At 47.5% G+C, this 115,343-nt stretch carries 86 protein-coding genes and 3 pseudogenes (2 of these 89 running past the window's edge); 37 read left to right on the top strand and 52 right to left on the bottom strand.

Going from position 1 to position 115,343, the window contains the following annotated elements:
• Both ACVA58_RS09945 and ACVA58_RS09940 read left to right on the top strand, forming a co-directional pair.
• Positions 1-52, top strand: the end of a protein-coding gene (locus tag ACVA58_RS09945) for a hypothetical protein (RefSeq protein WP_446510286.1). Its footprint begins 881 nt before the window's first position; the window shows 52 of its 933 coding nt (coding positions 882-933); its start codon lies beyond the left edge, outside the window; its stop codon occupies positions 50-52.
• Positions 53-235: 183 nt separating this feature from the next.
• Complete coding sequence (locus tag ACVA58_RS09940; RefSeq protein WP_446510285.1) at positions 236-1,225, top strand: helix-turn-helix transcriptional regulator; 990 nt, start codon at positions 236-238, stop codon at positions 1,223-1,225.
• Between the two features lie 415 nt (positions 1,226-1,640).
• Here the strand turns inward: ACVA58_RS09940 and ACVA58_RS09935 are convergent, their stop codons facing one another.
• The 5 genes and pseudogenes from ACVA58_RS09935 to ACVA58_RS09915 form a co-directional block, all read right to left on the bottom strand.
• Positions 1,641-2,015 carry a hypothetical protein gene (locus ACVA58_RS09935; protein ID WP_446510284.1) on the bottom strand — a complete coding sequence of 125 codons (375 nt, stop codon included), beginning with the start codon at positions 2,013-2,015 and terminating at the stop codon, positions 1,641-1,643.
• A gap of 488 nt (positions 2,016-2,503) precedes the next feature.
• Positions 2,504-3,709 carry an acetamidase/formamidase family protein gene (locus tag ACVA58_RS09930; protein ID WP_446510283.1) on the bottom strand — a complete coding sequence of 402 codons (1,206 nt, stop codon included), beginning with the start codon at positions 3,707-3,709 and terminating at the stop codon, positions 2,504-2,506.
• Between the two features lie 364 nt (positions 3,710-4,073).
• Positions 4,074-5,549, bottom strand: coding sequence for a sulfatase (locus ACVA58_RS09925; protein ID WP_446510282.1), 1,476 nt, complete (start codon positions 5,547-5,549; stop codon positions 4,074-4,076).
• A gap of 338 nt (positions 5,550-5,887) precedes the next feature.
• A pseudogene (locus ACVA58_RS09920) lies at positions 5,888-6,165 on the bottom strand (ISNCY family transposase); the annotation flags it as partial.
• A gap of 637 nt (positions 6,166-6,802) precedes the next feature.
• Positions 6,803-7,465: a CatB-related O-acetyltransferase gene (locus tag ACVA58_RS09915; RefSeq protein WP_446510281.1), complete on the bottom strand. Its 663-nt coding sequence runs from the start codon at positions 7,463-7,465 to the stop codon at positions 6,803-6,805.
• A gap of 450 nt (positions 7,466-7,915) precedes the next feature.
• Here ACVA58_RS09915 and yieH point away from each other — a divergent pair, with 450 nt between their 5' ends.
• Positions 7,916-8,584 carry a 6-phosphogluconate phosphatase gene (yieH, locus tag ACVA58_RS09910; protein WP_446510280.1) on the top strand — a complete coding sequence of 223 codons (669 nt, stop codon included), beginning with the start codon at positions 7,916-7,918 and terminating at the stop codon, positions 8,582-8,584.
• Positions 8,585-8,650: 66 nt separating this feature from the next.
• Here yieH and ACVA58_RS09905 read toward each other — a convergent pair whose 3' ends face one another.
• Positions 8,651-9,919, bottom strand: a complete 1,269-nt coding sequence (locus tag ACVA58_RS09905) for a tetratricopeptide repeat protein (RefSeq protein ID WP_446510279.1) — start codon at positions 9,917-9,919, stop codon at positions 8,651-8,653.
• 306 nt (positions 9,920-10,225) lie between these two features.
• Between ACVA58_RS09905 and ACVA58_RS09900 the strand changes: the two genes are divergently transcribed.
• The 3 genes from ACVA58_RS09900 (at position 10,226) to ACVA58_RS09890 (ending at position 13,359) form a co-directional block, all read left to right on the top strand.
• Positions 10,226-10,609, top strand: a complete 384-nt coding sequence (locus ACVA58_RS09900; protein WP_446510278.1) for a DUF3302 domain-containing protein — start codon at positions 10,226-10,228, stop codon at positions 10,607-10,609.
• Complete coding sequence (locus tag ACVA58_RS09895; RefSeq protein WP_446510277.1) at positions 10,609-11,739, top strand: HlyD family secretion protein; 1,131 nt, start codon at positions 10,609-10,611, stop codon at positions 11,737-11,739. Before ACVA58_RS09900 ends, ACVA58_RS09895 begins: the two co-directional genes overlap by 1 nt.
• Positions 11,740-11,988: 249 nt before the next feature.
• Positions 11,989-13,359: an L-serine ammonia-lyase gene (locus ACVA58_RS09890; protein ID WP_446510276.1), complete on the top strand. Its 1,371-nt coding sequence runs from the start codon at positions 11,989-11,991 to the stop codon at positions 13,357-13,359.
• 83 nt (positions 13,360-13,442) lie between these two features.
• Here the strand turns inward: ACVA58_RS09890 and ACVA58_RS09885 are convergent.
• The 8 genes and pseudogenes from ACVA58_RS09885 to ACVA58_RS09850 form a co-directional block, all read right to left on the bottom strand.
• A pseudogene (locus ACVA58_RS09885) lies at positions 13,443-13,589 on the bottom strand (DapH/DapD/GlmU-related protein); the annotation flags it as partial.
• 240 nt (positions 13,590-13,829) lie between these two features.
• A pseudogene (locus ACVA58_RS09880) lies at positions 13,830-13,946 on the bottom strand (maltose acetyltransferase domain-containing protein); the annotation flags it as partial.
• Between the two features lie 182 nt (positions 13,947-14,128).
• Positions 14,129-15,238 (bottom strand): porin, encoded by a 1,110-nt coding sequence (locus ACVA58_RS09875; protein ID WP_446510275.1) that lies wholly within the window; start codon positions 15,236-15,238, stop codon positions 14,129-14,131.
• A gap of 314 nt (positions 15,239-15,552) precedes the next feature.
• On the bottom strand, positions 15,553-17,526 hold the full coding sequence (locus ACVA58_RS09870; protein WP_446510274.1) for a glycoside hydrolase family 19 protein: 1,974 nt from the start codon (positions 17,524-17,526) through the stop codon (positions 15,553-15,555).
• A gap of 354 nt (positions 17,527-17,880) precedes the next feature.
• The gene (gene putP / locus ACVA58_RS09865; RefSeq protein ID WP_446510273.1) at positions 17,881-19,377 is read right to left on the bottom strand and encodes a sodium/proline symporter PutP; all 1,497 of its coding nucleotides are present in this window, start codon (positions 19,375-19,377) and stop codon (positions 17,881-17,883) included.
• 138 nt (positions 19,378-19,515) lie between these two features.
• Positions 19,516-20,208 (bottom strand): aldehyde dehydrogenase family protein, encoded by a 693-nt coding sequence (locus tag ACVA58_RS09860; RefSeq protein WP_446510272.1) that lies wholly within the window; start codon positions 20,206-20,208, stop codon positions 19,516-19,518.
• A 28-nt stretch (positions 20,209-20,236) separates the two neighbouring features.
• A complete protein-coding gene (putA, locus tag ACVA58_RS09855) occupies positions 20,237-23,371 on the bottom strand; it encodes a bifunctional proline dehydrogenase/L-glutamate gamma-semialdehyde dehydrogenase PutA (RefSeq protein WP_446510271.1) in 3,135 nt (1,044 codons plus the stop codon).
• A gap of 434 nt (positions 23,372-23,805) precedes the next feature.
• Entirely contained in the window at positions 23,806-24,597 is a 792-nt protein-coding gene (locus ACVA58_RS09850; protein ID WP_446510270.1) for a helix-turn-helix domain-containing protein, read from the bottom strand.
• Between the two features lie 577 nt (positions 24,598-25,174).
• On the opposite strand from ACVA58_RS09850, the gene ACVA58_RS09845 reads away from it, so the two are divergent.
• From ACVA58_RS09845 to ACVA58_RS09835, 3 genes are all read left to right on the top strand, one after another.
• Positions 25,175-26,134 (top strand): AEC family transporter, encoded by a 960-nt coding sequence (locus tag ACVA58_RS09845; RefSeq protein WP_446510269.1) that lies wholly within the window; start codon positions 25,175-25,177, stop codon positions 26,132-26,134.
• Positions 26,135-26,936: 802 nt separating this feature from the next.
• Positions 26,937-27,647, top strand: coding sequence for a helix-turn-helix transcriptional regulator (locus ACVA58_RS09840; protein WP_446510268.1), 711 nt, complete (start codon positions 26,937-26,939; stop codon positions 27,645-27,647).
• Between the two features lie 165 nt (positions 27,648-27,812).
• Entirely contained in the window at positions 27,813-27,986 is a 174-nt protein-coding gene (locus tag ACVA58_RS09835; protein ID WP_428650356.1) for an addiction module component, read from the top strand.
• A 95-nt stretch (positions 27,987-28,081) separates the two neighbouring features.
• Here the strand turns inward: ACVA58_RS09835 and pdxH are convergent, their stop codons facing one another.
• Positions 28,082-28,726: a pyridoxamine 5'-phosphate oxidase gene (pdxH, locus tag ACVA58_RS09830; protein WP_446510267.1), complete on the bottom strand. Its 645-nt coding sequence runs from the start codon at positions 28,724-28,726 to the stop codon at positions 28,082-28,084.
• Positions 28,727-28,896: 170 nt separating this feature from the next.
• Between pdxH and ACVA58_RS09825 the strand changes: the two genes are divergently transcribed.
• The 3 genes from ACVA58_RS09825 to ACVA58_RS09815 all read left to right on the top strand — a co-directional run bounded on the left by ACVA58_RS09825 (position 28,897) and on the right by ACVA58_RS09815 (position 34,200).
• Positions 28,897-30,723, top strand: a complete 1,827-nt coding sequence (locus tag ACVA58_RS09825; protein WP_446510266.1) for a sensor histidine kinase — start codon at positions 28,897-28,899, stop codon at positions 30,721-30,723.
• On the top strand, positions 30,720-32,024 hold the full coding sequence (locus tag ACVA58_RS09820; RefSeq protein WP_446510265.1) for a sigma-54-dependent transcriptional regulator: 1,305 nt from the start codon (positions 30,720-30,722) through the stop codon (positions 32,022-32,024). The genes ACVA58_RS09825 and ACVA58_RS09820 overlap by 4 nt, the downstream gene beginning before the upstream one ends.
• Positions 32,025-32,241: 217 nt before the next feature.
• Positions 32,242-34,200 carry an EAL domain-containing protein gene (locus tag ACVA58_RS09815; protein WP_446510264.1) on the top strand — a complete coding sequence of 653 codons (1,959 nt, stop codon included), beginning with the start codon at positions 32,242-32,244 and terminating at the stop codon, positions 34,198-34,200.
• Between the two features lie 57 nt (positions 34,201-34,257).
• Here ACVA58_RS09815 and ACVA58_RS09810 read toward each other — a convergent pair whose 3' ends face one another.
• The 6 genes from ACVA58_RS09810 to ACVA58_RS09785 all read right to left on the bottom strand — a co-directional run bounded on the left by ACVA58_RS09810 (position 34,258) and on the right by ACVA58_RS09785 (position 41,908).
• A complete protein-coding gene (locus ACVA58_RS09810) occupies positions 34,258-35,910 on the bottom strand; it encodes a DUF342 domain-containing protein (protein ID WP_446510263.1) in 1,653 nt (550 codons plus the stop codon).
• Between the two features lie 174 nt (positions 35,911-36,084).
• Positions 36,085-36,489 carry a hypothetical protein gene (locus ACVA58_RS09805; protein ID WP_446510262.1) on the bottom strand — a complete coding sequence of 135 codons (405 nt, stop codon included), beginning with the start codon at positions 36,487-36,489 and terminating at the stop codon, positions 36,085-36,087.
• A gap of 261 nt (positions 36,490-36,750) precedes the next feature.
• On the bottom strand, positions 36,751-37,494 hold the full coding sequence (locus ACVA58_RS09800) for a PHP domain-containing protein (protein WP_446510261.1): 744 nt from the start codon (positions 37,492-37,494) through the stop codon (positions 36,751-36,753).
• Between the two features lie 13 nt (positions 37,495-37,507).
• Entirely contained in the window at positions 37,508-39,601 is a 2,094-nt protein-coding gene (locus ACVA58_RS09795) for a tRNA(Met) cytidine acetyltransferase TmcA (protein ID WP_446510260.1), read from the bottom strand.
• Positions 39,602-39,711: 110 nt separating this feature from the next.
• Entirely contained in the window at positions 39,712-40,686 is a 975-nt protein-coding gene (locus ACVA58_RS09790; protein ID WP_446510259.1) for a ParB/RepB/Spo0J family partition protein, read from the bottom strand.
• Between the two features lie 7 nt (positions 40,687-40,693).
• The gene (locus tag ACVA58_RS09785) at positions 40,694-41,908 is read right to left on the bottom strand and encodes an AAA family ATPase (protein WP_428650332.1); all 1,215 of its coding nucleotides are present in this window, start codon (positions 41,906-41,908) and stop codon (positions 40,694-40,696) included.
• 1,338 nt (positions 41,909-43,246) lie between these two features.
• On the opposite strand from ACVA58_RS09785, the gene ACVA58_RS09780 reads away from it, so the two are divergent.
• The 5 genes from ACVA58_RS09780 (at position 43,247) to ACVA58_RS09760 (ending at position 52,970) form a co-directional block, all read left to right on the top strand.
• Positions 43,247-45,247 (top strand): replication initiator protein RctB domain-containing protein, encoded by a 2,001-nt coding sequence (locus tag ACVA58_RS09780; RefSeq protein ID WP_446510258.1) that lies wholly within the window; start codon positions 43,247-43,249, stop codon positions 45,245-45,247.
• A gap of 381 nt (positions 45,248-45,628) precedes the next feature.
• Positions 45,629-47,911 carry a patatin-like phospholipase family protein gene (locus ACVA58_RS09775; protein ID WP_446510257.1) on the top strand — a complete coding sequence of 761 codons (2,283 nt, stop codon included), beginning with the start codon at positions 45,629-45,631 and terminating at the stop codon, positions 47,909-47,911.
• Positions 47,912-48,306: 395 nt separating this feature from the next.
• Positions 48,307-49,383: an efflux RND transporter periplasmic adaptor subunit gene (locus ACVA58_RS09770; protein WP_446510256.1), complete on the top strand. Its 1,077-nt coding sequence runs from the start codon at positions 48,307-48,309 to the stop codon at positions 49,381-49,383.
• On the top strand, positions 49,383-52,478 hold the full coding sequence (locus ACVA58_RS09765) for an efflux RND transporter permease subunit (RefSeq protein ID WP_446510255.1): 3,096 nt from the start codon (positions 49,383-49,385) through the stop codon (positions 52,476-52,478). The genes ACVA58_RS09770 and ACVA58_RS09765 overlap by 1 nt, the downstream gene beginning before the upstream one ends.
• Positions 52,479-52,625: 147 nt before the next feature.
• Positions 52,626-52,970: a hypothetical protein gene (locus tag ACVA58_RS09760; RefSeq protein ID WP_446510254.1), complete on the top strand. Its 345-nt coding sequence runs from the start codon at positions 52,626-52,628 to the stop codon at positions 52,968-52,970.
• 105 nt (positions 52,971-53,075) lie between these two features.
• Here ACVA58_RS09760 and ACVA58_RS09755 read toward each other — a convergent pair whose 3' ends face one another.
• Positions 53,076-54,308, bottom strand: coding sequence for a serine/threonine protein kinase (locus tag ACVA58_RS09755; RefSeq protein ID WP_446510253.1), 1,233 nt, complete (start codon positions 54,306-54,308; stop codon positions 53,076-53,078).
• Between the two features lie 347 nt (positions 54,309-54,655).
• On the opposite strand from ACVA58_RS09755, the gene ACVA58_RS09750 reads away from it, so the two are divergent.
• Positions 54,656-55,570 carry a helix-turn-helix transcriptional regulator gene (locus ACVA58_RS09750; RefSeq protein ID WP_446510252.1) on the top strand — a complete coding sequence of 305 codons (915 nt, stop codon included), beginning with the start codon at positions 54,656-54,658 and terminating at the stop codon, positions 55,568-55,570.
• Positions 55,571-55,615: 45 nt separating this feature from the next.
• On the opposite strand, the gene ACVA58_RS09745 is transcribed toward ACVA58_RS09750, so the two are convergent.
• From ACVA58_RS09745 to ACVA58_RS09735, 3 genes are read right to left on the bottom strand one after another with little or no spacing between them, the layout of a single operon-like run.
• Positions 55,616-57,076, bottom strand: a complete 1,461-nt coding sequence (locus ACVA58_RS09745; protein ID WP_446510251.1) for a sodium:solute symporter family protein — start codon at positions 57,074-57,076, stop codon at positions 55,616-55,618.
• Between the two features lie 9 nt (positions 57,077-57,085).
• Positions 57,086-58,021, bottom strand: coding sequence for a DMT family transporter (locus tag ACVA58_RS09740; protein ID WP_446510250.1), 936 nt, complete (start codon positions 58,019-58,021; stop codon positions 57,086-57,088).
• 2 nt (positions 58,022-58,023) lie between these two features.
• The gene (locus ACVA58_RS09735; protein ID WP_446510249.1) at positions 58,024-58,170 is read right to left on the bottom strand and encodes a hypothetical protein; all 147 of its coding nucleotides are present in this window, start codon (positions 58,168-58,170) and stop codon (positions 58,024-58,026) included.
• A 371-nt stretch (positions 58,171-58,541) separates the two neighbouring features.
• Here ACVA58_RS09735 and ACVA58_RS09730 point away from each other — a divergent pair, with 371 nt between their 5' ends.
• A complete protein-coding gene (locus ACVA58_RS09730) occupies positions 58,542-59,273 on the top strand; it encodes a prephenate dehydratase domain-containing protein (RefSeq protein ID WP_446510248.1) in 732 nt (243 codons plus the stop codon).
• 114 nt (positions 59,274-59,387) lie between these two features.
• Here the strand turns inward: ACVA58_RS09730 and ACVA58_RS09725 are convergent, their stop codons facing one another.
• Positions 59,388-60,602, bottom strand: a complete 1,215-nt coding sequence (locus ACVA58_RS09725; RefSeq protein ID WP_446510247.1) for an MFS transporter — start codon at positions 60,600-60,602, stop codon at positions 59,388-59,390.
• A gap of 183 nt (positions 60,603-60,785) precedes the next feature.
• Here ACVA58_RS09725 and ACVA58_RS09720 point away from each other — a divergent pair, with 183 nt between their 5' ends.
• Complete coding sequence (locus ACVA58_RS09720; RefSeq protein ID WP_446510246.1) at positions 60,786-61,667, top strand: LysR family transcriptional regulator; 882 nt, start codon at positions 60,786-60,788, stop codon at positions 61,665-61,667.
• A 19-nt stretch (positions 61,668-61,686) separates the two neighbouring features.
• Here the strand turns inward: ACVA58_RS09720 and ACVA58_RS09715 are convergent, their stop codons facing one another.
• Positions 61,687-62,271 (bottom strand): TetR/AcrR family transcriptional regulator, encoded by a 585-nt coding sequence (locus ACVA58_RS09715; RefSeq protein ID WP_446510245.1) that lies wholly within the window; start codon positions 62,269-62,271, stop codon positions 61,687-61,689.
• A 177-nt stretch (positions 62,272-62,448) separates the two neighbouring features.
• Positions 62,449-63,471 carry a LacI family DNA-binding transcriptional regulator gene (locus ACVA58_RS09710; protein ID WP_446510244.1) on the bottom strand — a complete coding sequence of 341 codons (1,023 nt, stop codon included), beginning with the start codon at positions 63,469-63,471 and terminating at the stop codon, positions 62,449-62,451.
• A 194-nt stretch (positions 63,472-63,665) separates the two neighbouring features.
• Between ACVA58_RS09710 and ACVA58_RS09705 the strand changes: the two genes are divergently transcribed.
• Positions 63,666-65,435: a class I mannose-6-phosphate isomerase gene (locus ACVA58_RS09705; RefSeq protein WP_446510243.1), complete on the top strand. Its 1,770-nt coding sequence runs from the start codon at positions 63,666-63,668 to the stop codon at positions 65,433-65,435.
• Between the two features lie 75 nt (positions 65,436-65,510).
• Positions 65,511-67,433: a PTS fructose transporter subunit IIABC gene (locus tag ACVA58_RS09700; protein ID WP_446510242.1), complete on the top strand. Its 1,923-nt coding sequence runs from the start codon at positions 65,511-65,513 to the stop codon at positions 67,431-67,433.
• A 159-nt stretch (positions 67,434-67,592) separates the two neighbouring features.
• On the opposite strand, the gene ACVA58_RS09695 is transcribed toward ACVA58_RS09700, so the two are convergent.
• Positions 67,593-68,360 (bottom strand): hydratase, encoded by a 768-nt coding sequence (locus tag ACVA58_RS09695; RefSeq protein ID WP_446510241.1) that lies wholly within the window; start codon positions 68,358-68,360, stop codon positions 67,593-67,595.
• A 194-nt stretch (positions 68,361-68,554) separates the two neighbouring features.
• Between ACVA58_RS09695 and hxpB the strand changes: the two genes are divergently transcribed.
• Positions 68,555-69,235 (top strand): hexitol phosphatase HxpB, encoded by a 681-nt coding sequence (gene hxpB / locus ACVA58_RS09690; protein WP_446510240.1) that lies wholly within the window; start codon positions 68,555-68,557, stop codon positions 69,233-69,235.
• 217 nt (positions 69,236-69,452) lie between these two features.
• On the opposite strand, the gene ACVA58_RS09685 is transcribed toward hxpB, so the two are convergent.
• The 3 genes from ACVA58_RS09685 to ACVA58_RS09675 are packed head-to-tail and all read right to left on the bottom strand — an operon-like array spanning position 69,453 to position 72,892.
• Positions 69,453-70,412: a PfkB family carbohydrate kinase gene (locus ACVA58_RS09685; protein ID WP_446510239.1), complete on the bottom strand. Its 960-nt coding sequence runs from the start codon at positions 70,410-70,412 to the stop codon at positions 69,453-69,455.
• Positions 70,413-70,421: 9 nt separating this feature from the next.
• Positions 70,422-71,825: a purine-cytosine permease family protein gene (locus ACVA58_RS09680; protein WP_446510238.1), complete on the bottom strand. Its 1,404-nt coding sequence runs from the start codon at positions 71,823-71,825 to the stop codon at positions 70,422-70,424.
• A gap of 41 nt (positions 71,826-71,866) precedes the next feature.
• Positions 71,867-72,892, bottom strand: coding sequence for an ADP-ribosylglycohydrolase family protein (locus tag ACVA58_RS09675; RefSeq protein WP_446510237.1), 1,026 nt, complete (start codon positions 72,890-72,892; stop codon positions 71,867-71,869).
• A 169-nt stretch (positions 72,893-73,061) separates the two neighbouring features.
• Between ACVA58_RS09675 and ACVA58_RS09670 the strand changes: the two genes are divergently transcribed.
• Positions 73,062-73,799 carry a GntR family transcriptional regulator gene (locus ACVA58_RS09670; RefSeq protein ID WP_446510236.1) on the top strand — a complete coding sequence of 246 codons (738 nt, stop codon included), beginning with the start codon at positions 73,062-73,064 and terminating at the stop codon, positions 73,797-73,799.
• A gap of 168 nt (positions 73,800-73,967) precedes the next feature.
• Here the strand turns inward: ACVA58_RS09670 and ACVA58_RS09665 are convergent, their stop codons facing one another.
• Complete coding sequence (locus tag ACVA58_RS09665; RefSeq protein WP_446510235.1) at positions 73,968-74,498, bottom strand: dihydrofolate reductase family protein; 531 nt, start codon at positions 74,496-74,498, stop codon at positions 73,968-73,970.
• A 109-nt stretch (positions 74,499-74,607) separates the two neighbouring features.
• On the opposite strand from ACVA58_RS09665, the gene ACVA58_RS09660 reads away from it, so the two are divergent.
• The gene (locus ACVA58_RS09660; RefSeq protein ID WP_446510436.1) at positions 74,608-75,171 is read left to right on the top strand and encodes a TetR/AcrR family transcriptional regulator; all 564 of its coding nucleotides are present in this window, start codon (positions 74,608-74,610) and stop codon (positions 75,169-75,171) included.
• A 104-nt stretch (positions 75,172-75,275) separates the two neighbouring features.
• Here ACVA58_RS09660 and ACVA58_RS09655 read toward each other — a convergent pair whose 3' ends face one another.
• From ACVA58_RS09655 to ACVA58_RS09645, 3 genes are all read right to left on the bottom strand, one after another.
• Positions 75,276-76,376, bottom strand: coding sequence for an ElyC/SanA/YdcF family protein (locus tag ACVA58_RS09655; RefSeq protein ID WP_446510234.1), 1,101 nt, complete (start codon positions 76,374-76,376; stop codon positions 75,276-75,278).
• A 104-nt stretch (positions 76,377-76,480) separates the two neighbouring features.
• The gene (locus tag ACVA58_RS09650) at positions 76,481-76,675 is read right to left on the bottom strand and encodes a hypothetical protein (RefSeq protein ID WP_446510233.1); all 195 of its coding nucleotides are present in this window, start codon (positions 76,673-76,675) and stop codon (positions 76,481-76,483) included.
• A 140-nt stretch (positions 76,676-76,815) separates the two neighbouring features.
• Positions 76,816-77,013: a hypothetical protein gene (locus tag ACVA58_RS09645; RefSeq protein ID WP_446510232.1), complete on the bottom strand. Its 198-nt coding sequence runs from the start codon at positions 77,011-77,013 to the stop codon at positions 76,816-76,818.
• A gap of 282 nt (positions 77,014-77,295) precedes the next feature.
• Here ACVA58_RS09645 and ACVA58_RS09640 point away from each other — a divergent pair, with 282 nt between their 5' ends.
• Positions 77,296-78,954 carry a cytochrome-c peroxidase gene (locus ACVA58_RS09640; RefSeq protein WP_446510231.1) on the top strand — a complete coding sequence of 553 codons (1,659 nt, stop codon included), beginning with the start codon at positions 77,296-77,298 and terminating at the stop codon, positions 78,952-78,954.
• Positions 78,955-79,046: 92 nt separating this feature from the next.
• Here the strand turns inward: ACVA58_RS09640 and def are convergent, their stop codons facing one another.
• From def to ACVA58_RS09615, 5 genes are all read right to left on the bottom strand, one after another.
• A complete protein-coding gene (def, locus tag ACVA58_RS09635) occupies positions 79,047-79,571 on the bottom strand; it encodes a peptide deformylase (RefSeq protein ID WP_446510230.1) in 525 nt (174 codons plus the stop codon).
• Between the two features lie 160 nt (positions 79,572-79,731).
• Positions 79,732-80,361, bottom strand: coding sequence for a fructose PTS transporter subunit IIA (locus tag ACVA58_RS09630; protein ID WP_446510229.1), 630 nt, complete (start codon positions 80,359-80,361; stop codon positions 79,732-79,734).
• Between the two features lie 11 nt (positions 80,362-80,372).
• A complete protein-coding gene (locus tag ACVA58_RS09625; RefSeq protein WP_446510228.1) occupies positions 80,373-82,070 on the bottom strand; it encodes an alpha-amylase family glycosyl hydrolase in 1,698 nt (565 codons plus the stop codon).
• Complete coding sequence (locus tag ACVA58_RS09620; protein WP_446510227.1) at positions 82,070-84,760, bottom strand: glycoside hydrolase family 38 N-terminal domain-containing protein; 2,691 nt, start codon at positions 84,758-84,760, stop codon at positions 82,070-82,072. The genes ACVA58_RS09625 and ACVA58_RS09620 overlap by 1 nt, the downstream gene beginning before the upstream one ends.
• 108 nt (positions 84,761-84,868) lie before the next feature.
• Positions 84,869-86,278, bottom strand: a complete 1,410-nt coding sequence (locus ACVA58_RS09615; RefSeq protein ID WP_446510226.1) for a PTS fructose transporter subunit IIC — start codon at positions 86,276-86,278, stop codon at positions 84,869-84,871.
• Between the two features lie 176 nt (positions 86,279-86,454).
• Between ACVA58_RS09615 and ACVA58_RS09610 the strand changes: the two genes are divergently transcribed.
• Positions 86,455-87,099: a MurR/RpiR family transcriptional regulator gene (locus ACVA58_RS09610; RefSeq protein WP_446510225.1), complete on the top strand. Its 645-nt coding sequence runs from the start codon at positions 86,455-86,457 to the stop codon at positions 87,097-87,099.
• A gap of 132 nt (positions 87,100-87,231) precedes the next feature.
• Entirely contained in the window at positions 87,232-87,435 is a 204-nt protein-coding gene (locus tag ACVA58_RS09605) for a hypothetical protein (RefSeq protein WP_446510224.1), read from the top strand.
• 221 nt (positions 87,436-87,656) lie between these two features.
• Here the strand turns inward: ACVA58_RS09605 and ACVA58_RS09600 are convergent, their stop codons facing one another.
• Together ACVA58_RS09600 and ACVA58_RS09595 are read right to left on the bottom strand one after the other, a co-directional pair.
• On the bottom strand, positions 87,657-89,222 hold the full coding sequence (locus tag ACVA58_RS09600) for a DHA2 family efflux MFS transporter permease subunit (RefSeq protein WP_446510223.1): 1,566 nt from the start codon (positions 89,220-89,222) through the stop codon (positions 87,657-87,659).
• Between the two features lie 3 nt (positions 89,223-89,225).
• Positions 89,226-90,326, bottom strand: coding sequence for an HlyD family secretion protein (locus ACVA58_RS09595; protein WP_446510222.1), 1,101 nt, complete (start codon positions 90,324-90,326; stop codon positions 89,226-89,228).
• Positions 90,327-90,512: 186 nt separating this feature from the next.
• Between ACVA58_RS09595 and ACVA58_RS09590 the strand changes: the two genes are divergently transcribed.
• Positions 90,513-91,436, top strand: coding sequence for a LysR family transcriptional regulator (locus ACVA58_RS09590; protein WP_446510221.1), 924 nt, complete (start codon positions 90,513-90,515; stop codon positions 91,434-91,436).
• A 7-nt stretch (positions 91,437-91,443) separates the two neighbouring features.
• Here the strand turns inward: ACVA58_RS09590 and ACVA58_RS09585 are convergent, their stop codons facing one another.
• A complete protein-coding gene (locus ACVA58_RS09585; RefSeq protein WP_446510220.1) occupies positions 91,444-91,971 on the bottom strand; it encodes a glycine zipper family protein in 528 nt (175 codons plus the stop codon).
• Positions 91,972-92,134: 163 nt separating this feature from the next.
• Positions 92,135-93,121 (bottom strand): DUF3187 family protein, encoded by a 987-nt coding sequence (locus ACVA58_RS09580; protein WP_446510219.1) that lies wholly within the window; start codon positions 93,119-93,121, stop codon positions 92,135-92,137.
• 626 nt (positions 93,122-93,747) lie between these two features.
• Between ACVA58_RS09580 and ACVA58_RS09575 the strand changes: the two genes are divergently transcribed.
• A complete protein-coding gene (locus ACVA58_RS09575; protein ID WP_446510218.1) occupies positions 93,748-95,589 on the top strand; it encodes a sulfatase-like hydrolase/transferase in 1,842 nt (613 codons plus the stop codon).
• Positions 95,590-95,721: 132 nt separating this feature from the next.
• Positions 95,722-99,315: a hypothetical protein gene (locus ACVA58_RS09570; protein ID WP_446510217.1), complete on the top strand. Its 3,594-nt coding sequence runs from the start codon at positions 95,722-95,724 to the stop codon at positions 99,313-99,315.
• 80 nt (positions 99,316-99,395) lie between these two features.
• Here the strand turns inward: ACVA58_RS09570 and ACVA58_RS09565 are convergent, their stop codons facing one another.
• From ACVA58_RS09565 to ACVA58_RS09555, 3 genes are all read right to left on the bottom strand, one after another.
• Positions 99,396-100,559 (bottom strand): glutathionylspermidine synthase family protein, encoded by a 1,164-nt coding sequence (locus tag ACVA58_RS09565; RefSeq protein WP_446510216.1) that lies wholly within the window; start codon positions 100,557-100,559, stop codon positions 99,396-99,398.
• Between the two features lie 498 nt (positions 100,560-101,057).
• Positions 101,058-103,097 (bottom strand): DUF885 domain-containing protein, encoded by a 2,040-nt coding sequence (locus ACVA58_RS09560; protein WP_446510215.1) that lies wholly within the window; start codon positions 103,095-103,097, stop codon positions 101,058-101,060.
• A 428-nt stretch (positions 103,098-103,525) separates the two neighbouring features.
• A complete protein-coding gene (locus tag ACVA58_RS09555; RefSeq protein ID WP_446510214.1) occupies positions 103,526-104,089 on the bottom strand; it encodes a hypothetical protein in 564 nt (187 codons plus the stop codon).
• A gap of 424 nt (positions 104,090-104,513) precedes the next feature.
• On the opposite strand from ACVA58_RS09555, the gene ACVA58_RS09550 reads away from it, so the two are divergent.
• The gene (locus tag ACVA58_RS09550) at positions 104,514-105,599 is read left to right on the top strand and encodes an AI-2E family transporter (protein ID WP_446510213.1); all 1,086 of its coding nucleotides are present in this window, start codon (positions 104,514-104,516) and stop codon (positions 105,597-105,599) included.
• 79 nt (positions 105,600-105,678) lie between these two features.
• Here the strand turns inward: ACVA58_RS09550 and ACVA58_RS09545 are convergent, their stop codons facing one another.
• Positions 105,679-106,461: a TetR/AcrR family transcriptional regulator gene (locus ACVA58_RS09545; protein ID WP_446510212.1), complete on the bottom strand. Its 783-nt coding sequence runs from the start codon at positions 106,459-106,461 to the stop codon at positions 105,679-105,681.
• Between the two features lie 111 nt (positions 106,462-106,572).
• Here ACVA58_RS09545 and ACVA58_RS09540 point away from each other — a divergent pair, with 111 nt between their 5' ends.
• From ACVA58_RS09540 to ACVA58_RS09525, 4 genes are read left to right on the top strand one after another with little or no spacing between them, the layout of a single operon-like run.
• Positions 106,573-107,649, top strand: a complete 1,077-nt coding sequence (locus tag ACVA58_RS09540; protein ID WP_446510211.1) for an efflux RND transporter periplasmic adaptor subunit — start codon at positions 106,573-106,575, stop codon at positions 107,647-107,649.
• 1 nt (position 107,650) lies between these two features.
• On the top strand, positions 107,651-108,727 hold the full coding sequence (locus ACVA58_RS09535; protein WP_446510210.1) for an efflux RND transporter periplasmic adaptor subunit: 1,077 nt from the start codon (positions 107,651-107,653) through the stop codon (positions 108,725-108,727).
• Positions 108,724-108,972 (top strand): hypothetical protein, encoded by a 249-nt coding sequence (locus ACVA58_RS09530; RefSeq protein WP_446510209.1) that lies wholly within the window; start codon positions 108,724-108,726, stop codon positions 108,970-108,972. Before ACVA58_RS09535 ends, ACVA58_RS09530 begins: the two co-directional genes overlap by 4 nt.
• Positions 108,969-112,028 carry an efflux RND transporter permease subunit gene (locus ACVA58_RS09525; protein WP_446510208.1) on the top strand — a complete coding sequence of 1,020 codons (3,060 nt, stop codon included), beginning with the start codon at positions 108,969-108,971 and terminating at the stop codon, positions 112,026-112,028. Before ACVA58_RS09530 ends, ACVA58_RS09525 begins: the two co-directional genes overlap by 4 nt.
• A gap of 81 nt (positions 112,029-112,109) precedes the next feature.
• On the opposite strand, the gene ACVA58_RS09520 is transcribed toward ACVA58_RS09525, so the two are convergent.
• From ACVA58_RS09520 to ACVA58_RS09510, 3 genes are read right to left on the bottom strand one after another with little or no spacing between them, the layout of a single operon-like run.
• Positions 112,110-112,787, bottom strand: coding sequence for a ChrR family anti-sigma-E factor (locus ACVA58_RS09520; protein ID WP_446510207.1), 678 nt, complete (start codon positions 112,785-112,787; stop codon positions 112,110-112,112).
• The gene (locus ACVA58_RS09515; RefSeq protein ID WP_446510206.1) at positions 112,780-113,397 is read right to left on the bottom strand and encodes a sigma-70 family RNA polymerase sigma factor; all 618 of its coding nucleotides are present in this window, start codon (positions 113,395-113,397) and stop codon (positions 112,780-112,782) included. Before ACVA58_RS09515 ends, ACVA58_RS09520 begins: the two co-directional genes overlap by 8 nt.
• Before the next feature lie 45 nt (positions 113,398-113,442).
• On the bottom strand, positions 113,443-114,078 hold the full coding sequence (locus tag ACVA58_RS09510) for a hypothetical protein (RefSeq protein WP_446510205.1): 636 nt from the start codon (positions 114,076-114,078) through the stop codon (positions 113,443-113,445).
• Between the two features lie 165 nt (positions 114,079-114,243).
• On the opposite strand from ACVA58_RS09510, the gene ACVA58_RS09505 reads away from it, so the two are divergent.
• On the top strand, positions 114,244-115,343 hold the 5' portion of the coding sequence (locus ACVA58_RS09505) for a DUF4397 domain-containing protein (RefSeq protein WP_446510204.1). 349 nt of this gene lie beyond the right edge of the window; only the first 1,100 of its 1,449 coding nucleotides appear in the window; the start codon lies at positions 114,244-114,246; the stop codon falls past the right edge of the window.

Below are 115,343 nucleotides of genomic sequence, written 5' to 3'. Positions count from 1 at the left end.
GGAACTGGCATTACAGCATAGCTGGCATCAACTGAGGCACCCATCTTGCTGATCTTGAGCAGGCTTAACAAGATGGGCTCTCCCTTACTGAATAACAGCTTAACTACGACGAAACAGTTTTAAACCCGATCACATTTCCCTCATCCGGCCGATGCATTCACCAATGGAATTAATATGATATTTATTTTCTCGCACAGTCAACCCAATCATCATGCCTCAAATCCCCTGCGCGTCGATGTCAATCCACAATGGCTGGCTCGACATGCTACAGCAAACCGCTATTCAATTTGGCCTCAACCCGAAGGATTACTTTCCAGAAAATGAATCGGGTGAGCGAATTCACATCCGCCCAACCGATCTACGTGCGGTCAGTACCAAGTTCAACCAGCTGTGCCAAGACAGTGGGGAACCATTATTGCCTGCGTTTGCCGCCAAGCATGTCTCACCGCTAACCTTCAGTTGCTTTTCGCTGTCATTGTGGACAGCCAACAACCTCAACACCTTTATTCAGGACGCCTGCCAATACTGCATCTTGATTGGCACCCCAATCCGGCTAAAGCATCATATAACACCTCAGGGCACCAACGAGCTGTGGGTGATCAACCATGATCCCCACAACGACAAGTCAAAGGTATCTGATCTTGGCTTTATGATGTATATCGCCACCTTACTCGAGATGATCCAGCAAGTATCCGGCGGCATAGACAACCTGATATTGAAAATCGGCCGGTGGCCATTCAGCCCCCAGCAACAGCAGCAATTCGAGAAAATGATGCGGTGTAAAATCGAAATCGGCTCTCCGATCATCAAAATCTGCTTTCCAGCAGATGCCACGGCGATAAAGCTGAAAGGCCGCGATCCCGATATCTATTCTGTCGCAGTGCCCCCCCTACGCCAAGCCGTCAGCAAGCTGGCACACCACGATATCATCCTACGTATTTATAAGCTGCTGGATAACGAAGTGAATCTACAGGCCGTCTCGCGGGAAAAAATTGCAACAGAGATGCTGATGAGTGTGAGAACCCTCAACCGCCGCCTCGCGGCTCTTGGGACAAACTATAGACAGGTGCTGGAGCAATACAAGCAGGAAAAGGCCCTGCTGCTGCTAAGCCAGCCCAATATCAATTTGACCGATATCGCCTTCCGGCTCGGGTTTGCTGATCTCAGTAGTTTTTCTCGGGCATTTAAAAGTTGGACCGGCTACAGCCCAACGCACTTCTTATGATCCGCCCGCTCGCCGATGTTATTCGCCCGGCAATACAAAAACCGGCCAGCAATATGTGAAAAAAGCAAACAGATACTGACGTCTGTGCTAACTAGCCGTGCCTAAAACTGGTGCTTAATACTGTTTGTTGCTCCAACATATTTTAAATTAATTCCGCCAACCGTTTAAATTGACATCCAAACTCGAACATTTGGTTTTAGGGTTTGAGATCTAAACCTTCGGAGCGGCAAAATACCCTGAACGGGCATGCGAAACGATCCAGCCTTAGCATTGCCGCGACATCTGTATTAAGTATTTACCACACGCCATCAGAAAGGCGTTAGCAAAATTGATCCTGCTAACGCCTTCAATAACTAGGACATCATGTTATGTATGATGAACATATTCACATTTCATGATTACGCTTGATTTGGACTTAATTAATGTCGCAATCAGTACAACTTTGTAGTGCGATTTCGTGTTCAAAGACTGCTGTCTCGTTACCTTCTGCAAATAGCTCTGCTATTTCATCCGCGACTTCTTTCTCATCTTCCGCTTCAACTTGACTCGCTAGTTCTTCTTCAGGGTAGCCGTAGAAATTCAGCAATAAGTAATCACGCGCTTCCTGTTTAGTACAAGTCACGTTCACCGAAAGATCTGGCTCAACGTTGCCTTGCTCGATAATCGTTGCCACTTGCGCTAGGACATCATCTTTCATCACCGCCGTTAGCCAACCAAGATCAGTGCTTACTGTGGTCTTTTTACAGTTAAAACAAGGTAGTTGATGAAAATAGTATTGAAAATCTGTCATGGATAATTTCTTCTTTGAGTGTTGTATAACGAGATTATGCGCGTTTTCTAGCAAAATACTATCTCAATAGACAGTGAAGACCGGATTACCCTGGATGATTTAGGGCGGGGTACAGAGCGGGGGAACACTAAACACTCAACTAATACTAAAAACATGGTTTATAGCTCACCATACCCAAGCTGATCTTTAATGTTATGCCCGTCACACGCGTAGTGGCATCGTTCAACTCACAATTGGACAGAAATCGTTTAGCGGTTAGAGACGGAATGTACCCATCGGATAACTTTTGATAACCAAAAAGAAACCAGCCACCGCTATTTGTGATGGATAGGGTCGCTTTCATGATTACGATGCCAAAAAAGAGTGTAAGCCATTTCAGGTAGCTCTAAGTATTGCAACAAAGCCGTCCACTAAGGATGAATAATGGCGCAACAGGAATATAACGTTGTTTGCCCCCACACAAAGGGGGCATATCATTCTAACGTTAGTTAATCGAACTCAGCAAAGTCTGCTTTGCGGATTTTTGCATGGATACCTTTTGTCTTATCGACCACCTGAGATACTGCAAAGTCTGTATTGGCACTTAAGTAGGCGAGAGCAATCTCTTCGCTAATCCCGTAATGGTTTACCAAAAATCGAATAGATTCACGAGTGGCATTTTGCATAGCTATGTTTAAGTCTTCATCAAGCCCTACAGGAATCCAGAATTCGGCAGTTTCACCGACTGGAGTATCAATGAAAGCCCCTGGTATCGCACCTGATCCTTCTCTAAGGATTGTCAGCTTAAATGTAGCTCGAACAGATGCTTCTAAAGCCGTTAGTGCTACTTCACCATCACCTTGCGTAAAATGACTATCACCCGTATAGAACATTGCTCCATCGACATTAACCCTATAATATGCCGTTGTCCCTTCGATTAAATCTTTAACATCTAAATTTCCACCAAAATACTGAGGGGCTACTGAATGAATAGGAAACTCTTTATCAGGTGCTACACCCATAATCCCCATAAAAGGATTGAGTGGAAAAACAATATTTTTATCCCCTGATTTTAGCTTACCGAAATATTTATCATCTTTTTTGAAGATAGGTGACAAAATTGAAACGTTGCCAAAGCGTTCTGGATATTCTGCACTTGGGTTGGGTTGCGGCTCTCTTTTTGGGTACTCACCGACTAACGCACCTTTTCCATGTCTGTTTGAAATAACACCATAAGGTACCCTCGGCTCTAGCCTAATTATATCAACCTTTAGGACATCACCAGTTTTTGCACCTTTAATCTTAACGGGGCCTGTGACAATATGTGGTCCATCTTTATAAAAATCATGTTCAAGATCAGAACCTGTAATCTGCACTGCATCTTGAAGTACATACTCTACTGAATAGCCATGTGAACCAAAATACGTAAGTGGATCTCTTCCTTGGTCTTCTAATAACCCTTCATGTGAAACAGTATCAAAAACGACCGTACTCCCTGATTCAATTGTAGCCACAGGTTTTGTTAATTTATTAGGAAGATACCCCCACATAATTGTGTCAAGAGTAGACGGAATATATAAACTTTGAGCGTATTTTCCCGATTCAATAAATGTTGGTTCATCATAAATTGGTTGAAGAATCTCAACACCATCCATGACCACCGCACTTACAGAAAATGATGCGATTAGAAGTGCTAAGCTAGAGAATCTTTTCATTATATCTCCATGATATATATTGTAAAAAACATATCATTAGCAATATGTATGCCAGATAAAGTTTGGGGCTCACCCTAGAGTATCCCTATATTTTTTGTGGTTAAGTCCCTCTTCCACTCACCAAGTTGGTGCAAAACCAATACTAGTGCACCTAAATGTGATTTTTCATTAATCTCGTTGCACCTACGAATCAACTCGCATCAAATCAAGATGTTGATGCGAGTGATATAAATAATCAGATAAATTAATCACCCAAGTAAAAACGCAGGAGAAATGAGATTGTCAGCCTGACTTGGCTTTAGTACCATAGATTACATGCATAACAAAAAATAGAAGACGTTTTGTTATTACAGCAAGCATTGAGTTATGTTTGCTCAAGCAAGTCTTTTTTAGCTTGTTCCGTAAGATTTTTAAAGTACGGATTTCCAGTGTAAAAGGAAATAGGCGACCAATCTGCGTTATATTTTGGGAGCTGTTCAAATAATGTATGCTTTACTTTTTTATAACTTGGATTGTCTGCAAGGTTAACCCATTCATTTTGATCTAAATGATGGTCATACAGCTCTTCACTTCCATCAGCATATCGAATATACCGATATCTTTGACTTTTAATTGAGTGATTATTTGGTCCAAATGTCGTTATCGCAACATGAGGCCAGTCTTGAGTGACGTCGTAGATCAATGGCGTTAAGTCATTACCTTCATTTTTCGGGTTTGACGGTAAGCCTGTTAGGCTAAGAAGTGTCGGGTAAATATCAAGTAAGCTTACGGGCTGATCAATAAGTCGTTGTTGTTGTGCTTTAGCCGGCTTGATGATTAAGGGAGTACGAGTCGCTCTTTCCCAGAGTGACATTTTTGCAAATTTACCCTTCTCGCCTAGTTGATAACCATGATCGCCCCACAACACAACGACTGTGTTGTCCGCGTACTGACTATTTTCTAACGCATCGAGGACCTTCCCGATACATGAATCGACAAATGAAACACAAGCTAAGTAAGCCTGCACAATATTACGCCACTCGTCGTTCTCAATCGCCCATTCTGTTGAAGGCATTTGAGGGTAACTGGAGATAAGCTCGGCAATTTCAGGGACGTCATCCAAATCAGTAGGCAAGTAGGGGGGAAGTTCTAGACTGTCTACAGGATGCAAGTCAAACCACTTTTTAGGTGCATACCAAGGGACATGGGGACGAACGAAGCCTCCTGCTAGGAAGAAAGGACGTTCATGTGTCTCTTGTAACTGTTCGACAAGCCACTCAGCGTATTGAACGTCTGGCATTTGTTCATCATAGTCAGGAAAAGCCCCCCAATCAGTGTTAGTGCCTTTTTTATGCCATTTCATCCTTTGTTCAGGAAATGGACCAAACCCTGGGACTCTTCCACCATAGTTTTCAAAACTACCTGTTGCGATGGTTTTATGAAAAAGTTTTCCAACCCCAGCGGTATAATAGCCATGTTTTTGAAAGTACTCACTTAAAAATATCGCGTTGGCTGCAGCATCATTTGCCTTTTTTATAGCATCATCTTCAGCGTGACCATAGATACCAGTAGTGGATGGCGCTAATCCGGTCATTAAGCTTGCACGAGAGGGGCCACACAATGGCGCAGATGCATGTGCATTGGTAAATACCGCGGCATTTTCAGCGAGCTTATCAATATGTGGTGTCTTAGTTTGGGGGTGCCCCTTTAATGGTCCAATCCAATCATTTAAATCGTCGACAGCAAACATTAATACATTGGTATGACTCCTTTTCAGTTCATTTAGCCATCCAGTCGTGGGAAAACAACTCGCCGCAGCTAACCCTGCGCCCCCAAGTAAAAATTTCCTTCGGTCTATCATTATGTGCTCTATATTATCAATGGGTTAATTAATGACATTAGTACTTTACTGATTGGCAATTAAGATCAATATATGTAAATAAACATGTGTATTTTTGTGCTTTTTATAGATATGAATACTGTTAATAATGCTTTGCATGGGGCACAGGACAGGTTCGCACTTTGTTAACACATATGATCTAATAGAGCCCCCTTAGCTAAGCAGCCATTTTAAACCTTATTGAACACTTATCGGTCGTTGAAGATACTCGATCTGACATTAATTAATCAGATGCATGACCTCACTGACGTAATTTTTCTTGTTATCAGTGAATCTCATCAGGGTGTGAAGGATGACAAGAGATCGCTCAAAAAACGGCCAAACTGGGTCAACCGTTCGATGTAGGCATCGCGTTTGCTGATATGGAAGACGGCATGCCGGTCGCTATAGAAAGCGGCCGGTTTGCCATGTTGCTAATATACTCACGGGTTGCAGCCACATAATCGAACGTCGATTCGGTTTCACTGAAGCGCAGGTTCATCAAGCCGCCAGTTGCATCATCGATATAGACCAGCAAACAACATTTTGGACTTCGGGCTTCAAACCAATCATGGTGGGAGCCGTCGATTTGAATCATAAAAAAACGCTGCCATAAGGCAGCTCCCCCAAAGGGATAGGTGGGGAAAAATTGTTTGTTGGATACGTCATATTGCAACGAACAACGATCATGGGTCATCATCCACACAAATACGAACATATTCAATTATCAAAAATAACAAACCTATTCAGTAATTTAATAAATGGCGGCAATGTTAAATTGAGTACCAACGATTTAAGGAAGAAACGGTCCGTTAAACACAATTCTCATACAGGCATAGCGCTAGGTAAGCTATTTATTGCAACTCTTTGTAGATATTTAAGGTGAGTCACCTGTTTTAGTAAACAGAGTGAGGATTAAATCAAGGAATATCAGTTAAAGCATAATATTTAGTTATGATTACGCTCTATCTAATTGCGTAACAAGCTTGAGTCAGGTTAGCTCGGCAGCCATTATTGACCATGGCTGTGAATATTTGGGTAATTACCAGTTACCGAGTGTCATCTTCATGAAATCACCGCCGTAGATGTTAGGATTCTCATCCAACGACTTGTGCAGATCATCTAGGAAAGTCGGCTAGCTGATTGTCACAAATCAAGCTGTAGAAACAACCAGGCCGCCCCAAAAAATGGGCGGCCTAGCGATTGGTTTATCTGCCTGTCTGCATGTGAAGGCGTTACACGTCAAAACGCCGGTAGCGCTCGAACAAAGCCTCGATATCGTTGCTGCACATCACGTCCATGTTCTCTTGCAAGCGCTTCGCCGGCCAATCCCACCATTTCATCTCAAGCAGCATCGCGACATGCGGATCGCTGAAACGCTTTTTGACCTCCTGGCCAGGATTGCCGACTATCACGGCATAAGGTTCGACATCCTTGGTAACAACAGCCCGAGCACCGATCACTGCCCCATCACCAATGGTAATACCGGGCATAATGACACACTCACTGCCGATCCAGACATCGTTGCCTATCACCGTGTCGCCGGAACGTTCGAAGCCCGATTTGACCTTGTCGCCGAACTTACCGACATCGAAAGGAAACGACGAAATCCAATCATGCCGATGGCCCTGATTTCCAGCCAGCATAAAGGTCGCCCCGGATGCTATTGAACAGTACTTGCCAATAATAAGCTGGTCGACCTCGCCAAAGATCCCAGATTCCCAAACCGCACGGCTCGAGTGGTCGCCCAGCAAATACCGAACACAATGATCCTCAAAATGTTTGTCATGATAATAGCCGGAGTAATACGTATGCTCCCCGACGGTAATGTTTGGATTCTTTACATGTTCCCTAACTTCATAGCCGCCAAGCCATGAAGGAAATATGGATGAAGTCATAGCCCCCCCTTATAATTGCACCACTGCCTCACCCGACGCTTTCCGCCAAGACTATCAACACAGGCACCCGCCCATATAAACAGACCCGCTTTAATTGCCTTACCTCGGTGAATTTTACGGCATTTGCCTTTTTTACTACTTTTGCCAACAAGTATAGTGACGATAACCACATCCATAAATGACATCGACGAATAAAGGTCGAGTAAATCACTGCAATCAAGATAAAAACAGGATTAAAGGCTATCGGCATCGCCTGCCCTAAACATGATGCCGACATTGCGCAGCATCTTTGGGTCGAAGATCAACAGGCACTCAATGCGTGCTGAATCAAATTATTCTCACCATTTTATAACCAGTTGGCGATACAGCTAACAAAATACCAATCTCTGTATTGTCGAATGCTTTGGGCTGGATTAACAATCAATGCAGCGAGACATATAGGATGAGAATATGAATAAGGTTCAGCCCTATCACACCCGTTGCGTTATCTTCGATTGCGACGGCACCTTGGTAGACAGCGAGCGGCTGTGCAACCAAGCATTAGTGAACATCTTTTCCCGGCTCGGCGGGCACCTGAGTCTTGATGAGTGTATTGAGCATTTCCAAGGTGGCAAGATTGTCGATATCCTAGCCGAAACACGGCGGCGTACAGGGGTAACAGCATCTATAGACACCCTGGAGCCTATGTACCGGGAAGAGTGCCGCAAGCTATTCAACGAGCATTTAACCCCTATCGTGGGGGTCCCTGAACTGCTTCAAGAGCTGACACAGCTCGGCATTGATATGTGTATTGCCTCAAATGGTCCGGTCCATAAAATGGAACATACTCTCGGCCTGACCAATATGCTGCACTTTTTCGAAGGGAAGTTATTTAGTGGTTTTGAAGCCAGCAGTTGGAAACCGGATCCGGACTTGCTGCACTTTGCCGCCATGAATATGGGCTACCGACTGCAAGACTGCGTCTTTGTTGATGATACCGCCCGTGGCGTTCAGGCTGGGCTCAACGCGGGGATCCCTACTTTCCATTACGCCGCACCACATGCTCCAGAGATCACAGACCCAAGGGTGATCACCCTCAGCGAGATGCCGCAGCTACTTGACTATATTCGTGCCCAATAACGAGAAAAGGCCCGGCTTAGTTGTTATGACCAACTAAACCGGACCTCTTCAATCAGCATTCACCCGTTAGGATTTTGCCTGATTATCATCGTTTCCTGACAGCAAACTATCCCACGACGACTGCCATGATTGTTGCTGGTAGCCCGACATTACCGATGGTTGGCTTTCAGAATTACCCGTAGCCGCAATGGTATCGGTTTCAGGCAATAACGCCTCACCGTCCAGTCCATCCTGTGCTATCTCGCAGGAACCGCTATTGTCAGCTGATTTCAGTGTCGACATTTCACTGGCCAGATCGCCCAGCGCCAACGCTTCAAGGATTTCTTCTGTTGGCCGGTAACCCTTCCTACCATAGAGCCTATCGAGCAGATGCATCACCGAATGAGGGGCTAAGTCCTCACCTTGCTTAAGCATCTTGTAGACCTTGTTTGCCACATTTTGCACCCCGAGAATGGTATCGATATCAAGGATCTGAACGACTTCATCTCGTGCTTCCTTAGCCTGCTTATAACCATTCACATAAGCCAGGGAATACCAAATATAGGCGATAGTGGCATCGGCCATATTAGTGCGGTTATGCATCTTGGCCACCAGCAACTGAGCCTCACCGTCACCTCTTTCGGCCGCCCGCTCCAGCCAGTACATGGCTCGATGGCTGTCCTTACTCACGCCAATACCCGCCTGATAACAAAAAGCCGTTTTCATAAAGCCATTGATATCCCCTTGCTTTGCCGCTCGGAAGCGCCACAAAAAGGCCTCCAGTGGCTGATGAGGCTGGGCAAACTCAGACAGATACCAATCACCAAGAAACAGCATCGCGGCTATCAGCTCTTTGTCTGCCGCCTCCAGCACCATGTCCAAGCCAGCTTCGACATCGATGTCAGTTCCCTGACCACGGATCAGTAGCAACCCAAGTTCAAATAACTCTTTCGCTTCGCCGCGCTGAGCTTTGACCACCTGCTCCCAGTATCGCGACTTGGCTTCGCCTTCAGGATCGTCAATATCGGCCCGACACAAACGAGCCAACGCATTCTGGGCAATGATATTGTCGAGCTTGGCCGCTTTGTCATACCAGTTAATGGCTTCCCGAACATTGGTGAGTTCATATTCCTTGGCCAGGGATAACTGGCTCGATACATGTCCTGTCTGCGCCTTGAAGATTTTTTCTTCACGCTCGGCAATTTTCGCCTTTTCCAACACTTGCTGGTATCGAGCTTCTTTCTGCCGTTTTTCAACCATAAACTGTTGCTGCTTGCCCCGAGAGACAAAAACACGGTACAGGATCCACGCCAGTAGGCCCGCTGAAAGGCCTGTAACAACCATTAGATAAGGCATATCCCCTCTACACTTATTATTTATTTCTATCATACCGAACATCGACCGCATTCGGTGAGACCGCCCGCCTCTTTCGCAAAAACAGCGACCTTTCTCTCATTGACTACTTATATCGACCAACACCCCGAAAACTGGAGGATCTATTCCTCGTGAGTATATGACAATTCCTGTCTATCCATCTTGTCTGAACTCGAAATAAAGCTAATAAAAACATATATAAAAGTAAATTCATGCTAAATTTGTTTGTGGTTACTGCTATGGGTAGCCAAGTACAAAATGATTACCACTTAAGGACAAGGAGCAAGGATGTTTCTCGACTATTTTGCCTTAGGCGTATTGTGCTTTGTCGCGATATTCCTGTTCTATGGGATCATCGCCATTCACGATATCCCCTATGAAATATCAGTAAAACGTAATCACCCCCATCAAGACGCGATTCATTACGCTGGCTGGGTGAGTCTATTTACCTTGCATGCCATTTGGCCGTTTCTGTGGATTTGGGCCACGCTTTGGCGCGAAGATCGCGGATGGGGATTTACCAAAATCCAAAACGAACAGAACGAGCTGCACCATGAAATGCTGAAACTGTCAGAGCAGGTCGAGCACCTAACCGAAAAGGTCGCCGAACTAGAAGTCATGCAGGCCAAAAACGGTAACTCGACAGATAATCAACAGGGAGGTGAGCACTAATGGATTTATTACTCATTCTTACCTACGCAGCACTGTGTATTGCGATATTTAAAATCTTCAATATCCCACTCAACAAGTGGACAGTGCCTACCGCGGTGCTCGGCGGCATTATCCTTATTGGTACCTTGATATTGCTGATGAACTACAACCATCCGCACAGTAATATGGGTGGGCAGTTTTATGTAACGACACCGATTGTTTCTGGCGTGAGAGGCAAGGTGATTGAGGTGCCTGTTGAGGCTAATACCCCAGTCAAAAAAGGTGACGTACTTTTCCGTATCGATCCCACCTTGTACGAAGCTGAAGTCCAACTGCAGTTGGCCGCTCTTGCCGAAGCAAAACAAAATGTTCTGGGTCTTGAAGCGGCATACCACGCAGCCAAAGCCAGTACCGAGCGGGCGATAGCCGAACGTGATAGGACTCTGGCCCAATACCAGCGCTATGAAAAGGGATTTAAGCGCGGTGCGTTTACCAAATCGGAAGTGGATAACCGCCGCCAATTCTACCGCAGTGCAGAGGCATCACTCTCTGCCGCTCGGGCGGAAGAACAACGCGCCAAGTTAACTTACGAGTCGCAAATCATGGGGGAAAATACAGCGATTGCTAAGGTGCGTGCTCAGCTGATCCAAGCCCAGTTCAATCTTGAGGAAACCGTGGTTCACGCCCCGACTGCCGGCTATGTCACCCAGGTAACGCTGCGACCCGGTATGATGGCTGTCCCCTTACCACTAAAACCGGTGATGACCTTTATCCACCAAGAGGAGCAGTTCTTTATCGGCGCCTTCAGGCAGAATTCACTGCTCAGGCTACGTCCTGGGTTTAAGGCCGACTTTATCTTTCGTGCCCTGCCCGGCAAGACATTTCAGGGTGAAGTGGTCGAGGTACTCCCGGCTATCGGTGAAAGCCAAGTTCAAGCCTCGGGCGTTCTCTATGGCAGCGATCAACTGCTCCGCCAAGGCCGACCATTGGTTAAACTGAAAATCACCGATGATTTGACTGAATATCACCTGCCGCAGGGGGCCAATGTTGAAATCGCCGTCTACTCAGACAGCTTCGAGCATGTATCGGTAATGCGCAAAGTCTTGATCCGGATGAAGAGTTGGCAAAACTACCTGTTCCTTGATCATTGATTTGATAAAGTCACAACTTTACTGATGTTAATTTTTTATTGTTAAATCAACACAGTATATTGATCTATGTATTCTTTTTTATTAGCCAATTGCAGCTGCAATTGGCTTTTTTATTCCAATCGCCATCATCCTTTTCTCAGTACCTTTAACTCAATTAATCCAAACAGGATCACAGCTTAGGCGATTCAAACAGTAGAAAATTCTTACTCTGCCAAACTTATTAGTAGAAGTATTATTTAAGGAAATACCATGCTATCTATTTTCGATATCTACAAAGTGGGTGTAGGCCCATCCAGCTCCCATACCAACGGACCCATGCTGGCTGGTTTTGATTTCTGCCAGAAAGTCGATGCCATATTAGACGATGTGGCACGGGTGCAAGTGGATTTATTCGGTTCATTGTCTCTGACTGGCAAGGGGCACCACACTGACCGTGCGTCAATTTTAGGTTTGATGAACAACAAGCCTGATGCGATTGATATCCAAGCGGCCAATCAAATGATGGCTGAAGGGCTGACGAACAAAACCTTGCAGTTGGCGGGTAAGAAAACCATCACTTTTGATATCGACACTGACATGCTTTTTCACAGCGATAATTTGCCTTTGCACGAAAACGGCATGACGATTACGGCCTTCAACCAAGCAGGCAAGCCGCTCTTTATCGAGACCTACTACTCTATCGGCGGCGGATTCATTGCGACGGCCGACGAACTGCAAAACGGCAAAGCCACCAGCGAGGTCACGGTACCGTTCGCATTTAACTCCGCTGAAGATATCCTGAAAACCACAGAGCGCGAAGGCATTAGCATCGGGGCGATGTTCCTGCGCAATGAACTTGCTTTCCGCGACCAAGATGAATTGGATGCCAAAGCCAGCCAAATCTGGCAGGTGATGTCGAGTTGTATGGCCCGTGGTTTTGAAACCGAGGGAATTCTGGAAGGGGGTCTACAAGTGATTCGCCGCGCACCAGCCCTGCTGAAAAAGCTTGAGTCCAACCAAGAGATCGAAAGTGATCCTATGGTGATATTGGATTGGGTGAACCTGTTCGCCTTTGCCGTTAGCGAGGAAAACGCCGCAGGCGGCCAAGTCGTCACCTCACCCACCAATGGGGCGGCGGGGGTGATCCCTGCCGTGCTGATGTACTACAACAAATTCATCCAAGAACTAAACAGTAAGCAGATTAAAGACTTCCTTGCTGTATCTGCGGCCATAGGCATGCTCTACAAAATGAATGCGTCTATCTCGGGTGCTGAAGTGGGCTGTCAGGGCGAAATCGGTGTGTCATCATCAATGGCAGCAGCAGGCTTGACCGCTATCCGCGGTGGCAGCAACGAGCAAATCTGCATGGCGGCAGAAATTGCCATGGAGCACTCTCTGGGAATGACCTGCGATCCAATCGGTGGCTTGGTCCAGATCCCATGTATCGAACGTAATGCGATGGGCGCGATGAAAGCTATCAATGCCTCACGCATGGCGCTCAAACGCAACAGCAAGTCGCTCATCTCCCTCGACAAGGTCATCGATACCATGTACCAAACCGGTAAAGACATGAATAAGAAGTACCGCGAAACCTCTTTAGGCGGCTTGGCGATGATCCATCTCGCGCCACCTTGTGAGTAAGCTTCACGGCCGGGCTTTCAAGGCTCGGCCATTACTTGCCCATATCACAACCGTGCTAACTTTCAGCCATTAATATTTTCTTTGACGACTCTGGCCGGATTGCCCACCACAACACAGTGCGCTGGTACATCTTTGGTCACTACGCTACCACCACCAATAACCGCCCCATCACCGATCGTCACCCCCGGCAATACCAACACATTAGCACCGACCCACACTTGGTTACCGATATATATCGGTTTGGCAAACTCTTCATAGGTATAACGGGTAGCCGCATCAATAGGGTGTCCAGCTGTACACAGGGTGACGTTGGGGCCAATCATCACTTCATCGCCGATGATCACTTTGCCGCAATCGAGGATCACCCCATTGGCATTCATATAGAAGTTTTTGCCCACTTCAATGTTGTAGCCATAATCACACATGAAGTTGCCATTTAGCGTCGTCGAATCATCTGACTTGGCAAACAGTTGCTGGATTAGTGCATTGCGTTCTTTGCTGTCATCACAATTGCTGATCTTGCGGCAAAGACTGCGTGCCTGATAACGATCGTCTGGTAAGCCATCTGCGCCTGGATTATACAACATACCTGTGATTAGGCTTTTTTCTCTATCTGATAATGCCATTGATTACTCTCCAAAATGTTCGTGTATCTAACCACAAACTGTCTCAGGATTAGCTTGCGTTAAGTCAATCTTCTATCTGCAGAAACTAAAAAGGCCGGCAAACATGCCAGCCTTTTATCTGCTATCGGTGCTTAGAAGCGAACTTAGAATACGTACGCGAAGTTGAAGCCACCACCGTTGTCGGTACGGCTAGACTCACCACGGAATTCATTTAGCTCGTTACGCTTGGCTTCGAACGACAATACCGTTTTCGGCGTGAAGGCGTAAGACAGGCCGACAGCGTAAACTTGGCGGTCGCCAGTCACATCGCCTTCACCATCGAAGTCGACATGCGAGATATAAGCGTATGGGCGAAGACCAGACTCAAGCGCATAGTGGGCATACACATCGACCGCATTGGCATCAGCCCACTCAGTGCGAGGGCCACCCTGCAAACCAGCTTTGTGGATGTTTTCACCTTTGGTGTAAACCGCTGCCACTTTCAGGCCACCTGCCACATACTGACCCCCCACGGTCAATGCTGTCTGCTTGTCACCGTCTTCAAGGCCATTAACATCGGTCGCTTTCACCACTTCTACCTTGTTCTCAAGATAGGCCACACCCAGGCTCACACCCGAGTCAAAGTCGTAGCTGGTTGATAGCGCGTAGTTGTAGTCACGCTTAACCGTATCGCTTTGAACTTGCTTTTCTTCATCTTCAAAGCTGCCAGTTTCACCGTTGCTGGTAAAACCGTAGTGCGCCGATACGTTGATGCCGTTGTTGCTGTAACGGTAGGCGACCAAGTTATCACCACGGCCCGTAGCCGCAAAACCGCCATCTGTCCCTTCTGAATAGATAGGCGTGGCATCCGGGTCAATGATGATCAGGTTATCCATGTAACGCGCAACATCATGGTAGGCAGACCATTGCTTACCAAAACGCAGGCTACCCAGCTCATCGTTATTGATGCTTACGTAGCCCAGACGGTTTCGGAAGTTACTGCTGCCCGAGGTTGGGTTATTCAGAAACTGATCCCACTCGAATTTGGCATCCAGTGTCCAGCCTTCTTGTAACTGGCGCTCAAAGCCCATGTTCAAGATACTTCGAGTGGCAGAAAAGATGTCATCTTCACCCCAGACTGGCTGGAATGCATCAAGGACGAAAACGCCACCAACATCGAATTTGTTTTGGTCATCTTCATAAAGAGTAAATGCTGATGCTTGACCAGCAAGTAAAAGGGTAGAGATGACGACAGAGGAAATTTTCAGCTTCATTTAACAGGTACTTCTAGTGATAGTTTTGACAATAATGCTCGTTTGCCAGCACAAACTATCAGAATCACTGCGATAATGTAATAGTAAACTAGTACGCTAGTGAGAGGGTTTTTGCTTTCGTTTCATCGAGGGACATATTTATATTCTTAAAAATCATAATGTTAAGCCAAAAAGAGTACTCAGGCATATTCTGATCCGATTTGTCTGACTGCTCACAATTCAGACAAAACCACCAGCAAAACTTTGCTTTGTAGCAATAAAAACGGCATAAGCAATGCAAATGCCGTTTTATGACTAGCTGTTAGTTACTTATGCTATAGCTTGATCCACGCATCCTTCCACGACGTGCCTTCGCCAGGCTTATAGACTTCAGCAACACCGCACCAACCACTATATGGGAACTCTTTACATTCATAATTTTCGCCCAAGTTGGTGACACGATCCCCTTCAACATAATTTTCGCCCAGTACCCAAGCAAGGTACTCGCCAGTGGACGCCGGTTTAACAACAACATTATGTGAAGCCGTTACGGGATCATTAGCACTGTCCGTCACATCTAGCCAAACCGTCACTGTCGTTTCGCTTTCAACGGCCGGGGCCGTAAAGCTGGCAGACAGATTATCTTCGGCCACATCAGGCAAGATACCGTTAGATGCTCGCCAGTTGAAGCTGAATTCGGTATCGTCAGGATCCTCAACAGTTGCCGTAATTGTGACTGTTTCAGTAGCTTTTACTGATTGAGGGCCTGTTAGCTCTACCGTTGGTGGGAAATTATCGGGAACGGCTTTCGCTGTGATCGTCATGGTATCAGACGCTGTTTCACCATCATCATCAACCACAGTCAGCTCAAAGCCATACAAGGTTTCAGACTCGACCTTAGGAACAACTACCGACGCTTTCGCTTTGTCTGAATTGGAGATATCAAGGGTATTACCCAACACCTGCCGCCACTGATAACTGACAATTTCACCATATGAGTCCTTCGAACCAGTACCGTCAAGCGTTACCTGAGTATTGTTCGAGTACAAGACAATATCCCCACCGGCATCGGCTGTCGGCGGCACCCCTTCGATGTCATTGATAATATTGACATCAAACTTGTCTTCAACGCATTTACGGTAGTCACCCTCGACAAAGGCGGAGTATGGTCCTTGATAAGCAACCAACTGACACTGGTAGGTTTGCCCCGTTGGTGTATCTGGCGTCCAGCCCCAATCTTCTTCCCAGTGCACATTCAGCGAGCCCGCACCGCCACCATCAAAGGCTTGCATGTTGGCACAACCTAACACTTCATCTTCAGGGACAGCGACCTCTAGGTATTTAGCAAATTCACGATAGTAATCAATACGGTTCTGCGATTGGATATGCTCACTCGAACCGCCGCATTCTACGCCACCATTGATGATCATCGTGGTCACACCAAACCCGGGAACAAGACCAGCATTCAAATCGACTTGGTTGGGTTGCCAAGTACCGTCTAGCACATGCAGCATGCTCGGTTTAGGGGATTGCGGATACAAATAAAAGAACACGGCACTGGCAAGGTTTAGCCAAGTATCGGCGACCAGTTCAGGTTCATTGAGAAGCTTTTCAACATTGCCATAAATAGCATGGGAAAAAGGGCCATAGTTATAGTTATAACTGAGCTGTTTGGCTCCACGGCCGAAGTAACTCTTGTAGGATCCATCTTCAAACTGACCGCATGGATAGGCCTCACCTTGCCACAAGCTAGGGTCACAAATACCATAGCCGCCAGAGGTTCCTTCGCTCCAGCCCACCTCTCGCAGATAGAATAGCCCCTGGCGCCACTCGGGGTATTCGCTATATGCATTATGCCCGCCCGTTTCTTGGGTAAAGTGGGCAAACATAGTGGCAAGAGACTTACGACAAATGGCATCTGGATCCCTGCCATCATCATAATTACCACAAAATGCTGGGAATTTACCGATACCCTTGAGGAGATTTAAATAGGTATATTGCGCATGACGCTCAACAAAAAGGAAATTCCAATCGTCCTCACTCACTAGTGACTCTACCCGTTTAACATTCTCCGGATTATTCGGATTGCCAACACTGATAGCTTCTACTTTTTCATTATCCAGTGTGCGAATTGATTCAATCACTAATGCCAGCCCTTCGGGCTGCTCTGCGATAATAGCTTGCTCGTCAGCCAAGATATCACTGAGCAACATATCATAAGGCTCGGCATAGGCAGCTGCACTCACCGCTCCGATCATGGCACCACTAAGACTGGTTATTAACACTGCTTTAGTTTGTTGTTTTTTCATAAGATCATCCATTCCATATACGCTCAGCCACCTTACGGAACTTCCGTACTTCAACCGTGAGTTGCAAAGGTAGCCAGAGCATTAATAAGCTTACAAATTGTGAGGGATAAGAACTGAAATAGAACGTGTTAATCTCGTCAAAAACGAAAATGCGGAATAAGCATCACGCTACCTATAAGTATGTTTTTCCTTTGCATCAGTCCTGCAAATTCATAACCCAAAGGCATTTAGCAGGCAAATACCACCATTTTTATACTTAAGTAACGTAAAGTTCCTGAGGTAGATCGCAGGCACAAAAAAAAGCGGCTTCTCAAAAAAGAAGCCGCTTTTGATCATTATAGTAACGCGAGGTTGTTACTTAAACTCAACCAAATTTTTCTGATAAGCGTCGAACTGTGCTTCCACTTCTTTCGATGCACCACCGGTCATCTTGCTCACCGCAACAATGGTGATGGTGGCAAAGATAAAGCCCGGGACAATTTCATAAAGATCAAAAATACCGCCAGTCAGCTGTTTCCAAATCACTACGGTGAGTGCGCCGATAATGATACCGGCCAGTGCGCCGTTGCGGTTCATCTCTTTCCAGAACAAGCTCAACAGCAATGCTGGGCCGAAGGCCGCACCAAAGCCTGCCCATGCATATGACACAAGGCCAAGTACAGTGCTGTCTGGATTCATTGCCAGCATCAGGGCAATAATCGACAGGACGATAACCGCAATACGGCCAACGGTGACAATCTCTTCCGATGTCGCTTGCGGGCGAAATACCTGCTTGTAGAAATCTTCTGCCAACGCCGAAGATGACACCAGCAACTGGGAATCAGCCGTACTCATGATTGCCGCCAGAATCGCCGCTAGCAAAATACCGGCAATTACAGGGTGGAACATAGAATTCACCAACAACATGAAGATACGCTCACCGTCATCCAAGTTGCCAGCTAGCTGGCTATCAACAAACAAAATACCCACCAGACCAACCAATACGGCACCAGCCATAGACAGGGCTGTCCAACCGACCGCAATGCGTCGAGCAGTTGTGATGTCGGCGTTACTACGGGTTGCTTTGAATCGCGCCAGAATATGTGGCTGACCGAAGTAACCTAGGCCCCAAGCCGCCAGTGAAATAATAGCAATGGCGGACAACGGCTGGCCCTTCACGTCGTTGAACAAGGTCATCAACTCAGGGTTCTTGGCTTCCAGCGCAACAACCAAATCACCCGGACTACCGTTCATCGCTGCAATCGGTACAATCAGCAACGCTGCTGACATCAACAAGCCTTGCACCAAGTCGGTCCAAGATACCGCGAGGAAACCACCAAACAAAGTGTATGAAACCACACACACCGTACCGACAACGACTGCGATAGTGTAATCAAGACCGAAGACCGTCTCGAACAACTTACCACCGGCAACCAAACCCGAGCTGGTATAGAAAAGGAAAAACAGCAAGATGAAGAATGCTGAAATAGTTTGGAGCAGCTTGGACTTATCGTTGAAACGACGAGCCAGAAATTCCGGGATGGTCAATGCATTATCGGTCGTAATACTGTAAGTACGCAGACGCTTGGCACAGATCAACCAGTTGAGCCATGTCCCTAGCAACAAGCCACCGGCCAGCCACAGGGACTCGATACCTGCCGCATAAGCGTAGCCCGGCAGACCCAGCAGCAACCAACCACTCATATCTGAAGCCCCGGCAGACAGCGCTGCAGGCCACGGCCCGAGTGTGCGCCCACCGAGGAAATAATCGGCTGAATTAGACGTACGCTTGTAGGCGATGTAGCCAATGGCCAGCATACCGATCAGGTAGGCGACGAACGTTGCTGTAATAGCAAAGCTATTCTCTATCATTGTTTGAGTTCCCTCACTTAAAGCCCCTGTTCGTTGCAGGGGCATTTGGTTATAACGCTGACAATCAGCGATGGATTGCTTCTCAGCCGCCGGCAGGTTGCAAGCTAGTGTCCCTGCATATGGCGGCACAATCCGAAGTTAGTGTTCCTCACCACTCCCCAATTCCAGCAAGGTGGCATTACCACCAACCGCTGTAATATTGATAGTCCGTGTCCTCTCGGTCACGAAACGCAGTGAGTATGTTGGGCTGCCGATCACTGGAAGCTTGTCGGTATCAGTTTCACTGATAAGCTGAGCAAGCAAGCCGTCTCGGGCAGCAAGTTGGCGCGAAAGCGCCTGGGTAGTTGACAGCTTGCCGGCATAGGCCACGCCAGCCACCAAAGGATGGCTGACCAAGTCAGCAAGCTGATCGTTATCGATAGCGGTGATCACACCGCCAGCACAGCCGCTTTGTTCTAGCTGTACGACCAAGTTTTTTGCTTTCACCGGATAATCGGCAGGCAAGCAGACATACACGGTATTGCCCGTCACTAATGCTGCAGACAGCTGGCCGACCACTGCTACCAGTGGTGTGTCAATGTCAGCGGTGATAATAAAGCTGCCACGTCCGGCACAATAAAGCTCGTTGGTTTCACCGGTTGGCCCCGGCATCAACAAGGTGGGTGCCACATGCTCTTCAGCATGACGACACTGGAACTCCACCATGGCACGACATTCGGTTACCAGTTGATCGGTCCAGTGTCGCAAGATACGGGTTCTCGCTTCATAGCCTAGGTTATTCCAGCCTTCCCATGCCGCCGAGCTTGTATTTACCAATGTTTGAATAGTCATGATCACTCCTTAAATTTCTCGACGGTTATTAGGCTTCAACACAATCTTGGGTAAAGCGGTACAGGTAGTGCGGGCCACCCGCTTTCGGGCCAGTTCCCGACAGTCCTTGTCCACCGAATGGCTGAACGCCAACCACCGCACCTACCTGATCCCGGTTGATGTAGCAGTTTCCGACACGGGCACGGCGCTCGATATGGCTGTAAGTTCGCTCATTGCGACTATGTACACCCATGGTAAGGCCAAAACCGCTGTGGTTGATTTGGTCGATCACCTGATCAAGCTCGCTGGCTTTGAACCGGACGATATGCAGGATCGGGCCGAAGTTTTCATTTTCCAGAATATCAATAGAAGGTATTTCAAACGCCGACGGTGCAACGAAGTCACCGTGCTGGCAAGTCGCTGGGATCGTAGCCTGTGCCACTAATTTGGCTTGGTTTTTCAGCGACTGGATATGGGTTAATAGCTTGTCGCGGGCCGTAGCATCAATTACCGGACCAACGTCTGTGCTATGCAGCTCAGGACGCCCTACAGACAGTTCAGCCATTGCCCCTTTGATCAGGCCAATCACTCTATCGGCGATATCCTGCTGGATAAACAAGACGCGCAATGCAGAGCAACGCTGTCCTGCTGACGCAAAGGCCGAACGCACGACATCACGTACAACCTGCTCAGGCAGGGCGGTACTGTCGACAATCATGGCATTCTGGCCACCGGTCTCAGCAATAAATGGGACCGGCTCGCAATCACGGGCTGCTAGGCTGCGGTTGATTCGCTGGGCCGTTTCAGTCGAACCAGTGAACGCCACCCCGGCGATACGGGTATCAGCGGTCAGTGGTGCCCCTACCTCCGCACCGGTCCCCGGCAACAACTGGATAGCGCCAGCAGGTACACCGGCCTCAAGCATCAGCTCAATCGCTCTGAAAGCAATCAGCGAAGTCTGCTCTGCCGGTTTGGCAACCACGGTATTACCCGCAGCCAGTGCCGCAGACACCTGACCAAGAAAAATCGCCAATGGGAAGTTCCATGGGCTGATACAAGCGAAGACGCCACGCCCCTGATAGCTAAGCTGACGGGTTGTACCGTCAAACCCCATCACAGTTTTTGGCTGGGCAAACTCTTCCGATGCTTGATTGGCATAAAAGCGGCAGAAATCCACCGCCTCGCGAATTTCATCAATGCCGTCCTGAATGGTTTTACCCGCTTCGCGATGGCATAAAGCCACCAGTTCACCGGTATGCGCTTCCAGCAAATCAGCCAGACGCAGCAAGCACTCTGCACGCTCGGAAGCAGGGCGAGTCGACCACTGCGGGAAGGCCTGTGCTGCGATAGCAATCGCCTGTTTAACTTGCTCTTGATTGGCAAAGGCCACCGATCCCACGCTCTCTCGGCGATCATAAGGGGCAGTTACGGCCAGAGTGCTGCTACTATCCGTCACAGCAACCCCATTGATAATCGGGCCGGCCTGCCATTGGTGATTAGAAAACGCCTGAACAGATTCACTAAATGGCTGCCATTGCGAGGCGATCTCAATATTGATCCCAGCGGAGTTCTTACGCTCGTCACCAAATATTTTCGGCGGTAACGGGATCAGCCCGTTGTGCAGGGTAGGACGTGACTTCAAGGTATCAACCGGGTGCTGGATCAGGCTTTCTACCGGGCAATTGGCATCAACCAAACGGTGGACGAATGAGCTGTTGGCACCATTTTCCAATAGACGGCGTACCAAGTACGGTAATAAATCTTTATGGCTGCCAACAGGGGCATAGATCCGGACGTTGGTCTGGTGCATCTCCATCACATGGTTATACAGAGCATCCCCCATACCATGCAGACGCTGGAATTCGAAATTGCGGTGCGATTGAGCCATCGCCATCACCGCAGACACCGTGTGGGCATTATGACTGGCAAACTGCGGATAAATCAGGCCATTAAGAGGAGGGGAAAGCAAGAATCGGGCACAAGCCAGATAAGACGCATCGGTCGCTTCCTTACGGGTAAATACAGGATAGCCACTAAAGCCACTTTGCTGGGACAGTTTCAATTCGCTATCCCAATAAGCCCCTTTTACCAAGCGCATAGGGATAACATCGCCCTGCTCTTTAGCCAATGCAGCTAACCAAGCCAGCACCGGCAAAGCGCGTTTCGAGTAAGCCTGTATGACCAAGCCAAAGCGTCCCCATCCTTTCACTTCATCAGAACGGTAGAGTTTTTCGAATAGCTTCAGTGACAGCTCTAGGCGATCAGCTTCCTCGGCATCAATGGTAATGCCGACATTGAGTTCGCGGGCACGCTTGAGCAGCGACAGCACCGATTCGTACATTTCATCCAGCACACGGCCTTCGTTAGCCACGTCATAACGAGGATGCAAAGCAGAAAGCTTGATAGAAACAGTTGGGTCAGGCGAGCGGGTGTTGCTGCCACTTTCGCTGGCATAGCTGTCACGACCGACCGCTTCAACAGCCATCACGTAATCTTTGAAATATTTCTGAGCGTCTTGGGCGGTTAGGGCTGCTTCGCCCAACATATCAAAAGAATAGGTAAAGCCTTGGTCACGCTTGTCTTTGCCATTCTTCATTGCTTCGGCAATAGTACGGCCAAGAACAAACTGGTGACCCATGATCTTCATCGCCTGATTCATGGCTTGGCGGATCACCGGCTCAGACATCTTGTTAACGAGGCGATTGATAACATGGCTTGGTGCGCCATCTTCTTTAGCATCTAAACTAACCACCTTACCGGTCAGCATTAGTCCCCAGGTAGAGGCATTAACAAATAGCGAATCCGAGTTTTTCAGGTGCGACTTCCAGTCTGCCACACTGAGTTTGTCACGGATCAGAGCATCGGCAGTTGCGGCATCTGGAATACGCATCAGCGCTTCAGCCAGACACATCAACAAGATCCCTTCTTTAGTATCCAAGCTGTATTCAAGCAGCAGGGCATCAATCATCTGGATTGCGTTCTGATCGGCTCGAACCCGCTCGATCAGGCTGGTGGCTTGCTCAGATGTAAACTGCCGCTCTTGCACTGTTGGCTCGGCCAACGGCATCAACTGCGCCAGCCATTGCGATTCATCCACGCTGTACAGTGGTGAAATCTTAGACCAGAGCTCATCCAGTGGACGCTCAATAAAACCAGGCTGAAGTACTTCTGCCGCATTGAACATAGTGATTCCCTCAATAGTGTACCGGATCAGGTAAACAGCATTTTTCGTTACTGACTGCCCCTAACCAAGAAAAATGTTACATCAGTGTTACCATTGAGGGGATTTTATTTTCCACCACTCCGATAGTCTTGCCATATTCTCCGATACTTTTTAGTAAAAGTCCGGCTTTTAACAAAAATAGACAGAGATTCTTTAAAAGATGTGCATTTATCCGTAACCACGAGACAAATATTGTTGGAAATTCATGCAAACATAGAACGATGATCAAGGGGAAGCGATACAATGATCAACTAAGATCAGACGGTGAAGGCGTACAAAGAAGCTACTCATCGGTATGATATGTAGCTTAAAAGGAATATTAAACAGGGAAAGCTGTCAGCCTAGATACGGACTGCTACAAGTTTTCAACAAAAAGACTGGTGTTAATGATCAGGTTAATTTGCAGGATTGTCGCGGCGATAGCGAGCCGGTGGTTTACCGTATAACCGGGTAAAGGCTTGAGTGAAGCTGCTCTGACTAGCAAATCCTGTACTCTGAGCCACTTGAGCAACACTCAGTTTAGATTCTTCAATAAGATCCCTTGCCAGCTCTAAGCGCTTTTTTAATACATACTGGTGAGGCGTGGCACCGGTCTGCTCTTTGAACAGATGATGAAATTGGCTTTCCCCCAAAAAGACCAAGCCAGCCAACTGGGAAACGCTGATTTTTCGAGTCAGGTGCTGGAGGATATATTGATCGATCACATCCATGTTCAGCCGGTAGGTTTGGCGATCAAACTTCAGCGGCTTGAAGTGGCGATGCAACACACACATCAAGGTATCGGTACACGCTCTGCTAAGCAACAGGTCATCAGGATGGGCAGCCATTTCAGCCGTCAGCGCCTGAATGAGATGCTGCGCCTGGCGATCAAGATGGAAATAACTCGAATGATCAAACAGCAGGGAAATATGATCTTGGGTATAAGAAGCCTGATATTGTTCAGTGGCAACATTGAGTACCAAAATTTCATTATTACCGATGCCAGAAAAGGCATGCTCTGAATCTGCCGTGACCAAACACCCCTGCCCGGGGCATACCAGATTACCCGCCCCTTCGATATCAAATTCCGTTTGTCCCGATAAACCAATTACTACCTGATTATAACCATGGTTATGATGATCCATCAGCTCAGGCAATTTGACAATTTCAGAAGGTTTAAATATTGACGTGTTCAGCTTTTCTTTCATGCTAAATAACCGAAGAATATGACGGTGATTCGTAGACAGATAATACCATAATTCCCCCAATAGCTATACCCAGCCCATATCTACCCAGCAATCATGACCGTGTCAATTACCGCCATGAGAGCTATCGGAACTATGATCAAGTGGGGAGTTTTTACGGCCGATGTCATTCTGATGTTCGTTTGTTGATTTTAAAACCAATGCTCAATAAAAGCCAAAAGCACCAATTCATTCCTCCTTTATATAAAAGGGCTTTTTTTCAACCTCTTAACTGATTATGAATAATATTGGCACAGATCTCCCTAAGAGCTGTCGACACTTTGAACAGTCAGGAAAGGCGGCTCTCTTGATCATCGTTCTGGGAAAAAGACCAAGATCAAGATCTCACTTGATCATCGTTCCAGTCGGAACTACATTGACCGTTATTACGCGTCTCTTGATCATCGTTCCGCCTACTTTCAGTAGGTTGCTGCTCTTTGATTGCTGAAAAGAAATAGATCGAAACAATGATCCTTGATCATCGTTCCTATCTCAATGCAAATTGTGTTACAAATAGCGCTCTTAATAGGAATAGGCGATCATGACAGAGCTGCTAGCACAATTACATTACTCATTTTCCATCACAGGCCCCATTTTTCTCATGTTGGGACTTGGGATTTATCTCAAACGCATCGGCATGTTAACGGAAGATTTTATTGAAACCGGCTCCAAGCTGGTTTTCAACCTGACCTTACCGGCAATGCTGTTCTTGAGTGTTTCCCGCTCCAACATATCTGAAATAGGAAACCCTGATTTATTACTCTTTGCACTAACAGCGAATATTCTCACTTATTTACTGTTCGAATTATTGGCAAAGCGAGCAATCAAGCAGAAAAAGGACCGCGGCGTCGTTATACAAGGGGCTTTTCGTGCCAATACCGGCATCATCGGTCTTGCCTATGCCAGTAATGCCTTCGGGGATACCGGTCTTGCTCTTGGCTCGTTATACGTTGCCGTTATCACTGTGGTATACAACATCCTTGCCGTAATCACCTTATCTCGCGCTAATCCAAACTTACCAAAACTCAATGCTAGCTTCTTGATTCGCTCCATTATTAAAAACCCGCTGATTATCAGCATACTTTGCGCGCTACCATTCTCTATTTTTGCAATTCCGCTACCAGAGATAATCACTAAATCCGGTGGGTACTTTGCAGGGATGACTCTCCCACTGGCATTGCTCTGTACCGGCGCAAGTCTGAATTTCAACCAGTTGCGACAAGAACCAACAAATACCCAATTTGCCAGTATAGGCAAGCTCGTGATTGCTCCACTGCTGATTACTCTTGCCGGTATTGGGCTTGGCTTTAGAGAATTGGAGCTCGGGCTTATCTTCTTAATGAGCGCAGCCCCAACAGCTGCTGCAAGCTATGTAATGGCGAGAAATATGGGAGGTAACGCCTATCTTGCCGCAAATATTATTGCCGTAACGACACTAGGATCCATATTCACCAGTAGCTTAGGGATCACTTTGCTTAGAACGTTTAATTTAGTCAATTAAATCTCACGCTAAGGCAACATTATTTACCCTCAAAAATTAAGAGGGTATTACAGTGCTACGAACGGCTAATTACCTTACCTAATTAGCCGTTTTTTTTTTAAAAAAAAGAATATTCCAATCAACAACTGCCTGCTTGAGCAAATAAATATAGTTTTATTTCACATTGTTTCTTTTGAATATAAAACCGAATGATTGCAGGTGCATGCATATCTAGGCAGCCCGACTTTCACGACACATTACGGCTGTTTCTTAACCGAAAAAGCGAGTAAATAAAGGAACAATGTTATTCAAAGCATCTGAATAATCTCTCGTTTCTCCACACATCCGCAAAAAATGCTCTCGCTAACGATTGTGCGTTTTACCCAATAAGCATTTTTATGCTCAATGTTTTATAGCACACCTTAAAAACCAAAACCACATAACAAACCCAGAGTCAATAGGTGATTTCCCCCCTTACTTGCTTATCGCACTATTGTTATAGTTCTTTCCGTCGACAGGGAGACGGTTTTTACCGCTTTCTGTCTACAGTATCCAGCTTTGGATACATGCCAAGCGGGTTTACTTTGGTATACACCCTCATACCAAAGAATATGAATCTGATTGGATACCTCTTCTACACGTCGTACAGGATTGTGCTCTTCGGAGTCTAACTCTTGTCTTTGCCGACCTATTAGGTCGGCTTTTTTTTATCCTTTTTTACAAATGTGTCCAAAAACCCGTCATTCAGATATTGTAACCTCTGTCTATTCAATTAAACTTCACTGTTGCAGCTGCTCTATTCTATTAACTCAGGCCACACGTAGTGAAAAATAAAGTCGATCCCTCTTTACTACATATATTTAATCAGCTCCCAGGGTGTTGGGGATGTAAAGATAAGGATTCAGTCTTCGTTTATGCTAATTCCGAGTACGGAAACATAATTGGTGTTGATCATCATTTAGATTGTATCGGCCGTACCGATTTCGACATGCCAAGCCCAACAGTTGAATGTGCAGAAGCATTCCGGGAACAAGATAATCTTGTGGTGACATCAGGAAAAAGAATGCGGGTACTGGATATCCACCCTTATTCCGATGGCAGCTGGCGTGCACACTTATTCACTAAAACGCCTTGGAAAAATGAAGAAAACGACATCGTCGGAACCATTTTTTCAGGTGTCGAACTCAAGGATACGGCAGTATTAGAAGTTGGTCACTGGATTTGCCGGGCAGCCGGTATAGACCCGAAAGAACAAGCCTCTTTCAATCTTGATCTAAACCACAACGCCATCAACCTTAACACCCGCGAATCTGAAGTTCTCTTTTTGCTTCTATATGGCAAAAAACCACAGTACATGGCCAAGGTGCTCGGTGTTTCGGTTAAAACAGTGGAGAATTATGTCATTCGACTGCGCGAAAAGTTCAATGCCCGTTCGAAGAACGAACTGATCGACATTGCGCTCGATCTCGGCTTTGGCTCGCATATCCCAGAAAGTATGCTCAAACGCCAGCTATCGGTGATCTTGAAAGAATAACCGGATCATTTTTGTAATTTGTAACCGCAAAAGACGCAGACTTAGTTTGCCTTTTTGCAATCCAAAGCCTGTTTCCAGATCAATTTTTGTACTGGGCTGATTACCTATAATTCGCCCAGTTCTTAAATTTATCGGCCTAAGTGCCAACGATATGCTGGAAAGACTATGAAGCAATTTACGATCACCTACGTTGTACATCCGCATTTCAATATCCCTTGCAAATACCAAATCCAAGCGGTGAGTGAAATCGAATCCATCACCAGTGCTGAAAAAGCCCTTAAAGTGCGCCACCCTGAAGGGGTGAGTATCGTCACTAGCCAACAGCAGTTGGCGGCATAAAAAAAGAGCAGCGAATAGCTGCTCTTTTTTTGTTCTTACCAAGAGGTGAAAATCTGAATAAGTCGTTGCTCAAACCTTCATACAGATTGATATCATCATGGTGCCAGACGCTCAATATCCCATGACAGGGATTCGTCTTGCGCCCGGGTATACAAAAAACGGTCGTGCAAACGGTTAGCACCGCCCTGCCAAAATTCAATCGAATTGATTTTGACCCGGTACCCACCCCAAAACGTCGGCACAGGCACATCGCCTTTGGCAAATTTATCTTTTAGCTCGAAAAATTTACTCTCCAACGCTTGTCTAGCCGAAATCCGCTCGCTTTGTTTACTCGCCCATGCAGCAATCTGGCTTTCTTTTGGTCGTGACGAGAAATACTTTAGCACTTCCAATTTGGACAATTTCTCCGCACAGCCGGTAATGTGAACCTGACGCTCAAGGGGGTGCCATGGAAAATGCAGGCTTATTTTGCTGTTGTCAGCCAGGTGCAACGCCTTGCGGCTGCCTAAATTGGTATAAAAGACAAACCCATCTTTATCAAAATGCTTCAATAACACAATACGCTGATAAGGCTGCCCGTGTTCATCAACAGTGGCCACCGTCATCGCAGTGGGATCAGTCAGCTTTGCTTCTATCGCCTGCTCAAGCCAGGTATTGAAAAGTTGTTCTGGCTGCTCCGGCAAATCATGACGACGCAAACCACCCTGCGTATAGTCGCGACGAATATCAGACAATTCCATTGTTATCTCCGCTCATTCTCTGGATGTTTCTTACAACGATGAAATTGTGCGCTTTGTCTGATTGAAACACAAGTAAATTGCCCAACGGTCCAAGTCAGCGCGCGACTATGCAACCAAGCTCGACGTTTCCAACCAATGGATTTGCTACATTGGCAGAAAAAGGCCTCCCTATGTCGAGTAAAAAAAATTTTTTCTGCATTGCCCTGCTAATAGGCTGCGTAGGTACGATGCTCATCAGTTGGATCACTTTGTCGCAAATCCAACGCCACTTAAGCGAAAAGCTCGAGTTAGGTGTCACTCAGCTTGGCACTAAAATTGACACTCAACTCGAGCGTTACAGCCAGTTACCTGAAGTCCTTGCCAGTGATCCGCGGTTACTCCCTCCCCTTAACCCCAACCATAAACTGGTTGCAACTGTTGGCGATCAATACCAAACCGTAAGCGAGTTGCTTGAGCAATGGGCCCAAACCTTAGGTGCAGACACCTTGTACCTCATTGATATGGATGGAACCACGCTCGCTTCCAGTAACTGGCAACAACCAGACTCATTTGTAGGACAAAATTTCAGTTATCGTCCCTATTTCCAACAGGCCGCCATGGGGCACAACGGACAGTACTTTGCGTTGGGTGCACGGTCAGATAAGCGAGGGTATTATTTTTCTGCGCCCGTCACGATAAACCAACAACCTGTCGGTGTACTCACCATCAAGGTGGATCTTTCATTACTGGCCGACATATGGCAGTACGACGATATAGAGTATGCGATAACCGATCGCCTAGGGATCATTTTCTATAGCTCAGAGTCCCAGTGGCTTTATCATTCGCTAACGCCGCTGAGCGAAACCACTAAGCAAAAGATCAAACAGTCACGGCAGTATGGCCATGTTGATATTGCCACGCTTACTCAAGCAGAGAACCTTGCCTCATTAACCCAACAGCCTATCATCCCATTTCACCAATCAAATGCAGCTTCGTCGCAGACCTATATCACAGCGCAGCATGATATGGATAAAGCGGGTTGGTACATCTTCGGCTTTACACCGAAAACAAAAGCATTTGAATATATGGGGCAAGTGCTGCTGTTGTTTATCCTGATCTATACCTTGCTATGTATCGCGGTCCATTCTTGGTGGCAAACCTACCGAGCGAGGATCGAGTTGGCCAACCTCAACAGTCGATTGGAAAAGCGGGTAAGCCAGCGTACCCGACGGTTGCAAGAAACCAACCAGCAGTTAAAAATCACTCTAAGCCAATATGAGCACAGCCAAGCGGAGTTAAAGCAAACCCAGGATGAGCTGTTGCAAGCCGCCAAGCTCGCGATGCTGGGTGAGCTTTCTGCCAGCATCAATCATGAAATAAACCAGCCACTCGCAGCCATTCGGACCTATGCCGAAAACTGCCAGAAGCTATTGGCAAAACAACGATATGATATGGTCAGTGGCAATATTGATGAAATCATCCAGCTTAACCAGCTGATCACTGACATCATTGCCCGATTCAAAGTGTTTGCCCGCAAACGAAATTTTCACCAAGCCTCGCCTCGGACCAATGTCGCAGATTCTATCCGCTCTTCCTTGTCGTTAATGCGTAACGCGCTGATCAAGCACGGGGTCATCATTCGGGCAGAGGACTTTCCAGACAATGTGATCATCAATATCGATGCAGTACAATTTGAACAAGTGTTAATTAACTTGTTGCAAAATAGCCTTCAAGCACTCAAGGATCACTCCGAACCTCAAGTTGGTATCACGCTAGCTGTCCATTCAGACCAGGTCGAATGCCGAATATGGGATAATGGTCCCGGATTAAATCCAGAGCAAAAAGAGCAGGTTTTCTCGCCATTTTACACCACCAAGGAGGACGGCTTAGGGCTTGGAATGACAATTTCAAAACGTATCATCGATGCATACCATGGCACACTCAGCGTCAGTGATCACCATGGCGGAGGTGCTGAATTTACCCTCTGCTTACCATTAGAGAGCGAGAGCAAACCATGAACACCCCTGTTATCTTTATCGATGACGAAAAGTCAATCCGACATGCCCTTGGTCAAACACTCGAGTTAGAGGATTACGACGTTGCTCTTTTTGCCAGCGCCAAATCCGCTCTGGAGCAAATCACCAATCAGTTCCAAGGCGTCATAATTTCCGATATCAACATGCCAGGCATAGATGGTCTCACCTTTCTCAAACAGGCATTAACGTTAGATCCAGAGCTGACCATTATTATGCTCACTGGCCATGGGGATATATCCATAGCCGTTGAAGCTATGCGGCTCGGCGCTTATGACTTTCTAGAAAAACCTTTTTCAACGGACCACTTGCTCGATGTCGTCAAACGGGCAGCCGAGAAACGTGAGCTGGTCCTTGAAAACCGGGAACTGCGCCGTGAGCTTGAAGTACAAAGTGGACCAGGACCACGAATTTTAGGCAATACCCCGTCCATCAAACAGTTGAGGCGGATTTTATCTCACCAGTCTAAGACTCATACGCCACTATTCATCCATGGCCCCAGTGGTTGTGGCAAAGCCCTCGTTGCCCGTTTTGTCCATGACCATGGTTTACAGCCACAACGGCCATTTATCACCATAGATTGCAGCGCAACTGGCGCCGAAACGCAGCTGGCTGAGCTTATCGCTAGTCACACAGAGCAGAGATGTGTTGCAGAGGCTCAAATGTCACCACACTTTGCCACCCTATATCTCAAAAACATCAACCAAACACCTCCGCACATTCAACCTGCGCTGGAAGATTTCATTAAAACGCTAATGACTGGGTGTGAGCCTGTTCGAGTTATTGTCAGCGCCGATACCGACCAACATCAACAAAGCCAAACAGGACTTCTGCACAGTCTATATTTCAAGTTAGATTTCATCACATTAGATCTGCCACCACTTCATAAACGGCGGGACGATATTGGCTTGCTGTTCCATAACTTTCTTCGTACGGACTGCAGCCGATTTGGCATTGAACCACCTCACATCGACTCGCGACTTGAGCAGTGGTTGGCAGAACAAGATTGGCAGGGAAATGTCCGAGAACTGCGACAGTTTGCCGAGCGTTACGCATTATTAGGTGCCAAGGCTATCGGCCCCCAACCTCAACATGGCAGTGAGCAAACACCGGCAGCAACACTGGCGACAAGAGTGGCTGATTTTGAATGTAAGGTGCTTCACGACGCGCTCAATCGTCATCAGGGAAGGCTTAAGGAAGTACAACAAGAACTGGGTCTCGCGCGTAAAACCTTATATGACAAGTTAAGAAAGTATCATATTGATAAAAAAGAATTTAAAGCCTAGTCCCCCCACAGCCGGACCGTAAAGCAGAGCCAAATGAAATCCATGGCTGATTTACACTTTTTTTCGAACTATCTCCAGAAAACAAGATGTTAATCAGCCCTTGCCGTCTAGCATGCTGAAAATTTTGATACCTTAATCAGAGCGCTAGAATTGACAACCTCAGTCGCCTGAACGCTTCCCATCAACCAATTTCTCTTCAAGCTTGCTGAGATACATTATGAACTTATTCCGCTACACTTTTTCTTGGATCGCGAGTACTTTCACCGCCCTGTTGTTGTGTTTTGTCGCTATACATTCTCTGAGTATACGTGGCGAACTCATCAAGGATGCTCAGCAACAACTGCACTCGAGTACTTCATATATTGAACAGCGCTTGGGACTATTGAATATACAAGATAACCCCGCCAAAGCGGACTACCCTATGCTGCTTGAGCAACTCAGCCAAATCACCCCGCAGGTGCAGTCGCACGTACAGGTGCTAGCCTCCAACCATCATTTTTCCTCTCCTGCATTAAGCCAGTCAAGACAGGTTGCTCCACACCCCACTCTTTTTTGGCCGACAATCTCGTTGCAACGTATCTTGTTCGGCAACAGTGAACAAGCAATCCAGTTTACGGCTGTAGTCCCTATCGACACAATCACAACATCCTTTTGGCTGCGATTTTTGCCCGGGGTAGTGATTGGCACTGGCATCTATCTGCTCATCTTGTTGCTTTTGTTTATTTTGCTTAAGCGAAAACTCCAACCACTTACGCAATTAGCACTGCAGTCTTCCACTATTGGTCATAACTCACTTTCATCGGTAACATTAAACAGCATTGAGGCAAGGGCTTGGGTGAAAATGTCCGGGCGTTTTAAAAAACAGCTCGATGACATTTTTCAACAACAAGCAGATGAAGCCAACAAACTGAAAGCCCAAGCCTATCAAGACAAAGTATCAGGCCTTGGTAACCGCCACTACTTTATTAATCAACTCAATGCCTGGCTTGAGAACTCACAGCAAGGTGGTCTGATCTTGCTTAAATCAACCTTACTCGATGAAGTGTATCAACAATATGATTTCGAAAAAGGAGATACCTTCACCCGCAAGTTAGCCGACGAATTCAATGCCAACATCATCCATGCCCAAGTTTATCTTGCTCGGTTGTCCTATGATGAGTTTGCTGTTCTACTGCCCAATATCGCCACACACAAGTTGCTCCAAGTTGCCGAAGCGATGATTGACGTGCATCGACAACAAGAAAAAGCGTACCGAGGTGAAACCACAGACAGCGCATTTCTAGGTTTACTGATGATTGAGCAGGCTAATAGTTCCAGCCACATTCTAGGTCAACTCGATAACATCTTGGCCCAAGCATTACGTAACCCAGCAGAGCCTATACAGTTGGCAGACAACCAGCACCAAGTACCGAGTTTTGGTAAGCAGCAGTGGAAGTCGTTATTACTCGATGCCATCGACAATAACGCAATGAGCTATCAGTACCAACCGGTTGTCAATGAGCATCAACAACCACTCCACTTCGAGGTTTTTTCATCACTTAAAGCTGAACAGTCACGCTACAATGCTAATCAGTTTCTCGGGGCGATTGAAGATGTCGGTGCGGGTGGAGTGCTCGACAAACACGTTATCGCCCACCATGTGAATGTCTTGAATGGTGACCAGAATCGTGGACCATTCGCCATCAACCTCACGACAAACAGCATCACGGATCCTGCGTTCAACCGCTGGCTTGATCAGATGCTATCGCGTAACCAACATCTTTCTCAGCGTTTGCATTTCGAAATACCGGAATCGTGCTTCATTCGAACTCCCGATGCTTGTGGCTTATTATGCTCAGCCATTCGCTTCTATAAATTCCGCTATGGAGTAGACGGCTATGGCCGCTATTTCAAATCACTGTCCTATCTTGATGAATTCCGCCCCGACTATGTGAAAGTTGATTTTTCGTATACCCATCAGCTCAACGATGATTTTAAGAAACAACTACTGTCATCAATATGTAGAACGGCTCACAGTCTCAATATCATGACCATTGCTACCCGGGTAGAAACAGAAACACAGCTTGAGAGGCTCTCTGAATTATTTGTTAGTGGCTTCCAAGGCTTCTTTACTGAACATAAAGTTAAAGAGAAGCGATTACCAACACTGCCGCATCTACATTCAAAAGCTCGGTGAGTAATTTTATAATTTACAGTGTAAATTAGATTTACACTGTAAATTTGAATAACCTGTTTAAAGCGGCGAACACTGAAAAACGTGATCGAAGATATGAAGTTTGGAAGGACCGTGGTCTTGTGTGATAAGCAATTTTTCTTTTTCCAACTGACTTTGAACCCCTGCATAGAGCCGATTAACCGCAGTAATCATTACCCGAGAGCGAAGCTCGTCATACTCATCACGCAGCTGTTGATAGTCAGATTGCAGCAAACCAATCTGTGATTTATGTTGCTCAGCGGCATAGTGAATCCGTTCACTTAATTCGACAGGGCGCTTATGCTCTGGGAGTTTAAGTAACTTAAACTGTGCTTGCTTAATTTTATTGACGTTTTTTAGCTCAACCTGATAGTCATGATGCTTGTCTTGCAGTTGCTGTAATAGGTATCCAAACTTGGTAAAAGCGCATAGCACAGTAGGAACACCAGAAAGCGCACCAATGTTGACCGCACGGATACTATAACCCGCTTCAGTAATTCCACCGCTTAAGCTACCTTGCCGCTTGAACTGATCCATCACAACGACTTCCCCCTCCGCATGAATGACACTATGAAGGACATGTAGGGTAAACATCGCATTCTGGCCGCAGGAAATGTCAGCAAACTGAGCAAACTTACTCGTAACACTACCTTTGGCTTCGATAGAACAACCAAGCTTATTACCTTCGAGCTTACGCCCAATGATCCCCTTAATAATCGATATATCGCCGCCAGCTTTCAATTCAGCCAATTCAACAAAACCAGCGACAGTAATATTCCCCGAGGCTGTTACCTTCATACCTGGTGTTACATCACCGGTGATCAGGATACTCCCATCAAAGTTAATGTGTCCCGTTGCGACATTTACCCCTTTTAGGGTTAGTGCCTCATCAACTTGCATTCCACGTGGTTTAGCAACAGGGATCCCAGATTTCTCAGCCAGTAACAAGTTAGGATCCTGCACACTGATAAGTGTCCCTTCTCCGGGTTGAAACTCTTTGTCCTTACCCGGTTTAGCAGGTAAAGCCTTCCCCTCTACGGTATAGCCCACAACACCTTCCGTCGCAGGAATGCGCCGCATCAATGCCTGACCAGCTTTAACTGTGATCAGTTCGCCCAAATCGCGCATATCTACCTTGCCGTCATCGGTCGCTTGAGGCTTCAAAATACGGTGACTGGCATCATCGACCAATGATTCAAACCGGACATCAACACCGTTTTCGGGTAAGCGACCGAAAGCCACGGGCAAGGTGATCTTTTCACCAGGCAAAAGGTTATGGGCTTTCTGCAAAAGTTGATGAAGTTGAGATTTGCGGATCCCTTTGATGATTCTGTTCTGCTTTAGCGCTTCTAGAATGTCAGGCCCGGTCGTATGAGATCCCCCATAAGGTGCTGTTAAGGTAATAGCAGCACGCATAAAATCAGGATCCGCTTTCACCACAAGGCTTGCGTTACGCCGCTCTGCAATAACAATGGGGTCAGGGTGAGCAGTTTGTGGGTCGATATCATCGCCCTGGCTGGTGACAGCGAGCGCTGAATCTATCGCTTTTTCGAACAAATAGAAATTTTCAGCCCCAACGCTATCAAGTTGCTCGAGTAACAACTCGCGCGTTGGCGCCGTTTGCTGGTCTGCGGTTGCCGCAAATAACACTGATTGTCCATCATCAGAGATACGCAGAAAAAGCTCTGCCATATCAACTCCTTTTTCTGCTATTAGCGAACAATAAAGTAATAGTACTCCTCAATATTACAGTAACAAATCAGTTACCTAGTATTTGTTCAGTCACAAATTTATGTGAAATATATCAATACCTCAAACATAAACAATAGATTGCATATGTATTTTAGCAACAGTAACTAATACAGGTCAGACCAGGGCAATAGAGCGTAACTGGTGATTCGTCAGCCATTGATCTGTAACAAACATATAGCTGCCATTATTCGGGTGCTTTTTATTAACGGAAATTTTATCTTGGCGCAGATAGCCTTCCAGCATGCCTACCGGTTGGAGATAAAGCTGATAGCAGGCCGTCAACGGGAGGGGGATAGATGATTCAAAATAAATCATTTGGCGGGTAATTCTGTTTACAGTCACCTTTACTCCATAATCATGACTGTCGATGGTTTCACCACTACTTAATAGGTGGCCAAACAGACGACCAGCGATACCGCCACGACCAACGGAGTAGCACTTTTCGATATCTGAATCTTGGTAAACAGAGGAATGAGTCATCTCTTTTAGCGCTGGAGGAACATCTTTTATTAAGCTCATGCTGACTCCTTATTATTATATTTTTACCAAACTACCTTAAATATTTTGACTTTGTATACGGCAAAAAGTCCAAGCAAAAAGTTAGCGGGATTCTATAAACGTAGACAACGAGACAAAAAAATACAAATCAAAATCACAAAGCAGCTGTTCATGAAATTTACAGTGTAAATTTGAACAACAAAAAAGGCGGCATGAGCCACCTCTATTTATCAACAACACATATTGAATATCGCTGAGCTGAAATTTACAGTGTAAATTAATTTAGCGAAGTGATTGAAACTCCTCGATTGGAGCATGGCCCCGAGACTGAAGAAATTCAATAAAACGAAATGCACTGGTTGTAGCAATGGAAGATTCGTCGATGTTAACTTTCTCGAACAACGCTAAAGCAGAATCAAACTTTCCAATGTCATAAGCAAAGTGTGCATCAGATCCTGTAGTGAACGTCACACCAACCTCTTTACCAATTTCAGCAATACGTTCACACCTAGGCTGGCTTCCTATCCGAGAACCTGATAACGAAGAGTTATTGATCTCAACCAATACGTTGGCCTCAGCGGCTGCCGCCAAAACACGTTCAAAGTCGAAATCAAAATTAGGGTTGCCTAAATGACCCAGCGCATCAACGCGTCCAGACTGAATAACATTGAGCAGGGCTTCTGTATGTAGCGCCGACGAAGACGGAGCAAAGACAGGCTCATGGAAACTCGCCAGAATCCAATCAAGATGACCTTCCACTTTGGCCGATATATCAATCTCACCGTCAACATTCATAATGTTTGCTTCAACACCCCGCAAGATACCAACCCCGTGAAGAAAACGAGGCAAGATTTTCTGATTGGCAAAATGCCAAAAATGAGGTGCGCCCGGCATTGAGGAAGCATGATCAGTGACGCACAGTAATTGCAGTCCTTTATCTGCAGCCGCAGCCGCATTCTCTAATACCGTGCTATATGCATGCCCACTAGAGACTGTATGGCTATGGGTGTCGACAACAAATTTCATTACTCGCTCCTTGCTAAAGTATTTTTTGAAAGTCTGAACTGACAAAATCACGTAAAGCTTGCTCAGCTTGCTTACGACCCGTCAGCTGGAATTGTTGAACAATGTCTTGCCAAGATTTGCGCTGAATAACTTTTGCCACTGCGAGATGAAACGTAGCAAACTCGCAAGACTGTCCGACATGCATCAAACGGTGATACAAATATTGCTGCAGCGCAGGTAACACTAATTCGTACCCCAAGCCGCCTTGGCTATATATAGAAAGTTGATGTTCAACCCATTCGCTCGGAAGAGCTTGGGGGATTTGTTGAAGCGTTAATGACTCAACCAACAACGGCAGAAACTCATCCGTTGCCATGACGCTAAAAGCTTCACAAGCATTGCTCGTCAAACCTATCGCAAATAATACTCTCGCCTGTACAAACCACTGCTGACTCAACTCACTGATCGGTTGAACACACAGTAGGGAAGGATAACCACTCGAGGCATCTTTTTGTAAACCCAAGCGAACAGGCTGGTATTCTGCTTGCTGCCAAAAATGCAAAAGCTCGGAGACATAGCCAAAACTTGTGCCTAGGAAATCGTAACGTCCCTCAGACCAGACTCTGACAGAAGACAATAATTGCTGACCAATTCCTTGCTGCTGAAATTCGGGGTGAACCGCTATTCTCAGTATACGGCCAGAACGTTGCATTGCAGCTTCAGAAATTCCGAGATGAGCAGCAAGAGATTGGGCAAGTAAATGACCCCGCGGTCTCCTGGTACCAAGTTGGATTTGCTCAGCAAGTTCAGCAGAAAAACCACCTTCATCGACAATCAAACAACACCCCAACACATTGTCACCATTACGGCATACCCAAATATGTAAGCTGTCATCATCGAGTAAACTCACCAAATCGGCAGGCGACGTTTGATAGTGTGCATTGATCAATAAACCGAATAATGAAGAAAGAAGCTGTTTCGAATCTAACAGCTGGACTTTATCAAGGTGCTCGAACTGTGCTGTATTGGGCTCAAGTCCAGATGTGGCCGTCTCGGCATCTAACAGCAAGGCATTGAAGATCCAGTTTTCCAACGGATCATTGTCCGCCCAACGGATCGCTTGCTTTATCTCCAACGAACGCCACTGCGGCATGACCTTATCCAGCTGTTGGCGAAACTTCACGGCAAAACCACGCCCTGTTCCCTCATAACCGTGTACAGTACTGGAAAATACCAAGCGACCAAAGTTACTGAGTAATGCCTGAAGAAGAGGAGCTGGGATAGCCGCAGCTTCATCAACCATCACGAGATCTGCCGATGGCATTTCTGACAACAACACATCCGGGGCGATAAATGCAATCGAACCTTTGCCAAGCTCAAGAAACTTTTGATTGGAAAACGACACCCCGAACTGATCAGCAGCATGGCGAAATACCGTCTGGCAGGCTAAAAAAGACGGGGCCGTTATAACAATCTTAATGTTACGCTCTGCCAGCAAACTGGCTGCAGCAAGCCCCAATGATGCCGACTTGCCCCGTCCACGATCAGCCGTTAAAACCAAAGGGCGTTTTCGGTGACCAGTCACAACCCGACGGACAGCTTCAACAGCACTCGCTTGGCAAGCGGTCAAAGAGCCGAAAGGTAAATTAGATTCTTCATTAACAACACTATCCACTTCCTCCAAATTAGGAGTAGGTAATGTTGGCAAAGACGTGTCAGGTTCCAGTATCACGACTTCGGGTTGCAGCAATAATTGGCTCAAGCGCTTATTAAAATTCGAATCACTATTCTCGAACCACTCCGCAGGCAATAACAACAGCAAGATCCCACCGCCGACCACAGTGCCAGATAAAGCACCGAGAGCTTGTGCATCAAGGCCCTTGTGTCCGTTGAAAGTCAACATCTGACATTCTCTGCCTAACCATAGCCTAGCTTTATTGAAAGGAATGGCATCCATTCCGGCGCTAAGCGGATCCCCGCAAAAAAGCTGATTAGGATACAGAGGTGCAAACGCATCTATAACTTGCGCAGCCCAGTCGGTCCCCCCCTTTGCAACAACGAGGTACCGGATATTACGTGCAGCCGCAATCGAAGAGAGTGAACGGCAGAATTCAAAAAGTTGGGACATGCTATGACTCAATGGCAAACAACAACCCGATAATACCAATATGCCGATGGTGGTGCGAAAAAAAACCACGCTCAATGGCGTGGTTTTAATATAGAAGATCAGCTGGAAACCTATTTCAAATAATCGGCAAGGTAGTTGAGGATTTCATCAGCTTGTCGTTCGGTCAATTTTTTCAGCTTAAGCTGAAGCTTATCGCCATCACGCAAATAACTGATTTTACCCTTCACCAACTCCTGTGGCTTAGGCTTCGCGATCTCGACTTTGGGCTGAAGAGTCTCACCAATCTGCTCAAGTTTACTGGTCACTTCACGGGTAATGCGGGTGATGCCAGCAGCATCGATCGACTTCCACATAGCTTCATCACCGGTAGAAATTTCGGTAACAAATGTCTGTTGCTGATCGTTATTGAGGCCGAAGAACAAGCGGTGAAGCTTAACAATCGTCGGTCGGCCAAGTTCTCCAACACTCGGATATGCCATCAACAATTCCATTGGCAATGATGCGGCCTTCAATGCCCCACTAACCAAGGCTTCGCTACACTGACAATACCTCGCGAGCTCTTTTTGATCGGCAACTTTACCGGTTTCAAGCAGCGCCTGCATTTCCTTACCACGCTCAAACAATGACAGCGGTTTATGCGCATTAGCGACATCAGAAAGGAATTTGGCATGCTCTCCGTTGATCCCCTTACCTACATAGATAAGGAAATCTTTCTCAGCCAAGATGCATGACATGCGGCGACGGCTGCCATCAAGCACCTCAATCCGCCCATCTTCCAACCAGCGACCCACCGCTGGATATTGCTGGCCACGCTCTTTAAGCGTGTTTAGGATATCAGCCAGCGCATGCTCATTAAGGAAAGCTTGTTCACGGGCATTTTCAGCAAATACACGCGTTTTCTCAGCAACTTGGTTGGCTTGGATTTTGATTAATTCAAACGCAACGGTTTCCTCGCCAGCTACGGCCAGTTCAATCACTGATGCTTTGTCACGTGCCGCAGTTTGGGCTTCTGTTGGCGTTGTTGCGCGTCGTTTGTCGGCTTTACCGAACAAGCGCGCATTAAGATCTTTGGTTTTAATCGCCATCCACTATTTACTCCCGGTTCAGGTTAGCCCAGTGAGAGTGCATCACACGCTCTAACTCTAGGCCAACACGTTGGATCGCATCTTGCGCTGTTGAAAGGGTCTTTTTGCCCCCTTCAAATTCGGCCGCCGTCAGGTCGAACACAGTGCTATAGGTATCGGCACAAGTTTCGAAGGCACGGCTTCGCGGTACCGTTGCCATCATAACTTGCTCACGAAGCAGGTAATTCATTTCAGTAAGCACCGAAACCTGCTTCTTGTTGTCATCCTCGAACATGGTCGGCATCAGGCGGATAAACTCCAAACCGTGCCAATCTTCCGGGAACATCTCATAAACTGTAGGTAAATGCTGGAAAAAGTTAACGGTGGAAGCCCAGTCGAGACGCTTTGCCGCACAAGGAATGATCAGGGCATTGGAAGCATACATGGCATTCCACACCAACGGATCAATGTGCGGCCCCGTATCGATCATGATGATATCAAACTCATCAGCAATCGGATCGATAACCTTTTCTTTAAGCAGGCGAACAATGTTTAAGTCTTGGTTTTCTGCCAGATCCTGCCATGCATCGGCATTAAACATGGCATCTTCAGGGAAGGCAGCAATGGTTTTTAAGTTCGGGTACTGAGTGGGCATTACCACATTACCCATCACGAATTCCTTATCAATTTCCTGTCCTTCAGGCACATTTTCCAACATCACATCAACTGCTGAATAAATGGTTTCCTGATCGCCAACACTGATCTGCGGGTTAAGGAACAAACGTAGCGATCCCTGTGGATCAAGGTCAATCAGACAAATTCGGTAGCGCTTGTCCAAGTCCAGAGCAAGGCATGCCGCCAGGTGTACAGCAGTCATCGACTTGCCAGTGCCACCTTTCTGGTTCTGGACATTAACAATCCATGGTTTACGTCCGGCACCTTCACGCTCGTAAAAAGCCGGCTTTTTTGTCGCATCCATCAACTGATGGGCTTCTTCCAAGCTGATAGAGTAATGATTGGCATTATTTTTGGTAAATTGATGGCCATTCGCTTCCATGCGTGAAATTGCATCATCAAGTTTGCGACGGGTAAGACCCGAACGACTTTCCATCAATGCTTTCGACATTGGAGGGAATGCTTCTTCCCGGCGCTCCTCCAACACGATCTCAATTCGGTCAGCTTGGACCTGCTTCGTCTGCTCGGCGATATTGAGCAAATTGTCTATGGTTTGTTCCCTGTTCATTGTCTTTATTCACCTTGAAACATTTTGCTTTATTGTACAACAAAAAAACACCAAAACAATAAAAAGCTGAACAGAGACATGTGATATTTATCTCAGCATAAAGCGTAAAAGAAAGCAAAAAACAGACGTATTTCTGTTGAATTCTGAGAACAAACAAGAGTGATTAACTTGGAAAGAGATAAACATTTAAAGTGTTACAGCGTCACTATTTTACAATGTAAATCCAATTTAGAGACAATACCTCCGGAAGCGTGCCTTTTTGTGGCTAGTTTACGGGCGCTGTCACTTTGACTAAATTTCATACCAAATCGCTACTCTGAATAGCCACCTACGAAAATTGTCAAAAATGATAATGAAATCGTGCAATTTCATTATGATCAACCAAATACAGCCTGAACACATTCACGACGATCAGCATGAAATTAGTAATCTCACTTGATCCAACCTAGTTTGAATGTACATAGACTTGATCATTGTTCCTGTATCTCCAACAAGATCACGAAGCATGATCAAGGGAAAATTCAGCCACACGAGAGTCTATACTGCACGCAAGTATGATCGGAAAAATGATCAAGTGATTGACGGTGTAAATCGTTCTTAGAACGACGACGCCCGAAAGCATGGAGATAACCGGATAAATTACGGTAGATGTAGGTCTGATAAGGGCTTAGCAAACATGAATAGTCTTCTTTTGCCGCCTCAAAGGTTGTAAATTGGCCTTTGGGGTTAAAATTGAAATGCACGAACAATGGCTTGATCATACATCCGCTACGGACACATGATAAATCTCATGTAGAATACGGGCAGTGTCAAATCAACGATGGTTAATATTTCTTCGCTACAGGGTGCACCAGGCCAAAGAACACTTAAAATCATGTTGAATGACACCTACGTGATCATCTTTCCGGTGCCAAAAAGGGTGAAATGGAAGACTTGGGCTTCTCTGATATACCGAAAGAACCCATTTTAAGGCTGATGTTCAATTCCACCTGTGGATAACCTGTGGGTCTGCCATGATCATGCTTTCTTACTCTCGTTGATCATGTTTGCAGATTGATGATGATCATATTTCCAGCCGCTTGATGATCATCGTTTCCATCAAACGTTGATCATACTTCCAGAGCCCTCATGATCATGCTTTCGATCTGGGTGTTTTTTATCTCCTTCATTTTCAATTGGTTACGAGCATTTAGACGCCCAGATCATAAGATCATATAATCAGTAAGATCAAAATAAACAATAAGATCAGTTTAAAAAAAGCCAATAAAAGATCTTTCTTTCTTGTCATATTTCTATTAATCTTTCACGGAAAAATGATGCATCTACGGCTAATGACAAATGAACTCCGCGCTTTCATCAAAGAACAACAATCCTGAGAAGATATTGATCCTCGCTCCACGATCCCACAAAGATGGGCATTTGTTCTCGATCCCAGCAAACTTGATCGACTGGCTTCCACAATATCAACACTTCAAAGGTGTCACCAAAAGCATTATCGAGTTACTCAACTTGATTTCGTTGCGTGGCTTATCCACTCATGATGGTATGGTATCGACCACAGAATTGGTTGAAGCAACAGAAGGTCACTTGACTCGGGCGGCGATTCAGCAGCGCTTAAGGGCAGCGGTTAATATCGGTCTGTTCAAACAACAACCCGTACGATTTGAAGAAGGCCTTGCGGGCAAAACCATGTTGCATCATTTCATCAACCCGGCCATGCTGATTTCACAGCTTGGTACTGGTAGTTTGAATTCAGAACAATCCAAAGCCAAAGAAAAACAAAAACGTTCAAAGGCGCTGGCACAAAACCATGTAAACCGCCAATTGCTTAGCGAACATGGCTTGGGTACACCGCCAAGCATGCCGGACGAAGCGGATCAGATTGTGATCTCTCCCACCAGCTGGGCGGGGATCATTGATCAGGCATTGGCTCCGCCCCGAACCAAAAAGAGCTATCAAAAATCCATGGTGGCGATCAGTGGCACCAAAGCAATCATTGAAACACGATCATCGAAGTCGATCATGACGGTTGATGATCTGATGACCTTGTTTGCCTTGTTCACACTGACAGTGCAATACCACGATCACCACATTGCCGATTATGAAATTCAATCACGCAGCATGGGTAACAAAACCCCGGTATATATCACAGATATTCTTGCTCTAAGGGGCAAGAAAGACAGTGGACCGGCTCGTGACTCTATTCGCGAAAGTATTGATCGCATTGAATTTACAGATTTCCAGCTGCATGAATTGACGGGCCGCTGGATGAGCGAAAATATGCCGGAAGGGTTCAAGAGTGACCGTTTCCGTTTCCTGGCCCGAACCATCACAGCATCCGAAGAAGCACCGACGGAAGGTGATGACGGTGAGATCAGGATCAAGCCGAATTTGTATATCTTGGTATGGGAGCCATCATTCTTCGATGAGCTACTAACCCGGGATTATTTCTTCCTGTTCCCGCCAGAGATCCTGCGCCAGCATACCTTAGTGTTCCAGCTGTATTCTTTCTTCCGGAGCCGGATGTCACGCCGCTACACTGACTCGATGATGCTGAGTGAGTTGAACCAAAAACTGGCCCGCAACATTGAGTGGCGCCGTTTTTCAACCGACTTGATCCGCGAGTTGAGCAAACTGGCAGAAGATAAAATCACCGATCAGGTTTTTGCGGTTAACTTGTGGGGTTATCATTTGACGATCACACCTCACGAGGAAGGCAAGCGTTATTGCGATTACCAGATCGATATCCGTTGTGATGTCGATGAAGTGATCCGCTACTCTCGGGCGAAAACGACCAACGAAGGCAAGCGCACCATGGCACCGACTATGCCTAACCCGCTGCGCAATGAAATTTTGCCTAAGAAGGAGCTTGATCAGCTTTCCGAGATCATTGATGGTGAATTTGAACCGATCCAGCGCAAAGAAAGCCGTCCGAAGGGACGTTTAGGGCGCCGCGTGAAGCTTCGCAAACACTTGGTTGAAATTAATGCGGATGAATTGACCATTACCTTGTCCAAGTATACTTCCTCAGAAGCTCTGCAACGCAGTATAACGGCGTTATCGGCAATGAGTGGACACTCTGTTGCCTCAATCAGTGAAGAGTGCCACAGCTTGCTGGAGAAGCTCGATTGGCTTCGGGTGGGGGGGGATGTCGTTCCTTACGAAACCCTGAGTAAAACCATTGAGTTATACAATGGCCAGCACGACCAAGGCCATTTGTCGATTGAACGGCTTATTTCTGGTCTGGCTGTAAGGCGCAAAGTCTGTAAGCTGGTTTATGAAGGGCACGTTAATGATCAGGTAATGCATGCGCTGAGCGATATTGCCAGCGGTAGCTAAGTCCTCGTCATGAATCATAAAAAAATCCGGTCAGTGAAGAGCAGACCGGATTTTTTATGCCTGCTGTTCAGCTAACTTGGGTATATTATACCAAGCTCAGCAATATTCTGATCATATCAGAGTCATCTCTGCCGTTTGAGTTCAACCCAAATTGATGAAGATATAGTCGCTCTAGATCAAAGCAATTTGGGGTAGATATCGAGCGGCAGAGAGGCTCCCGAAGGGCGAGTTTAAAAGGAGCAGCTACTGTGTTACATGATTTTGATGGATATGAATAGACCTGTAATCAAGTGCCTTGTATCTGTCCCTTTTAATCCTCGCTGATAGGCCAGAAGATTGGTGAGTTTGGTATTACTATTAATCCAATTCATAGGATGTGTCATGGAGTGGCGGAAAGTATGTCGGCGTTGGCAGGGCGGGGTGTTGCTCGTTGTTGTCGGGGTGGTCTCGGGAACCTTCAGCGTTGTGGCGGCCGAGCCTCGCCCGCAAATAGGTGTGGTACTGAGCGGCGGTGGAGCTAAGGGGGCTGCTCACATTGGCGTGTTGTCGGTACTGGAGGAAAATCGGATCCCGGTTGATGTGATCACTGGCACCAGCATGGGCGCCTATGTGGGGGGCATGTATGCCATGGGCCTGTCTGCCCGGGAAGTGCAGCAAAAAACGATGGCTGCCGATTGGCAGAGCGGCTATGACGATCGTGTGGGTCGCAATGATCTGGAGTTGCGACGCAAGCAGCAAAACGATAATTATCAAATCTATACCGACATCGGTATAGATCTTCAAGGAAACTACCAATCTAAGCCTGGCGCCTTCCAAGGGCAGGGGATGGCTATTTTACTAGGTCGCCTGACCGACAATCTCCCCGCGCTCGACAGTTTTGACGATTTGGCGATCCCTTACCGAGCTGTGGCAACGGACATCGTTCATGTCCAGCCCGTAGTGCTTGAAAGTGGGCATTTGGCAACGGCGATGCAGGCTTCGATGACGGTACCAGGTGCTCTTCAGCCGGTGCGGATAGACAACAAAATCTTGGTGGATGGCGGGATCGTCAACAATATGCCCATCGATTCGGCTCAGGCGCTGGGCGCCGAAGTGATCATCGCGGTTGATCTGCGCGATGCCCTGTTTGGTGAACAAGATCTGAATAGTGCATTCAATATTATCGGCCAGCTCACCACGTTTATGACCAATACCAGTTCTGACCAGCAAATGGCGTTGATGGGGGAGGGGGATGTTTATCTCCAGCCAGATGTCTCTTTCATGTTGGCTCCTGACTTTGACAAAATGGAACAGGCCTATGTTGCCGGTCGAAAGATAGCATTGGATGCACTGCCGCAGCTCAAGCGCTACCAACTGCCAGAGCAAGACTACGAGGCCTATGTGCGTGCAAAACTCGACCGTCGTTCACAAGTACTGGCCAGCCCTGCTTACTATATCGATAAGATTGAGGTGAACAATCATACTAAGCGTTCTGACTTGGCGCTGCTTGAAATAATGGACCTCAAGGCTGGTCGGGTGATCACTAACGAAGAGATGGACGAAGCGGTAAAAAGGCTTAGTCGGCAAGATATTTTCGAGCGTGTTACCTATCAAATAGAGCAGCAGGACGATGCTAGTACCTTGGTAATGGATGTCCGTGAGAAATCCTGGGGACCGGGTTACCTTAACCTGAAGTTTGCTTTTGAGGATGACTTTGCCAACCGCTCGGATTTTGCCTTCGGCACCCAATATATCTATACCAACCTGACTGATAAGGGGGGGGAGTGGCAGTTCGAATGGCTGCTGGGGAGCTGGAAGAAAATTGATACCAGTTTCTATTTTCCGCTTGATTACCAAAAAAATTCCTATACCTCATTCGGTATCAACTGGAACCGCGAAGTGCGTGAGTTTATTTTGTCGGATGAGCAAGCAGGCATGATTGACCGTGATCCGGGCACTGTGGTCGAAACCGAATACAGTGTTTTCAATGGCTATGCCGAGCTGGGGTGGAACCTGCAACCATGGAGTTCATTAGCGGTGGGTTACCGTGGTGGTGTCGGGGAGGTTAGTGAAATCAATATCACTAATAATCAGAACTATTCGGTCCATGGACCCTATGTGTCATTTGTCTATGATGATCTGGACAGCATGTTTTTCCCGCGCGAAGGCTTTATGGTCCGTACCGAAGTTGGGCTTGGCTCGAGCCGCAGTTCGCTCAACAATGACGATACGATATCGAGCGACAGTCTTTACGCGCAAATGAAATTACTTAAACCGTTTAGCTATGACAGGCATAGCTTGATCGCGACCATGCAAGCGGGTGGTTATGATGGCGATGATGTCTTGCCGGTTTATGTGCAGGATCTAGGGGGGTTGTTCAATCTGTCGGGCTACCATCGCTACGAGCTCAATGGCCGTTACAAGTTGTTTGGTTCGCTGGTGTATAGCTACCGACTGTTGGACAACAATTTCGGTGCCGTGTCTATTCCTGTATATATCGGTGGCTCGTTGGAGCAAGGCGGGGTATGGGATGATCAGTCGGATATTGATTTTGACTCCAGCTTGACGGCTGGTAGTTTGTTCTTGGGATTGGATACACCGTTAGGGCCGGTATACCTTGCTTATGGCATCGCTGAAGGGGGACAAAATTCCTTTTACCTATCACTGGGCACGACATTCGATTAGTCATTTAGCGGCGTTTCTTTGCGGCTGGCATCTCGCTAGTTGGAAGCTGCTTCCTGATTTGATAGGGGATCCCTTGGCGGTTTCATGAAAATTGGAACCACAGCCTCATAGGCAATCATTGCTTTGTTATTCCTGACATTTTATTGACAATTTGGCGTGGGGCTGAGGCAAAATACTTTACGGATATAACCTTTGTCCCTTTCGATGAGTTAGGTTTTCACTGGTATGGATACTGGGCTTACCTAGTCACCCTCTCGAAATGCAATATATGAGTTATTTTGCGAGCCATCGACCGGCTCGCTTTTTTTTGTCTGTAACAAACCACTCACCTGCTTCTCCCTTTCTATACTGACTATATCGCTGTAATTTTCCCATTCCCCTCAGAAGGATACTGCGTGCGTTTGAAAGGGACTCTGATCAGTTTATTGCTCCTCATTTTGCTGGTAGCGGGTATTGCCTACAAGGAATACTTGTCTGCTGGTGTGTCCGCCGTACGTTCAATGCCGACGCCAACGGTGGTGGTGGCTGAGGTGCAAAAAAAGGTGGTCCGGCGTGAAGTGGAGGCGCTGGGCACCGTAAAGTCGCGCGAATCAGTGGTGCTTACCGCCAAGGTGACCGAGAAAGTTGAGCGAGTCATTTTTGAGGATGGCCAGTCCATTTCAGCCGGCCAGTTACTCATCACTTTGTATGCCGATGAGCAGCAAGCCAAAGTACGGGCAGCCAAAGCCAATCTCAAAGAGCAGCGTCGTGAATACAAGCGTATTGAAGGGCTGGTCAAGCGCAATACCATTGCTCGCTCTGAGCTGGATGCCATTTATACCGATATCGAAGTGGCCAAGGCGGTGCTGGCCCAGATTGAGGCCGAATTGGCGGCGAGGTATATTCATGCGCCGTTTTCCGGTGTATTGGGGTTTCGGCAGATCAGCCCTGGGGCATTGGTGACACCGGGTGTAGTGATCACCACCCTTGATGATATTGCCACGGTAAAACTCGATTTCTCTATTCCCGAGGCCTTTCTCGGTCTGATAGCCCAAGGTGCGGTGATCGAGGCCAGCGCCGCGGCATATCCCGATGAGATATTTCGTGGTCAGGTTGCCAGTATTGGTAGCCGGATCAACCCGCAGACCCGTGCAATGGTGGTAAGGGCTGATATTGCCAACCGTGATTTACGGTTACGCCCCGGCATGCTGATGACCCTGTCTTTGATTGTCGGCGAACACCAAGGATTGGTGGTGCCGGAAGAAGCCTTGGTTTCTCGCCAGCAGCAGCACTTTTTGTTTGTAGTGAGTGAAGATGGCACTGTCGAGCAGCGAGAGGTAGAACTGGGCTTTCGGCGCCGGGGTGAGGCTGAAGTGCTGGTCGGCATCGAGGAAGGTGAACGGGTGATCACCCGAGGAATTCAGCGGGTGAGGCCGGGGCAAAAAGTGGAGATCCGCGAGCAGGAGCGATTTACCTTCAAGGAGGCTGACTGATGTGGCTGTCAGATATTTCTGTCACCCGTCCGGTGTTGGGCTCGGTGATCAGCCTCTTGCTGGTGGTCTTTGGCTTGGTCGCGTTCGAGCGGCTGCCGCTGCGAGAGTATCCCGATATCGACCCGCCGGTGGTGACGATATCCACCAGCTATCGGGGCGCGTCGGCGGCCATTGTCGAAACGCGGATCACTCAGCTGGTTGAAGATAGGATCGCAGGACTCGAAGGGATCCGCTCTATCAGTTCCACGAGTCGGGATGGTCGCTCTAGTGTGACCTTGGAATTTTCCATTGGCCGTGACATCGATGCCGCGGCTAACGACGTCCGTGACCGCATTGCAGGTATTCTCAATAACTTACCCGATGAATCCGATCCGCCTGAAGTACAGAAGGCTGCCGCTGGCTCGGAAGTGATCATGTGGCTTAACTTGGTCTCGGACAGAATGGACACGCTGGCGCTAACGGATTATGCCCGTCGCTATTTGGTCGATCGATTCTCGGTGCTCGATGGGGTAGCGGGGATCCGCCTTGGCGGCGGCAAATCCTACGCCTTGAGGATCTGGATCGACCGGCAGAAATTAGCGGCTAGGGAGCTGACGGTTACCGATATCGAAGATGCGCTGCGCGATGATAATATCGAATTGCCCGCAGGCTCGGTGGAGTCGGAGAGTCGCCAATTTACGGTGCGTACCCAGCGCAGCTTTGTTGCTCCTGAAGATTTTGTTCGCTTGGTGGTTGGCACTGGCGATGATGGTTATTTGATAAGGCTTGGCGATGTAGCCAAGGTCGAATTAGCTGCCGAAGAAGAGCGGATCACTTTCCGCGGAAATACGCAGGATATGATAGGAATAGGGATCACCCGCCAGTCAAAGGCCAACACCTTGGATGTGGCCAAAGCGGCCAATAGTTTGGTCGATAGGCTCAATCCTACCTTGCCACCAGGAATGGAAATCAAGCGCTCCTATGATTCCTCGGTGTTCATCCAGGCCTCGATTGACGAGGTCTACAAAACCCTGTTGATCGCCCTCGGGCTGGTGGTGGTGGTGATTTACCTTTTCCTTGGTAGTGTCCGTGCCATGTTGATCCCCGCCTTGACCTTGCCGGTCTCGCTGATCGGTGCCTTTACGGTGCTCTATGCCTTGGGTTTTACCCTAAATCTATTGACCTTGCTGGCACTGATCTTGGCTATCGGTATTGTGGTCGATGATGCGATTGTGATGCTGGAGAATATCCACCGACGTATCAGTACTGGTGAGCCACCGCTCAAAGCGGCGTTTCTTGGTGCGAAACAGGTCAGTTTTGCCATAATTGCCACCACCGTGGTGCTGGTGGCGGTCTTCCTGCCAATTGGCTTTCTTGAAGGGGATCTGGGCAAATTATTCCGTGAGTTCTCCATTGCTATCAGTGCCGCGGTAATACTGTCATCCTTGGTGGCGTTGACGCTGAGCCCTATGATGGCTTCGAAACTGATGCAGCCGGTTGATAAGGAAAGCGGCTTGGTTAGGCTCAGTGGTCGTGCAATGGCCGCGCTGACAGCGAGCTACAAAGGTATGCTAACCCATGCGATAGAACGCCCGCGCAGAGTTATTGTGGTTTTGGTGCTGGTGTTGGTTACTTGTGGGTGGTTGCAGCAGCGCCTTCCCTCTGAGTTTGCCCCGCGAGAGGACAGGGGCGCGATGTTTATCATTATCAATGGACCTCAGGGGGCAAGCTTTGATTTTATCCAGCCTTATATGAACGAGGTCGAGCATCGCCTGATGCCACTGGTGGAAGCTGGCGAGATCAAGCGCTTGCTGATCCGTGCACCGCGTGGATGGGGGCGGATTGCCGACTTTTCCAATGGTTTTGCGATTGTGGTGCTGGAAGATTGGGCCGAGCGCCGCCCTGCCGGAGCGATTATTGGTGATATTCGTAGGCGGTTGGGTGACTTGGCAGGGATCACCGCTTTTCCGGTTATGCGTCAGCCGTTCGGTCGTGGAGTCGGTAAACCTGTGCAGTTCGTGCTGGGTGGCGGCAGCTATGAAGAGCTGGCTCAATGGCGGGATCTCTTGCTTGATGCGGCGGCCAGTAATCCCAAGATTGTTGGATTGGATCATGATTACAAAGAAACCAAACCTCAGCTTAGGATCGTGGTCGATCGTGATAGGGCCGGCGATCTCGGAGTGTCGTTAAAGACGATAGGTCAGACGCTTGAATCTATGCTCGGCTCCCGTCAGGTAACGACTTATACATGGCGTGGCGAAGAATACGATGTGGTCATCGAAGGCCAGCGCGAACGGCAAAATACCGCCGCCGATTTGGCAAACTTGTATGTTAGGGCTGAGCAGGCCGAGGCATTGGTTCCGCTATCGAGCCTGATCCGAGTCGATGAATATGCCGGTGCACCGCAGCTTAATCGCTACAATCGGGTTCGGGCGATCACCCTCGAAGCTAATTTGGCCGATGGTTATACCTTGGGCGAGGCGTTGGGTTACCTCAATGGCTTGGTTGATGAGTTGCTACCTGCTGATGCGGTGGTCAATTACAAAGGTGCGTCCAAAGACTATCAAGACTCCAGTACGTCGATTGTGTTTATCTTTGCCTTGGCACTGGTGGTGGTTTTTCTGGTGCTTGCCGCGCAATTTGAAAGCTATATCCACCCTTTGGTCATTATGCTTACTGTGCCGTTGGCAACAATGGGGGCTTTGCTTGGGCTGTACTTCACTGACCAAACCCTCAATATCTACTCCCAGATTGGCCTTATCATGCTCATTGGTTTGTCGGCCAAGAACGGGATCCTGATTGTCGAATTTGCCAACCAGCTGCGTGATCAGGGGATGACGTTTGATGAGGCTTTGCTTGAAGCAGCCTCTGAACGTTTGCGTCCGATCTTGATGACCGCAATAACCACTATCGCAGGGGCTATCCCACTAATTATGGCGACCGGTGCAGGGGCTGAAAACCGCATTGTTATCGGTATTGTAGTGCTGTGTGGCATCACAGTGGCCACCCTGTTTACCTTGATAGTGATCCCGGTGATGTATCGTTTGCTGGCTCGTCACACCCACAGCCCCGAACATGTGTCGCGGCAACTGGCACGGCAGATGGAAGATAGGTGAAGTACGCTACAATGTAGAAAAGGCATCGAATACATCAATAAAAGTGCGAATTAATGCTGAATTTGATGTGTCTGATACGACAATTTCCCGCCTTTTCGCTACTATCACGACAGGAATCACAACAAGACTTAATCTGGTGATATTGATATGAAAATTTCTGTTGATGGCGGCTCATTTAAAGTCGCAATCGAAACTGAATTTGCAGGACTGACTGAAGAGTCAGTAGCCATTTATAACGAAACCTTCGAGCAGGCTAAAACCAAAGACAAGACGATTTTACGCTTCTTGCAAATCATCATTGAGCATCGCGACAGTGATGATGCGATTGGCTATGCTGTATTGGGTTTGTTGGGTTGGTACCACATCAACATTAATCCTGTTGAAGACCAAGACATTGAATTGAATCTGCCGAAAATCCTCCCGCACCTGATCAACCCGGCCGGTGACTTGACCGCTACCAGTGCCAGTGAAGGCAGTACCTTCTTGCATTGATGATGTGGGTAGCATTTGATTGCGGTTACCCGTCCTGATAAAGGAAAAGCCTGACGCAGCAGCGTCAGGCTTTTTCGTTTTCAGCTGTATGAGATCAGTTGATACTTAGTATTCCCAAAATTCGAGACTGTGCGCCCCGAAGAACTGGTTGCTGAAGTAATCTTCGCAGGTGCCTTCACGCCATACATCGGCAGTTGCACAGTGTAAGCCACCACCAAAGGCGTAAGCATCACGCAGGTCAACAGGAACGACCTCGAAGCCAAGCTTATCAAACTGCTCCATTTGTGGATGTTCTGAGGCTTCGACACAAACCGTCTTGTGGTCAAGGATCAAGGTATTCATTGATAGCCAGGTGCTTGAATAACACAGTGGTGGTGGGTTATCCCATGCAGGGGCTACCGCTTCAACAATTTCCCAGCCATTCTTCTCAAAGATATCACGCTGACCTTTAAATAGTGGGCGGTGTGGGTTGAGCAGCATCAGCCCAGGACGCAATGGGCAGAACGTCGCATCGATGTGTATAGGGTGGTTGTCCTCAAAGCTAAGGGTGTGGATACGGTATCCTTGTGGTTCGTATTTACGTTTTAGCCAATGGATCCCTGCGAGGTTGGTCGTTAGGCCGTGCTGGATAAAAATATCTTTGCCTAATCGCATGACATCCGCTGCATCGAATAAGATATCCGTTTCTTTCGTGCTGTATTCCTTGCGAAGGGAGCGTGCCATGGTTTCTTCATCGGATAAATATTCATAAGCGGCAACGTAATCCATGCGGAAGCTCTCATCGGCAAGGCGCGGACGAGGTGCTTGTTCAATCAAGCAGTTGGGATCTGATTCAAAGTACTCGCGCAATAGGTCGACATAAGCCAAGTACTCGAAATAGCGGCTTCTGAAACTCATTGGTGCCATCAGCATGCTTTTACCCATAGTCAGTAGGCAGTCGCGTGGAGGCATACAACCGAAACCTGAGCTAATGCTAAAGTCTGGGGTCGTAATTTGCTGGTGCCAATCAACGGCTCCTGGACGGTCAACGATGATCCCTCGATCTTCTAAGGTTTTAGCAAAACCATTTAGGCATTCGTTAGCGCGATCGATACTTTCCTGAGTTCTACGGCCGGCTTTACTCCCTCTCATTGGCGAGTCTGCTGGGATTTTTTCATTGCTGGCTGGGCAAGCTTCTGGAATGTGCTGGTTATCAGCAATGCCAACGATGACATGACGGAGTGGGTCAAAATCATTGTAGGATTCTACATGTAGACCTTCGCGGATATAGGGTACACCAGACTCTTTTCTTTCTAGCGGTTGAGAGGCATTAGGGTATAGATCATTGGAAATACTCATGACAAACACTCCACAAAATAAACGGAATTATACTGTTAGGTTGAATAACAATTCTTGCTATCCAATGAGTCCTATTTTGCGATAATCGGTATTTTCTAATAGCCAAATAGTGCCTGAAACTGGTGTTTTTCTGCTGCTTTAAATAGCGTGAAATATATTTCATGAAAATAGAATAGTTTTTCAAATGTACGTTTTTGGCTGAGTATGTATTGGTTTTATTGCTTGTTTTATGAATCTTTTTAGATGTAATTATTGGTTAGGTGTATATCACGATTTAGTGAGTATGCTCTGGAGATTTATTTAATCGGTGGTATAGATAACAGCTTCTATTGTGGGAGGTGAAGGCTATGTGTCCACGTGTTATTGCCAATACCCCGAAATTTCTGATGTTTGACCTACAGAAAGTTAACGAAACCAAACATATGATATTTGGGGCTGACTATATTCTTGTCGCACCACGAACGGCTGGGTGCACCTTGCATTTGGCCTCCACCCAATACCGGCTTAAAGTGGGGCAACTGGTATTATTAGCGCCCTTTAACCCCTTTCGGTTGTCTTTGTTATCATCTGTGGTCCAAGGTTCGGCGGATTGTGATGTTTTGCACTTTAGGTTAAATGCATTAGGGCAGACATTTGTTGATAGTGTCCAGTTCCATGCAATAAAACAAATGTTGGATGATTCCCGAAGCGGGCTGTTGTTTGATGATCCTAATAGTGAAGGGATCAAAAAATATATTGACCCCATGGAAAACACTTTCGACTTTGTCCAAGTATTAAATTTGCTTGGGCTATTGAATTATTTATCAGCCAAAGAACCACAATGCTGTTTAATAAATAATTGTGTTGAGCTTTCAAATACTAAACGGACAGAAGACCGGGTTCATATGGCTTTAACGTATATAGACCAACATCTTGGTGAGCCAATATCAGTCGCCAAAGTAGCCGATCAACTTCATATGGCCGACAGTACCTTTTCGCGTTTTTTCCACGCAAATATGGGAATTACTTTCCGGCAGTATTTAATTGAGCAGCGGGTGAGGCAAGCTGCGCGCTATTTAGTGACGACAGACTGGAGTATTGCTCATATCGGAGCGGAGGTGGGTTTTTCATCTTTATCTAATTTTAACTCTAAGTTTAAGGGGTTACTCAAAGCGACACCGCGAGAATACCGGGCTAAACATTTAGATATGAGAAAGGGGGTCGATACGTCTCGTTCGGTTGCTGGTCAGGTTACAAAACAGTTTCTTGAACAAGTTATGTGAATAAGAAGGGGAATCGCAATTACGCGTATTCCCCTGTCAGTATGCCTACCGTAGCCGGAGAATATGGGCTTGGTGATGGCGCTGAGAAACGAGAGCAACAAACCAGTAGCTGCCGCAGGCAAGCAATGAAGCATAAAGCGGAGCTTCCACCCAACCTAAGCTGAATTTCCAAAACAAAAAACAACCCGAACCAAAGCCAACCAGTATTGAGGTAAGTGCGGCATAAATATTGGCTTTGATGAAGTGGGCAAACAGGGTTGGTGCCACCAGCGCGGCCATCAAAGTACCAGAGCCAAGAATAGCTAGCATAGATAACATAAAAGGTGGTGCCACGATCATCAATATAAAGCCGGTCGACCCCAGAACAACGACTGCAAGTCGGTTGAGACGCAAGAGTTGGCGTTGGTTAAGAGCGCAGTCAGGCCAAATGGCTTGGCGTAGATCATGGGAGACGGCACTCGCAATCGCGTGCAGGACCGAATTGGCGGTAGATTTCATTGCAAATAAGATAAAGAGGGTGACAAAAGCTGATACTGTTGGTGATAGAAACATCATCAAGAATGTTGGCATTGCTTCATCTGCAACGGCTAAATGGGGCACCTTTATTCTGACATATAGCCCTGCGAGGGGAACTAGGCTCAACAGGCAAGCGATAGGTGTCATATAGGCTGCCACATGATGCAACTTCGTTGTTTTGGCTAGCGCCATAAAACGGACAGACATATAGGGCAGTGTAGCACTGTAGATGAACGCATAAGGCAGAACCAAAAAGACATGCCAGACTGACGTGCCGTAGGGGCCAGAGTCCTTGGGAGCGAGCAAGCTTGGATCTATTGCATTGAGTCCCTCAAGCAGTTGGCTGGGTGACAAGTCAGCGAAAATGGTAATAACAATTATCAGAGCCGAGACACACATACCGATGACCATGAAGCAATCGGTGAAAGCCACGGCAGCGAGCCCGCCTATTGAGGTGTAGAGGATAATGATGGCCACCATGAGTAATGATGCGGTGGTAACATCGATCCCGAGCCATTGTCCTGCTAATAAACCGAGTGCTTTGATCTGACCAACAAGGAAAACGAGCAGTAGCATGACTGTAATGACAGCTGTGATCCCTTGTGTTAGTCGCTTGATCGGCTCGGGCCCTTCATGGCTGGTGGCCACGTACTCAGGGATGGTCAAACTTCCAATCTTGCTTGCCCGTTGATGCAAAAAGCGAGCGCAGAACAAAACGGCTAAGACCATCGCTGGGGCAAAGAAAAAATTACCCAGCAATTCAATAGCACCATATTTATAGGCCACACCTGGGGACCCCATGAATCCCCAGCCAGAGAAGCCAGTTGCAACAATTGTTGCTGCGCCCACAAAGGGGCCAAGGGTATTGGAGGCTAACAGGAAGCCCCCCTCACCGTTTCCCGTGCGGACAATTTTATCACTGTAGAGTGCGAGCCCGGCCATCACAATGACGGTGATGAACAAAAGACTCCAGTTTAGCCAGGCATTCATTTCCGCCTCCTAGTGTTCTAATTGTGCTTGTTTGAGAAGCTGTCTTTTTTTGCTCATACCTATGACGACCTCACCCATTCCTCCCCCTATGACTAAGATCCCGCCGATGGCTTGGAGCGAAGTCAGTGATTCACTAAACAGTAAGATCCCAATACCGGCACCGACCACGGTTTCGAGGTAAGAAACACAGGCCAGCTCTGCGGCTTTCAGGTGCTTAGCAGCAATAGTGAGCAGTGACAGGGCACCAAAGCCAATAAAGAAACCCATCGCAATTAACCAGACCCAGGAGGAGCTATCCATCTCTGCTAAAGATGGCGGGCTGATCAGGAAGTAGATACCAATGGCGACGGCACCGAACAGGAAGTTGAAGAACGAACGGACATCAGAACTGACATCAGAGCGGTAACGACTGAGGAACAGATAAAGACCATAGCCAACGCCAGACGCAAGGCCGAGCATGTCGCCAAGAAACGTTTCACGGGAGAAGGAGAGGGTGATCATCAATCCGGTTTGGCTGTCATAGCTAATTATGCCAATGACAAAGAGACAGCCGATGAACACGGCAGTCAACAGCATGGCTGTGAGCCGAGATATTCGTTCTTTAAGAAAGATGGCGGCCAGGATGGTCGAGAAAACGGGGCCTGAATAGATCAAGAAGACGGCATTGGCCAACGTGGTGTATTGAGTCGCTGATACATAGGCTGCTAGGCATAGACCTAAGCTTGCCCCACTGGCGATAACGCTCGGGGTCAGTTTGGTTTTAGAAAGCAGTGGTACCTTTCGTTGGTATAGCAAAATGGCCAGGATACAAATAGCACCAACCGTCATCCGGGTAAAAGCAATGACGTCACCACTTGTATTGATGTTTCGGGCAAATAAGCCGACAAAGCCCATTAGCGTCGCTGAGACGATCATGGTGCTATATCCTAACATCTTAGTATTCATGTTCACTCCTTGGGGCCATGGTTACGGCTAGGTGAGGTTAAGCTGCCTTTACCCGTCCACTCAAAATGACCAAAAATTACGGCGACAATGACGCATAACAGCACCATCGCGATAATAAAAGCATCAATGGACCAGTAACCCGTAAGCATTATTTTTCCCCTGATTAATGTGGATGAAATCGATACATCGCCGGCAGATATATACTGATTACTCAATATATTGGCGGTTACGGGGGAATAAACTAGTTAAAAGCTGCTGCAAAATTGCTGATTGCTGCCTTGGGTAGCCGGATGTGATTTTGGTTGGAAACAAAGAAGGGGAGGCCATTTTCAAGAGGATACTGCCTAACATATTACTGTCAGGCTGTTATTTTCTGGGGAAATTTTTCTGTACCTTAACTTCTAATTGCTGTGCCAATACCCACTGTTCAGACCGTAATTAGTGATAGGGTTAATAAAAATTAATCGGTGAAATTGTCATACTAAAAGATCATTCTCAATAAACTGTAAAGGAATTACGGATGTTCAGACCACTGGGTATTGCTATAACGGCAGCCACGCTTTTTATTTCAAATGCGACAATTGCAAATGAACAAATTTTTGCTCAAGCATCGAAAGGGAGCTTTAACGATGCTGCAATCGTTAAGCTATTTGAAAAGCAGCCTGATTTAACGGCAGAAGTTGTTTTTGCCGGCACGCCAACAAATACATTCAAGCAAGCAGTAGACAATGATGCGCTCGCATTTAGTGCGGTCGAAAATAGCACTATTGACGGCCGGTTAGTACAAGCATCCGTTGAGGCATTCCAGCAATACCGATTAATAGAAGCAAAAGCTTTTATTTCGACCCCTATCGAAATGTGTGTCCTGATGAACCATCACGATATAGCGAAAGACATCAGCATCAGCACGATAGCCTCGCACCCAGCGGCGTTGAAACAAATCAATGCATGGAAAACGGGCTTCAATCCACAAGAAGTTGAAATCCCCGAAGGGACCGCTGCGGCGGCAAAGCTAGTTTCTAGCCAACAGCTACCGGCAGGAACTGCAGCGATAGGCGCGTGTGTATTAGAGCGTGTCTATACCAACCTCGATGTTGTCGAAAAAGGTGTTCAGGATAATAAAAACAACAAGACCTCTTTTTTGTTGATGGAGGTCGAGCTGCGTGAAAGCAGTATTAGTGAAGAGGAGGCCCGTATTGAGCTGATGGAAGCGATTCAATTAGGTAAAAAACGGGTGCAAGTTAACCAGTAGATGGTATTGCCATAGATCTCTGCTGTGAATTGATATGTAGGATTAAAATCAGGCCAGTAGCAATAGCTACTGGCCTATCTTTTTGAGTCAACTAATTGTAGGGTCGCTTCGTCGCTATACTGCTTGCGTGGTATTGGATTCTACTTTGTTGCTCTTAGATTCATTGGTAGTGGCTTTGTTATCCAACCGGCCGCTAAGGCGAGTCAGTAGCAAGGCAACGATAACGATGACGGCACCAACCCAAGGGGTATGCATTAAGCCGGCGTTGGCAACGATGTGGCCGCCACCCCATGAACCCAGTGCGATACCGATGTTGAAGGCTGCAATGTTAAGGCCAGAGGCAACGTCGACCGTATCCGGGCTGACTTTCTCTGCCAGTTTTACCACATAGACCTGCAGGCCCGGTACGTTACCGAAAGCGAAGGCACCCCACACCAAGATAGTCGCTACCGCCGCAATCGAGTTATAGGCGGTGACATTGAATACCAACAGGGTTGCAGCCAAACCACTGAAAATAATGGTCAGCGCTTTGATTGGCCCCATTTTGTCGGCCATTTTACCGCCCCAGATATTACCGATAGCGACAGAGACACCGTATACCAGCATGATAAGGCCGATAGCACCGGAGTTGAAACCCGACACATCTTCCAAGATAGGTGCCAGATAGGTAAATGCGGTGAAGGTACCGCCGTAGCCCAGTGCGGTGATGGCGTAAACCAAGAGTAAACGTGGTTGGGCCAGAACCTTGAGCTGCGATGACAACTTGGCGGCTGGTGGCTGCTTCAAGTTGCCCGGAACCAAGATAGCGCTGCCAATCAAGGCGACTAGGCCAAGAAGTGCAACAATCAAGAAAGTGGCCTGCCAGCCAAATGTCTGGCCGATATAGGTACCTAGCGGTACACCGGTGACTAAAGCGACGGTCAGGCCGGTAAACATAATCGCAATAGCGCTGGCAGCTTTTTCTTTGGATACTAAACCGGTCGCGATGGTTGTACCAATGGAGAAGAATACCCCGTGTGCCAAGCCGGTCAGAATACGGGCCAAGACCAAGGTGTTATAGCCGGGTGCTTGCCATGCCAACAGGTTACCAGCAACAAACAGGCTCATCACCGACAGTAGTACAACCTTTCGGTTCCACTTACCTGTCAGGGCCGTCAGTACCGGCGCGCCAACAGCAACACCAAGGGCATATAAACTGACGAGCAAACCGGCTGAAGGTAAGGAAACATTGAGGTCGGCTGCCATGGTTGGGATCAATCCAACAATAACAAATTCGGTGGTTCCGATAGCAAAGGCGCTTAGCGTCAATGCCAGTAGTGCTAAAGGCATAATCTTTATCTCTGAATAATTGAGTAAATAAACCCGTCAAACATCTATCGATACAGCGAGAGGTGCTGGCGGTGACTCTCTGTTGGCAGGCATTATTAATAAAAAATCTATTGTGAAAAACAGCACCCTTTACAAATGATTTTTGCTATAAATGAAAAAATAGAATCTAAAGCGGGATGAATAATGCTGACGCGATCGGATGATCTGGAAATTTTACTGACGGTGGTCGATAGCGGCGGCTTCTCTGCGGCTGCCGAGGCCCTTGATATTCAGGTTGCCCGGGTTTCACGGGCAGTCAGCAAGGTCGAGAAGCAGCTGGGGGTATCTATCCTCAACCGGACGACTCGGCGGGTTGAGCTGACCGATGAAGGGCGCCAGTTTATTGAAGCTGTGAGAGTCGGCCTGCAGCATATCCAGCAGGCCGAGGAAGACATTATGCAGCGCGGTGAGTTGCCGAAAGGGCGTTTGCGGGTCGATGCTGCCAGCCCATTTGTGTTTCATCAACTCGTCCCGTTGATCCAGCCATTTAAAGCGGCTTACCCGGAAATCGAATTGGAGCTGACCTCGAATGAAGGCTTTGTTGATTTGCTGGAAAAGCGCACCGATGTGGCGATCCGCATCGGTAAGTTGGATGATTCGACCTTGCACGCCCGCCCTTTGGGCAGAAGCCCGTTGTATATCGTTGCCTCGCCAGAATACCTTGCACGACGTGGGATCCCCAACTTGGTGAGTCAACTCCAGCAGCATGAATTGATCGGCTTTGCCGGGGCCAAAGTTCTCAACCGCTGGCCACTCAAAGGGCTGGATGCCATTTCGCCGACGTTGATTTCAAGTAATGGTGAGACGGTGCGTCAGTTGGTACTAGCAGGCAATGGGATATCGTGCCTGTCAGGCTTTATGGTGAATAAGGATCTGGAAGAGGGGAGGCTGGTTTCATTGCTGGAGTCAGAAAAATTAGTGAATACGGGGCGCGAGCAGGTCAACGCCGTATTCTATAAATCATCGTCTGTCGCAAGGCGGATTTCAGCCTTTATTGATTTCATCCAACCACAGCTGACTCTCTAGCATTGGGGTTTTGGCTGGCTTAAAACGGATAATGACGAAACACATCTTCGACCATCTGTTCAAGCGGTGCATCGTCACCATTGGCACGAGCATAGGTGCGAAGCCCTGAAATCTGAACCTGGACATGGCGGGCCAGTTGTTGCGGATTTTTGTCTTTGCCTACCTCACCCAACTCTTGAGCTTCGGTGATCAGCTTTTCGAATTCCCCTTCCATCTTGCGAAATGAGTCCTTCGCTTCTTGTAGCAGTTCGGCATGTTCATCGGTAAGTTCAGCCACGGTTTTGGCTAGCATGCACATGCCATTCGGCGCCTCGCTCTGAGTATTGATCACCAGCTGCTTCATAAACAGTTTTAGGGCATCGATTGGCGATGTGCTCTCTGCGCGGCATGCCGCTAACTGGGCGACACCAAGCTCGGTATAGCGTTGCAAGGCTTCTTTGAATAGCCCTTCTTTACTGCCAAAGGCGGCATAGATGCTGCCCGGGCGCATATCTATCACGTCTTGCAGGTTGCGCATCGAGGTGGCATGAAATCCTTTTTCCCAGTAAAGGTTAGTGGCTTTGTCGATGACTTGCTGACGGTCAAATTTTGCATGGTTCGCCATGATCTGTTTCCAATCTAATTTGTGAACGCTAGTTCAATTTTAAGTGGAACCGCTGTTCAAGTCTAATCTGGCGCAGCCATAGTAATATTAAAGCAATATGATCAAGGCACAATTCCAGCCTGTGGAACAATGATCAAGGTGTTTATTGGATCTCCACTTGATCATTGTTCCGTGTTATTAATCGCTGATTTTATGAGGATCACTGATTCCACAAGATTGGCGGATCATCAACTTGGGCGGAATAATGATCCGTTTAGGGGGCTCTGTATTGCCGCGGATACGATCAAGCAGGGCCTCGCCAGCTCGGCGCCCGATTTCTCTGGCCGAGACCGAAATCGTTGTTAGGGCTGGATAGGTGTCAGCGGCTTCCGGTACGTCATCAAACCCGGTGATGGCGATGTCCTTGCCCGGCTCTAGCTGGTGTTGGCGCAAGGTTCGGATTGCACCGAAGGCAACGATATCGTGGTAACACACCACGGCGGTGATTTCCGGATGATGTTCCAGCAGATTTTCCATTGCCTCGGCGCCGCCGTTGCGGGTAGCTGGGCAGGTGGCCATCCAGCCAATCTTTGGGGTGATTTGGTGTTCGAGTAGTTTGCTCATGTAGCCCCCCATCCGGCTAGCGCGGTTTTTTGAGCTTTGATCACCGCCGATAAAAGCAATATAGCGATGACCGAGGTCCAGCAAATGTTGCGTGACCAGTTGGCCGCCATAGAAGTTATCGGTACCGACGTAGTCGTAATCGGCTCCTTCTATATCACGAACCGCTAAAATCACCGGTAATTGGCGTCGCTTGAGGGTGGCAAGAAACTGCTTATCGGTACCTTTTGCCGGGCACAGAATAAGGCCGCCTGCTTTTTGGCTCAGCAACGACTCGATGAATTTCTTTTGACGCGCAACCGTATCTTCGCTGTTGGCCAGAAACAGCATCAGATCATTGTCTTCCATCTCTTGGCTTAGCCCTGCCGTCATTTCGCTGTAGAAGGGGTTGGTGATGTCATTGAGCAGCAGGCCTATCTGATTACTGTGCTGGTTACGCAAATTGGCAGCTGTTTGGTTGTAGACATAGCCCAGCTCGTCGATAGCCTGAAGCACTCGCTGGCGAGTCTTGTCGGAAATTCTGCCTTTATCTCTCAATACCATAGACACGGTGGCGGTTGAAACACCACAGTGTTTGGCGACATCTACAATGGTAGCCATGAATAATTTGAACCTAGGTTAATCGTTTAATCTAATGGTAATGGTTGAAAAGCAGGCTTTTTGTGATTGATATCACGTCAGTTCAGCAAGGTTAATCGTTTAAACCATAACTGAGTGGTTAAACATATTAACCAGATTGATGAGACCTGGTTAAACGATATATCTTCACCTCAACGAATTGATGAGGTGCAATCATGAGCTATTTGAATAATCAAAAAGCAAACTACGACAAATTTCCCCATGTCGATGTCACGGGTTTTGCCGGGCATAGCTGGCAGGGGTGGGAGAATCTGTTTGATGCCGTTGATAGCAAGATTCATGCTCTGGCCAAGGACAAGACCGTGCTGGTGGTCGACTGTTATCCAGGCGTGAATCTGAAGGATTTGGAGCAGGCATTGATTGCGGCGTTCCCTAATGCTTCGCTGTTGTGCTCTGAACAAGCCAAATATCCGGAAGAGACGATTTTCGCCATGATTGAGCGTCACGTGACCGATGATCGGGTGTTTGGCGTGATTGCACCGCATAAACTGACCGAGTTTTTCGATGATGAACAAGTTTGTGATCTGAAGCGCTCTGTACATGAAAATCAGTCGAAGCTAGTGGTGGTCTACGGCCCCGGCGCATCACTGATCCATGATGGTGATGTCCATGTTTATGCCGATTTGGCACGATGGGAAATTCAACAACGTTATCGCCGTGGCGAGGTGGGTAACTGGGGGGTGGATAATACCGATGAAGATGTATTACGCCGTTACAAGCGTGCTTTCTTCATTGAGTGGCGGGTGTTTGATCGCTACAAGACCCCATTGCTCAAGCGCACTGACTTCTTGCTGGATACCAATGTTGTCGATAGCCCGAAATTAATCAGCGGTGATGCTTTTCGTACCGGTCTTGAGCTGGCGACCAGCCAGCCTTTCCGTCTAGTCCCGTTTTTTGACCCGGGAGTATGGGGCGGCCAGTGGATGAAGGAAGTCTGTGATCTTGATCCTGACAAGCCAAACTACGCATGGTGTTTTGACTGTGTGCCGGAAGAGAATAGCCTTTATCTGATGGTCGATGGAATCCGCGTTGAAATCCCATCACAGGATTTGGTCATGCTCCAGCCTCAGGCTCTTCTGGGTGAAGAAGTACACGCCCGCTTCGGGGCCGAATTCCCGATCCGTTTTGACTTCCTCGATACGATGCAAGGACAGAACCTCAGCCTGCAGGTACACCCACTGACGGAATACATCCAGCAGGAATTTGGAATGCATTATACCCAGGACGAGAGCTATTACATGCTTGATGCGGGTGATGATGCCACTGTATATCTCGGGGTGAAAAATGATGTTGACCCTGATGTCATGATGGCTGACCTTCAGGCCGCCCAGCGTGGCGAAAAGCCCTTCGATGACGAACGTTTCATCAATAAATTCCCCGCCAAGAAGCATGATCACTTCCTGATCCCTGCCGGCACCATCCACTGTTCGGGGACCAATGCAATGGTGCTGGAAATCAGTGCTACGCCGTATATCTTTACCTTTAAGCTGTGGGATTGGGAACGCTTAGGCATGGATGGCCAACCACGTCCAGTACATCTGGATCACGGTAAAGAAGTGATTCAGTGGGATCGCGATACTGACTGGACCGAAAAGAACCTAGTCAACCGGGTCGATTTCATTGCCGAGGGGGATGGGTGGCGCGAAGAGCGCACCGGTTTGCACGAGCGTGAGTTTATCGAAACCCGCCGACATTGGTTCACGAAAGGCGTGACCCATCAGACCGGTGGTAACGTCAACGTACTAAATCTGATCGAGGGTCGTGCGGCGATTGTCGAGAGCCCGACGGATGCCTTTGAACCTTATGTGGTGCATTACGCAGAAACCTTCGTTATTCCTGCCTCGGTTGACGAGTATGTCATCCGTCCATATGGCGAAAGCGAAGGTCAGGAAATTGCCACTATCAAGGCCTACGTTCGCAATTAGATCGAATCATTCTGTTCCTACAGCTCAGCGGCTTTGTTGGCAAAGCCGCTCATTACAACAAAAAGAGAGTTTGCCATGATCACATCTCTTATAAATGAAAACTTGATGTACCTTGATTTGAAGGTCACCAGCAAAGACGACGTGTTTGATACCCTGTCCGAGTGCTTGTTGCGCGAGGGCAAAATCAATGATAAAGCCCAATTTGTGGCTGACTTGCAGGCCCGCGAAACCCAAGGTAGTACCGGCTTTGAAGATGGTATTGCGATCCCCCATGCCAAAAGTAAGGCAGTGGTTGAACCTGCGGTAGCGATAGGTATCTGTCGTGAGGGAATCGACTACGGCTCGGAAGATGGTTTACCGTCCAAGCTGTTCTTTATGATTGCCTCCCCTGATGGCGGTGCCGATCACCATATAGAGGTACTGGCCGAGCTATCTAGCAAGCTGATTGAAGACGGTTTTGTCGAAGCCATGCTGGCAGCTAACACCCCCAAGGAAGCGTTGGCTTTGCTGTTGGAACAAAAACAGGTGCCTGAAATGTCAGATCTTTCAGCGGGTAAGACAAGCAAAGGGTTCGTTATTGGTGTCACCGGTTGTCCGGCTGGTGTTGCGCACACTTATCTGGCTGCGGAGTCTCTGGAACAAGCGGCGGCAGAGCTGGGCTATGAGATCAAGGTGGAAACCAATGGCTCGATAGGGGTGAAGAACAGCCCGAGCGCGGAGGAGATTGCCCGTGCCGATGCCATAATAGTGGCCTGTGACAAACAGGTCGACATGCACCGCTTTGCGGGCAAGAAGCTGGTTAAGACGGGGGTGAAAGAGCCCATCAAGCGAGGTAAACAGCTGATTGAGAATGCCCTTGAAGCTCCGGTTTATCAAGCCCAAGGCGGCGGTGAGGCTGATGATTCCTCTGTTCAAAAAACCAAAGCGACTTCAGCACTTTATACCTACTTGATGAACGGTGTGTCATACATGATCCCGTTTGTGGTGACCGGCGGTTTGCTGATTGCCTTGTCGCTGGCGATTGGTGGGGTGCCGACCGAGCAGGGCATGCAGATCCCGGAAGGCAGCTTTTGGCAACCGGTGCTGGATGTCGGTGTGGTTGCGTTCACATTAATGATCCCGATTTTGGCTGGTTATATTGCCTATGCGGTCGGTGACCGTCCGGCGTTGGCTCCGGGCCTTATTGGGGGCTGGATTGCCAACAATGGCTCTTTCTACGGTTCGGAAGTAGGCACCGGCTTTATCGGCGCCATAATTGCCGGCTTGTTAGTAGGTTACTTCATTCGCTGGCTAACCAGCCTGAACTACCCGAAGGTAATGCAGCCTCTGGTGCCGATTATCATCGCGCCATTGTCGGGTACTTTCTTCATTGCCGTTATTTTCATTACCCTCATCGGTGCACCGGTATCAGGGATGATTGACTCGATGAACGCCATGCTGGTGAACATGAGTGGCGGTAATATCATTATTCTTGGCATGATCCTCGGGGCGATGTCGGGCTTTGATATGGGCGGACCGGTTAATAAGGTGGCTTTCTTGTTCGGTGTTGGCATGATTGCCAGCGGTCAGACTCAATTTATGGGCGCATTGGCGTGTGCTTTCCCGGTACCGCCGTTGGCGATGTGGTTGTCGACAGTAGTTGGCCGCAAGATGGGACTGTTTGATCAGACTGAAATCGAAGCGGGTAAAGCAGCTGGTGCGATGGGCTTTGTTGGGATTGGCGAAGGCGCGATTCCGTTTGCGGTACGCGATCCACTTACTGTGATCCCGGCCAACGTCATTGGTAGTATGGTTGCGTGTGTGATGGCCTTCTTGTTCGGTATTACCAACACGGTTGCCCACGGTGGCCCGATTGTTGCTCTGCTTGGCGCGATGAACAAACCAGTGGTGGCGGTGATGTGTATGTTGGTTGGTGCTATTGTGACATGCTTAATCACTATTACATTGAAGAAGTATCGCTTGGTAAAGTCTCAAGCAGCTGAACTGCAGGTTAGTTAACACTAACTATCTCGGCAAGCTTTGAATTCAATAATCTGCGGGAGCCTAGCTCCCGCTTTTTTTCGGTATTCAAAGCTCTATCAGATCATTGATGAAAGCTTGATTGCACATATTGCAATAGTGGAGGAAGTCGGGTCTGTTTATCTTTTCAGTAAGCGCTTACTTCTTCTCGACGAACGTCACTTGATACTCACCAATGGCGCCGTAACTGATGGTGGTCGGCTTATCGAATTCTACCTCGACGATACCGCAGTACGAACCTGTGATAATAGCTTCGCCTGCTGAGAAGTGCATGCCACGGCGGGTCATATAGTTGATCAGCCAATACACTGGGTTCTGCGGCATAGTATTAGGATGCACGCCTGCGAAAGTTTGTACTTGCTCACCTTGCGTTACAGTGATGTCAATCTTGGCAGCAGTAAACGCTTTTTCACGGTCGATTTCAGGGCCGATAAACATGCCTTGGTTAACTAGACAGTCTGCCAGTTTTTCAAAGAATTCCGCACCGCTGTCATCGGCAAAGCGAGCTTGCATCAACTCAAGTGCCATATGGCATGGGCCAATTGCCGCGTTGATTTGCTCTTCGCTGTAACCTTCTGGATTAGCAGGCAGATCAGCGTTTAGGATAAAAGCAATTTCAGGCTCAATGCGCACTGCGTTGTTATCGGCAAACAACTCACAGCTTTCGCCTTGTTGAATTGTCTCAGCAAAAATTGGTGCAACCACAAAATTGTCGTCTGAAAGCGGTAGTAAGCACTTCCATCCACCCACTTTGTCGCTGTGCTGGTCAATCATTGATGATTGGATTTGCAGGGCATCATCCACATTGGCTGGACGTTGCTGCTCGTCAAGGCGTGGTGCTTTAGTACCAGGTACACGACGGTTTAGCAGCTCTGTCGCTGCCTGTTCAAAATTCATAATGGTCATATTGTATTACCTTTGGGCTTATTCCTAAATCATATCGGGAATTGCCAAGACTGGGTAGTGAAATCATCCGTTGGTTGCTGTAAATAAATGCTCCACCTAGATGAAAAGAGGAAAGCTTTGGGGAGCAACTCTTCTCTTTATCGGCGTTTGATACCGTTCTAGGATTCAGGCACTAATGATTTAAGCAGGTAATTATGATGAAAAAAGATGCTGTTATCTTTGATATGGATGGGGTGCTCATCGACTCCGAACCTTATTGGCGTCAGGCGCAGGTGGAAGTACTCGCTGGCTATGGCATGACCGCTACGTTTGATGACTGTATTCGCCTGACTATGGGTCGGCGATTGGAAGATATTGCCAAGATTTGGTGTCAGCACTTTAACTTTCAGATCTCACTGGTAGAACTGCAACTTGCCATCATGTCGGGGGTGGTAGCACTTATCCGCCAACAGGGAGAGGCTAAGCTTGGGGTTAATGCTTTACTAGACACATTGCAGCGCGCCGGAGTGAAAATAGCATTGGCAACCTCATCCAGTATGCCGATCATTGATGCGGTGCTTGATAGCTTGAATATCCGTCAGTATTTTTCGGTTGTGTGCAGTGCCGATAATGAAGAGTATGGCAAGCCTCATCCGTCGGTGTACCTGACGGCGGCCCATCAATTGGGTGTGTCTGCTAGTCAATGTGTGGTGATTGAAGACAGTGTGACAGGCATGATTGCTGGATTAGCCGCGGGAATGACCACTTTTGTAGTACCTGACAGTATCGATGATCCACGTTTTGCTGTGGCTAATGGTAGCTTTATTTCATTAGTGGATCTTGAGCATCACTTGCAAATAACGGGTGAAACAAAGGGCATTGGCGTAAGAAGCTAACTAGTTGGCACTTTCTGCTATTGGTATGGCCCGATCGGACAGTGTGATTTTGCCGGCTTTCACTATTCTATTTCTATCGAACATTTGCCAGTTGGACGGGACAGACACCGGAAAGCTATCGTGCGACAAGTCGTGGGCAGTGAAAAAGCCCAAATAAAAAAGCCAGCAGGCTGCCTGCTGGCTTAAGTTTGATTCAGAGAGTATGAAGCGGTCGCTATCAGGTTTGTTGCCCCGCCTGGAAAGCCGTAAGCTCCTGTCGGGTTGGGGCTCCGTTTGAGCCTGCTTTGCTGACCACAACGGCCGCTACCATATTTCCTAACTCGGTCGCAGTGCCGAGTGTTAGCCCACAGGCTAGCCCAGCGATGACTCCGGCGCAGTGACTGTCACCTGCTGCAATGGTATCGGCAACCGTGACCTGACAGGCCGAAATATAGGCTGCCGTTTTGCCAGGTTCGCAAACATACGCCCCGTCTTTGTCAAAGCGGCAGATCATTGCTAGTTGGCGTTGTTGAGCGAAAGACTGCGCGGTGCTGACAGCCTCTTCTAGTGAGGACTGTGAGCCATTTAGTAGGTTCAGCTCCTCTCGGTTAAGCGTTAGGGTAGCCTGCTTGGCCAGTAACTGTTTGATAAAAGCGGGGTCGATATCAGACAACCGTGGGCCAAAGTCGACAAACAAGGTTTTATCATCCCCGAGTCTGAGCAGCCATTGACGCAGTGGTTCGCTTTGCGGACTGACAAGCTCATAACCAGATACATAGACGATAGCATTTTCGGGAGTCGGAATTTGCTCCAATAGCTCTTTATTCCAATATTGCTCGCAGCCGTCAACAGTGATGAACGTTCGCTCTTTGCTAGGCTCGACCATGGCAATACACCACCCATTGTCATGGCTTGGATGACGAAGCAGAACCGGTAGCGCCTCTTTATCCATTTCTTTCTCGACAGCCTGTCCCCATGCTCCATTACCAACAGGGATCGCATTGACTGGCGACAGTGAAAGTCGACTCAAGGCTCTGGCAACATTGAAGGCACAGCCACCGATTTGCCTATCCTGCTCTTGGGCTACAACATCACCACCGCTGGTAGGCAGGTTATCGAGCCCAAGCATGACATCGCCAAAGGCGGCGCCGAGCACAATGATTGGCCGCTGTTGTGAAAGTGCTGAGATATCTATCATTGTCGTACCCTATGCGTTCTTTTTCAGGATAAGGCGATACAACACCATGCTGACCAAGAAAGATACAAAAAGCCCCAAACTAGAATCGGCAAAGATACCGATGGCAAATGGACCGTCGATGAAACCAGTATTCGTTACCATTAAGCCAGACAGTGAACCTATAACCCAGCAAATCAACGTTGGTTTCTTGATCCCTGTGTCACCAAATAACTCTTCATCACTGTAGCCAGATTGGCGATGCTTGGTGAAGAAGTCGGTCATGAAAATGGCAGCCCAGGCGGCAAGGAAAACACCGCAGAAGACAAGGAAGGAGATGAATGGACCGAGGAAATCACCGGAAACGAACAATACATAAAGTGCCACACCAAGGACCAAGACCGCATCGAGCGCAACGGCAGTACGTTGTTTCAGTTTGATCCCCATGCTCAATAGGTTAAGACTCGCTGAGTAGAGGCTTAAGACTGCAATGGTAACAATACCTGCAACTGCGGCGGCTAGGTACGGTATTGCCATCCATGATGGTAGTAGTCGGCCAATGGCAGAAATAGGGTTTTCGTGCGAAGCGAGATCCGGGATTTGAGCAGTCAGTAGGATCCCTGTTAGCATCAATAAAATCAGCGGGAGTGCAGCACCACCTACCACCGCATTGAAAATACCACGATGGCTTGATTTAGGGCTTTGATCTCGGCTGTAGTCTGCGCCAGCAATTGCCCAGCTGATACCGGTGCCTGCTGCAATGATTGAAACCGCAGGCAAGAATCCGGTGACCCAGCTACCGGAAGGTAGAGCCATGATGGTTTCCCAGTCTGCAGTAGCTACTAAGTAAAGAACAACAAAGAAGGTCATCGCGCCGAAAGTGCGGGTGATCCACTTTTGCATTAACAGTACTGTGTTTTGCCCAAGTACACTGACAAAGACGGTCATGCCACCAAATAGGACTAATGAAATGGCTGTTGTCATTGTCGTTTCAGCAAACCCTAGCGCGCTAAATAGGGCGGCGAGGGTTAACGTACCGGTGATAATGTTGACGGCTTCCCACCCCATGAGGTTGATCCAACAGAATGATGTAGGAGCTATATTCCCTTTTATACCAAAACTTGAGCGGGAAAGGGTTAGGGTTGTGGTTCGTCCTATTTTACCGGCAATGCTTGACATACCAACCAGTGTAAAGGATGCGACACCAACGATAGCAGCTAGCAACGACTGAAAGAATGATAATCCAAAAGAAACGATAATCGCGCCGTAAACCACACCTAAAATTCCGATGTTTGCTGCGCACCAGACGAAAAATAGTTCAGCAGGTTTCTTTGTTTGCTGGTTAGCAGGGACTTTGGCTATCCCCAGATCTTCGATGTTGGCATCGTGGCTGAGGGCGTGCGGTGTATGTCCTGTTAGTACATCTCTGTTACTCATGCTGCAGTCCTTAGTGTTGAAGTATTTAGAGTTCCGATCTGTTATTGACGGTGGCGGAATGTTGTTAACGCTTTGGCATATGGTGCAAAGTCTATGTGGTTGGCGCGGTTGATCAGCGTGAGATGCTGTGGGCTGAAGGCTTCGATACCATTGAGAGCACCGCATATTGCTGTAGCCATGGCTCCGATGGTGTCTGTATCTCCCCCCAAATTGGCTGCAAGCTCGGCACAGCGCATTGGTTGAGTATCAGCGAGTTCGACAAGGGCGATTGCACTTGGAATTGACTCGATAATATCCATGCCTGAGCCAATCATCTCATAGAGGTCATTGAGGGCTTGTTTTGGATCATGTTGACTTTCAACCACATAGAGGGCGTATTGGATTCTTTTACCTAAAAGTGGACTGAAAGTGGACTCATTGTGGCGCTGTGTTTCATTTGCTAGGGTTACTATTTCTTCTTTGATGATGTGCCAAGGGGTGCCTTCTATCGCTCGGCTGATCGCCCAACCCACCACTGCCGCACCAGCAATGGCGATATCGGATTTATGAGTGGGAAGGCATGATAGCCGGATACCCTCGATAAAGTGCGCTTTGTTGTGGGTTGGTAATAGACAACCCACAGGTGAGATACGCATCGCGGAGCCATTGGTCACACCATTGGCCTCAATTTGGTCAAACGTACAACCTTGATCAATGGCTGTTAGCGCAGCTTTGGAAGTTGGGCCTAAAATGTTTTTTTCAAACGCATTGATTCTTTTCGCCCACACCATAATGTGCTTGGCAATCAGTTGTGGGTCTAGCTTGCCATCGGCTTCGATTACAGCATCCATTAAGGCGACACACTGGCTGGTATCGTCGGTAAACTCACCGGCGCTAAACTCATTGGCCGCAATGTTTTCTTCAGGTCCAGGAAGGAAATCATCGATCCATCCAAAATAATCGACCACTTTATTTTTCGTCCACAGTTCAGACGGCATGCCCATCGCATCGCCGATTGCCTGGCCGTAGAGGCAGCCTAAAATGCGATCTTCAATCGTTGCCGTTGGTAGTTGGCCTGTGTGGCTCATGGTGTTTTCTCCGGAGTATCACGGTAATGGGATATGATTTGATAACTATCATAAGTCCACTTTAAGTCCAGTTAAATTCCTTTTAGTTACCAATGTGATTTGGGCCTCACACTTTGGTACTATCATCATGATTTTAGTTATGTCAGCATCTTGATTTAGGCGGTATGGATTGGAACAGCTATTTCTTACTCAGATGAAAGAGGCATTGGATGCCAGCGTCTCAACCCCTTTATACCTACAGCTGCAACAGGCCATTGAAAAAGCGATTGCAGATAAGTTGCTCACCCATGGCACTGCATTGCCTTCCGAGCGCAAAATGTCCCAAGCGCTCGGAGTGTCCCGGGTTACGGTGGTCAAAGCTTTAGCGTTATTACATGAACAAGGTGTGGTGGTGAAAAAGCACGGTAAGGGAACTTTGGTTAATTTACCTGTGCATTACAACTTGTCGGGTGGTGGCTTTTCTTCTCAACTACAGCGTAAAGGTGAGGTATCAAACCGTTGGTTGGCGAGAGAATTGATGGAGGCACCATTATTTATTGCCAGCGAATTGGGCATTGTCGAAGGCGATATGATCTCGAAGATTAAGCGGGTCAGATTGGTTGATGGGATGCCGGTATCAATCGAAACCATGTATATCCCGGAGTGTTTCTTACCCCGTCCGGATTTATTGGAGGGTTCACTTTACGCCCATTGGCGCGCTCAAGGGATCAAGCCTTACGATCAGGATTACTCGTTAAGTATCTATGCGCCAACCCCAGAAGAAGCGCGAATGCTTGAAATCCCTCCAGAATCTCCTTTGATGAAAATTGTTCTGAAAAGTCAGGATAATCATGGGCTGGTATTGGAGTATGGCTCGGCAATTTGCCGTAGTGACTATTATAACTTTGAGTTCAAGGTCCGAGCGTGATCCTTTAATTTTCTAGTTGGGCTGGGTAATAGATATACCATGGCGATGCCTCTGATTTCGGGAATGTAAGTGGTTACTTTCTTCTCGATATCAAGTTTGCCATGTTCTGCCAAGATCCTCTTTCCATCTAATCATCGATTTTTGTTGGAGGCATTAAAATGCTAGTGTCTAAATACGTTCATAGTGAGACTTCACTATAGCGTTTACCAGTACTTCACTTTGCTTCAACTTAAAGTTAATCGGTGATAGTAAATCGCCAAATAGCGAGCTGCCCCCACCCAATACAACTGGGATAGTTGTGATGATCATTTCGTCGATGAGATCTTGGGCCAAGAAGTTTTGTACGGTGATCCCACCATCGATATACAGCTCCTTGAAGCCTTTCCCGTTTAGTTCTGAAACGATATTTTTCAGATCGCCCTTAACTAAAAAAGCTTTGTCTTGATATTCCTTGGGGATAGCCTTAAGACGGTTGCTGATAACAAATACAGGTTTGCTGTACGGCCATTCACAGTCAAATCCGCATACTGTTTCGAAGGTATTACGCCCCATCACTAAGGCATCTACCCGTTCCATGAAATCATTGAATCCGAAGTCACTTCCTTCTGGGTTAGGAACACTGTGTAGCCAATCAAGGTTGCCGTTTTTATCGGCGATATACCCGTCAAGACTGGTTGCGATATAGACAATGTTTGTCATGGTGATCTCCTCATTGGGGTTGCTTAGTTGATCGGCTTGGAAGGTCAAAGACGATTCGTATATAATATTCTACACTGTAGAATAATGGTGAGTTTATTGAGGATCGATGATGACTGTCAAGGGTAAAAAGCGGGGCAGGCCAACGACGTTGGCTGTCACCTTAAGTAAAGATCGGATTATTGAGTGCGCTAACACATTGATGGCAAACGACGGAAAGATCCCGAGTATCCGTAAATTGGCCGCTAGCCTTGAAGTCGATCCAATGGCGATTTATTACTATTTCACCAACAAACAGGCGCTGCTTGAAGCGGTAACCGTGTCGCTTATCGAGAATATCTATTGTCCTGATAGCACTGGGGATTGGCAGTACGAGCTGGCGAACTTATGCGAAAGTTACCTTAACCTGTTAGCGCAATATCCGGGATTGCTGGAAACCTTACTTGGTATGACATCGCACGGCCCGGCAACGGTATTTACTGAGCGGTTTGATTTGGCGATAGCTGACTTAGCGCTGAGTGATGAGCTACGTAACAATGCGCTTTCGATGCTGGTGGATTACCTTCATGGCTATGCCTTGGCGATGAGCTGTCAATCTGGCGATGAACTCAAGGTCGATATGATGTCTGGTCCTTTGGCGTTCTATATGAAGGCATTACAGCAGATGGTGAAATAAAGGGGGGATGTCATTACCTCCTCTTGATCATGCTTCCTGAATTAAGGAAACAAAAAGGCAGCCCGCAGGCTGCCTTAGTTGTATGTACGCGGTTAAGCCGTCTATTAACGCTGCTCTAGCGGGTAAGAGCGGTAGCTCCACATACCGTAAGTACGTAGTGCATCGCGGTAGATACCTAGTAGTTCCCCTTCAGAAGGCACCTTCAATTCTTCCAGTGGTTTATCGGCCGCTGAAACCGTGTCGAAGGTGATATCTTTTGGTCCGGTCTGCCATGTTGCAATTTCGAACAGTGATTGGCCGCGACGGACGTGGCTGGCTGAACTGATAATAGTGGCATGGTCGATATCATGACGGGCAAGAGCATAGCTGCTGTACAGTGCATTTTCTACCGTACTGCGGGCATAGTTGTCTTCGATAATGCGATCGCGAGCAATGCCTTTTTCAACCAACCAGTCGGCCATCAGCTTGCCTTCTGTTTTGTGGTTTCTTGGCACGCCACCAGTTAATACGATCATCGAATTAGGCTGTTTCTTGGCCATCGCCAATGTCATTTCGAGGCGATGGACCAAAATGTCGTGCATGCTACCGTCAGGATTCAGGGCGTAGCCCAGTGTGATGATGGCAGTGTTGCCTTCATATGTTTTATCTTGTTGCTCTTTGAGCGGCGTTGCGACGATGCGGTTTACGGTATCGAAGATGCGCTGGATATCGTTGGCACGCCCGGCATTGAGATCTTTCAGGGCGTTCATATGTTCAAGTGATGCTTGGCTGTTGCCTTTGAATTGCTGCCAAACGGCAAGGTAGGCATGGGCATCGACATCTTGAGGGGCAACTGTTAGTACTTGCTCGAAAAGCTCAATCGCTCGGTCGACGTTTTTGTTGTAGATCTGGGCATTTGCCGCCGAGATCAGCAAGTCAGTGCGGTAAGGTTCTAGCTGGTACGCTTCAAGTAAACGGTTAGTCACAATCTCCATGTTACTTGGCATTTTTGCGGTAAATCCAGCGTGGGAAATACGTGCTGGAGATTTAAACGCCGTAACCGCATCGGTCAGTAGCTGATCGACGACTTGGCGTTTAGTGATAAATTGGCTGTATTCAGCATCGGATTGGATACTTTGTTGTGGGGCTGTGTCTGCTGCCAATAAAGACGTCGAGGAAAGGCTTAATAGGCCACTAAGGGCAATCGCAATAAGATTCTTTTTCATTATTTATGTTTTACATATATCACAAGGTGGGCAGCAATATATTGCATTGCTAGTATGAGATTTGTGATCTAGCAATAATTATTCATATCCTTATGCGTATGAGATCACAAAATGATGTCTCGCTTCCACATTTGTGTGATAAATGAAGCGCTATTCATTTTTAGAGTGAATGAGTGGTAGATTTCTGGCGAGCGTAGCGACTGCTTGATATATTTTATCTCCGCATCCGGCATGGTTACGTAAATCGACTTCCCGTTCTTCAAATTGATTACTTTCTCGGCAATGAAAATAAATTTCATTTAGAATTCTGATATCATATTTATTCAGGATATGGACGCGTTCACGAATAAGACCCGGGAATTGATTGATAGTGATATCGATAAATTAATCGTCCACCTCGAGCCAAACATGACTAAGAATATCCGAGTAGCTAGCTAGGTTATTTTCGATGCCATACCACTTTCGGATGATAGCTTTGCTCTCTTAAATACATCGCCAGCATGTTGTTGGCTAAATCGCAGGAGCCAAATGGGAAGGCATTGAGTTCTTGCCAGCGAGGTAGATGGCAGTATTGATGCGACTGGGTTTCAATAATCGAGACTAAGGCGTTTCTAAATGTATGAACATGATATTTCAATAATAATTTCCTTGTTTATCTATCTATATATTAATCATAGTCAAATATTAAATACATTTCTTAAAAGTGAATAATAAATATTAATTTTAAAAAACATAATTTATTAATAGTAATCTTTACATTGATGTAGGTGAAATATATACCTCTTAGGAGGGAGATATTAAAAATGAAATAATATCTAATTTTTAATTATTGAGATAGTCATTTTTATGATCATGTTATTGTTGTTGAGAAAAAATGATATTCCCTCACGGCTTAAAATTACTTGTATTAAATTTATACATGAACGAATTGGAAAGAGAAAAGGATCGCTTTCTCATTCATTTTTTATTAATTCACGATGGATGGTTTTGTGTAGATCGATTATTCCTAATTATAAAAAAAGTTGGAGCATTTTTGATGAGTAAGAATACGACTAGGTTGACTAATGCGGTGGGAGCCAAGCTCTCCATTCCTCTCGTTTTAGGTATTATGGGGGCAAGTGCTTTTTCAAGTCAGGCAGTAGCTGAAGACATGACATATATGGAAGAGCTGGGTAAGAGGTTGTTTTTTGAAAAAATTTCGATAAATGACAATATGTCTTGTGCTACGTGTCATACAGGTGGCACTGGGGGGACTAATGGTGACTCTCATGTAAATAATACGGATGTGGCTGTTACTGGTTCGGATGGTGTCAGTGTTGGTAACCTTAAGCCGCCAGGGAACCAATATGTTCAGTTTTTAGATGATGATGGTAAAATTGACGGATTGAAAAATTTTGATTTGTGTGATGCCGGATTCGCACTCGTGCCATGTGGAGGGGCATTTTGGAATGGGAGAGCCAGAGGGGACAGAATTGAGGTAGAGCATGGCGTTGATGTTTTTGCTGGCCTTAGTAGCGAATATGAAGAAATGTATCGTAAATACCTTGGTCCTCTAGCTGATCAAGCACATGCCAGTCCTTTCATAAACCCATTAGAGCAAGCTGAGCCAAATAAGAAAGCCGTATGTGTTCAGGTTCGAGATCAAACTGAATGGGGCAAACAGCTATTCAAGTTTGCTTGGGGGAAAGATCTAAAATGTGGTAAAAAACATGTCAATCAAACCTTTGCCCACTTTGCAGTCGCTCTTTCTGCTTGGCAAATGTCGAGTGATAATAACCGTTTTGATTCGAAAAGAGATGTATCTTTAGCAAAAACAGATCTTAGTGACCCCAATAATATTTTTAATTTTGAAGGTTTTACTGAACAAGAAAACCGAGGCCGTGCATTATTTTATAATCCAAGACCTGGAGTAGGTGCTCGGTGTTTCTTCTGCCATGCAAGTGGGCCAGATCAAGGTACAAGTAAGTTTGAGCGTTATACTAATGATCAGTACTTTAATCTTGGTATCCCTAGAAACAATGATATTCCAAATCCAGCGGTAGATGATGGAGTTGAAATCACAGCTGCTAAATTCGCTTTTGAAAATAATATACCACACACTGTCGGTGACCATATCGGTAAGCACAAAGTGCCGACGCTACGAAATGTAGATAAACGTCCTCACAGTGGTTTTGTTAAAGCTTATACTCACAATGGCTATTTCAAGACTCTCGAGCAGCTAGTACACTTTTATAACACTTCACTAGCTAAAGATAGGTGTGAGGATATTGGAGTTTTCGACGCGAATGTTGAAGAAGCTATAGCGAATAATTGTTGGCCTAAGCCTGAGAAAGATGTAAATAATTTGCCTCCATCAAATATTGTTGGTGACTTAAAACTATCAGCTGAAGATGAAGCAGATCTTGTTGCATATATGAAAACACTAAGCGATGAAAGTACAGTTAAAGCTCCTTCTCGCTATAAGCTACATATTTACGATCCAAAACGCTTGAAGCATGGCGACAGTGACGACAAGCCATATGAAGAGCCAAAGATTGAAGACCCATTTGCGGGTAAGTTCTCTTTCGGTAGGTTCTAAAGTAAAGCAGTAAAAACAGTCTATTAGAAACCAAAAACACCCAAGTGCCTTACCACTTGGGTGTTTTTTTATGTTCGATGAAAGCTGGTTGCCTAAGCTTGGGCGATTAGCTTGAGGTATTCGGCCTCAGTGTAGTAATCGGCCTTTTCGGCCCTATCTAGGAACACCAAACCGTTGATGTGATCCAGTTCATGCTGGAAGATGCGAGCGATAAACCCTTCCATCTGGGTTCTGACTTCCTTGCCCTCAAGCGTTTGGTAGCGAACCTCAATGTGGGTGTGGCGGTTCACCAGTGCTCGGATCCCCGGAATACTCAAGCAGCCTTCCCAATCTTTTTCCATGCTATCGCTCGCCCAGATAATTTCTGGGTTGAGCATTAAGGTCGGCTCCATCATCGGTGCGTCGGGGTAGCGTGGATTGGGGCGAGACGCCACAATGAAGGCCCGGATAGACTCGCTGACCTGGGGGGCTGCAATACCCACCCCATTACTCTCAAGCATCTTTTGCTGCAATGCATTGAAAAAAGGGGCGAAATCCTGATATTGGCCAGCCGAAAGTGGCAAGGCGTGTTCGCGTAAGACAGGGTTACCAAGCTGGGCGATAGTGAGCATTTCCATGGGATGAGTCCTTTTCACGGTTTCTCCGTAAAGCATATACCGAAGTGAATTTGGGACAAAGGAAAACAAAAATTGGGTGAATGGGAGTACCTGCAGTAGTGCTGACTCTGCATGAATGCAGAGTCAGTTTTGTCGCCGTTAGAAACTGGATTTCGAGAAACTACATCATCGCCAATAGCAGAAATACAATGGCGCAGCCAACCAGCAGAACCAGTGGATAGGCCTTGCTGTTGTGCGGCTCTTCCTGTGGTGGTTCTTGCTTCGCGGCGGCAGCAATTGGTTCGGCTTCATTCTTGGTTTTTGAGGCCGGCTCAGTACCGTTTTTGGTGCCATCTCCTTCTGATCCAAATAGTGCCATCACCTCAGCTTCGCTTTTGGCTGTCTGGAGTTGCTCTCTGAAATCGTCATCAACCAGCGACGAGGTGAGAGTGGTGAGTACTTCCATATGGGTTGAACCTGCTTCAGCAGGCGGGATCGCCAACAGGAAAATCATATTGACCGGCTCGTCACCATCAATCCCTTGCCATGGCATTTCACCTTTGACAAAAGCGCAGGCAAAAACCGGTTCAATAACCGCTTCGGATTTACCGTGAGGCACTGCCAGATATTCGCCAAGAGCGGTCGGGCCTTCTTCTTCCCTTTTGAGCACGGCATCAAAGAACATCTGGCGATCAGTCAGTTTACCCGCCTGATCGATTCTATCGGTCAGGGTTTCGATTGCGGTAATACGATCATCGAAAACCGCATCCAGCATGATCAAATTATGTGAGGTTAGTTGGGCCAGTTTCATGGTCTTGCTCCTTATTGTTCATGCTTGAGCCAAGTAAATTGATACGGTGCTAAAGTCGCTTGCGGTGCGAAGGTTTCGCCGCTGATCAAATCCGTACCGCCCTGCGTTAAGGTTACGGCTTGGGGTTGGTTGGTAAGGTTGAGGATATAGGTAATGCGCTCTTTACCCTCGCCACGGATCAGGCCAAAGAGGCCTTCGCCCAAGTTCAGTACTGTCTGCGCCGAACTTGGTGAAAACGCGGCGTGCTGCTGGCGCAAATTCAGTAGTTTGATCATTTTACTGTATACCTGTTGGCGCAAAGAACCTTCAGTGTTCAATGCTCGCTCTAGCTCACCCAGGCTGAACTTCTCGCGATTAATACGCCGGTTGATACCGGATTCTTCCATGCCTGATATGTCATTTTCACTGCCGAGGAAGCTGTGGTAGTAGATGGCCGGTACACCGATAAACGACAGCAGTAGTGACTGCGCCGCAAGGAACTTACGCGCCTTGTTATCGGTGCTGTCGTTAGGCTCGGTGATGGCACTGAGGTAGTTGATATTGAGCTCATACGGAGACTGGGTGCCATCACCGTTGTCTTTGTAATTCACTCGTCCGCCTTTGCGCTCGACTTCACTACACATAAACTGGCGATCTTCATCGCACAAAATGCCTTCTGTCGGGCGAACCCCGATGCCATCATGGCTGGCAAGAAAGTTGAAATAGGTGGTCTGGCGTCCGGCGCTGAGGTTGTCCATTGCCTCGCGAGTGAGTCCTTCGGCCCATTGGGTTAGCACAGTGCTGTCCTCGGAAAGAAAAGCATGCAGGGTCAAAGGTGGCAGTGGGAACTGGTAGACCATGTGAGCTTCATCACCATCGCCGAAATACGCTACGTTTTCTGGGTGGGGCACATTGGTTTCGGTGATCAGCAAGGTGCCGTTGGCGGCGATATCCAACACCAAACGCCACAGTTTGATAATGTCATGAGCTTGTGGCAAGTGAATACAGCTGCTCCCAAGCACTTTCCAAATAAAGCCAATAGCATCAAGACGGATAGAGCGTCCACCGTTGGCTGCATACATTAGCAGGATATCAATGCTTTCCAGCAATATTTGCGGATTGGCAAAGTTGATATCGATCTGGTCGTCCGAGAAGGTGGTCCAGACATGGGCGGTTTCACCGTTGGCTTTGGTGAACGGCGTTAGCAGCGGCAATGCCCTCGGGCGGGTGACACTGCTGTAGTCCAAGCAGGGATCGGATTCGACGAAGTAGTTCTGGTAGCGTTCGTCGCCCGCCAGGTAACCCTGGAACCAATCACTGCTCTTAGAAATATGGTTGATGACACAGTCGTACATCAGGTTGAAATGTTCAGCCAAGGCATTGAGCTCACCCCAATCTCCTAAGTTCGGGTCGACCTTGCGATAGTCAACCACACTGAAGCCATCGTCCGAGGTATAAGGAAACATCGGCAAGATATGAATATTGCTGATTGTCCCTTTTAGGTACTTATCGGCGAAAGCTTTCATGGTGACCAGTGTTGGTTTGCCATTTTCGCTGATGCTGTCGCCGTAGGTGATTAGGTAGCTGGTCGTTTGGTCAACCCACGCCGGATAGGCAGGGGCTTTGCCTTGCCATTTGTCGATAAGGGCAAGGATCTGTTCGGTGATGTGCGACGCCTGCTCTCGGCCGTAGATCTCGGCCACTTTCTGGGTAATAGCTTGGGCAAACATTAGCAATTTTCCTTATCAAACGGCGCAGTGGCAGCGCAGATCAACCGCAGGTCGAGAGTGTTGTTCGGCGTGACAACAGGCTCGGCATCGGCAATTTCCTGCTCGCGGTAGTTGACGATGGTGACGCCGGCAAAGTGGCTGAATTGGCTCATATCCAACGCGATAGGCTGTTCTGCTGCGTTGAACAGACGTAGCACAACGGCATTGTTATCGTAGAAAGAGTGAGACACGCTCGACAGCTCCAGCTCTTCCTTGATAGCTAATAGACTGAACTGTTTGGACATTGGCTTTTCTTCGAAGCGGACTTGAAAGCGTTCCAGCCGATTTTCGAAGCTGTTGAGGCATTGACGCTGGTAACTGAATGCCTGGTTGAGGTATTCCATCTCCAACTGACGGATCACTTGATGCGATGCACTCTCTGCCATAGCAATGGCAAAGCTGAAACGCATGGATTGCTGTAACTGGGCGTCTGGGGTATGAACGACGGTGTTATTGATCCCCGATGCGCGTCCCGGGCGCCAGAGCAGGTCATCTTTACCAAGGAAACCAACAGCCTTGAACAGGGTCAGTGCAATTCGGTCATGTTGGTTCTTGTGAGCTGCTTTGAGGATTTGGTATTCCTTGATCCCGCGGCCATTAATAATCAATGCCTTGTTATCTTGCTCAGTGTCAGGTGCATTGGCTATTGCGACAGCTCCCTCGGTGGTTTCAATATCTATCGGGCACTCGCGGAAGCGCTCGCGCCAGCTTTCGTCCCCGTTGAACAGTACCGGAGCAACTGGACGTTCTATGGTGGCAAACGGCAGGGTGCTGACTGATGTCTCTGTACTGATATCGCTGTTGATTAACACCCGAACACGGTGGTCCTTGATGTGATTGACTGTATCGATATCGACCTGCAGATTATGCTCGCCATGGTGCAGGGTGAATGTCAGTTTGAACACGATTTCGCTGTTGGTATCGCCTTGGCGGCGGTCTTCCAGGTCTTGCGGAACCAAAATCCGGCTTTGCAGGGTCATTTGCTGCATCAGCTCACCGCGCTGGCTGCTAAGCAGTGATAGCGGCTGCGAGTAAAGTGGCGTATCGCCTTCCAGTGGTGAGAAATCATAAGAATCGCCGTCATCGGCTTGGTTTTCAAACTGGATCACGTTGTTGATACTACGGCCGCTTTGTTTGTCGGTTAGTACCAGTTCACCTTTGTGCAAAGAAAGTTGAAGACGATCATTTTCAATTTGCGTCGATGTGCCGTTTTGTGCCTTGTTCATTGAGTCGGCTTCGCTGACCTGTAGCGTCAGGTAGCCAAGAGCTGGGATATCGTTGATCTTGGCTTTGAGCTCGAAGCGGTAATATGGTGGTACCGGTACTTCCTTCTCGCCGTCTTTGGTCACTTCAATTACCTTACCGCCATCAAGGGTGTCGCGTTTGATCTGCTCAGCAATGACGGGTTGGCCGTTATGTTCCAGCGTTATGTTGGTAAAGGTGCTGAATACCACAACATCAACAATGCCGGAATAAGGTTTGATGCGGTTGTTGAACACCATGATCTCCCCTTCATCACAGACTTGGCTCGCGATGTCTTTGACGATCAGGTTATACAGGCCGTGGCAGATCTCTTCCGCTTGCTTGAGGCGGTGCATGATATCGGCGTTGGTCGCATCGCTGTTACAGCCGCCCATGCTGTCGTGGGCATGGCATTCGATGATTTTCTTCCAAGCGATATCAACAAGTTCGGTATGAACGGTAATGCTATGTGCCTTGGCAATCGCGGTGATTGGTTCAAGCTTTTTCAGTAGAAACTGCTCGATGTCGAAGTTGAGCTTCTTGATGTCGTAGCGCACCGAGCCAATGGTTTTGTGAATACGGGTATAGCGCGGGATCTTGAATTCACCTTCAAATGTGTCGAAATCACGGCTGTTGTTGCGCAGGTAGTCGACATAGTCTTCCATTGACGAGATCACATAGGTGTCACCGGTGCTGCTGCGTTCTGTCGCCTTGGTCAGGGTTTCTGGCAGGTTAGGGTCGATATTGACCTGATCGCCACCGGATGGGATCAGGACTTCATCAAGGCCAGACAGGGCTTTGATTTTTTCGACCATTGGAAAGATTTTGTTGTCGAGATGTGCAGGCTCGGCCACGATATTTTTCGCTGCGCCATAACCGTGGACAAGGTTGTAGGCAATGATGTTATCGCCGCCTGGTGATTGCCAGAAGAAATTGGATCGCTCGACCTGTTGGTCGTAGTCGATGCCGCGCCAGAAAATGATGTTGTCGATGCCGCAGCCCTTAAACAGGGTTGGCATTTGGGCATTGTGGCCGAAGGTGTCCGGCAGGTAACCCACGGTCATGCTGTGGCCAAGTTGTTCGGCGACATGCATGCCGTATTTCAGGTTGCGGATAATGGATTCGCCCGCCACGTTGAAGGTGTCGGTTTGGGTGTACCAAGGGCCGATGAACAGGCGCTTGTTGTTAACTAATGTGGCCATACGCTCGCGCATATGCGGCATGACTTTGAGGTAGTCTTCAACGATGGCAGATTGGCCATCAAGGTGGTAACAGCTGTAGCTCGTTTGGCTTTCCAGCGTCTCAATCACCTTGGTGAAATTGTAAGTAGCGAGGACATCGCTATCTTGTTGGGTGAAGTACCACTCACGATCCCAGTGAGTGTGGGGAATGACATGTACTTTGGCCATGCTGACTTCTCTTCTTTCGTATTAATTGGGTATTACTGGGGCAGTGTTTGCTGCCCCAAATCGGGTATGGGTTAACCTGTATTTCCGGAATGTTTTTTTCAGCCTTGCTTAATGGCTACCTTGAGGCTGCGGTTTGGTACAGAGCAGCAAGGCGATAGCGATAAAGCTTGAGCCGACAATCACCGAGAGGGTGTAGCTCAGCGGATCGGAGGACAGGAACCAGCCCCATACTGCAGGCAGTGGTAGGCTCTGCCATACGTTGAGGACGACGGCCAGCTGGGTACCGATAATGGAGCCAAGGATCATAATCGGGATCATTTTCGGGTTCTTCAATATGAATGGGATAGCACCTTCGGAGATACCGATCAGGCCCAGCATCAGGGATGTTTTACCGACGGTTTGCTCTTCTCGGCTAAATACGCGAGGGCGGAATTTTCCGTCCAATAACGCCGCGATACCGACTCCGATAGGCGGGATGACGATACCGAGTTCACGGGCGATCAAGTCGAAGTTTTCCCCCATACCGTTGAGGCCAAGGGCCACCGAACCTGCGGCTTTGTTGATTGGGCCGCCAAGGTCAAACGCGGTACCGGCTGCGATCACCATAGAATAGATACCTCGCCCCGCATCGCCGGCTTCGGTGAACAATTTGACCATCGTCATGTTGACCGCACCGAAGAATGGGTTAATCGCGTATTCCATGGTCAGTACCATGACGACACCACTGATCAGCGGGACTAGCAACATGGTTTTCAGGGTGGTGAGGTCAGTTCTGACCTTGATGGTGTCATTGAGGTAGCGAACCAGATAACCAATCAGGAAACCGATGGCGATAGCACCGAAAAAGCCTGAAGGCGCCCAGTGTTCGATACCAAAGAAGCGTTTGTAGACTTCATCGCTCATCACCCCACCGATAAAGGCAGGGACAAGAGCGGGTTTTCCGGCAATGGAATAGGCGAGGTAGGCGGCGAAGATCGGGTACATGAACTTGATGGTCATGAAACCGAGGCGGTCTAGGGTTTCGACTGGAGTACCTGAAATATCGACAAATTCACCAGTGATCTTGGCCACGGCCATCAGCAGACCGCCGAGTACCACAACGGGCAGCATGTAGCTGATACCCGTCATGATATGACCGATGAATACTTGGTAGGCAGAGCGTTTTTCCTGGATAGGCAATACCGCACCAGAGTCAGACTTGTCTTTTTTCCGTTTCATCGCTTCAGGTAACAGCACATCAACATGCTTGATCAACTCTTGGGTACGTACCTGTAATGGGTTGGCATTGTCGAAGCGTTCCATATCCATGATAGGGACATCAACGGCCAGTACCACAGCATCTGCGCTGGCAATATCTTGCGAGGTCAGTTTGTTTTTGACCCCGTCACTGCCCTGCGTTTCTACCTTGACCTCATAGCCTTGCTTTTCAGCCCAGCTTTGAATTTTTTTTGCCGCCATAAAGGTGTGGGCGATACCTGTAGGGCAAGCCGTTACTGCGACCAGTTTTTTCTTCGCCATGGTTTCATATCCATTGTTCTTCACTGCGGCCAGTATAAAAAGCCGCCACCGGTAAGCGTTATGGTTTCTTGGTACAAGGTGCGTATGACGATACTTTTGAGAGCTGTCTCACGGATTTTCATCCGCTGTTCGCGCTTAAATACGCTTATCCTATGACGTGACGATTACTCATTACAATGAATACCTTCCGCGGCACTGAACGCATCATCTATGAATTTATTATTAGCCACGCCAAGCAATTGGGCGATATCTCGGCCAAGGAGATCGCGGGCAAGGCGCTGACGACGACTACATCGGTTAATCGGGTGTGCAAAAAAATGGGGTATGCCAGCTATACCGAGTTACGTTATAAGCTGGCGGCAGATTTGGCCCGCCAGCGTTCGTCATCGGAAGAAGAGGGGCTGGATCAGGCTGTAATTGTCAAGTTGGCGGCTGGACTGAAGGCGACTAATGTGGTGTATCTCTATTCCCGTGGCGCGTCGATTGTCAGCGTGAATTACCTGTCCCGTTTTCTCTCCCTTGCTAATATTCCCCACTTGGTGATCACCGATATCCATCAGTTAACCATGGCCAATGCCGGTATTTTGGTACTGATCAGCAAATCTGGGGAAACCCATGCGGTGGTGGATATGGCCCACAATGCCAAACGCAAGGGCATGAAAGTGTTTTCGGTGAGCCTGCGTGGTTCAACCCTGAGTCAGGTCAGTCACCTCAATGTGAATTTGGAAGAGCAGATTGATGGGATTTCGCTGTACAGCCGGGAGAGCCAGCTGCACATACTGGAGGTGGTGGATAAGCTGGGAGAGCAGTTGCTGATTTAACGATATTCAACCTATTTAGGCAATAATGCCCTTTAAAGCAGGAGCTTAACTGTATTGCATTGTTGAGAAATAGCTCAGTTGTTACTATGATTACGTGTTATTGTAAATGATGTTAACAATAAGGTGTCGTGTATGAAGAACGAAGTATTGCTTTTTTTGGAGCGCAACCCTATACGCTCTTGTGAAACAGACGAAATATATTTGACACGGATTACAGATATAGCCATTGAAGAAAATTTGGAAATGAAGAGCTTCTTTCTTGTTCTAGGGGACAAATACCCTCAAAGCTGGAAACAAATCGCTACACTACAAAGTAAGCTGTCTGACGAAAATTAAGTAAACATTAATATAAATATGGCTTTAGTAAAAAAGTAAGAGGTGCTGGTAACTTCATTTCCTAGGTTTACCTTTATTCAGATTTACTAATTCAGACCTGATTTAAGCGTTACCCCTTTTTTAACGTGGTACCTGTTAGAGTATATCTGGGCTAAATTCTTTTCAGCCCAGATTGATTTCCCATCTTCAAATGTGACTATTGGTGCTCCACACGACCATAGTCAATCATCCATACACATGATCAGCACGGCTGCGAAAGCCAGGAAGGCTGTCATCATCAGGAACACATCGTTGTAAGCCATAATAGCTGCATCACGCTGCATGGTGGATAGCAGAGTTGCCTGAGCTTGTTGCATCGCGGTGCCTGCATCACTGCCGGCTTGGATAAAGAAATCACTTTGCTGCAGCATCTGTTGCCAGCCATTGGTGCTAACACTGGGGAGCGACTCCTTGATGTGCCCGAGGTGCTCCCGGGTTTTGTTATCCAGCAGGGTGGCAATAATCGCAATGCTGAATGCCCCGCCGAGGTTACGCATTACATTGGTCAGTGTCGATGCATCAGGCGTATCGGCTTTGCTGATGTGTTTCATCGCTACCAATGACAAAGGCACCATGATAAACGGGCTACCGATGGCACGCAGCACCATGGATAGGATCAGCTGTTGGCCGCCGAAGTCTACGGTCATATGGGTGTTGACGTAACAGCTCACGCCAAACATGGCAAAGCCAAAGGTGACCAGATACTTAGGTTTGATGAACTGGACCAATTTAGGCACGATGGGGAACAGCAGCAATTGCGGGAAGCCCATCCACATCAATACTTCACCGATTTCCATCGCGTTGTAGCGCTGGATTTGAGTGAGATAAAGCGGCAGTACATAAATCGAACCGAGCAGCGCCATCCCGAGGATCAGATAGGCCAGACACGACATCGCAAACTGTCTTTCGCGCAGCAAGCGTAGGTTAACCAGCGGCTTTTTGTGCTGCAGCTCGTTGATCACGAAATAGACCAAGCTGACAGCGGAGATGATTGCCAGAGTGACAATAAAACTCGAGCTGAACCATTCTTCGCGATTGCCTTCTTCCAACACGACTTCTAAACAACCCAGTCCAAGAGCCATAGTAACAATCCCGAACCAGTCGGCTTTGAGCAAGGAGCCGAGATTGAGCGGTTCGTCATCCAGGCCATAGCGGATCATGGAAATCACCAAGATCGCTGGTGGGATGTTGATATAGAAAATGTAATGCCATGATAGGTTTTCAGTTAGCCAGCCACCGAAAGTCGGCCCGATAGACGGAGCGAAGGTGGCAGTCACGCCGAACAACGCCATCCCGACGGCTCGTTTTTGGATTGGCAGTAGCTGTATGACTAGCGAGAAGGCCAATGGGATCAATGCGCCGCCGCTGAACCCCTGCATGGCACGAAAGACAATCATTGAGCTCATGTTCCATGACAATGAGCAGAGGAAGGATGACAGAGTGAAAATCACTGTCGTCCATGTTAAATAACGACGTTTGCCCAGCGCTTTTGATAACCAGCCACTGAGCGGGATCGCGATCATTTCTGCCACCAAATAGGAGGTGGAAATCCACGAGCTTTCATCCAGCGTGGCAGAAAGTGCCCCTTGAATATCTTTGAGCGAGGAGTTGGTGATTTGGATATCCAAAATCGCCATAAAGGCTCCAATTAAGCCGCCAAACAGAGCAATCCAGTGGCGGCGAGGAACATGGAGCGCCTCGCTTTCAACAGCCTGCGGCTGTTGGCTTGTTGTGATCTCTGCACCCATGACTTAGCCTCGTGTATCGACAGTCGCCACGACAGACAACCCCGGGATCAACCTGCCTTTCAGATTTTGTGGGTCTGGAATGGTAATTTTTACCGGTACCCGCTGAACAATCTTGGTGAAGTTACCGGTTGCATTTTCTGGTGGTAATAGCGCAAATTTCGCTCCGGTTGCCGGTGAGAAGCTATCGACTACTCCTTGCAAAGGTTGGTCGGGAAAGGCGTCCAACTCTATGGTGACACTTTGGCCCTGATGGATCCCACCAAGTTGGGTCTCTTTGAAGTTAGCTTCAATCCACACATTGCTAGTAGGTACCAAACTCATCAATGGCATTCCTGGTTGAACATAGAGGCCAACCCGAAGGCTACGTTTGCCAACAATGCCATCAACAGGCGCATAGATGTTGGTGTAGGCAAGGTTGAGTTCGGCCTGTTCAAGCTGTGCTTGTGCTTCGGTCATTGCCGCTTTGGCTTGTTTGACCTGACTGGCAATCACCACGAGTTGATCTTTAGCACCTTGGTAGCTGGCATTGGCTTCTTCGAGCTGTGCTGCGGTGACCTTCTGGTGCGAGGTCATGCTATCGAGTTCATCTTGTGATGAGTAATTGCGTTTGAGCAGGCTGCGGGTTCGGGTTACTTGTTGTTTGGCGCGATCGAACTCGGCTGTAGCTGAGGCAATTTGGCTTTGTACTTGACGGATCTGGGTTTTTTGTAATTGCTCTTGGGCATGAAGGTTGTCTATAGCGGCTTGGCTGACAGCTAAACTCGCCTTGGCCTGATCCAATGCTGCTTCGAAGTCGCGGTCGTCAATTTTGGCCAGCAGATCACCGGCTTTTACTTGCTGGTTATCAGAGACAAATGATTCAGTAATATAGCCGCCGACTTTTGGGCTGATGTTGGTGATATCACCTTGTAGGTAGGCATTATCCGTTGATTCGAAATATTGGCCATATCCAAACCAGTAGCCACCGCCTAGTGCGCCTAGCGAAAGCATGATCAAGGTAGCGATCAGTGGCGCTTTTTTCTTGTTACGCTTGGGAAGCGTGTTTGGCGCTGCTTGTGAATTGTTAGGCGCATCCGCTTTGGAAGCTTGGCGTTGTTCGGTCATTTTACCCTCGTTTTTATACCCAAGTGATATCAAGCTGCAGGTTCTCTGCGGGGAATATTTGGGCTTATAAGAATTGGCTTTAGGAAAGTGTGTCAAATTGTAAATGATATCGATTGGTTGATAAGATAGGAAAAAAGGGAAACACTGTTGCACAAATCTTACTAATAAGCAGAAGGCTGGGTTGTGATGGACTTGAATTCGGTAGCAATTTTTTCACAAGTTGTTGATTGTGGAAGCTTTACACAAGCGGCAGATGTTTTAGATATGACCAAGTCGACCGTTAGCCGAAAAGTCGCTGAGCTGGAGGAGCACCTTGGTGTGCGTTTGATCACGCGCTCAACCCGCAGTTTGATTTTGACGCCCGAAGGTGAAGCGTTTTATCAGTCCTGCGTTCAGATGCTGGAGATCATGGGGCAGGCGGAACTTGAAGTCAGTGCCAATCAGGATTTGATCCGAGGCCGACTGTATGTCGTGATGCCAGTCGAATTGGGGCACCAAGTTTTGGGTGGTTTATTGAATACATTTTTGAAGCAATACCCGTACGTTTCTCTGCATGTTGAAATGACTAACCGTGAAGTGGATGTTATTGGGGAGGGTATCGATTTATATGCCCAAGTCGGCGAATTGGATGATTCAAGCTTAGTGTCGAGAAAGCTGACTGAATCGCGTCGGGTACTGGTTGCGAGCCCTGAGTATCTTGAGCAATACGGCATGATTGAAAGCCCAGCAGATCTCAAAGCCCCACACCATCAAATCAAGGTTCATAACAAGGCGGTGAAAATCCCCAATTGGCACTTGATGCACGAGGGGGGGGCGGTGAGTGTTGATCTGCCATACCGCCTCAGGGTCAATACTATTACGGCATCGCTGTCGGCATGCCTCGATGGCTTGGGGATTGCTCTTTTGCCTGAATTTATCTGTCGTGAACATTTCTCGTCGGGTGAATTAATCCAGTTATTACCAGAGTGGGAGATGCCTCTAGTACCGCTTAGCTTGGTCTATCCACAGCGCAAACTCATGCCTAAGCGATTGCGGGTACTGGTGGATTATTTGGTTGAGCAGTTTGAACTACGGGTGAAAAAACACGCAATCGATGCCGAGTCGCGTTAGCGGGCTGTCAGTTTGCCGCGTATTGTTGCTGGTCGGCTTTCTTGTTGACTGGCTTGTTGTTTGGTTTGTTAATTGATTTGTTGAGTGGATTGTCAGTTGCTTGCTCCTTGCTATCGACATCAGAGCCGACATCAACCTTGGCAAGCTCATCCACTTCAGCATCAAGGATCTCATAGCCCTTGAGCTCCATGCAACGGCGTAAGACCAAGGACTGGGTTTGTGTTGCTTTGACCGAGCCTATTGCTGCTCCGGTACCCGCTCCGAGTGCGAGCCCCCATACCATACTCTCACCCATGCCCACATCATCAGCTAACAACCCGCCAAGGGCTCCTGCAGCGGTACCGATCAACGCCATATTGGTGGCGCTGGTGCGTACGGCTTCACCTTTATCGACTTCCTGGGTTTTTTGGCGGCATTCTGCTAAGTCTTGTTCGTACTCTAACTGAGTTTTGTCGTGGGAACCCACCACCGGAGCGGCATTGTAAGAACAAGCAGAGAGCAATGAAGTACAGATGATCAAGACAAGTCTATTCACCGGGCTAATACCATATATCAATCGACAGATGGCCGTTATGGTATGGTGAAAACATGTCGTCTTCAATACAGTGTTTTTTATTTTATGTTTCTTAATGCTAACAGAGCAATAAATTGGCGGGTTGGCTAAATTATTTACAATGTAAATTGTTTAAGGACGATAGCTACATACGGTGTCGGTATCCGACGGTGAAGGCGATGTCGGTACTGTTATCCATATTGAAGACATTTTCGATCATTGATAGCTCTATTACCCCGCTTTTGGTGTGGTAGCGGTAGCCCAGCAGAAATTCGGTCGAGGGTTCACTCAGATCCGATGTGGCATCACTGGCCCCTTCATAAACATGTACTTCTGCGAGAAAGCGGTGCTTAGGGCTGATCTGGTATTGGTAACTGACGCCTGTGGCGAAGGCAAATTTGTTGTATTTGATTTGTGCCAACACTTCATCATCATGGCGGTAGGAGACACCGAGCAGGGTATAGACGCTGTGCTTGCCTGCTTGGTAGCTGTAATTGAGCTGCAGTGCTTGCTCGAAGTTACTGGTTTTGAATGGTCCGCTGCCAACATAGTTGAAATATAGCGAGCCACCCAGCGATAAACCGTGATGACGGTTTTCCAGCAGTTGGTAACTGGTATAGAAAGAGAAGGCATTGCTAATGGTCTCGCCTTCAAAGTTATGGATTTCGACGTCGTATTGCGGCACCGAGATATCGAAGGAGTGCTTTTCTACTTCATCCCGGCCATTTAAGCCGATGCCGAACGTATCATGGAAGGCTTCAGTCAGCGAATCAAGGCGGTTGTTGGCGGCGAAGCGCCAAGTGTAATCAAGCTCTAAAGCCCATTTGTTGTTAAGTTGCCAATGGCCACCGATCGAGAGGTCATTTTGATAATAGTCGGCGCTATAATCATCGGTATGGGCCCAGACACTGGCAATGGTGCCCGTGGCGTAAAGCTCGACGGTATCTGGCGCATGGCTAAAACCGCTCCTGACCAAGGGAGTCAGCGCGTTCGATTGAAGTGGGGATTGGGCATAGGTTTTTAATGGGCCATAATCGGCATAGCGTTGCTCGGTATCGGCTTGGGCGTTGTCGACATTTCCAGTTAGTGAAAGTACGACGAGTACCGGGAGTTGCTTATTTTTATTATCCATAGGGGAGCCAATGCAGATTTAATCTTGTCCTTTGCCCCATTGTTATACTCACTGATGCTGTCAGCCGCGCTGAGTATGTAATAAAGTAATGCAAATTTTTCAAGGTATTAGGACTAGAGTATAGCTCCCTAGTCGGGGGCCGATGAATTACTTGTAATACGGTTTCGCTTTCCTTGATGGAAGAGAGGTGGGGGAATGGGGCTCTTTAGCTATTACACTCTGTGCATCTGATTTAAATATAGATAAATGATTTCTAAGCAGTTTATCATCAGGCTTGTTTACATAAAGAATGAACCAATATCACAGTGATACTAAATAAAAACGTTTCTATTATTTTTTGAGAGATCACCCAATAAACCCCCGACGCCACTCGATTAAACTGTCGGGTTTTGCTAAATCCTCCGTAAGTATACCTATACTGTTTTTTTGGGATGGTACTCGCAGTTTTTTGCTTTAATTTAATAGAATTAAGTATTTAACTTGGTTGATTTATTGTCGTAATGAATAATTGTTGTGTGCGTTAGTTTTATTGAGTTATTAGAAAGTAACGAAGAAACGTTTTCATAATCTGAGTTTTTTAAAATTATCAGGTTTGGGAAGAACAACACAACGATTATGAGGGAAACATGACGATACCCAGCTTCAAGAAGTGTTTACTTGCGTCTTCATTGATATCCACATTTGGTGTTATGCACCCAGCTGTGGCGAGTACAGCCAGCTCAGTAGCCGATGGCATTAAAGGTCAGCCAAATGTGGTTATTATTGTCGCTGATGATTTGGGGCATGCCGATGCTGGTTTCTACCAAGGGGAGTGGAATAGCGAAGATACAATCAGTAACCAAACAACCAAATATATCCGTAAAATTGCGAGTAATGGTGCAGTCTTTAATCATGGATATGTGACGGCTCCGGTTTGTGGTCCATCTCGTGCAGGTATGCTAACAGGTCGCTATCAGCAGAGTTTTGGCTTTTACAGCAATCCAGCCCCAGACGATCCCGATGACAATGATCCAATGGACCATGCCGAGGGAGTAGAACCGGGTATTCCGACAGAGATACCGACTATTGGAAATTACTTCCAAAATGCTGGCTATACCACCGCTTTTATTGGTAAAGATCATGATGGTGAGGACTGGAAGTTTTGGCCCCATAACCGCGGATTTGATTATTTCTTTGGTTTCAACAATGGTGCTGTCGCCTATGAGATAGGTGATAAAAACCAATTTAATACTTTTACCACTCCCCATTCAACAATGTGGCAAACTTTTGATGCTGGCCATCAAGCCCCTACAGATGAAGAAATAGCCGCAGCTGATCAATTAGTATCCGAACACTTCCAGTTACTTGGCGAGCTGGCTTGTGAGAGCCCCAATGAAAATGATCCAGATGTTTGTGATAAGGAAAGAACAGAGAAACAATTAATTGCCGCATTTGATAAAAATAAAGCTGAAAATGACAGTACCTATGATCCATCGACCTATAGAACTGAATATTATTCTGCGCTAGAGACTGTCGCAGGGCTTCATATTGAGCCGGATTTTGAAGGTGTATACTTGACCGATAAATTCGGTGAAAAGGCGGTGGATTTTATTAGCTCACAGGCTAATGGGCAGCAACCATTTTTGCTCTATCTTGCTTTTAATGCTGTTCACACTCCTTTGAAAGCAACGGATGTTGATGAGTCTGAAATTAACTATGTCGGCCCTGAGTATATTTCAGATGAAGATAAATCAAGTCGTAAAACAGCTCTCGCGATGGCGAAAAGCTTAGATAATAGTGTTTCAAAAATATACAAAAAACTTAAAAGGAAAGGGATTTTAGAAAATACCATTATTGTTTTTGTGTCAGACAATGGTGGTAAACCTAAGAGTAACTTCTCATCGAATAAACCGCTTTCAGGACATAAAGGGGAACTTTATGAGGGAGGCACTCGAGTACCATTTGCTATCTCTTGGCCTGGTAAAATTGAACCTCAGGTAATCGATGAGCCAGTTATTACATTGGATATTTTGCCGACTATTCTGGATGCTGCTGGGGTTGATATGAGCGATAAAGAAGCGTATGACCTTCATGGTGTTAATTTACTGCCTCGGCTCACAAGCCAGTCAGCCAAACTCGAAGACCGCTATTTATTCTGGGATCGTGTCAATAAGGCAGCGGTATTTGATGGTGAATTCAAGTTGCTGAAAACCAGGAAAAAACAATACCAGTTATTCCGATTGAGAGATTGTGGTAAAGATGCTTGTGAATCGGATTCACCGGTTAATTTTGCTGAGTTTGAAGAATACCTTGATAGCGAAGGTAATCCTCAAAAAGATTTTTATGATGTATCGGATGTTAACCCTGAAAAACTGGAGGAGTTGAAAAATGCACTTGCTGCTTTCCAGTGTGAAAATCCAGTTCCAACCTGGGGGGTAAAAGCACCAGACCCAAGTATTTATAATAATCCAGAAGCTTGTCCTGAATAAAATAAACCCTATTGATTATAAATAAGCAAACACCAGGTGTTTACTCTGGTGTTTGCTATGCATGAAATAAATTTAACTACTTTAAAATCAAAATATTATTAAAGAATGACTTATTTAAGTTGTAGAGGATGTATGAAAATAAATAAAGGCATGACGTTACTTAGCAAGTTAATCATACTAGCTGCACTTGGTGGATGTCAGGACGAATCAATCAGCAACAGCCTAAAAAAAAATGAACAATCAGAAACACAAAATTTAGCCTCGCAGAATATAGCGGTGAGATCGACGGTTGAATCAGTTTCAGCGGCTGATTTTATTTCTGAGTCTTGGTTTTCTGATTTGGGTCAGATGGATATGGTCGCTGCGGCCAAAGTTGCGGGTTACTATGCAGCGGCTGACAGTGGCTCGGCGACCATTGAGATCCGAGACATATCGTCCAACCTTCTTCATACGGTCACGGCGAGTGACATTGAGCTGGCGGGTCTTTCATCTGCAGGGCAATTGTGTGGAATGACATTTACTCCTTCAGGCCGGTTTTTGTATATAGCCCTATGTAGTCAGGGCAGCGAAGATGATGCGATCTTGGCCTTCAATACGAATACTGGCGTTTTGTCAGTGTTTGATCGGGTGCAATTGCACTCTGATCCAAGTAATACACAACACCACTTTGGTATGGCTTATTTCAAATCCAAGCTTTATGTCGGCAGTGAGCAGGGGGTATATCGCTATGATGCTAGCCGAAATATGGTATATAACGGCGGGACTGAACCGGAAAACGGCCTGATTTCGGTACCTAGCCCCGTTAAAGATATTGCCTTGGATATGGTCGGCGGTAACTTATATGTATTGACCCAGAATGGGGTCTTTAAACTGCCTGCAGATGGGGAACAACTGACAAAAGTGTATAACCGGAGAAACCTGTCAAGAATTGGTTATAGCCGAGTGTTTGGCCGTAAAGCACTGGCAGGTCTTTATATCACAAAGGATACTAAGCAAAGCTCTCAAGTGTTTTTTGTCCCACAAGATGCTGTTAAGCAAGGTGGGGACTTTACGGATGTCGCCACTGAGCTTTGGTCTTTTGATGGTAAGTTAGTGGATTTAACGACGACCCCTGATGGAAAGCTCTTGTTTTCCGGTGGTGAGGTTGATGCTCGATATGGCAATGCTTACACCTTGACTGATGGTGGTGATGTCTATCGGTTGACCTATCAGCAGTGGTTGCGTGATGAGTTGGCCCAATATGTCGCGGCGATAAAGAGTTTGACCGCTTATAACGGCAGTGAGATTGATGGTACCAACAGCACAACGCTGTCTCCTGAAGGTTTCTTACACCGGAAATTGCAGCGGGCGGGCTTGGCAGCCAACGAGACACCGATTGCCGATACTGTAGGTTGGGCCATTTACTTACTGATGGCAGCCAATGAAGCCAATATGTTGTCATCGGGAGGTGTGGTTGATGAATCGCTGGCTGATCAGCAAATTCAGCCTCTATTGGAATTATTGATTGAGCGACATGCAGGACTGATACCGGATGGTACGGGTGGCATAAAAACGGTCGATGGTCATTTTGTCCGGAACTACAACAGTGATGGTACGCCTTTTTCTAAAGATCAAAGTCCGGGTCCACAGCCGCAGGTTTATACCAGTATGAAGTTCCTGCCTGCGGTGATTAAAGCTGCCGAGCTCTATCCTGAAAGCAAGAAAATAGCGGAAGCGAAAAAGTACCTCGAACAGATCTTTGTCCGTTCTGCGGATACCATTCGTGCTCGCCAAGGCGTGACATGGGAAGTCGATGACTTTGGTCCAGTAAGAAATGCCAATGGCATGGCGAATGAAAGTTGGATTTTCGGTGACTTGGGGGCGGCTCAGGATCCTATGGCCAGCTATAACTATGGCCAGTATGTCTATGAGCGGGATAACTTCAGTTATGACCATTGGCTTGAAGGAGAGCCCGTGATCAAGCCATCCCATGCCGCCTTTGTGGTAATGGGTGGGACGCTAGTCTTGAGGCATCATGCCGATGACGCTGGCTGGAAAGCGCAGAATAACAACTATTATGCGCTTACACAGGCAGTAACCGATGATCTTGGCTCACCGTATTTCGCTGCATTCTCTGCAGGTAATAATCCATTTGATCGAGAAAACAAAAATGGTAACTACTGGAACGATGGGCCATCGGATCACCCTGGCGACATCATCCACTTCCCAGCAGTGCTTGGTTTTGGTCAGCATGGTAAGCAGGGAGCCATGGTCGGAGGCTACTTTGCCTATCGCGATGGTTTGCGCCAAGACATGCTAAATAGCTCTGATCCCGAGACCCCGATTAAGATGCTAACGCGTTGGTCTATGGTTAAGCCTGATTACGAGATGCCATCCATCGGTATTGCTGATTTCTGGTTTGGGGCGGTTGGGCTGGCAGAAACTATTCGTCCGGGAACGGCAGATAAGCTTCGTAATACTTTCTTTAGGCCGCACCCTGAGCTCACCGAAGATGCGGATGGTAATCAAGTTGTGTTGTTCTCGGCGCTGACGCCACGCCATGTGATCGGGGTCAGGGATGATAAATCCGAACAATCCTTTGGTTTTCAGCGTTCGCCGTTTACTGTTTCTGGGCGAGAACATTTCAGTCACTTTAGGCTTGAAGACCTACTGGGTGACTGGATTGAATTGGATGACTTTGTCAGTGTGAAAGAGGGCAAGGCGCCGAGATTCTCCAACCCCGATTTTGAAAATGGTATAGAAGGCTGGCAATACGTCGGTGATGGTCAGGCTAGAGTGATCGAGGGCGTGTTTGGGCAAGGGGTGAAGCTTCGTTCATCTTCTGCTGGTGAGTCAGTGCTGATGCAGGCCGTCGATCAAACTGTAGCGCTAGATAACAGCCAATACAAAGTGTCAGCATTCATCGAACCAATGAAGGTGACGAGTGCCAATGCATATATTCGGGTCGTTTGGTCGGCTTCTGGTGATCGTCATTCTCCATTAAGCGAGGCGAACGTCAGCGATGCTGTCAGCGCGGGCGAAGTTGGGCGATTGGTTTCCGTGTCTTCATATAAACCGGAAGGTGCAAGCTATCTACATATTGAGTATGTCGTGGATGGTAACCCTGAAAAGGCCGATTCATTCATGTTCGACAATACGTCGTTGCAGCTGATAGGGACCTTGGAAGAACTTGATAATGGCGACTTTGAGTCTAGCAGTGAAGGTCTTTGGGCCGGTGGTCTGAATACCAACAAGGCTCGCATTATCACTATGGATGCTGAAGACGAAGAAGGCCGTATATATACCAATCATGCATTGGAATTCGTGCTTAATGGGACAACCTCTTGGCAGATCGTTGAAACCGGAACCAATATTGATGTCAGTGAAGACCCGGATGGTACCCGGTACATCTTCAAGTTTGATTTACTAGAAAATACTCTCCTTAGCAAGGAAGAGCTTGGCGGTGAGTCAGCTACCGAGTTTGATATCGATGTCGATGTTTACCCTAAACCACAAAGTGAGAAAAAGGCGGCCAGACCGTATGTAGCCACTATCGAAAGTAATTCTAAGAAAGAGATTGCTTTTGTAATGCGTAAACGCCCGAGTAATGAACAGTTCAATGTTATGTTTAAGGTACGGCAAAGAAGCAAAAATATCGGGGAAGAACGTGTCGTGATAGATAACCTCAGGGTTTACAAGCAACGATTGCTCTCTGAGTGTGACACAACATCGGCAACAGGGTGCTAAACCACAACTAGCTTGTTGTTATTGTCATAGCCAAGGAAATTATTTTCCTTGGCTATTTTTATCATTATAAAAAAAGTTGTTTAAAGAATTATGTGCGGCAGATAACGTGACATATCCTGCGTGACTCTTGAGCTGTCTTCCCGGATTGATATCCCCCCGGCCTTATCGTCAACCAGCCAGCTGCCGATTAGGGTGTAAGCATTGTTGAACTTAGGTAGCGGGTGATAGGCTTGGTAGATCACTCCTTCATCACCATAGGGGCCATCGACCCGTAAAGTCTGTTTGCCGTTTTCGACGATGGTGATATTGGCTCCTTCCCGCGCGAAGATGGGCTTAATCACGTAATCCTTGAGATCGCCAAGACCGGGATCGTCGGCAAAAAACGCTGGAAGTAGATTCGGGTGTCCTTTGAACTTGCGCCACAGCATTGGCAGTAACGCCTTGTTACTCAGTACCGACTTCCACATCGGCTCCAGCCAGTTGATTGAGTTGAATGGCAGATATTTGGCATACTCTTCCCTTAGCATGAATTCCCATGGGTAGAGTTTGAACATCCAACGAATCGGTTTGTCGGCCATGTCGGTAAATTCTTTTTTGCCGTTGAGCCCGATATCTTCGACAAATACAAAGGCGGTGGATAACCCCGCCTCCTTGGCACAGTCCTCCATGTATTGCACCGTGCCTCTGTCCTCGATGGTATCTTTGCAGCAGGAAAAGTGCAGGGTTTGTCCCGGTTGCTGGCGCGATAGAGTTTGGAAGCGCTCTATCAACAACTCCTGTAGCAAGTTGAATTGATCAGCATCACGGCGGATTGCCCCGCTATTGACCATGTCTTCCAGCCACAACCATTGCCAAAATCCGGTTTCATAAAGTGAGGTTGGAGTATCGGCATTGTTTTCATACAGTTTTGCAAAGCCGGTGCCGTCATAGGAAAAATCGAGTCGGGAATAGAGTGAAGGTTCTCGGCTGCGCCAAGAATCCAGGATCGGCTGCCACATTGTTTCCGGAATTTGGAATCGTTGGAGCCAATATTCGTCAGCCACTACTTCATCGACGATCTCCAGGCACATTTGATGAATTTCTTCAGTGGGATCCTCCAGATCGCGCTCTATTTGCTCTAAGGTGAACTGGTAATAGCCGGTTTCGTCCCAGTAGGGGTCACCATACATGGTGTGAAACCCAAATCCATACTCTTTGGCTAGCTCTCGCCAGTGAGGGCGCTCTTTGCTGTTGATCCTTAACATGTATTTTCCTGAACTATTCGAAGAGGCTTTTGATCAGTATGACATGGAGTGAAACGAAGCATGGAGACAAGTGATGAAATTTTAGAGTTAGGGCACCATCGGCATGGAGTGTGAGTAAATCATGAAGAGAAATAGTTAAAATATAAACAAAGTGATGCTTTATGGTATTTATTTACCGCTATTTGCATCTTGTTACACACTCTTATCCCTACCTACGATTTACGTAAGCTAGATTGATGTACGTCACATTTTTGTGTTCCTAGCGGGGTATAGTAGCCCCGTTAAATTCAGGTTGCATGCTTCGTACCTGTAAGGTTTAACATCACTACAAATAATCGTTCGGGTAAGTTACCGGTAAATAGTTATTGTTCACCGTTCCTTGAGTAGCCAATTGGCAGCCAACCTTTTGCTTTAACTTGGTACTTACCCATTTTTTTCTCTTTTCCCCACTTTTCTGAGCAGCCCGCCCGCAAGCGGACAGGCGCTATTCATTTCTCTTTATTGCTGAGTTTTGATCCAGTTTTCAATACTAGTCTCGACCACTTCCATTGGCTGATCGCCGTATTTCAGTAGCTGATCATGGAACGCTGCCCAATCAAATTGACCACCCAGTTCACTTTGGGCTTTTTCCAGCATCTCTTTGATCACCAAGTAGCCCGATTTGTAAGAGACGGCCTGCCCGACATAGGCTGCATAACGGTAGCTCTCTGATTCGATATCGCCATCACCCAATGCCGAGTTCGCATCCATATAGTCTTGGGCTTGTTTGATGCTCCAACCTTTGGCGTGGATACCGGTATCGACCGCTAAGCGCATATTACGAAGCTGGGCTTCATTGAGACTGCCGAAGTACTGCAGGGCATTACACTCTTCTGCATCGGTATAGATACCGCCTTGGAAAGTGGTGTAGTCAAGATCGAGTTTGCACATCCCTGTGGCGTTAACAAATGTCGGCTTACCGTCATTGTTAAGCTCACCATAAATACCCATTTCTAAACCCAACCATTCGGTATAAAGGGCCCAACCTTCGGCATAGGCGGTATAGCTAACACCTTTTATGTAGTCAGGTTTGTCGGCTGGTGGATATTCAATGGAATAGGCATTCTGGAAGTGGTGTCCCGGCGCCGCTTCGTGCAGCAATAAGGTCGAGACATTCCATTTTTGCAGGCTGTAGTCTGGGTTGGTGTTGAGGTTGAACTCATTGCCGCCATATGAGCCGACCCCGTCATACAGTTCACGATTTGCTGGTATCGGTACTATGGTGTAATCGGTTTTGATTGGCTTGAAGTACTTGGCAACGACATCGTTGGCGTCGGTTTTAAACGTGTTGTAGTCAACAAGGGCGGCTTCACAGGCGTTTTGAGAAGAGGCGGCTTTACAAAGCTCGGCGTACTTCGTACCGGAAACATTCTCGCCATCGCGGCCAAAGAAGAACTGCTCTGTGTTGAGGTAGTCGAAGAACTCATTGAGGTTAATGTTACCGCTGTCATCGGCTAAAACAAAGGTTCTGTCGATGATGTTTCCGTCGGCATCACGCCATTGGGCATTGACCGTTGTTCCTCGTTTATTGATAACAAGCTCTGCAACGCGAACCATTTCGGCTTTGGCGTCGGCTACCAGGTCTTCACCGAGCTGGCTGAGCTCCATGGCTGGTTTACCGGTGGTACTGTTGCGGTCGAGTTGCCATTGGTACCAAGCTTGGCCGTTGGGCAAGTCACCCCAGCCGATATTGGTGTCTGTTTCGGTTCCGTCGCCCCTTGCATCGGTCTTGTAATCGCCTTCGAGAAACTGGACTAATTCTGTGACTGCACTTTCTGCATCATCCACGGCCTTTTCATACTCACTGATAAAGGTGTCTTCATATTGATCGTGGTGAGCTTCAATATCATTGAGGCCCTGTTTTAGCAGTACATAAGAATTATCGCCGTTTGGATCTAAAGCTTTCTTGGTACTTTCTACTAGCCTAGCGATAAGGACTTTAGGTAGTTGGGCCTTATCGATCAAACCCATGGCATATTGTGAGTGCAGGTTATTGGTCCAGGCGGTAAATTCGCGGATCACCTGAATGTGCTTGTGGTAGTCATCAGGAGTTTCTTGTGTTGCACCTGCTGTCGTCGCATTCCAATCAATGTAGTTATAGAAATGGGTAATAGGGATATCAAAGTTACCGAATCGTGTGTTGGGCAGTGAAGCGCCGCGGATGTCAATATTGCGGTCAAACTGGAAAGTGTCGAAGTAAATTTTATCTTCGTCAGATAAGGCACTACGGTCGATATTTTCCAACTTGTCCAAGTACATCCGGTCTACCGATTGGCGCGAGGTGGCCATTTGGTCGGTAACCTGACCAAACTCGGTATTATCGAGGGTATCGATAGCGCCTTGGTAGTCGGTAAAGACGGTTCGCATCTGCCTTGCTGGATCTTGGCTTTGCTTTGGCTGTTCAATGTAGGTGGTTTCATCATTACACCCTGCCAATACTGTCATGGTGATGATAGCGAGGGCAATCGGGCGTAGAGGAAATCGTTTATTGGTTTTCATTGTAATCCCTTATGGTATGTGATCGTATCTTGTTGTTATCCCTTGGGATGCTATGAGGGTAAGGGTTTTGCCAATGATGGTGTTGCGAGGATGATCACAGCCGAAAGGTCTGCTTTTTTATGCGCTTATTGCATACGACGAGGGGGTGATTAAGCGGTACTGTAATATTCTGCCCGTAGATACGTTTTTCTGCGTAATCAGTAAGTGCACTGCATAGATGAGCGACGGTATGAATATTCGTAAAATCGCCGCGGAGTGAAAAAATGCTGCGTTTGGAAGCAAGCTCATAGTTTGGAGTGAATTTGTGACGTCAGTATCGAAATATATTCACTGGTGAGGATTAGGCGAAGTTAAGTGGATTGCTGTTGCAGGGCTTGACCGCTTCTGCGAGGCCAAGCCGATAGGGTCTTAATGTATTGTGGTTTTGGCTAAAGTACGTCTTGAACGGAAGGGTTCCACACACTCGTCATGCCAAAAGATGCCTTCCAGGCCTGGGTAAAACCTGCTGCGGGAAAGTCCAATTCAAATTGATGGTTTTGAAAGTTGACGGTACCTGGTGATTGGCGAAGGATATCAAGTACGTAGTCTTCATCCTCAGAAGAGAGTGCTGTCAGTGAGGAGAAATAAAAATCATTGTAGGTGGCGTCTTGAATGCACCAGCGCTGAAACCTGATTGGATTTTCATTGACTTTGATGATGACGGTGTCGGTTTCCTGGTGCGGATCACACATATAATTGCTGTTTAAACTAAAAAAGTTGAAATATAGTTTTTGCTCGCCGGCTTCAGAGTGGGCAATGTTTGCTGATACGGTGTACTGGGTATTGAAGTCTAACCCTCGAATTCTCGATACGTGTGCACTTTGGGGATCATCTTGATTCCAATGTGTCACGGTGGTCATCCACCCATTGGGAGTTAACGCTTTCCAACTTTCGTCGTCAGCTAACACTTGCGTGCTGCATAAAACCGCCACTAAAAGCATTTTGTTGTGCATAAATATTCGTTCGTATCAAAAAATGAGATAATAGCGGGGTGGGTGACTATTTTCCAGAGATTATGCTAGAGGGAGAAGTGAAAAAAAGGTCTCTTTAAGTCGTTGGTTAGTGATGGTTGGAGGGTAAGAGACCTTTGTACCAATGGCGGACGCTAATTTCACGTAATGGGTACGAACATCCCGAAGGAATGCAAGAGGAATTGTATGCCCTTTGATTAGAGTAAAAAATCTAATTGACGAATTAATGAACAATGGCTGTGAGGGGCGAAAAAGCGCTATGTCGTGAAATGGTAAGTCTTCTCACAAAGTAATGGTTACTATTTGACCAAGTCAGGGCGAGGGCCCTTTAGTTATTAAAAAGCTATTTGTGAGGTTGATTGTGAACGCTCAACAATTCTTAGTAACACTCCCGGGCAAAAGTTCGATGGATACTTTTATCAAGGCAATGTTATTGCTGCTGGTTGTTTATTTTTGCTATCAGGTCCTGCAGCCATTCTTACTACCCATCGTTTGGGGAGCCATTATTGCTATTGCCCTGATGCCGTTAGTTAAGTGGTTGCAACGTCGGTTCTCCCTTTCCCTAGGAAAGGGGAGCATGCTGGTCACCTTGGTCGCGCTAGCCGCACTCATTGTCCCGACGGTATGGTTTTCCGGTGCGGTGGTAACAACCACCCAAGAAGTTGCCACATCGGTCTCTGCCGGAACATTAGTTATTCCGCACCCAGAGGCGTCGGTAGCTGAAATACCGGTTGTGGGTGAACCGCTGCATAAGGCTTGGAGCCTATCTGCAACCAATTTGGAAGGGGCGTTGGAAACCTATGCACCTCAAGTGAAAGCGTTTGCTTCTAGTGGCTTATCTGCGATTGGTAGCTTAGGAGGCAGCGTGGTTCAGTTTATTATCTCGATTCTTATCTCCGGTGTTGTGATGAGCAACTCTGGCCGCTGTAAAGCCATGGCAAATAAAGTGGCTGCTCGATTACTGGGTGAGAAAGGTGAAGATTATGTAGGTTTGTCTATTGCCACCGTACGTAGTGTTGTTCAAGGTGTCATTGGTGTGGCGGTTATTCAGGCGGTACTGGCTGGATTAGGCATGGGTATCGCAGGTGTTCCGGCTACTGGACTATGGATGTTAGCAGTGTTGATTTTAGCGATAATCCAGTTGCCACCGATTTTGGTGCTGGGTCCGGTGATGGCTTACTTGTTTGCCGTCGAGGCAACAACCGTGGCTGTTCTCTTCATGGTGTGGGGTATTCTGGTGAGCGCAAGTGATGCCGTACTGAAGCCAATGCTGATGGGGCGTGGTGTTGATATTCCAATGCTGGTCATTTTGCTAGGTGCGCTGGGTGGCATGATGATGTCAGGTATTATTGGCTTGTTCGTTGGTGCGGTGGTTCTTGGACTGGGTTACAAATTACTGATGACATGGCTTGAACAGGCAGAGCCGGCTTCACAAGCTGATACTGAAAAAGAGCTAGCCGAGACAGCATTACCTGTGGTGGTTACTGTTTAAGCCAACAAGAATGAATAAATAAAAACAGAAAGGTCAATACCATTGGTATTGACCTTTTTTGTTTAGCTCTCGGGTGTGCTTAGTCTTTTGTATTGTTGTCGCAACCCCACTCGCAAGGAAGATCGATAAGAATGTCCGAGAGTTTTTCCGGGTGCAGCATTTCTTCGGGAGATATGTTGAATTGGGTTGCCATGGTTTGGTTAAACAGCTCCCAATGGTTCAGTAGACACTGCTCTTCACTGGCGCCTTCCCACGTATCCAAAACGAATGGCTTCATGCTGGCGGCGCCATGGGCATACATCATCATTTGCCACTTCATTTCCCAGACCTTTATCTGTGTGGTCGGGAAGTCCCGGTTACAATTCTCGACTAGCTCATTGACGAAACTTTCAAGTTCGCCGTTGCTATCGAAGAAATAGTCCATCAGCACATCACCTTGCCTAACGCCATCAGCAATCAGTTGTACGGGTTGAGGGTGAGCGAGCTGCTGGGCCAGCAACATGGTAATAAAGCGATAGAGAATAATGTTGCTCGGTAGCTCGGAAGGAATTTCATCCAGCAGCTTGTACATGTAGCCCAGAAAGTAAACTTGCAGGCAGTCACTGATACTGTGCCAGATCTTTTCCTTGCTGCCGAAATGGTGGCGGATCAAACTGTGTGACACACCTGCGCGTTCGCTGATGTTCCTCAGTGACACCCTTTCGTAACCTAATTCGCAAAACATTTCTGCGGCGGTCTTAATGATTAGCAGCTTGGTTTCTTCGGCGGCCTGTGCGCTGCGACGGCCCTGTTTTCTCTCTGTCATCATTATATCAGTTTCATAGCCCATGCCATTTTTACCAAAAAAACGCGGAGACGTCATCTATGTGTTCACAATATTCATTTATTGTCCACCTGTAAAATATACTTGATCTCAGGCAAGATCAACTTATACTGCACGGGTGTGTAATATAAAACTCAGAGAGAATCGCCTGTGAAAGGAACGTCCATTACGTCCACTCCATTTGTCAGGGTGGCAACGTTGGTGTTGCTGGGAAGCATCCTAGCCGGATGTAACCAAGCCAACTCCGAAATAACTCAAGAGGTCGTCAAGCCTGTGAAATTGTTGGAAATTCCAGTCCCAGCAAATCAGGCAAGTAATGCCTTTCCTGGAAAACTGGAGGCTACGCAGCGCGCTCAGCTTTCATTTCAGGTACCTGGAGAAATCGAAAAGCTATCCGTAAGGGTTGGCCAGCGTGTTGAGCGGGGTCAGGTATTGGCTGTACTGGATGATCAGGATTACCGGCTGGCCTTTGATGCCAAGATGGCAGAATTTGAATTGGCACAAAGTCAGTTTCAGCGAGCGAAGCAACTGTATGGCAAGAAGCTGATCAGTACTGATCAGTTTGACCAACACGAGACCGCTTACAAAGCAGCGGCAGCCAATCTTCAACAAGCGAAGACAGATGTTGAGCATACTTTGATTAAAGCCCCTTTCAATGGTGTTGTTTCGCTTAAATTTGTTAACCAGAACCAGTTTGTCGGTGCTAACCAGCCGGTGATGAATATCCAGAATGTGGATGAAATGGATGTTAGCTTTAGCTTGCCGGTGCCGTTTGTGAAGCAATCGAGCCTGTCATCTATCCGCAAGACAGCGGTATGGGTTGAGATGGATAACCAGCCAGCCCAGCAGATCCAAGCGCAGTTCAAAGAACTCTCTACCAAACCGGATGCTGATACCAACAGCTATACGGCGAAAGTGACGTTATCTCGTCCTGAAGCCATGAATCTGCTATCAGGCATGGTTGGCCAAGTGCATTTTGCCAAACCTGAACTGGAAAACGCATTGCGTCTACCGGAAGGTGCTTGGGTTGAGAAGCAAGACGGGCAAGGGACACTGTGGCAGTTTGATCCTGCGACCGGTGTTGTTGATGCCTTGGAAGTGGTACTCAATGATGAGGGTGAAGTGACGTCAGGATTGACGCCAGGTGCCTTGGTCGTGGTTGCCGGAGCGAAAGATTTACTGCCCGGTCAGCAAGTTCGCTCTTGGGAACGCGAGGGTGGTATCTAAGATGTTGAAGAAGATGTCATTAGCCGTACTTTCTATGTTGGTGCTGGCTGGTTGCCAAGAGCCGCCACAGCAACAGGAAATTGCTCCCCTTGCTGTATCGTCTCTGATAGTTGATAAACCGGTTACCAGCCAGTTCCGCTCTTTTAAGGGACAGGTAGAAGCGGCTGAAAACACCCCACTGGCTTTCCGTGTCGAAGGTGAGCTGCAACGTGTGTTGGTGAAATCAGGCCAACAGGTCAAAAAAGGCCAGTTACTGGCTGAACTGGATGCTGATAAGTTTGAGCAGCAGCGTAATGATGCGCAGGTGCAGTTTCAGTTGGCCACCAAGCAGCTGAAACGTGGCCGTGAGTTGTTTGAGCGAAAAATGGTCTCCAAAGCTGAGCTTGATGAATTATCTGCTAATCACAAGTTGGCAAAAGTGAATTTTGATTCGGCTGAACGACGTTTGGGCTACACCCGTTTGGTGGCACCGTTCAATGGTGTGGTAGCCGATGTGCCGAAAGAATCCTATGAGGCGGTGTCTCCGGGAGAAGCCGTTGTCAGCCTGTACCAAGATGATCTGCTTTATATCAATATTGCCGTGTCCGATAACGTATTGGCCATGCTTAACCCGCTGCAAACTAACCGTAATTACCAGCCAATGGCACGTTTCGGGACAGAGTCGCAAACCTATCCGGTGAATTACCTTGAGCACACCAGTGAGCTGGAGCCCCAAAGTCAGACCTACCGCATGTGGTTTGAAATGCCTCAGCGCACCCCTGCCATTTTACCGGGTACCAGTGTGTCATTGCGTGTTGATATGGCCAAGGCTGGCCTGAGTACCCTGCAAGGCTACCAGCTTCCTATGACCGCAATTGAAGCGGGTCGCGAAGATGGCCAGTTTTTTGTCTGGAAGATTGAGAATAACCAGGTTCACAAGACGGAAGTCGGGATTGGTCAGCTCAACAACCACGGTGCCATCGTGAGCAGCGGTATCAGTGAGGGGGATCGCTTGGTGACATCGAGCTTGCGTAAATTGCGTGATGGGATAGACGTGACCTTGTTAGTAACAGCGACCACAGAGGCGCAAGCCCTGTGAAGTTGAGCATGCCTACCGTTCGCCAACCCCTCATTCGCTGGGTTGCTTGGCTTGTGATCACGTTAGCCGGTCTTGTTTTTTTTACCGAGCTGGGCCAGCTGATGGCTGGGAAGCTGATTGAAGAAGGCATGCAGTATTTAGAGTTATCAATTCAGGCCAAGCCCGTTGTAATAACATCGGCTGGGCTTGGTGAAGAAGATTGGGGATTGACTATGGCAGTAGCCACCATGGGAGCAATACAGTGAATATTGCTGAGTATTCAATAAAAAATAAAGTCATTAGCTGGCTGTTCATTATTATTCTAGCCGTGGGGGGGGTAACCTCATTTTTGGACTTGGGGCGGTTGGAAGATCCCGCTTTTACCATCAAAGATGCAATGATTGTTGCCACTTACCCGGGGGCGACCTCAACTGAGGTTGAAGAAGAACTCACCTATCCGCTGGAAAAAGCGGTACGTCAGTTGCCATATATCGATAAAGTTACCTCGACCTCGTCGGCCGGGATGACCCAGATTACGGTGAGTATGGAGATGATCTACGGCCCGGATGAGCTGCCGCAGATCTGGGATGAAATGCGCCGCAAGGTCAATGATTTGCGTCCGACCTTGCCATCGGGAGTTAGCTCACTGCAGATCATCGATGACTTCGGTGACGTGTATGGCGTGATGATGATGCTGACCGGTAAGGGGTATTCCTATGTTGAGCTCAAACAATATGCTGATTACCTGATCCGTGAAATCGAATTGGTTGACGGGGTGGGCAAGGTTAGCTTGGCAGGTGATCAACAAGAACAGATCTTTGTTGAGATCTCAGTTGAGCGCATGGCGGCTCTGAACCTCGACATGAACACTGTGGTTGGTTTGCTGAATCAGCAAAATAGTGTGATTGCTTCTGGTGAGCTGATGATTGATGGCCAGAACCTGACCATCCGTCCGAACGGCGAAATGAACAGTGTCGAATCGCTGGAAAACCTTGTTATCCATGGCCGTGACACCGGTAACTTGATTCGTTTGAAAGACGTCGGCACCGTATCTCGCGGGATCCAAGAAAAACCGGGAAATATTGTCACTTATAATGGTGAGCAAGCCATTAACTTGGGCATCTCGTTTGCCTCTGGGGTCAACGTTGTTGAGGTAGGCAAACAGCTTGATGCCCGCTTGGCGGAGCTGGAAAATATCAAGCCTGCAGGTGTAGAACTCAATTACTTCTATAACCAAGCGCAGGAAGTGGATAAGTCGGTACAAGACTTTGTTATCAGCTTGGGCCAGGCGGTAGCGATTGTTATCGTGGTACTGCTGTTTGCCATGGGGCTTCGTAGTGGCCTGATCATCGGTTTGGTATTGCTACTGACCGTATTCGGCACGTTTATCATGATGAAACTCAATGATGTTGAGTTGCATCGTATTTCCCTTGGCGCCCTGATTATTGCGTTGGGTATGCTGGTGGATAATGCGATCGTGGTGGTCGAAGGGATCTTGGTGGGCTTGAAGAAAGGCCGGACCAAGGTGCAGGCAGCTGCGGATATTGCCAAGCAAACTCAGTGGCCGCTGTTGGGTGCCACGGTGATAGCCATCACAGCCTTCGCACCAATTGGTTTGTCTGCGGATGCCACCGGCGAGTTCATGGGCTCCCTGTTCTGGGTATTGTGTTACTCCTTGTTCCTGAGCTGGGTTACCGCCTTGACGTTGACGCCGTTCTTGGCGGATCTGTTGCTAAAAGAAGAAGACAAGAACCAGCAGGATGATGAAGATCCCTACAAAGGCGTGCTGTTTACTGTCTTTGGTGCTTTGCTGAGATTTGCTTTGCGATTCCGTTGGTTGACCATGGCCAGCATGGTTGCCCTGCTGGTAACGGCTGTGATCGCGTTCGGTCAGGTGAAGCAGTCATTCTTTCCGCCGTCGAACACACCGATGTTCTATGTCGATATGTGGATGCCGGAAGGAACCGATATTCGTGAGACTATGGCACAGACCGAAAAGGTCGAGAAATATATCCGTGGTCAGGAAGATGTGGCGTTTGTGACGACATCTGTTGGTCAGGGTATGCAGCGATTTATGCTGACCTACCAGCCGGAGAAAAGCTACGAGTCTTACGCCCAGCTGCAGGTGCGTACGACCAGCCGCGACAATATGTTTGATTTGCTGCACAAGCTCGATGCTGGTTTGCCAACCGAGTTTGACCAACCTACATTCCAATTCAAGCTAATGGAATTTGGACCATCGCCAGCTTCGAAAATTGAAGCGCGCATCATTGGTCCAGATCCGCAGACTCTGCGTGATATCGCGCTGCAGGTCGAGGATGTATTGTTGCAAGACCCAGGCGCGCGCAATGTTCGTCATGACTGGCGTGAGCGTACCAAAGAGTTAGTGCCGCAGTTTAATGAAACCAAGGCGCGTCGTTTGGGGATTTCCAAGGAAGATTTGTCCAATACCCTGCAGATGGCTTACGGTGGTAACACGATTGGTTTGCTACGTGACGGCACTCATATGCTGCCGATCATTACGCGTCTGCCGGAATCTGAGCGAATCGATTACGATACGCTACAGAACCTCCAGCTATGGAGTCCGGTACAGCAGGCTTATGTACCAATTGAGCAGGTGATTGACGGAGTTGATCTTGGTTGGTCTGAACCACTAATCCAACGCCGAGACCGCAAGCGTACCCTAACGGTTCTGGCTGACCACGATGTGCTAGGTGATGAGACAGCGGTGACGTTGTTCAACCGTATCCTTCCGCAGGTAGAGGCTCTACCACTACCGGTTGGTTATAGTATCGAGTGGGGCGGGGAGTATGAGTCATCGAAAGATGCGCAGGAATCCATGATGGCCTCAATGCCGATGGGCTATCTGTTCATGTTTGTGATCACCATCTTCTTGTTTAATTCGGTGAAGAAGCCTTTGGTGATTTGGGCAACGGTACCATTGTCGATTATCGGTGTGGCCTTTGGCTTGCTGGCGACCAACATACCTTTCAGCTTCACCGCATTGCTCGGTTTGTTGAGCTTGAGCGGAATGATTTTGAAAAACGGCATTGTATTGCTGGATCAAATTAACATCGAGCTGGAGTCAGGCAAGGTGCCTTATTATGCCATTGTTGATAGTGCCATTAGCCGTGTACGCCCGGTGAGCATGGCGGCACTGACGACCATTCTGGGTATGATCCCGCTGGTCTTTGATGCCTTCTTTAACTCATTGGCGATCACTATCATGGCAGGCCTTGGCTTTGCCACCATCCTAACCTTGATTGTGGTGCCGGTACTTTTTGCCTTGTTTTATAACGTCAAACAACCAGTTAATGCTTAACTAAACGGCAGACAGAGATAAAACAAACCCCGTTGTGCGTTCTGCACAACGGGGTTTTTTATTGCCATTTCAGTTTGGTTGCTAACGCCTGAAGAACAATTGGCTGAATGGATTGAGCAAGGTAGCGAGCCCCGAGGTGAAATGCAACGGTGCATTGAGCAAGGTTAAGCATAAACAATCCTGCCCTTCGCGGGTTCTTGGCAGGTGTTTGTCCTCTTGGGTCTGGACAATGAAATCACCTGTCTGATAGGTACCGTCCTCGTCATAGAATTCACCCGCCAGCACCAAGGTAATCTCTTGTCCTTGATGGGTATGCTCTGGTAAAGCGCTGTCAGAGTCCATATAGATGAAATTCATTTGGCTGTCACCGCTGACGTCGACTTGAGCCCGTTTGATGTTGCCCGGCAAGCGGGACCAAGGACCTATCTTGTCATTGTGCCGCTGTAATATCGATGGAAGTGGGTATGTTTTGTCTTCCAGTGCTAATTGGCTAGCAGGAGCCTCATCGAGTACCGGAATATCGACAGAATCTTGGGCCATGATGTCCATCATCATTGCATTCAGTGAAGGTGATAACGTTGCGGGCTCGCTTTTCTCTAGCTGTCTGGCTTGCTCGGCTTCAATGGACGACAGTTTCTGGCGGCAATGAGGGCAAAGCTCCAGGTGAGCACTTAGCATGATACTTGATGATGACTCTAGCTCACCGCAGGCGTAGCGATTGAGGAGGTCATGATTGGGGTGAAAGCGAATATTAGCCATCTAGGGCCTCCTTCATTTTTTGCAGGGCAAGACGTAATCGGCTTTTTACTGTGCCGAGTGGCACATCAAGGGCATCGGCAACATCTTGGTGTGATGCGCCCTGCATACAGACCATCCTAACAACCTCGGCTTGGGCTGGAGGTAGAGCGGCAATGGCATTCTCAAGCTCGTGGCTGACAATGGCATGAAACTCATTGGGAAGCTTGTCATCATCCAGCTCCTCATGGAGGATTGGCCAGAGATCGTCACCTTGTACCCAGTCTTGCTGATGTTTTGATTTTCGAAGTAAATCGAATTTAACATTCCTTGCAACTGAGTAAATCCAAGTCAGAGCGGCTCCTTTAGATTCATCGTAAAGATGAGCTTTGAGCCAGATCTTGAGCATAGTTTCCTGGACAATTTCCATTGCCATCGACTCATCACGTAATTGCTTGCGGGAGAAGTTGAGCAATTTTGGGGCGACGGAAGTAAACAGCTGTTCGTAGCTGCGACGACAGCGGGTATCGGCAATATTGTTGAGTAGCTGTGCCACATCAATGGCGGGCGCTTCATCGTTGATCATAGATTCCTTGCTGATCCCGGACTGCATTACTGCATGTGTTCTCATCATAACCCTATCTGCAAAGCATATGTCTGTTTGCAATAAACGCCAAAACTAATTGAAACGATCACTTTGGTGAATGATTTTTTTCAGATACCTGATACACAGTCGGGCATCTGGGGATTTAAGCAGCCGCTGCTTTTTGTCTAAGGGGATAGGGAGTATCTCCAGCCAACGCCAGCAAACCCAATTAGTATTGAGTTGATGGGGTGTGCCCTCAAGGAGTGCTGCAGAAAATGCTGCTTCATGTTCAAGCCTGATCGGATGGTGACGTTCACTAGGATGGAATTGATGGGTACATTCAATGAGGCGAGCAACCAAAATATCATCCATGGGGAGATAACTGTTTTGCCATAGTGGGTAGAGCTGTCCTTCGAGTTTTTGCTGTTTGGTCACTGCTGAAGTGACTCTGCCCCAGTGTTCAATTGCTAACTTGAGTTTAATTTGACTTTCGCTGAGCCAATCTACATCTTCGATAGCAGCAAACATGATGATATCGCCGTTGTTGTTGGCAGCTTGTCCTGAATCATCTTGCATCACTAACCAAAGACCGCCCGCGCGCAGGCCATCAGATACCGTATGCGTGAAGCTGTATCCGGTACCACTGATTTTGCCATTACCCATAGGCATAAAATGTTCAGTGCACTTAAGAAAGGGTAAACGCTTACATTCGTTACTGGTTAGCGACACTATGCAATCTCCTTTTTTTAATATTTACGCGGTGAAATCGAGTTTGGATGACTAGGTGTTTCTAGTGGGGCCGAGAAAATCTTAAAAATGAGATTATTTTTTGTGATCGGATAAAAGCATGGCATGCGTATTTATCGTCACAGTCAAACGTTGAGGAACGAACTGATGAATGCCAAGCCAGTAACACTTGCCGTAATTTCTGCCATTGCACTTTCAGGTTGTTTAGACAGTGATGATGACGATACAACAACCGCGACTTCTAAGTTGCGCGTAACCCATGCCAGCAGTGATGCACCGCTCGTAGCTATCAATCTCAATGGAACAACGGTTGAAGGCTTGGAGATGGTCGACTATCAAGTTGCCAGCGGGTTATTGTCTGTAGACAGTGGTACCTACGAGGTTGCTGTTGAAGCCTTGCTCACTGGCGAAGATACCCTGGAAGTGATCAATGAGAATCTCGATTTCGCGCCGGACATGCAATACGACGTGTTTGCCGTTGGTCAGACTGCGGATATCGCGCCAGTTGTTCTCAGTCGAGAAGATATTGCCCCTACAGGTGACGAAGTGCGCTTGGACGTACTGCATGCCCATCCCGATGTGCCTCCTGTCGATATTTACCTTACCACCGACGAAGCGATTACCGATGCTGATCCTGCAGTGCCCGGACTAGGATTCGCCATCGACAGTGATATTCTGCCTGTCACTATTGAACCTGGCACCTATCGTATTCGTGTCACCGTCAGTGGTTCGAAGGATGTTGCCTTTGATAGTGGCGAACTGGATTTGGCTGGTGGTAGTGATTTAATGATCTCTGCCGTGCCTAATGTCGGCGGGGGAGCTGTATCGCCTGTGAACCTCCTTGTCGCTGACGGCGAAGGCGTAGCAGTACTGCGTAGCACCGGAGAAAAAGCCACAGTAAGAGTGGTACATGCTGTTGATGATGCTCCACCAGTAGATGTACTGGCTTCAGGTGCACAGGTTGATGGTTTAACTAACATCGAATTCAAAGAGTTCCGCAGTTTGGATGTCGATGCAGGAAGTTATGATCTTGGTGTCGCTGCTTCATCTGATAATTCATTAGTGGTGATCGAAGCGCCGGGAGTGGAATTTACCGCCGGTAGTGCAACTAGCATTTATGCGATGGGTAAATTAGACAATGTGACGGATGAAACGATTGAACCCGTGGTTATTGAAGAAGATCTCCGTTCAGTTGCAACCTATGCCAAGGTACGTGTTGTCCATGCCAGTCCAACCGCAGGCGGTTT

This window comes from Photobacterium sp. DNB22_13_2 (assembly GCF_052873915.1).
This window is presented reverse-complemented; position numbering and strand designations above follow the sequence as displayed.

Excerpts from the sequence above, each read along its gene's own strand:
- ACVA58_RS09535 (WP_446510210.1), top strand. The coding sequence starts at position 107,651 with ATGTTGAAGAAGATGTCATTAGCCGTACTTTCTATGTTGGTGCTGGCT.
- ACVA58_RS09610 (WP_446510225.1), top strand. The coding sequence starts at position 86,455 with ATGAATACCTTCCGCGGCACTGAACGCATCATCTATGAATTTATTATT.
- ACVA58_RS09600 (WP_446510223.1), bottom strand. The coding sequence starts at position 89,222 with ATGGGTGCAGAGATCACAACAAGCCAACAGCCGCAGGCTGTTGAAAGC.
- ACVA58_RS09935 (WP_446510284.1), bottom strand. The coding sequence starts at position 2,015 with ATGACAGATTTTCAATACTATTTTCATCAACTACCTTGTTTTAACTGT.
- ACVA58_RS09660 (WP_446510436.1), top strand. The coding sequence starts at position 74,608 with ATGACTGTCAAGGGTAAAAAGCGGGGCAGGCCAACGACGTTGGCTGTC.
- ACVA58_RS09630 (WP_446510229.1), bottom strand. The coding sequence starts at position 80,361 with ATGAAACTGGCCCAACTAACCTCACATAATTTGATCATGCTGGATGCG.
- def (WP_446510230.1), bottom strand. The coding sequence starts at position 79,571 with ATGGAAATGCTCACTATCGCCCAGCTTGGTAACCCTGTCTTACGCGAA.
- hxpB (WP_446510240.1), top strand. The coding sequence starts at position 68,555 with ATGATGAAAAAAGATGCTGTTATCTTTGATATGGATGGGGTGCTCATC.
- ACVA58_RS09820 (WP_446510265.1), top strand. The coding sequence starts at position 30,720 with ATGAACACCCCTGTTATCTTTATCGATGACGAAAAGTCAATCCGACAT.
- ACVA58_RS09765 (WP_446510255.1), top strand. The coding sequence starts at position 49,383 with ATGTGGCTGTCAGATATTTCTGTCACCCGTCCGGTGTTGGGCTCGGTG.
- ACVA58_RS09550 (WP_446510213.1), top strand. The coding sequence starts at position 104,514 with ATGGATACTTTTATCAAGGCAATGTTATTGCTGCTGGTTGTTTATTTT.
- ACVA58_RS09815 (WP_446510264.1), top strand. The coding sequence starts at position 32,242 with ATGAACTTATTCCGCTACACTTTTTCTTGGATCGCGAGTACTTTCACC.
- ACVA58_RS09825 (WP_446510266.1), top strand. The coding sequence starts at position 28,897 with ATGTCGAGTAAAAAAAATTTTTTCTGCATTGCCCTGCTAATAGGCTGC.
- ACVA58_RS09895 (WP_446510277.1), top strand. The coding sequence starts at position 10,609 with ATGGATTTATTACTCATTCTTACCTACGCAGCACTGTGTATTGCGATA.
- ACVA58_RS09685 (WP_446510239.1), bottom strand. The coding sequence starts at position 70,412 with ATGATAGATATCTCAGCACTTTCACAACAGCGGCCAATCATTGTGCTC.
- ACVA58_RS09760 (WP_446510254.1), top strand. The coding sequence starts at position 52,626 with ATGAAAATTTCTGTTGATGGCGGCTCATTTAAAGTCGCAATCGAAACT.
- ACVA58_RS09860 (WP_446510272.1), bottom strand. The coding sequence starts at position 20,208 with ATGACTATTCAAACATTGGTAAATACAAGCTCGGCGGCATGGGAAGGC.
- ACVA58_RS09755 (WP_446510253.1), bottom strand. The coding sequence starts at position 54,308 with ATGAGTATTTCCAATGATCTATACCCTAATGCCTCTCAACCGCTAGAA.
- ACVA58_RS09740 (WP_446510250.1), bottom strand. The coding sequence starts at position 58,021 with ATGAATACTAAGATGTTAGGATATAGCACCATGATCGTCTCAGCGACG.
- ACVA58_RS09565 (WP_446510216.1), bottom strand. The coding sequence starts at position 100,559 with ATGTTAAGGATCAACAGCAAAGAGCGCCCTCACTGGCGAGAGCTAGCC.
- ACVA58_RS09905 (WP_446510279.1), bottom strand. The coding sequence starts at position 9,919 with ATGCCTTATCTAATGGTTGTTACAGGCCTTTCAGCGGGCCTACTGGCG.
- ACVA58_RS09900 (WP_446510278.1), top strand. The coding sequence starts at position 10,226 with ATGTTTCTCGACTATTTTGCCTTAGGCGTATTGTGCTTTGTCGCGATA.
- ACVA58_RS09695 (WP_446510241.1), bottom strand. The coding sequence starts at position 68,360 with ATGACCATTATGAATTTTGAACAGGCAGCGACAGAGCTGCTAAACCGT.
- ACVA58_RS09545 (WP_446510212.1), bottom strand. The coding sequence starts at position 106,461 with ATGACGTCTCCGCGTTTTTTTGGTAAAAATGGCATGGGCTATGAAACT.
- ACVA58_RS09590 (WP_446510221.1), top strand. The coding sequence starts at position 90,513 with ATGGACTTGAATTCGGTAGCAATTTTTTCACAAGTTGTTGATTGTGGA.
- ACVA58_RS09680 (WP_446510238.1), bottom strand. The coding sequence starts at position 71,825 with ATGAGTAACAGAGATGTACTAACAGGACATACACCGCACGCCCTCAGC.
- ACVA58_RS09720 (WP_446510246.1), top strand. The coding sequence starts at position 60,786 with ATGCTGACGCGATCGGATGATCTGGAAATTTTACTGACGGTGGTCGAT.
- yieH (WP_446510280.1), top strand. The coding sequence starts at position 7,916 with ATGAATAAGGTTCAGCCCTATCACACCCGTTGCGTTATCTTCGATTGC.
- ACVA58_RS09735 (WP_446510249.1), bottom strand. The coding sequence starts at position 58,170 with ATGCTTACGGGTTACTGGTCCATTGATGCTTTTATTATCGCGATGGTG.
- ACVA58_RS09705 (WP_446510243.1), top strand. The coding sequence starts at position 63,666 with ATGAGCTATTTGAATAATCAAAAAGCAAACTACGACAAATTTCCCCAT.
- ACVA58_RS09775 (WP_446510257.1), top strand. The coding sequence starts at position 45,629 with ATGGAGTGGCGGAAAGTATGTCGGCGTTGGCAGGGCGGGGTGTTGCTC.
- ACVA58_RS09710 (WP_446510244.1), bottom strand. The coding sequence starts at position 63,471 with ATGGCTACCATTGTAGATGTCGCCAAACACTGTGGTGTTTCAACCGCC.
- ACVA58_RS09595 (WP_446510222.1), bottom strand. The coding sequence starts at position 90,326 with ATGACCGAACAACGCCAAGCTTCCAAAGCGGATGCGCCTAACAATTCA.
- ACVA58_RS09875 (WP_446510275.1), bottom strand. The coding sequence starts at position 15,238 with ATGAAGCTGAAAATTTCCTCTGTCGTCATCTCTACCCTTTTACTTGCT.
- ACVA58_RS09780 (WP_446510258.1), top strand. The coding sequence starts at position 43,247 with ATGAACTCCGCGCTTTCATCAAAGAACAACAATCCTGAGAAGATATTG.
- ACVA58_RS09870 (WP_446510274.1), bottom strand. The coding sequence starts at position 17,526 with ATGAAAAAACAACAAACTAAAGCAGTGTTAATAACCAGTCTTAGTGGT.
- ACVA58_RS09560 (WP_446510215.1), bottom strand. The coding sequence starts at position 103,097 with ATGAAAACCAATAAACGATTTCCTCTACGCCCGATTGCCCTCGCTATC.
- ACVA58_RS09665 (WP_446510235.1), bottom strand. The coding sequence starts at position 74,498 with ATGACAAACATTGTCTATATCGCAACCAGTCTTGACGGGTATATCGCC.
- ACVA58_RS09515 (WP_446510206.1), bottom strand. The coding sequence starts at position 113,397 with ATGATGAGAACACATGCAGTAATGCAGTCCGGGATCAGCAAGGAATCT.
- ACVA58_RS09730 (WP_446510248.1), top strand. The coding sequence starts at position 58,542 with ATGTTCAGACCACTGGGTATTGCTATAACGGCAGCCACGCTTTTTATT.
- ACVA58_RS09655 (WP_446510234.1), bottom strand. The coding sequence starts at position 76,376 with ATGAAAAAGAATCTTATTGCGATTGCCCTTAGTGGCCTATTAAGCCTT.
- ACVA58_RS09650 (WP_446510233.1), bottom strand. The coding sequence starts at position 76,675 with ATGAAATTTATTTTCATTGCCGAGAAAGTAATCAATTTGAAGAACGGG.
- ACVA58_RS09805 (WP_446510262.1), bottom strand. The coding sequence starts at position 36,489 with ATGAGCTTAATAAAAGATGTTCCTCCAGCGCTAAAAGAGATGACTCAT.
- ACVA58_RS09750 (WP_446510252.1), top strand. The coding sequence starts at position 54,656 with ATGTGTCCACGTGTTATTGCCAATACCCCGAAATTTCTGATGTTTGAC.
- ACVA58_RS09620 (WP_446510227.1), bottom strand. The coding sequence starts at position 84,760 with ATGGCCAAAGTACATGTCATTCCCCACACTCACTGGGATCGTGAGTGG.
- ACVA58_RS09845 (WP_446510269.1), top strand. The coding sequence starts at position 25,175 with ATGACAGAGCTGCTAGCACAATTACATTACTCATTTTCCATCACAGGC.
- ACVA58_RS09580 (WP_446510219.1), bottom strand. The coding sequence starts at position 93,121 with ATGGATAATAAAAATAAGCAACTCCCGGTACTCGTCGTACTTTCACTA.
- ACVA58_RS09605 (WP_446510224.1), top strand. The coding sequence starts at position 87,232 with ATGAAGAACGAAGTATTGCTTTTTTTGGAGCGCAACCCTATACGCTCT.
- putA (WP_446510271.1), bottom strand. The coding sequence starts at position 23,371 with ATGTTCAATGCGGCAGAAGTACTTCAGCCTGGTTTTATTGAGCGTCCA.
- ACVA58_RS09520 (WP_446510207.1), bottom strand. The coding sequence starts at position 112,787 with ATGGCTAATATTCGCTTTCACCCCAATCATGACCTCCTCAATCGCTAC.
- ACVA58_RS09640 (WP_446510231.1), top strand. The coding sequence starts at position 77,296 with ATGAACGAATTGGAAAGAGAAAAGGATCGCTTTCTCATTCATTTTTTA.
- putP (WP_446510273.1), bottom strand. The coding sequence starts at position 19,377 with ATGATAGAGAATAGCTTTGCTATTACAGCAACGTTCGTCGCCTACCTG.
- ACVA58_RS09925 (WP_446510282.1), bottom strand. The coding sequence starts at position 5,549 with ATGATAGACCGAAGGAAATTTTTACTTGGGGGCGCAGGGTTAGCTGCG.
- ACVA58_RS09940 (WP_446510285.1), top strand. The coding sequence starts at position 236 with ATGTCAATCCACAATGGCTGGCTCGACATGCTACAGCAAACCGCTATT.
- ACVA58_RS09615 (WP_446510226.1), bottom strand. The coding sequence starts at position 86,278 with ATGGCGAAGAAAAAACTGGTCGCAGTAACGGCTTGCCCTACAGGTATC.
- ACVA58_RS09890 (WP_446510276.1), top strand. The coding sequence starts at position 11,989 with ATGCTATCTATTTTCGATATCTACAAAGTGGGTGTAGGCCCATCCAGC.
- ACVA58_RS09930 (WP_446510283.1), bottom strand. The coding sequence starts at position 3,709 with ATGAAAAGATTCTCTAGCTTAGCACTTCTAATCGCATCATTTTCTGTA.
- ACVA58_RS09675 (WP_446510237.1), bottom strand. The coding sequence starts at position 72,892 with ATGAGCCACACAGGCCAACTACCAACGGCAACGATTGAAGATCGCATT.
- ACVA58_RS09915 (WP_446510281.1), bottom strand. The coding sequence starts at position 7,465 with ATGACTTCATCCATATTTCCTTCATGGCTTGGCGGCTATGAAGTTAGG.
- ACVA58_RS09800 (WP_446510261.1), bottom strand. The coding sequence starts at position 37,494 with ATGAAATTTGTTGTCGACACCCATAGCCATACAGTCTCTAGTGGGCAT.
- ACVA58_RS09725 (WP_446510247.1), bottom strand. The coding sequence starts at position 60,602 with ATGCCTTTAGCACTACTGGCATTGACGCTAAGCGCCTTTGCTATCGGA.
- ACVA58_RS09625 (WP_446510228.1), bottom strand. The coding sequence starts at position 82,070 with ATGTTTGCCCAAGCTATTACCCAGAAAGTGGCCGAGATCTACGGCCGA.
- pdxH (WP_446510267.1), bottom strand. The coding sequence starts at position 28,726 with ATGGAATTGTCTGATATTCGTCGCGACTATACGCAGGGTGGTTTGCGT.
- ACVA58_RS09715 (WP_446510245.1), bottom strand. The coding sequence starts at position 62,271 with ATGGCGAACCATGCAAAATTTGACCGTCAGCAAGTCATCGACAAAGCC.
- ACVA58_RS09790 (WP_446510259.1), bottom strand. The coding sequence starts at position 40,686 with ATGGCGATTAAAACCAAAGATCTTAATGCGCGCTTGTTCGGTAAAGCC.
- ACVA58_RS09810 (WP_446510263.1), bottom strand. The coding sequence starts at position 35,910 with ATGGCAGAGCTTTTTCTGCGTATCTCTGATGATGGACAATCAGTGTTA.
- ACVA58_RS09555 (WP_446510214.1), bottom strand. The coding sequence starts at position 104,089 with ATGCACAACAAAATGCTTTTAGTGGCGGTTTTATGCAGCACGCAAGTG.
- ACVA58_RS09850 (WP_446510270.1), bottom strand. The coding sequence starts at position 24,597 with ATGAAAGAAAAGCTGAACACGTCAATATTTAAACCTTCTGAAATTGTC.
- ACVA58_RS09745 (WP_446510251.1), bottom strand. The coding sequence starts at position 57,076 with ATGAATGCCTGGCTAAACTGGAGTCTTTTGTTCATCACCGTCATTGTG.
- ACVA58_RS09570 (WP_446510217.1), top strand. The coding sequence starts at position 95,722 with ATGAAAATAAATAAAGGCATGACGTTACTTAGCAAGTTAATCATACTA.
- ACVA58_RS09575 (WP_446510218.1), top strand. The coding sequence starts at position 93,748 with ATGACGATACCCAGCTTCAAGAAGTGTTTACTTGCGTCTTCATTGATA.
- ACVA58_RS09795 (WP_446510260.1), bottom strand. The coding sequence starts at position 39,601 with ATGTCCCAACTTTTTGAATTCTGCCGTTCACTCTCTTCGATTGCGGCT.
- ACVA58_RS09835 (WP_428650356.1), top strand. The coding sequence starts at position 27,813 with ATGAAGCAATTTACGATCACCTACGTTGTACATCCGCATTTCAATATC.
- ACVA58_RS09785 (WP_428650332.1), bottom strand. The coding sequence starts at position 41,908 with ATGAACAGGGAACAAACCATAGACAATTTGCTCAATATCGCCGAGCAG.
- ACVA58_RS09700 (WP_446510242.1), top strand. The coding sequence starts at position 65,511 with ATGATCACATCTCTTATAAATGAAAACTTGATGTACCTTGATTTGAAG.